This is a genomic window from Staphylococcus coagulans (genome assembly GCF_022557135.1).
Classification (GTDB): Bacteria; Bacillota; Bacilli; order Staphylococcales; family Staphylococcaceae; genus Staphylococcus; species Staphylococcus coagulans.
This window is the reverse complement of record NZ_CP092966.1, coordinates 537,775-653,117: the sequence shown is the minus strand read 5'-3', so window position 1 is coordinate 653,117 and position 115,343 is coordinate 537,775. Positions and strand designations below refer to the sequence as shown.

At 36.4% G+C, this 115,343-nt stretch carries 94 protein-coding genes and 4 pseudogenes (1 of these 98 running past the window's edge); 27 read left to right on the top strand and 71 right to left on the bottom strand.

Annotation, left to right across the window (positions count from 1 at the left end):
* Positions 1-63 precede the first annotated feature (63 nt).
* Both KM149_RS02790 and gltS read left to right on the top strand, forming a co-directional pair.
* Complete coding sequence (locus KM149_RS02790) at positions 64-897, top strand: helix-turn-helix transcriptional regulator (RefSeq protein WP_050330102.1); 834 nt, start codon at positions 64-66, stop codon at positions 895-897.
* 145 nt (positions 898-1,042) lie between these two features.
* Positions 1,043-2,254 carry a sodium/glutamate symporter gene (gene gltS, locus KM149_RS02785; protein WP_060829477.1) on the top strand — a complete coding sequence of 404 codons (1,212 nt, stop codon included), beginning with the start codon at positions 1,043-1,045 and terminating at the stop codon, positions 2,252-2,254.
* Positions 2,255-2,551: 297 nt separating this feature from the next.
* Here the strand turns inward: gltS and KM149_RS02780 are convergent, their stop codons facing one another.
* Both KM149_RS02780 and fni read right to left on the bottom strand, forming a co-directional pair.
* Positions 2,552-3,757 (bottom strand): GTP-binding protein, encoded by a 1,206-nt coding sequence (locus KM149_RS02780; RefSeq protein WP_016426241.1) that lies wholly within the window; start codon positions 3,755-3,757, stop codon positions 2,552-2,554.
* Between the two features lie 262 nt (positions 3,758-4,019).
* Positions 4,020-5,051, bottom strand: a complete 1,032-nt coding sequence (fni, locus tag KM149_RS02775; protein WP_050330096.1) for a type 2 isopentenyl-diphosphate Delta-isomerase — start codon at positions 5,049-5,051, stop codon at positions 4,020-4,022.
* A gap of 175 nt (positions 5,052-5,226) precedes the next feature.
* On the opposite strand from fni, the gene KM149_RS02770 reads away from it, so the two are divergent.
* Positions 5,227-5,712, top strand: coding sequence for a thioesterase family protein (locus KM149_RS02770; RefSeq protein WP_182280636.1), 486 nt, complete (start codon positions 5,227-5,229; stop codon positions 5,710-5,712).
* A 142-nt stretch (positions 5,713-5,854) separates the two neighbouring features.
* On the opposite strand, the gene KM149_RS02765 is transcribed toward KM149_RS02770, so the two are convergent.
* Positions 5,855-6,841 carry a PTS sugar transporter subunit IIC gene (locus KM149_RS02765; protein ID WP_228480302.1) on the bottom strand — a complete coding sequence of 329 codons (987 nt, stop codon included), beginning with the start codon at positions 6,839-6,841 and terminating at the stop codon, positions 5,855-5,857.
* Here KM149_RS02765 and KM149_RS02760 point away from each other — a divergent pair.
* A pseudogene (locus KM149_RS02760) lies at positions 6,804-6,887 on the top strand (hypothetical protein); the annotation flags it as partial. The gene KM149_RS02765 and the pseudogene KM149_RS02760 overlap by 38 nt on opposite strands.
* Before the next feature lie 475 nt (positions 6,888-7,362).
* On the opposite strand, the gene KM149_RS02755 reads toward KM149_RS02760, so the two are convergent.
* Both KM149_RS02755 and KM149_RS02750 read right to left on the bottom strand, forming a co-directional pair.
* Positions 7,363-8,265 carry an alpha/beta hydrolase fold domain-containing protein gene (locus KM149_RS02755; protein ID WP_241415510.1) on the bottom strand — a complete coding sequence of 301 codons (903 nt, stop codon included), beginning with the start codon at positions 8,263-8,265 and terminating at the stop codon, positions 7,363-7,365.
* A 110-nt stretch (positions 8,266-8,375) separates the two neighbouring features.
* A complete protein-coding gene (locus tag KM149_RS02750; protein WP_214970986.1) occupies positions 8,376-8,699 on the bottom strand; it encodes a thioredoxin family protein in 324 nt (107 codons plus the stop codon).
* Positions 8,700-9,008: 309 nt separating this feature from the next.
* Between KM149_RS02750 and KM149_RS02745 the strand changes: the two genes are divergently transcribed.
* Positions 9,009-9,632: a hypothetical protein gene (locus KM149_RS02745; RefSeq protein ID WP_214970988.1), complete on the top strand. Its 624-nt coding sequence runs from the start codon at positions 9,009-9,011 to the stop codon at positions 9,630-9,632.
* A gap of 104 nt (positions 9,633-9,736) precedes the next feature.
* Here KM149_RS02745 and tenA read toward each other — a convergent pair whose 3' ends face one another.
* From tenA to tcaR, 4 genes are all read right to left on the bottom strand, one after another.
* Positions 9,737-10,414, bottom strand: a complete 678-nt coding sequence (gene tenA, locus KM149_RS02740) for a thiaminase II (protein ID WP_165545197.1) — start codon at positions 10,412-10,414, stop codon at positions 9,737-9,739.
* A 150-nt stretch (positions 10,415-10,564) separates the two neighbouring features.
* Positions 10,565-11,107: a TetR/AcrR family transcriptional regulator gene (locus KM149_RS02735; protein WP_050332085.1), complete on the bottom strand. Its 543-nt coding sequence runs from the start codon at positions 11,105-11,107 to the stop codon at positions 10,565-10,567.
* Positions 11,108-11,583: 476 nt separating this feature from the next.
* Positions 11,584-12,975 carry a membrane-associated protein TcaA gene (gene tcaA / locus KM149_RS02730; RefSeq protein WP_241415509.1) on the bottom strand — a complete coding sequence of 464 codons (1,392 nt, stop codon included), beginning with the start codon at positions 12,973-12,975 and terminating at the stop codon, positions 11,584-11,586.
* Between the two features lie 110 nt (positions 12,976-13,085).
* Complete coding sequence (gene tcaR, locus KM149_RS02725; RefSeq protein ID WP_060829471.1) at positions 13,086-13,550, bottom strand: MarR family transcriptional regulator TcaR; 465 nt, start codon at positions 13,548-13,550, stop codon at positions 13,086-13,088.
* Positions 13,551-13,999: 449 nt separating this feature from the next.
* On the opposite strand from tcaR, the gene KM149_RS02720 reads away from it, so the two are divergent.
* On the top strand, positions 14,000-14,644 hold the full coding sequence (locus KM149_RS02720) for a YdcF family protein (RefSeq protein ID WP_241415508.1): 645 nt from the start codon (positions 14,000-14,002) through the stop codon (positions 14,642-14,644).
* Between the two features lie 136 nt (positions 14,645-14,780).
* Here the strand turns inward: KM149_RS02720 and KM149_RS02715 are convergent, their stop codons facing one another.
* Both KM149_RS02715 and KM149_RS02710 read right to left on the bottom strand, forming a co-directional pair.
* Positions 14,781-15,467 carry an ABC transporter ATP-binding protein gene (locus KM149_RS02715; RefSeq protein WP_165545201.1) on the bottom strand — a complete coding sequence of 229 codons (687 nt, stop codon included), beginning with the start codon at positions 15,465-15,467 and terminating at the stop codon, positions 14,781-14,783.
* On the bottom strand, positions 15,464-16,528 hold the full coding sequence (locus KM149_RS02710) for an ABC transporter permease (RefSeq protein ID WP_165545202.1): 1,065 nt from the start codon (positions 16,526-16,528) through the stop codon (positions 15,464-15,466). Before KM149_RS02710 ends, KM149_RS02715 begins: the two co-directional genes overlap by 4 nt.
* Positions 16,529-16,757: 229 nt before the next feature.
* On the opposite strand from KM149_RS02710, the gene KM149_RS02705 reads away from it, so the two are divergent.
* Together KM149_RS02705 and KM149_RS02700 are read left to right on the top strand one after the other, a co-directional pair.
* Entirely contained in the window at positions 16,758-17,435 is a 678-nt protein-coding gene (locus KM149_RS02705) for a response regulator transcription factor (protein ID WP_050330072.1), read from the top strand.
* Positions 17,428-18,798 carry a HAMP domain-containing sensor histidine kinase gene (locus KM149_RS02700; protein WP_182281142.1) on the top strand — a complete coding sequence of 457 codons (1,371 nt, stop codon included), beginning with the start codon at positions 17,428-17,430 and terminating at the stop codon, positions 18,796-18,798. The genes KM149_RS02705 and KM149_RS02700 overlap by 8 nt, the downstream gene beginning before the upstream one ends.
* 249 nt (positions 18,799-19,047) lie before the next feature.
* Here the strand turns inward: KM149_RS02700 and mqo are convergent, their stop codons facing one another.
* On the bottom strand, positions 19,048-20,553 hold the full coding sequence (gene mqo / locus KM149_RS02695) for a malate dehydrogenase (quinone) (RefSeq protein WP_165545204.1): 1,506 nt from the start codon (positions 20,551-20,553) through the stop codon (positions 19,048-19,050).
* 601 nt (positions 20,554-21,154) lie between these two features.
* Between mqo and KM149_RS02690 the strand changes: the two genes are divergently transcribed.
* Entirely contained in the window at positions 21,155-22,336 is a 1,182-nt protein-coding gene (locus tag KM149_RS02690; protein ID WP_241415507.1) for a glycosyltransferase family 4 protein, read from the top strand.
* A 131-nt stretch (positions 22,337-22,467) separates the two neighbouring features.
* Here KM149_RS02690 and KM149_RS02685 read toward each other — a convergent pair whose 3' ends face one another.
* From KM149_RS02685 to KM149_RS02675, 3 genes are all read right to left on the bottom strand, one after another.
* A complete protein-coding gene (locus KM149_RS02685; RefSeq protein WP_241415506.1) occupies positions 22,468-25,560 on the bottom strand; it encodes a Rib/alpha-like domain-containing protein in 3,093 nt (1,030 codons plus the stop codon).
* Between the two features lie 723 nt (positions 25,561-26,283).
* Positions 26,284-27,888, bottom strand: a complete 1,605-nt coding sequence (locus KM149_RS02680; RefSeq protein ID WP_214971182.1) for an L-lactate permease — start codon at positions 27,886-27,888, stop codon at positions 26,284-26,286.
* A gap of 463 nt (positions 27,889-28,351) precedes the next feature.
* Complete coding sequence (locus KM149_RS02675; protein WP_182281049.1) at positions 28,352-29,044, bottom strand: hypothetical protein; 693 nt, start codon at positions 29,042-29,044, stop codon at positions 28,352-28,354.
* A 286-nt stretch (positions 29,045-29,330) separates the two neighbouring features.
* On the opposite strand from KM149_RS02675, the gene KM149_RS02670 reads away from it, so the two are divergent.
* From KM149_RS02670 to KM149_RS02660, 3 genes are all read left to right on the top strand, one after another.
* Complete coding sequence (locus tag KM149_RS02670) at positions 29,331-30,332, top strand: acrylyl-CoA reductase family protein (RefSeq protein WP_050330060.1); 1,002 nt, start codon at positions 29,331-29,333, stop codon at positions 30,330-30,332.
* 320 nt (positions 30,333-30,652) lie between these two features.
* Positions 30,653-32,005 (top strand): glucose transporter GlcP, encoded by a 1,353-nt coding sequence (glcP, locus tag KM149_RS02665; RefSeq protein WP_016426217.1) that lies wholly within the window; start codon positions 30,653-30,655, stop codon positions 32,003-32,005.
* 227 nt (positions 32,006-32,232) lie between these two features.
* Positions 32,233-32,649 carry a GNAT family N-acetyltransferase gene (locus KM149_RS02660; RefSeq protein WP_060829459.1) on the top strand — a complete coding sequence of 139 codons (417 nt, stop codon included), beginning with the start codon at positions 32,233-32,235 and terminating at the stop codon, positions 32,647-32,649.
* 162 nt (positions 32,650-32,811) lie between these two features.
* On the opposite strand, the gene KM149_RS02655 is transcribed toward KM149_RS02660, so the two are convergent.
* From KM149_RS02655 to KM149_RS02640, 4 genes are all read right to left on the bottom strand, one after another.
* A complete protein-coding gene (locus tag KM149_RS02655) occupies positions 32,812-33,282 on the bottom strand; it encodes a DUF2871 domain-containing protein (protein WP_214971190.1) in 471 nt (156 codons plus the stop codon).
* Between the two features lie 161 nt (positions 33,283-33,443).
* Entirely contained in the window at positions 33,444-34,055 is a 612-nt protein-coding gene (locus KM149_RS02650; RefSeq protein WP_050330053.1) for a YcnI family protein, read from the bottom strand.
* A gap of 18 nt (positions 34,056-34,073) precedes the next feature.
* Positions 34,074-35,321 carry a copper resistance CopC/CopD family protein gene (locus KM149_RS02645; protein ID WP_214971193.1) on the bottom strand — a complete coding sequence of 416 codons (1,248 nt, stop codon included), beginning with the start codon at positions 35,319-35,321 and terminating at the stop codon, positions 34,074-34,076.
* Positions 35,322-35,699: 378 nt separating this feature from the next.
* Positions 35,700-37,355 carry a Na/Pi cotransporter family protein gene (locus tag KM149_RS02640; protein WP_214971326.1) on the bottom strand — a complete coding sequence of 552 codons (1,656 nt, stop codon included), beginning with the start codon at positions 37,353-37,355 and terminating at the stop codon, positions 35,700-35,702.
* Positions 37,356-37,837: 482 nt separating this feature from the next.
* On the opposite strand from KM149_RS02640, the gene KM149_RS02635 reads away from it, so the two are divergent.
* The 3 genes from KM149_RS02635 to KM149_RS02625 all read left to right on the top strand — a co-directional run bounded on the left by KM149_RS02635 (position 37,838) and on the right by KM149_RS02625 (position 41,791).
* Positions 37,838-38,275, top strand: a complete 438-nt coding sequence (locus KM149_RS02635; protein WP_214971196.1) for a MarR family winged helix-turn-helix transcriptional regulator — start codon at positions 37,838-37,840, stop codon at positions 38,273-38,275.
* 23 nt (positions 38,276-38,298) lie between these two features.
* Entirely contained in the window at positions 38,299-39,237 is a 939-nt protein-coding gene (locus KM149_RS02630) for a magnesium transporter CorA family protein (protein ID WP_050330046.1), read from the top strand.
* 460 nt (positions 39,238-39,697) lie between these two features.
* The gene (locus KM149_RS02625; protein WP_214971199.1) at positions 39,698-41,791 is read left to right on the top strand and encodes a helix-turn-helix transcriptional regulator; all 2,094 of its coding nucleotides are present in this window, start codon (positions 39,698-39,700) and stop codon (positions 41,789-41,791) included.
* An 82-nt stretch (positions 41,792-41,873) separates the two neighbouring features.
* Here the strand turns inward: KM149_RS02625 and KM149_RS02620 are convergent, their stop codons facing one another.
* Both KM149_RS02620 and KM149_RS02615 read right to left on the bottom strand, forming a co-directional pair.
* Entirely contained in the window at positions 41,874-43,067 is a 1,194-nt protein-coding gene (locus KM149_RS02620; protein ID WP_214971201.1) for a CynX/NimT family MFS transporter, read from the bottom strand.
* A gap of 158 nt (positions 43,068-43,225) precedes the next feature.
* Positions 43,226-43,432: a YozE family protein gene (locus KM149_RS02615; RefSeq protein WP_165545220.1), complete on the bottom strand. Its 207-nt coding sequence runs from the start codon at positions 43,430-43,432 to the stop codon at positions 43,226-43,228.
* Between the two features lie 270 nt (positions 43,433-43,702).
* On the opposite strand from KM149_RS02615, the gene KM149_RS02610 reads away from it, so the two are divergent.
* Positions 43,703-44,059 carry a DUF4889 domain-containing protein gene (locus tag KM149_RS02610; RefSeq protein WP_050330041.1) on the top strand — a complete coding sequence of 119 codons (357 nt, stop codon included), beginning with the start codon at positions 43,703-43,705 and terminating at the stop codon, positions 44,057-44,059.
* Between the two features lie 89 nt (positions 44,060-44,148).
* Here KM149_RS02610 and KM149_RS02605 read toward each other — a convergent pair whose 3' ends face one another.
* Positions 44,149-45,222 carry a M42 family metallopeptidase gene (locus KM149_RS02605; protein ID WP_214971203.1) on the bottom strand — a complete coding sequence of 358 codons (1,074 nt, stop codon included), beginning with the start codon at positions 45,220-45,222 and terminating at the stop codon, positions 44,149-44,151.
* Between the two features lie 416 nt (positions 45,223-45,638).
* On the opposite strand from KM149_RS02605, the gene KM149_RS02600 reads away from it, so the two are divergent.
* A complete protein-coding gene (locus tag KM149_RS02600) occupies positions 45,639-46,580 on the top strand; it encodes a lactate/malate family dehydrogenase (protein WP_165545222.1) in 942 nt (313 codons plus the stop codon).
* 284 nt (positions 46,581-46,864) lie between these two features.
* On the opposite strand, the gene KM149_RS02595 is transcribed toward KM149_RS02600, so the two are convergent.
* Positions 46,865-47,221: a DUF3139 domain-containing protein gene (locus tag KM149_RS02595; RefSeq protein ID WP_016426202.1), complete on the bottom strand. Its 357-nt coding sequence runs from the start codon at positions 47,219-47,221 to the stop codon at positions 46,865-46,867.
* 252 nt (positions 47,222-47,473) lie between these two features.
* The gene (locus KM149_RS02590; RefSeq protein ID WP_050330038.1) at positions 47,474-48,643 is read right to left on the bottom strand and encodes a nitrate/nitrite transporter; all 1,170 of its coding nucleotides are present in this window, start codon (positions 48,641-48,643) and stop codon (positions 47,474-47,476) included.
* 428 nt (positions 48,644-49,071) lie between these two features.
* Here KM149_RS02590 and lepB point away from each other — a divergent pair, with 428 nt between their 5' ends.
* Entirely contained in the window at positions 49,072-49,644 is a 573-nt protein-coding gene (gene lepB / locus KM149_RS02585; protein WP_214971205.1) for a signal peptidase I, read from the top strand.
* A 671-nt stretch (positions 49,645-50,315) separates the two neighbouring features.
* Here the strand turns inward: lepB and nreC are convergent.
* From nreC to KM149_RS02490, 19 genes and pseudogenes are all read right to left on the bottom strand, one after another.
* Entirely contained in the window at positions 50,316-50,966 is a 651-nt protein-coding gene (gene nreC / locus KM149_RS02580; RefSeq protein WP_016426198.1) for a nitrate respiration regulation response regulator NreC, read from the bottom strand.
* A 12-nt stretch (positions 50,967-50,978) separates the two neighbouring features.
* Positions 50,979-52,022, bottom strand: coding sequence for a sensor histidine kinase (locus KM149_RS02575; RefSeq protein ID WP_016426197.1), 1,044 nt, complete (start codon positions 52,020-52,022; stop codon positions 50,979-50,981).
* Positions 52,019-52,480 carry a nitrate respiration regulation accessory nitrate sensor NreA gene (gene nreA, locus KM149_RS02570; protein WP_050330034.1) on the bottom strand — a complete coding sequence of 154 codons (462 nt, stop codon included), beginning with the start codon at positions 52,478-52,480 and terminating at the stop codon, positions 52,019-52,021. Before nreA ends, KM149_RS02575 begins: the two co-directional genes overlap by 4 nt.
* Positions 52,481-52,495: 15 nt before the next feature.
* Positions 52,496-53,173, bottom strand: a complete 678-nt coding sequence (narI, locus tag KM149_RS02565) for a respiratory nitrate reductase subunit gamma (RefSeq protein ID WP_050330033.1) — start codon at positions 53,171-53,173, stop codon at positions 52,496-52,498.
* Positions 53,166-53,741 carry a nitrate reductase molybdenum cofactor assembly chaperone gene (locus tag KM149_RS02560; protein ID WP_165545224.1) on the bottom strand — a complete coding sequence of 192 codons (576 nt, stop codon included), beginning with the start codon at positions 53,739-53,741 and terminating at the stop codon, positions 53,166-53,168. The genes narI and KM149_RS02560 overlap by 8 nt, the downstream gene beginning before the upstream one ends.
* Positions 53,734-55,290, bottom strand: a complete 1,557-nt coding sequence (narH, locus tag KM149_RS02555; RefSeq protein ID WP_214971207.1) for a nitrate reductase subunit beta — start codon at positions 55,288-55,290, stop codon at positions 53,734-53,736. The genes KM149_RS02560 and narH overlap by 8 nt, the downstream gene beginning before the upstream one ends.
* On the bottom strand, positions 55,280-58,951 hold the full coding sequence (locus KM149_RS02550; protein ID WP_215021664.1) for a nitrate reductase subunit alpha: 3,672 nt from the start codon (positions 58,949-58,951) through the stop codon (positions 55,280-55,282). The genes narH and KM149_RS02550 overlap by 11 nt, the downstream gene beginning before the upstream one ends.
* Before the next feature lie 328 nt (positions 58,952-59,279).
* Entirely contained in the window at positions 59,280-60,224 is a 945-nt protein-coding gene (cobA, locus tag KM149_RS02545; RefSeq protein WP_182281034.1) for a uroporphyrinogen-III C-methyltransferase, read from the bottom strand.
* Positions 60,212-60,526, bottom strand: a complete 315-nt coding sequence (gene nirD, locus KM149_RS02540; RefSeq protein ID WP_016426190.1) for a nitrite reductase small subunit NirD — start codon at positions 60,524-60,526, stop codon at positions 60,212-60,214. The genes cobA and nirD overlap by 13 nt, the downstream gene beginning before the upstream one ends.
* A gap of 5 nt (positions 60,527-60,531) precedes the next feature.
* Positions 60,532-62,937 (bottom strand): nitrite reductase large subunit NirB, encoded by a 2,406-nt coding sequence (nirB, locus tag KM149_RS02535; protein ID WP_165545227.1) that lies wholly within the window; start codon positions 62,935-62,937, stop codon positions 60,532-60,534.
* Entirely contained in the window at positions 62,930-63,391 is a 462-nt protein-coding gene (locus tag KM149_RS02530; RefSeq protein WP_103356341.1) for a precorrin-2 dehydrogenase/sirohydrochlorin ferrochelatase family protein, read from the bottom strand. The genes nirB and KM149_RS02530 overlap by 8 nt, the downstream gene beginning before the upstream one ends.
* Positions 63,373-64,113, bottom strand: coding sequence for a sirohydrochlorin chelatase (locus KM149_RS02525; protein ID WP_165545229.1), 741 nt, complete (start codon positions 64,111-64,113; stop codon positions 63,373-63,375). The genes KM149_RS02530 and KM149_RS02525 overlap by 19 nt, the downstream gene beginning before the upstream one ends.
* Positions 64,114-64,473: 360 nt before the next feature.
* The gene (locus KM149_RS02520) at positions 64,474-65,169 is read right to left on the bottom strand and encodes a trypsin-like serine peptidase (RefSeq protein WP_214971211.1); all 696 of its coding nucleotides are present in this window, start codon (positions 65,167-65,169) and stop codon (positions 64,474-64,476) included.
* A 223-nt stretch (positions 65,170-65,392) separates the two neighbouring features.
* Positions 65,393-65,944, bottom strand: coding sequence for a GNAT family N-acetyltransferase (locus tag KM149_RS02515; RefSeq protein ID WP_060829446.1), 552 nt, complete (start codon positions 65,942-65,944; stop codon positions 65,393-65,395).
* 170 nt (positions 65,945-66,114) lie between these two features.
* On the bottom strand, positions 66,115-66,933 hold the full coding sequence (locus KM149_RS02510) for a formate/nitrite transporter family protein (RefSeq protein ID WP_241415505.1): 819 nt from the start codon (positions 66,931-66,933) through the stop codon (positions 66,115-66,117).
* 219 nt (positions 66,934-67,152) lie between these two features.
* Complete coding sequence (locus KM149_RS02505; RefSeq protein WP_164905406.1) at positions 67,153-67,329, bottom strand: hypothetical protein; 177 nt, start codon at positions 67,327-67,329, stop codon at positions 67,153-67,155.
* 12 nt (positions 67,330-67,341) lie between these two features.
* Complete coding sequence (locus KM149_RS02500; RefSeq protein ID WP_182281030.1) at positions 67,342-67,917, bottom strand: hypothetical protein; 576 nt, start codon at positions 67,915-67,917, stop codon at positions 67,342-67,344.
* Between the two features lie 595 nt (positions 67,918-68,512).
* Positions 68,513-70,044, bottom strand: a pseudogene (locus KM149_RS02495) (SLC13 family permease); the annotation flags it as partial.
* 95 nt (positions 70,045-70,139) lie between these two features.
* Complete coding sequence (locus tag KM149_RS02490; RefSeq protein ID WP_182281029.1) at positions 70,140-71,147, bottom strand: PTS sugar transporter subunit IIC; 1,008 nt, start codon at positions 71,145-71,147, stop codon at positions 70,140-70,142.
* Between the two features lie 900 nt (positions 71,148-72,047).
* Between KM149_RS02490 and KM149_RS02485 the strand changes: the two genes are divergently transcribed.
* The gene (locus KM149_RS02485; protein ID WP_165545233.1) at positions 72,048-73,535 is read left to right on the top strand and encodes an aldehyde dehydrogenase family protein; all 1,488 of its coding nucleotides are present in this window, start codon (positions 72,048-72,050) and stop codon (positions 73,533-73,535) included.
* A 195-nt stretch (positions 73,536-73,730) separates the two neighbouring features.
* Here KM149_RS02485 and KM149_RS02480 read toward each other — a convergent pair whose 3' ends face one another.
* Positions 73,731-74,576, bottom strand: coding sequence for a metallophosphoesterase (locus tag KM149_RS02480; RefSeq protein ID WP_214971215.1), 846 nt, complete (start codon positions 74,574-74,576; stop codon positions 73,731-73,733).
* A 225-nt stretch (positions 74,577-74,801) separates the two neighbouring features.
* Positions 74,802-74,981, bottom strand: coding sequence for a hypothetical protein (locus KM149_RS02475; protein WP_016426178.1), 180 nt, complete (start codon positions 74,979-74,981; stop codon positions 74,802-74,804).
* 464 nt (positions 74,982-75,445) lie between these two features.
* Between KM149_RS02475 and KM149_RS02470 the strand changes: the two genes are divergently transcribed.
* Genes KM149_RS02470 through sdaAA form a run of 3 tightly spaced genes read left to right on the top strand, consistent with a single transcriptional unit; the run spans position 75,446 to position 78,085 of the window.
* A complete protein-coding gene (locus KM149_RS02470; protein ID WP_060829441.1) occupies positions 75,446-76,477 on the top strand; it encodes a PTS sugar transporter subunit IIC in 1,032 nt (343 codons plus the stop codon).
* A gap of 15 nt (positions 76,478-76,492) precedes the next feature.
* Positions 76,493-77,170 (top strand): L-serine ammonia-lyase, iron-sulfur-dependent subunit beta, encoded by a 678-nt coding sequence (gene sdaAB, locus KM149_RS02465; protein ID WP_050345220.1) that lies wholly within the window; start codon positions 76,493-76,495, stop codon positions 77,168-77,170.
* A gap of 15 nt (positions 77,171-77,185) precedes the next feature.
* A complete protein-coding gene (gene sdaAA / locus KM149_RS02460) occupies positions 77,186-78,085 on the top strand; it encodes an L-serine ammonia-lyase, iron-sulfur-dependent, subunit alpha (RefSeq protein ID WP_182281318.1) in 900 nt (299 codons plus the stop codon).
* A gap of 165 nt (positions 78,086-78,250) precedes the next feature.
* Here sdaAA and KM149_RS02455 read toward each other — a convergent pair whose 3' ends face one another.
* From KM149_RS02455 to KM149_RS02385, 15 genes and pseudogenes are all read right to left on the bottom strand, one after another.
* Positions 78,251-78,970 carry a trypsin-like serine peptidase gene (locus tag KM149_RS02455; RefSeq protein WP_241415504.1) on the bottom strand — a complete coding sequence of 240 codons (720 nt, stop codon included), beginning with the start codon at positions 78,968-78,970 and terminating at the stop codon, positions 78,251-78,253.
* 286 nt (positions 78,971-79,256) lie between these two features.
* On the bottom strand, positions 79,257-79,517 hold the full coding sequence (locus tag KM149_RS02450) for a hypothetical protein (protein ID WP_207554608.1): 261 nt from the start codon (positions 79,515-79,517) through the stop codon (positions 79,257-79,259).
* A 235-nt stretch (positions 79,518-79,752) separates the two neighbouring features.
* Complete coding sequence (gene opp4C, locus KM149_RS02445; protein WP_214971221.1) at positions 79,753-80,646, bottom strand: oligopeptide ABC transporter permease; 894 nt, start codon at positions 80,644-80,646, stop codon at positions 79,753-79,755.
* Between the two features lie 11 nt (positions 80,647-80,657).
* Complete coding sequence (gene opp4B, locus KM149_RS02440) at positions 80,658-81,620, bottom strand: oligopeptide ABC transporter permease (RefSeq protein ID WP_241415503.1); 963 nt, start codon at positions 81,618-81,620, stop codon at positions 80,658-80,660.
* Positions 81,617-82,606 (bottom strand): annotated as a pseudogene (locus KM149_RS02435) (ABC transporter ATP-binding protein). The gene opp4B and the pseudogene KM149_RS02435 overlap by 4 nt, the downstream one beginning before the upstream one ends.
* A complete protein-coding gene (locus KM149_RS02430; protein ID WP_214971226.1) occupies positions 82,596-83,609 on the bottom strand; it encodes an ABC transporter ATP-binding protein in 1,014 nt (337 codons plus the stop codon). The pseudogene KM149_RS02435 and the gene KM149_RS02430 overlap by 11 nt, the downstream one beginning before the upstream one ends.
* Positions 83,610-83,767: 158 nt before the next feature.
* Complete coding sequence (gene opp4A, locus KM149_RS02425; protein ID WP_241415502.1) at positions 83,768-85,489, bottom strand: oligopeptide ABC transporter substrate-binding protein; 1,722 nt, start codon at positions 85,487-85,489, stop codon at positions 83,768-83,770.
* Between the two features lie 293 nt (positions 85,490-85,782).
* Positions 85,783-86,433, bottom strand: a pseudogene (locus tag KM149_RS02420) (SDR family oxidoreductase).
* 544 nt (positions 86,434-86,977) lie between these two features.
* Positions 86,978-87,739 carry a pyruvate formate-lyase-activating protein gene (gene pflA, locus KM149_RS02415; protein ID WP_050345209.1) on the bottom strand — a complete coding sequence of 254 codons (762 nt, stop codon included), beginning with the start codon at positions 87,737-87,739 and terminating at the stop codon, positions 86,978-86,980.
* A 66-nt stretch (positions 87,740-87,805) separates the two neighbouring features.
* Positions 87,806-90,055, bottom strand: coding sequence for a formate C-acetyltransferase (gene pflB, locus KM149_RS02410; protein ID WP_050330005.1), 2,250 nt, complete (start codon positions 90,053-90,055; stop codon positions 87,806-87,808).
* A gap of 479 nt (positions 90,056-90,534) precedes the next feature.
* The gene (locus KM149_RS02405) at positions 90,535-91,599 is read right to left on the bottom strand and encodes a PTS sugar transporter subunit IIC (RefSeq protein ID WP_214971230.1); all 1,065 of its coding nucleotides are present in this window, start codon (positions 91,597-91,599) and stop codon (positions 90,535-90,537) included.
* Positions 91,600-92,115: 516 nt separating this feature from the next.
* The gene (locus tag KM149_RS02400; RefSeq protein ID WP_060829433.1) at positions 92,116-93,219 is read right to left on the bottom strand and encodes a Leu/Phe/Val dehydrogenase; all 1,104 of its coding nucleotides are present in this window, start codon (positions 93,217-93,219) and stop codon (positions 92,116-92,118) included.
* 254 nt (positions 93,220-93,473) lie between these two features.
* Positions 93,474-94,127, bottom strand: coding sequence for an ABC transporter permease (locus tag KM149_RS02395; protein ID WP_016426162.1), 654 nt, complete (start codon positions 94,125-94,127; stop codon positions 93,474-93,476).
* Between the two features lie 33 nt (positions 94,128-94,160).
* Positions 94,161-94,796 carry an ABC transporter permease gene (locus KM149_RS02390; RefSeq protein WP_050329999.1) on the bottom strand — a complete coding sequence of 212 codons (636 nt, stop codon included), beginning with the start codon at positions 94,794-94,796 and terminating at the stop codon, positions 94,161-94,163.
* The gene (locus KM149_RS02385; protein ID WP_182280845.1) at positions 94,796-95,962 is read right to left on the bottom strand and encodes a betaine/proline/choline family ABC transporter ATP-binding protein; all 1,167 of its coding nucleotides are present in this window, start codon (positions 95,960-95,962) and stop codon (positions 94,796-94,798) included. Before KM149_RS02385 ends, KM149_RS02390 begins: the two co-directional genes overlap by 1 nt.
* Positions 95,963-96,272: 310 nt before the next feature.
* On the opposite strand from KM149_RS02385, the gene scdA reads away from it, so the two are divergent.
* Positions 96,273-96,953, top strand: coding sequence for an iron-sulfur cluster repair di-iron protein ScdA (gene scdA, locus KM149_RS02380; protein ID WP_214971232.1), 681 nt, complete (start codon positions 96,273-96,275; stop codon positions 96,951-96,953).
* 175 nt (positions 96,954-97,128) lie between these two features.
* Here scdA and KM149_RS02375 read toward each other — a convergent pair whose 3' ends face one another.
* The 4 genes from KM149_RS02375 to KM149_RS02360 form a co-directional block, all read right to left on the bottom strand.
* Positions 97,129-98,268 carry a glycerate kinase family protein gene (locus tag KM149_RS02375; RefSeq protein WP_060829430.1) on the bottom strand — a complete coding sequence of 380 codons (1,140 nt, stop codon included), beginning with the start codon at positions 98,266-98,268 and terminating at the stop codon, positions 97,129-97,131.
* A gap of 172 nt (positions 98,269-98,440) precedes the next feature.
* Positions 98,441-99,052 (bottom strand): class A sortase SrtA, encoded by a 612-nt coding sequence (srtA, locus tag KM149_RS02370; RefSeq protein ID WP_050345203.1) that lies wholly within the window; start codon positions 99,050-99,052, stop codon positions 98,441-98,443.
* A gap of 168 nt (positions 99,053-99,220) precedes the next feature.
* Positions 99,221-100,492 (bottom strand): pyruvate MFS transporter, encoded by a 1,272-nt coding sequence (locus KM149_RS02365; RefSeq protein WP_214971234.1) that lies wholly within the window; start codon positions 100,490-100,492, stop codon positions 99,221-99,223.
* A gap of 333 nt (positions 100,493-100,825) precedes the next feature.
* Positions 100,826-102,016, bottom strand: a complete 1,191-nt coding sequence (locus KM149_RS02360; RefSeq protein ID WP_165545243.1) for an MFS transporter — start codon at positions 102,014-102,016, stop codon at positions 100,826-100,828.
* A 459-nt stretch (positions 102,017-102,475) separates the two neighbouring features.
* Between KM149_RS02360 and KM149_RS02355 the strand changes: the two genes are divergently transcribed.
* The 3 genes from KM149_RS02355 (at position 102,476) to KM149_RS02345 (ending at position 107,144) form a co-directional block, all read left to right on the top strand.
* Positions 102,476-104,446 (top strand): fructose-bisphosphatase class III, encoded by a 1,971-nt coding sequence (locus KM149_RS02355; protein ID WP_050329988.1) that lies wholly within the window; start codon positions 102,476-102,478, stop codon positions 104,444-104,446.
* 594 nt (positions 104,447-105,040) lie between these two features.
* Positions 105,041-106,426, top strand: a complete 1,386-nt coding sequence (locus KM149_RS02350) for an alanine/glycine:cation symporter family protein (protein ID WP_214971236.1) — start codon at positions 105,041-105,043, stop codon at positions 106,424-106,426.
* 289 nt (positions 106,427-106,715) lie between these two features.
* Positions 106,716-107,144, top strand: a complete 429-nt coding sequence (locus KM149_RS02345; RefSeq protein ID WP_050345201.1) for a pyridoxamine 5'-phosphate oxidase family protein — start codon at positions 106,716-106,718, stop codon at positions 107,142-107,144.
* 224 nt (positions 107,145-107,368) lie between these two features.
* Here the strand turns inward: KM149_RS02345 and KM149_RS02340 are convergent, their stop codons facing one another.
* From KM149_RS02340 to KM149_RS02330, 3 genes are all read right to left on the bottom strand, one after another.
* Positions 107,369-109,147 carry an ABC transporter ATP-binding protein gene (locus KM149_RS02340; protein ID WP_173545578.1) on the bottom strand — a complete coding sequence of 593 codons (1,779 nt, stop codon included), beginning with the start codon at positions 109,145-109,147 and terminating at the stop codon, positions 107,369-107,371.
* Entirely contained in the window at positions 109,144-110,922 is a 1,779-nt protein-coding gene (locus KM149_RS02335) for an ABC transporter transmembrane domain-containing protein (RefSeq protein WP_060829424.1), read from the bottom strand. Before KM149_RS02335 ends, KM149_RS02340 begins: the two co-directional genes overlap by 4 nt.
* A gap of 482 nt (positions 110,923-111,404) precedes the next feature.
* Positions 111,405-111,542: a hypothetical protein gene (locus tag KM149_RS02330; protein WP_169925587.1), complete on the bottom strand. Its 138-nt coding sequence runs from the start codon at positions 111,540-111,542 to the stop codon at positions 111,405-111,407.
* Between the two features lie 358 nt (positions 111,543-111,900).
* Here KM149_RS02330 and KM149_RS02325 point away from each other — a divergent pair, with 358 nt between their 5' ends.
* Complete coding sequence (locus tag KM149_RS02325) at positions 111,901-112,329, top strand: 6-pyruvoyl trahydropterin synthase family protein (protein ID WP_165545247.1); 429 nt, start codon at positions 111,901-111,903, stop codon at positions 112,327-112,329.
* A 115-nt stretch (positions 112,330-112,444) separates the two neighbouring features.
* Here KM149_RS02325 and KM149_RS02320 read toward each other — a convergent pair whose 3' ends face one another.
* The 4 genes from KM149_RS02320 to trpF form a co-directional block, all read right to left on the bottom strand.
* Positions 112,445-113,158: an HAD family hydrolase gene (locus KM149_RS02320; protein WP_241415501.1), complete on the bottom strand. Its 714-nt coding sequence runs from the start codon at positions 113,156-113,158 to the stop codon at positions 112,445-112,447.
* Between the two features lie 147 nt (positions 113,159-113,305).
* On the bottom strand, positions 113,306-114,037 hold the full coding sequence (gene trpA, locus KM149_RS02315) for a tryptophan synthase subunit alpha (protein ID WP_050329980.1): 732 nt from the start codon (positions 114,035-114,037) through the stop codon (positions 113,306-113,308).
* 2 nt (positions 114,038-114,039) lie between these two features.
* On the bottom strand, positions 114,040-115,245 hold the full coding sequence (gene trpB, locus KM149_RS02310) for a tryptophan synthase subunit beta (protein ID WP_241415500.1): 1,206 nt from the start codon (positions 115,243-115,245) through the stop codon (positions 114,040-114,042).
* Positions 115,242-115,343: the end of a phosphoribosylanthranilate isomerase gene (gene trpF / locus KM149_RS02305; RefSeq protein WP_182280853.1), read on the bottom strand. 528 nt of this gene lie beyond the right edge of the window; the window shows 102 of its 630 coding nt (coding positions 529-630); its start codon lies off the right edge, out of view; the stop codon is at positions 115,242-115,244. The genes trpB and trpF overlap by 4 nt, the downstream gene beginning before the upstream one ends.

Genomic DNA, 115,343 nt, shown 5'->3' with positions numbered 1-115,343 from the left:
TATATACCAATCATCACAAATTATGGTAAAATGTTTCCATATCTTTAAGCAGAAGGTGTTGGCATGCAAATATTATGGAAAATGTTTAAAAAAGACCAATTCGAGGCACACGTTGATGAGTGTGGCATCGAAGTTGGGACGCCTCAAGGCGGTTACCAATATACCGTGTCAAAACCGGCTGTATTACATATCGTCATGGCAGGGACTGGCAGACTCATTTATCAAAATCAAACTTATATTTTAAAACCGGGGGATTTATTTCTGCTTCAACAAGGGATGGAAGTTCATTATGAATCAGAACTAAATGAACCGTGGACTTATTATTGGGTCGGCTTTAGTGGCAAAATTGCATTAGACTATTTGAATCGAACCACTTTGAAAGATCGTCTCGTAATTCAAAATGAAAACACGGGTGCGATTGAACATATCATTTATCGCATGTGTCATCGCTCTGTTCACTATTCGACTGAAGCATCAGACGATATCCAGCATATGCGTGACTTGTATGAATTGCTCTATCAGTTACATTTGCATTTCCCAAAACCGTTTGCTATTGTTCAGACTGAGATTTATTCAAATGTGCGTGAAGCGATACGCTATATCAACGACAACTATATGAAGGCCATCACGATTATCGATGTCGCAAAGCATGTCAATGTGAGCCGAAGTTACTTGTATAAAATGTTCAAAAAACATATCGATCAATCCCCACAAAATTACTTAATCCATGTTCGGATGTATCAAGCTTCAAAACTTTTTAAAGAAACCAACCTGCAAATCCAAGAAATTGCATATCGTGTTGGATATAAAGACCCTCTCCTTTTTTCTAAAACTTTCAAAAAGCAGTTTGGCATGAGCGCAACAGCATATAGAAAATCACAACAACCTTCTGATTAATTTGAAATATTTAATAGTAGTATATGGTGAGAGATTACATCCAATTTTATAATTATATAGATTTTTGTCCTTAAAAAAAGTATAATTATTTAGTATGGGGTTGAAAGCCCTTTCTATTTCATTAACTTAAAGGGGGAACGTAACAGTGATAGAGCTGAACAGTATTACAACGTTGTTTGTTGCGTGTCTATTGCTTATTATTGGTCAAGCAATCGTCAATAAAGTTGAACTTTTTAATCGATTAAGTATCCCTTCACCCGTGATTGGTGGACTGATTTTTGCGATTATATCTGCGATTCTTTCTTCAACAGGTGTGCTTCATATTAAATTAGATGGTGACTTTTTCAGAGACTTTTTTATGCTTGCCTTTTTTACAACAATTGGTTTAGGCGCTTCATTCAAGTTATTAAAACTGGGTGGAAAAGTATTAATCGTCTATTGGATTTTATGTGGTGTGCTTGCCACATTCCAAAATATCATTGGGGTTTCAATGGCAAAAGTTTTACATATTGATCCTTTACTCGGTTTAACTGCCGGTGCCATGTCAATGGAAGGTGGACATGGGAATGCCACTGCATATGGTCAAACAATTCAAAGTTATGGTATTGACTCAGCTGTAACGGCAGCATTGGCGGCAGCAACACTGGGTCTTGTTGCTGGGGGCTTAATGGGTGGCCCCGTTGTGCGTTACCTTATTAAAAAACACAATTTAGCACCTGCGCATAGAGAAGAAACACAAAAAGATTATTCAGAAATTGACATTAATCGTCGCTTACATAAAAACTTTTCTATTAACGAAGTCTTTTTCATTCAAATGACAGTTATCCTATTTTGTATGGGATTAGGAACATTTTTAGGCAAAGCATTTAGTGAATGGTCAGGCTTGAATATTCCATTATATGTTGCGTCTATGTTTATCGCTGTCATCATTCGTAACATTTCAGAGTATACGAACTTAAACTTAATTGATTTAAAACTGACAAATCAAATCGGCGATATTTCATTGAGTGTGTTTTTATCCATCGCGTTAATGAGCATTAAGCTCACGGATGTTTATCATCTTGCACTACCGCTTATCGTTATTGTCATTTGTCAGGTTATTTTCGTAGCGCTCTTTTCCATCTTTGTTGTCTTCCGTTGTCTCGGCAAAGACTATGATGCTGCCGTCATGATTGGTGGTTTTATCGGACACGGCTTAGGTGCAACACCTAATGCGATGGCCAATTTAGATGCGATTACGAAAAAATTTGGGAATTCTCCACGTGCCTATCTCGTTGTACCTATCGTAGGCGCATTCCTCGTAGATTTACTCGGTGTACCAATTATTACAACATTTATTAATATTTTTAAACCTTAATGGATATTATGTAAGGGATTGGATTTATGATATTGAAGTAAAAAATGAGCTATTTTTACTTCTTATGCTAACATTTTAAAACGGATGCTAAAAAAGGTTCATTACGATGTAGTGAACCTTTAATCTTTATATATAAGTTCCCTCGTTAATTGAGTTTTTACCCTTATTAATTCAAGGATACGAGCGTGTTTTATTTTTAAATAAAATTTTAATTATAAAAGAGAAGCGCTAGGACGATTTTGTTAAAAATCATCTTAGCGCTTTTTATTTTGGGATTTTGATGTCCCAGTTCATTTTTTATGCTTCTTGTCTTCGAATTTCCCAGTAATATGGATTTTCTAATTGTGACCAATCTGCATCGATTTCATCACTATTTAATAGACAAGCGTCTAATTCTGCTGTAATTTTTTCTTCATCTAAATCTACACCAATAATAACGAGTTGCGTATGACGGTCTCCATATTCCGGATCCCAATCTGCGCGCACATCTTCTCTTTCTTGTAATATAGCAGCTTTTTCAGCTTTTGGCATTGTTGCGACCCAAAATGTGACAGGATGAATATCTACAGCCGTACCAGCTTGAGAAACAAGACATGCAACTTGGTTGTATTGTGCTAACCATGCAATCCCTTTTGCACGTACAATTGACTCTGACATATTTTCCAACCACGTATTAAAACGTGCTGCATGGAATGGTAAACGACGTTTGTAAACAAATGATGAGATACCGTATTCTTCTGTTTCCGGCGTATGTGTTGCATGACCACCTGCTTCAAGTTCTTGTAACCAGCCTGCTGATTGACTCGCAGTATCAAAATCAAAACGTCCAGTTTCTAATACGTCGTCTAAATCAACTACTGAATTTACTGTACGGATAATTTTTGCGGATGGTTGTAACTTACGTAACATCGCTTCTAATCGATTTGCTTCTTCTTCGCTAACTAAGTCGACTTTGTTTAATACGAGTACATCACAAAATTCGATTTGATCAATCAACAAATCTGCGATAGTTCGTTCATCTTCTTCACCAACTGCTTGATCACGATCTAATAACATATCGCCTGATTGGTAATCTTTAATAAAGCGGTTAGCGTCCACAACTGTAACCATCGTATCAAGATTACAAATTTCTGTTAAGTCGATACCAAGTTCTTCATCAACATATGAAAATGTTTGTGCAACAGGTACAGGTTCAGAAATGCCTGTTGACTCGATCACGATTTGATCAATACCACCACGTTGAACAATACGTTCGACTTCTTTCAATAAATCTTCTCTTAACGTACAACAGATACACCCGTTTGATAACTCTACTAATTTTTCATCAGTACGAGACAATCCGCCCCCATCGGCAACAAGATCTTTATCTATATTGACTTCACTCATATCATTAACAATAACAGCTATTCTTTTACCCTCTCTGTTATTAAGAATATGGTTGAGTAACGTTGTTTTTCCTGAGCCTAAATAGCCACTTAAAACGGTAACAGGTATTTTACCCATTATAAACCCTCCTCTATTCTACTACAAATCGTAACAATTACGTTTTACAGTATATAACATATCCTTACAATAACGCAATGATAAATTCTTTTGCCCGTTTAAGATTCATCAATCCAACGTTTTAAAAGTCCTCTAAATTAAAAGCACACCCTCCAAGTTTCCATTTTTTAAATGTTCACTTTAGAGGGTGAGTATCCTATTTTTCGTTACATTGATCTCTATGCTGAAAACCTATCTCTTCATTTCATGAGGCAACCTTTATTTAAAGTTGTCGTTGTTGTATCCAGCTTTTCAAATAAGGATCAAATACAATCGCTGACTGTCTCAACTCTTGAATCGTTCGCGCATTAAGCAAGGTCATAATATGCGCCATTTGTGTTTTAAAATTCTCTATATATTGAACTGTCTCTTCGACACCTGCTTCATGGACGCGTTTTAGAATAGGACGAGACATTCCCACCGCTTCAGCGCCTAAACGCAAGGCCTTCACTGCATCGAGTGGATGACGGATCCCTCCACTCGCTAAAAGATGCACACGGTTACTTAAATTACGCGCCTCTAATAATGAAACGACTGTAGATTGTCCCCAATCACTTAAATATTCCATATCTTTAAGGACACGACGCTCATTTTCAATAGAGATAAAGTTTGTACCGCCACGTCCACTGACATCGACATATTTAACACCATGGTCAATCAAATCTTGTATCGTATCATAACTCATTCCAAAACCGACTTCTTTAACAATAACCGGTATTTGAATGGCCTCTACAATTTTTTTAATCTGTGTCATCCAATGTTTAAATTCACGTTGTCCCTCTGGCATGACGAGCTCTTGTGGTGCATTTACATGGATTTGTAGCGCATTCGCATCTACAATTGAGATAGCCTCTTTTGCTTGAGCAACCGAAGCCTCTGCACTAATATTTGCCCAAATCTGTCCTTCTGGATGGTTTTGACGTACAACTTCATATGAATGACGCACATCTGGATTTTTAAAAGCCGCATGCATACTTCCAACTGCAATCGGCAAATGTGTGGCTGCCGCAACTTGGGCCAGCTTGGTATTCATATCAGCTGTCCATTCAGAGCCTCCTGTCATCGCATTCACATAAAGTACGTGTGCCATTTCTAATGCTTGGCATCTTGATTTTAACGAAACATCTGCGACATCAATTGTAGGTATCGCATGATGGACAAATTGGAATCGATCAAAATCAGATTGCTGTGCTTCACTTTGTGCAAGCGCTAATAGAACATGTTCATTTTTTCGTTGTTCTCTTTTTTCAGTCATTGAGTAGCGTCCCCTTATCATCTTTTCTTGTTTTGACTATATCATAACCTATCGCATGATGAACACCTTTCAACCTTTAAATACAAATTTCTACTGTTATCTTTACCATCATTTAACATCACAAAACTTTAAAATCTACGTTATAATATGACAAAATGCAAAACGAGGTATGAATATGATTAACTTTCCATTTTATGATAAAAATAGTGTCCAAGAAGATTGGATTGATCGCAATCAACATATGAACGACTCAGAATATGCACGTGTCTTTAGTTTAGCGATTGATCACTTTCACGATCAAATCGGTTTGTCCAATCCTGAAAGAAATGCAAGAAATTATACTGTTTTTACCCTTGAAACGCACATCAGTTTTCTCAAAGAACTGTCATTGCATACGCCTATTGCCATTAAAGTCAATATTTACGATTTTGATGAAAAGCGAACACATTACTTCCTAGAATTAATCAATCGCAACACGAATGAAGTTGTCGCAACTGCAGAAACGATGATGATGGGCATTGATAAGTCGACACGCCGCGCAGCCCCTTATCCTGAAGATATATTTGCACAAATCCAACATTATGCCCATACACAAAACAGAACGGATTGGCCAAATCAATTGGGGCACCGTATTCAAATACCTAAAAAAAGGAAAAACTAATAACGAAAAGCCTTAAATTGTACTGCACTTTCTATAGAAACATAAAAAGACTGCGCGCCTCAATCTTAAATTAAGCGTCCGCAGTCTTTTAACATGTCATGTCTTCTTTACATATGAAATTCCTGATTATTTAACGAATTATTTAAGCGTCAGTCGCACCACGGCGAATCATATCTGCTTTAGTGACAATAGGATATTTTTTGAATACGATTGAGCCGATATAGCCCCATATTAAGCCAATAATTCCCATAATCACACCATAAATAACGACAGTCCCCCAATGATTAAAACCAAACATTACGATAAAACCTGCAATTGGCGTTGCAGTTCCGGTCGCATCATTCACAAGTCCAGAAAGGGCAATGACTAAGCCCGCGGTTGCGCCTCCGAAAAAGTTCGTAATATAAATAGGAATGGGATTTGCCGAGACAATGTCTGCTTGTGATAATGGTTCAATACTTACAGATATTGTGGATTTGCGATCACCTAATTTGAGACGATGGAATAAAGTTCCGTTCATGAATGCTGAACTGAACGCTGCCATCGCACCAATAGCCATTGGGACACCTGTAAGACCAAGCAAAGCCGTCAGTGCCATAGAGCTTAATGGTGCCGTACCCACTACCGTAATGATACCACCTAAGATAATTCCCATAATGATTGGACTTGTATCAGTTGAGCTTTGGATGATATCGCCAATTTTAATTAATGTATTTTTCACGACTGGTGTGAACAATAATGCCACAGCTCGTGATAATGGCGCTACAATTAACACGGCCACAATCAAATCGACACCATCCGGCACATATTTTTCGGTATATTTCATTAAGTAACCAATTAAATAACCTGCGAAGAAACCAGGTAATAAATCTAAGCCACCACAAGCAGCTGCAATGACTAAAGCGTAAACGGGTGAAACACCAATCGCTAATGCTGTTAAACCTGCTGCTGCTACACCGCCTAAATTTCCAGCTGCAGCGCCGACTTGTTCAAGAAAAGCATTATGAAACACACGTCCCCCAACGTATTTGTTAAATGCTTCGACCAAAAACGTCGCGATAGCTGCATTCGCTAGTGCACCCATGGCACGCATGCCGTTTGGCGCTTTATATGTAAATAACGTGAAAATGACAAGTACTAAAATTAAAAAAGCAGTACCGATTAATAAATCCATAATGTCCCCCTCTTGTTATTCGAAAAGGCCCCTTAAATTTACATATTTATCAATTTCTGAATAACTTTATAATATTGATATTTTTGCATATAGTTAATTCTACTAAAAATTTTACTTAATTGCACGGCGCTTTACTTCATTTAAGAATTTGTTTGTCTCAGACGTTCATTTGATTCTATATTTAATCCAAAAAAAGCTTTATAAAAACAAAATTATTGTGTGAATACGATAATCCACCTCAATTTTGTCTTTATAACACGAACACACACTCACCATTCATCTTGATATATCTATTATTTTTTCAAAACGTTTTGACTTATTGCATTTTCTTTCATACCTAGAAAATAAACTATATCGATATAGAAAAACAGAATGGTCGCTTGTAAAAAGCACATTTGCATATGCTTTTCATCAGAGACCATTCTGCTTATTTATCGCAGAAGCTGCACGCCATTGCATGTCTTACTTCATCTTTTTTATGGATGGATTGTTTTACGGATTTGTTTTAAAACTTTTCTAGATTCAACGATAGGATATAACGGAAAAGCCGTGACCATATCTTTATATTCATAAAAATGAATCGGCTGTTGCTCTACCTCAAAATAATCAGCGAGCTTACGCATATCTGGATAAAAGATTTCACTTGTACCTCCAAACATATAAACGGGTGGTAAGCCTCGCACTGAACCATACATCGGTGACACACGCGGATTTTTACGCTCTAAATCGTCGACCCAAACTTTAGCGACAGATTGTAAGCTAAACACATTTTGGATAGGGTCTTTCTTTTGAACTTGCTCTGTAATATCTGGATTAGAGAGCGAGAGATCGAGCCAAGGTGAAATTAAATACAACTGACGTGGCAATGGCAGCTCATCTTGCTCCATTAATTTTTGAATAAAGCTTAATGCCATATTTCCACCAGAGGCATCCCCCATAATCACAATATTATCTGCATCTGTTTCTTTCAGTAAACGACGATACGCTTGTTCAATGGCTTGATGGGTTTCACGATACGTGTATTCCGGTGCCTTTGGGTAAATAGGCAAAACCACTTCATGTAACGTTTCATAAGCTAATTTATCCATAAATCGCCAATGAAAAACAGAGGGTTGTAACACAAAAGTGCCACCATAAATATATAAAATCTTATTTTTAATATGATGACCAAAGTTAAAGCGAAAAACTTGCATGTCATCAAACATATCCTTCACTAAGTTCGATTTGACATTGATTTGCTCAGGTTGTTTATGTTTTTCTTTATTGAGTTGGCGGCGTTTTTCTAAATAGGCATCGACCTCATCTTGTGTTTTAAATTTAATATGACGTTGATGCGATAAATATCTCCCCATTAAATTACTCATGACATTACGTTTCAATTCAATCCCTCACTTTTGTCTACATTGTCCTCTTGTTCTGTTTATTTCTATTTTAGATTTAGACTTCCATATTAGAACATTCGCATTCTTTTTCATTATAATACGTTTTATCAATTGATGCTCTTATAAATTTTAAATAATTGTGATTCTAAACGATCCAAATCAATAAAACGACCTTCTCGATGCATTTCTTTACCTTCGTAAAATAGAATATCAACTGGAACTGTAAAAATGGATAAAGCCCCGGCAATTTCGGGCACATCATCCGCACTCAAATGTCCTAAAGCAACACCTTCATATCGTTCAACAAGTGATTCAACTCTTGGTAATATCGCATGACAAACTGAACAATTTTCTCTCGAAATATGAACAATTGCAATCTCATGCGTCTGTATAAACTGTTCGTAGGTCTCTAAACTTTTTAAATTTTCCATCATCTACCTCCTTGCTATCATACAAATGATAACATTGATATACAAACATTTTTCTATGGATGCTTTTAACTTTCACTTGATAGGAAATTTATCTTGCATGGTCGGAGAAAATATCGTTAATTGTAGCATCTATCAAGAAAATTCTTTTAAAGCATCACCTAAAGACAAGAAAAAAGGATTACAATGAGCAGAACCTTTCAGATTTGTTGCTTACGACTATTAATATAGGTGTAGGTATAATATAATGCTTATATTATTGTCATTATAATTCGTTCAAATTCTCAAATCTTATTCTTGGAGGCGTCCTTTATGAAAGAGAAATCTCAATCCCAGCCCCATTTCCAGCAACAGTTTGACTATCAAACAATTCATCGTGGAAAACGTTATGGCAAAAAACGTCGCTCATGGGTTAGTTTTATTCTTACTTTAATTGCAGCGGTATTTGTAACGATAGCTGCCTACAGCATGTATTCAGATACGCTGTTTAAAATGGGTTTCGTTAATGAAAATGTCACTTTTGATAAGCTTAAAGTCATCACAACGCAATTGAGTAGTATTACACTCATTGATATTTCTGCAGTTGAACAAAAGCTCAGCGTTTTAATTAAAGTATTGAATGTTTTCTTTATTCTATCTCTCATTAACATCGTTTTAGCTTTATTAACACTCATTTTTAATCGTACGATTTTAAAAATACTTAATTTCATCATTGCAGTTTTCATTACATTGATTCCAATTGGTTTTCTTTACTACATTGATGAGGTTGCTGATGAATTTGCGAAACAACTTGCGCCTTATGTTGGTCAAGTCGACGCTTCTAATTTATTAACAGGTGCCAACGCGTTACATAATGCTATTATTTTCATGGGGATTGCGACATTCCTCTATTTCATTAGCTTATTCTTTAGAAATCGCCGTCCGAAAATCAAATAATAAATCGAAGCCACCTTCTGTATTCATTGCTTTTTGATTGAAGGTGGCTTCGATTTTAATATACTATACGACAATTTCGTTTCAATGATACATCTTATATCTGCTTACTTATAAGGCAATGGCCATGTTTCAAGGTTTTCTGCCATATCCCAAAACATATATTCAAAGTAGCTCGTATAAACAACAATATCTTCTAATGCTTGTAGCTTCTCTTCAGACATACCGTCCGTGACTTGGTTCATTATCCGTACAACATCGTCTTTAAATGTTGTAAATGCTTCTGAACTATACATCTCAATCCATTCTCCATAGAATGGATGATCAATGGCACCCTCAATTTGACTCAGTGCTTCCCCAATATATTGATAACTCCAAGTACACGTTAAAACAGCCGCAATCACGTTTTCAATATCTCCGCGTTGCGCAAGATTTAACATATAGCTCGTATACGCTAAAGTCGTACTCGCTGGCTTTGTTTCCTCTAACTCTTGTTCTGTAATGCCAAATCGTGCTGCATATTGTCTATGTAATGCCATTTCTGTATTTAATGTGCCTGCGACTAACTCACCAAATGTTGTCATCATCTCTAAATCTGATGCTTTAGTAACACCTATTGCAAAGAGTCGCGTATAATCGATTAAATAAATATAGTCTTGTTTTAACCAATGTTTAAACTTTTCTTGATCAAGTGAGCCGTCACCAATCCCCTTAACAAATGGATGGTCAAGATAACTTTGCCAAATCGGTTTTACCCGTTCAAACAATCGATCTGTAAATGTCATAACCGCATACCCCTCTCATCGTTTCTTTATTTAACATCACATAAATTACCGAAAACTTCAAGAACAGAGATAAAATTTGATTTCAATTTTTATTTACCATCAAATCTGTAAACTGGGTGAATGACGTTCTGTTAGTCTATTTCATATTTGTTATTCGTGCTTAAAACTAATTAATTTTTGATAGAGTTTATCCATATAATAAGCATCGAATGCAATATTACAATCAATACGCCATTGATTCATAGATTGAATCGTAGACGTATACACATAACCGAAAACTTCTACTGGAAAATGTGGTTCAAAAGGCAGCTTCGTCTCATGTGATTTCAACTCACCTTCAAAGTACTTAGAAAATTGTTTTAAAATTAATCGATAAAATTTAGGATCTTCTTTTTGAGTTTGTAAAATTTTTATAATTTGTTGATCAAACGTTTTTTCCAGACTGCTAAAAGGATAATACAGTCTCTCTTCAAATTGTAAATTAAAGTAAGGTTTCATCACACCTCTACAAACATACCAAAGTAGCTCATATTTATCTTTAAAATGCTGATAAAAAGTCGTTCGATGCACATTTGCTTTGTGACAAATATGATTAATTGTAATTTTAGTGAGTAACTGCTCTTCTAATAACTCTAAAAATATTTGAGACAATCTTAAATTTGTCTTTTGTACACGAATATCTTTTTCATTCATAATCCCCACCTTCACCTTTCTTCATGCTTAAAGGTGTTACCCCTTAATATGGCGTCTCTTTATACACATTTTGTTTATTATAAACTAACTTTTAATTCATTTACAATGCAAAAATTCTTGGAACGACATAATTATCAAATGTATATTGTTTTACTACATCTTTTATATAAGTATCATATTTAATTAAATAAAAAGAGATGAACAAAGATTTAATTAGAAAAGAATTCGTTCAAGTGACGATTAAATGCACAAATACTGGGCTAATGAGATGGTTTAATATGAATGTAGTTCGCTTCAAGTTGTCACCTTTTCTGAATAACTGAAAACAAAAAAGACAGGATAGGAATCCAAAAAATTAATTTTGGTTTCACGATCCTGTCTTTTTGAGCAAAGCAGCGTGACCTATTATCATACAAATGCACAATACACGATTCATCAGACGCAATCTATCTATCGCTTTACTTATGGCTTATTTTTTAATAATCTTCATAATTGACGATTTTTAGATGATCTCCATCGGAATCACCATCAATTAAATAATGAGATTGAATGATTTGACCTTGCTCATTTTCTTTTTCAACTAACACTGAATAAAAATCATTATTTTTACTCACATTCGTCACTTTGGGATTTGTAAAATGATATCTTGCACGCCCATTAATTTTCTCTTTCATGACTTCATAATTAGATGTATCTTTTAATAGATAACTTGAAATCTCAGCAAAATCTGATTTTTCATAGGCTTTATTAAGCGCACCTGTGTATTTTTTTATAAACTCACTTACTTTATCAAAAGTATTCTTTTGTTTGGATGCATTAAACTTTTTAATTTCATCCTTATCAAAGGACAATTCCACTTCATTTTCAGACTGTATATCACTCTTTTTGATTACTTTTTCATTTGTTTTAAACTTCTGATCATAGGACTGCCCTTCCGCGTAGATCACTATATCTTTGTTAAGTGGGAAGGATTTATACGTTTCATCTGAACGTGGCTTAATTTTTTCACCATTAATGACAATCATTAAGTCTTTTTTATTCAAGCCTTCTGTATTTTTAAGTTTCACTTTTATTTTCGCTTCTTCAAAATCCTCTGTTACAGGTATCGTCTCGTTGTTACTTTGATCAAAATCAAACTTCAGTTGTCCTTCATATGTCCCTCGGTCTGTCGTCTTAACAGCATCAACCGCGTACCGCCCAGGGATGTAATTACCTAAAGCGACGGATTGGTCTTTTTCTGTAATGATTTTCTTCTTCAAACCGTCTGATTCAAATTCAAAAGTTGCTTTTTCATTTGATTTTATGACGGCTTGTTTCGTAGGTGCTTTAAATCCGATATTATCAAAAATGAGATAGCGTCGCCCATTTTTACTAATTCGTAAAACATCTTGGCCTTTTTTCGTTTTAATATAAGAAGCGACGGCTGTCTCATGATTTAAACTATCCACTGTGTGAAAAACACCTTTTTCAAATTTTTTCATTCCTATTTCATCTTTAATATATTTGATGTAAGTTGCCGCTTCTTTTCGTCCTACTTTGTTGTCCTTTGAACTAAGAATATTCGATACTTTTGCGACGTCATTGTTATTCACAGCATTAATTAATATTTTTGCTTGCGCTTCAGGAGAATTGAAATTTCTTAATAATAAAAACAAAATCATTAACAAAATTAGAATAAACGTAACGATAGCAATAGGTATGACCGTCTTTAATGGGAGACGATTTTTATGAGGAGGTGTTGAGTTTCCTTTAGTTTGTCGACTCAATGATGGCGTAGGTTCTTTCGAATAAGAAACTTGACTGCCACAATGTCGACATATATTTTTCTGATCTATCGTTTCTTCTTCACAAACTGGACACCAGCTCATATTTTCACCTCTATTTCTTCTAATTAAAATTTTAACGATGCTTTTATCAAAACTATTAGACTGCCCCATTAAGTTGGGATCATTGGATAAAAACAATCTATTCGACTCAATTATAAACGACTAAGCTGAGATTTGATACGTTCATCTATTTTTTCGAGCATTTCCCTCGTAGCTTCAATTTGATTAAGCGGAATATCTGATAACATTTTATTGGCAAGATTTGCTATCAAATCACGCGATGCACGTACATAATTTGCCCCTTCTTCTGTAAGTGCCACATATTTTAATCGTTTATCGTATTCATGATTCAATGTCATCCACTGAACCAGCCCCAGATCCACGAGTTTCTTTATCCGCCTGCTGACAGCTGCTTTATTGACACCTTGCTTTAAAGTAATTTCCGTTAAAGTTAATGATTTATGACTTGATAGCATTAAAAGGACACTTGATTGTTCGTTAGAAACCCCATATTTCGAACGCAAATCTTTTAATAACGCTGTCGTTAACGCATTCATATTCGTCATAAACTCACCCATAAACGTTACATGTTGACTCATTGTTTTAGAATCAGCCATCGTTCATCACCACCTTCACAACATTCGACGATCTTTACTATCGTAACAACAATTATTTTATAATGAAACGGTCTTTTTTATCATTTTCTTGGAGAATTTAGTATGATGATTGTAAATGACAATTAAAGGACACACTTATTTAAATGAATATACTCACTTATTTTTTATTAACAAGCTACATTATAATCTTAATATTTATAAAGATAAAGCCACATCGTATATTAAATATTTCATTGTTTTATATTTTAATGCTAATCAATATGCTCATCGTTAGCAATACCTTTATTTTAGGCGAGAATCGGCTTCTTATGATGTGCATACTTTTAGGGTTAGGTTTATGTGCAATTGGGACATTGCCTTTTCGTTTTTTGATTAAACGCAACTACACAATAAAGTACGTTTTATTATATCATTGCATGTTGATCAGTTTAATTTTGGGCTGTTTTTTCGTGAAAGCCGTAATTCCAAGTATTTTAACAATACCTTTTGATTTACTGATTAACTTGACGATTGTGTTTGTCGCATCATGGCAATGTTACCTTTTGATGACTTATCAATTTAAGCAAACACGATCAGTGTATCAAAACCCAACGATTCTCATTTTAGGTGCAGGTATTTTTACAGAGCGTGTGACACCTTTATTAAAATCACGCTTAGATGCTGCCATGACTTTGATACCGCGCGGTTCATCTCAATTCAAATTCATTGTGAGTGGTGGACAAGGTCCCGATGAACCGATACCAGAAGCATTAGCTATGCAACGCTATTTAATACAACATGGTATTTCACCAAAACATATCGTTTTAGAAGACGCTTCGACAAATACACAAGAGAATATTTTATTTTCTAAAGCCTACTTAGATGCATCAAACATCAAAAAATTAGTCATCGTCACAAGCGACTTTCATATTATGCGTGCACTTCGTATTGCGCAACGCGAAGGGATTCAAGCGACTGGTTTGGGTGCACCTACACCACGCCTCGGCATTTCTTTACTTCACGATTATAGTGGTTTGCTTTTCAAATATCCTTTTACTTGGTGGATTTTTGGTATCGTACAAGTTCTTATCGGTATCTATTGGCTATTAATGTAAACGTGCATGTTCCATTTGTTTGCCAGCTTCATCACAATAAAAAGACTCGACTTTTACGTGTGCTTCTACACATTTTCAAAAATCGAGTCTTTCTTTTTATATGATTGAAAACAATGTCAAGTTCATGATTGTACTGCTATTTTGTCGCGTAAGTTTTATCAGATAATTGACCATCTTTTAGGTAAATCATGCAATCAGCATAATCGAATAATCGCTCATCATGTGTCACCATAATACCGATTGCACCTTCTTCTTTCACTTGATTTTTAATCATTTCTACCACTTCCGTTGCGCGCTTCGCATCTAAGCTTGCGGTAGGCTCATCCGCTAACAACAATTGTGGTTGATTCATCCAAGCACGCATAATCGCAACACGTTGCTTTTCCCCACCAGAAAGCATATGTGGATACGCATCAAGTCGATGTGCCAAGCCGATACGTTTTAATAGCGCAACCGCACGTTCACGAGCCGCCTTTTTACTCATTCCTGCTTCTTTTCCTACCAATTCTAATTGCGCACTGACTTTTAAATAAGGAACAAGATGTGCAGCTTGAAAAATAAAGCCAATATCTTTTAATCTTTTTTCAGTTAATTCACTTTGATTTAAATGATTGAACGCTTCTCCATTTAATAAAACTTGACCTTCTGTAGGAGAAAGCAGCCCGCCAATAATAGATAATAATGTTGATTTACCTGATCCAGATGCACCATTTAAAATGACAAATTCACCGGGATTGACTTCAAAATTAATATTGTTCAAGACCTTGGTCTCTGCTTCTCCCTTACCAAACGTTTTGACTAAATCTTTGACAATTAAACTCATTGATTTCCACCTCCGATTGCTTCAATAGGGTCTATTTTAAAGACACGAATCAACGATAACAGTGCCCCAATCACAGCGACCACGATAAAGACAATCACAACTAGCACCATGTTCATCATGCTAATATGAAATGGCATTGTAACAGGCAATGCTGCGGAAAGACCTACAATGACACCCAATGCAATCAAGACACCAATGATTGTAATAAACAGAATTTGGAATAGTAATGACCATAATAAGTGACTTGTCTTCATTCCGATTGCCTTCAAAATGCCGATTTCTGCCGTTTTTTGAATCGTCATCACATAGAAAAATGCAGTCAATACAATGGCAGTAATCACAAATAAGCTGACAATCATCATATTCAGTGGTGCTTGTTCTGCTTGATAACTTGGAATTGCACCCGTTAAATCGTCTTTATTTACGATTTCTACACCTTTTATCTGTTTAAGATGGTCAATATCTTTTTTACTCACATGGTTCAAAAAGTATAAAGCAGTAGCGCTTTGATGATCGGCAACTTTCTTAAGACCGCCTTCATTGACTAATGCCACGTTCGTATGTGCATACATCGCATCATCGAAGAAGCCGACAACTTTCAATTTTGTATCATTCCCTTTAATATGAATGACATCACCGATGTGTAAACCTTCTCCTTCGAGTTTACTATTTACAGTGACTTCCCCATCATGTTGTGGGAGTTGGCCTGCTTTTAATGAAGGTAATTCTTGTTTCGGCATTGTTGCAAATAACATATCCATCGTATCCCCTTTAAATTTTCCAGTTGCCATGGTTAATTTTAAAGGAGACTGCGTAACGAATTTTTCAACGGCTTGCTGCTCTGAATCTGACAAATTCGATTTTTCAAGTTGTTGATCCACACCTTTTTGAATCACAAATTGTTCTGATTTAAAGGAATCAATAAGCGAAATGTTTTCTCTTGCTAAGCCCTGTGCTAATCCTGTAATAAAGAGCACCATACTTGCGAGTAAGATCACAATAAACGTAATTAACAAATATTTAAATTTATGAAACTTCAGTTCATTTAATGCAATAGACATGAACACGACTCCCTTTCTTTCTCATTTCTCTCACAGTTTACTTCGGAAATATGAACTGAATATGAACAATAGACGGTTTCATCATTTTTATTAAATATTTTCGTGAAAGACGCTTAGGGAGCGTTGTGCAACAATCTCCTTTGGTTACCCAGTTTCAAAATAGACATGATACAATAGATAACAAATTATGAAACGTCGCTCTCATTTATAAAAGAAAGGTTGTGGAAGCATGCCAGTCACGTGTTTAATCATAGACGATGACCCTGAAATACTAAACTATGTCGAAACACGACTCCAACATGAAGGCTATCATGCCGTTTCATTAAAAAGTGGAGAAGCAGCACTGAGTTACCTTGAAAAGCACACAATTGATATTGCAATTGTAGATATTATGATGGACGGTATGGACGGTTTTGAGCTATGCCAAACTTTAAAATATGACTATGAATATCCCGTTATTATGTTAACAGCCCGAGATGCCCTAAACGATAAGGAACGTGCCTTTTTAGCTGGGACAGATGATTATGTCACAAAACCGTTCGAAGTAGCTGAACTTGTTTTTAGAATTAAAGCTGTATTAAGACGATATCAAGTCGAAACAGCCACACAACTGACATTGGGAAATTTAACGATAGATCAAAGTCAATTAGAAGTAAAAGTGGGGTCTAAAGGCATGATATTACCTAATAAAGAGTTTGCCTTACTTAGTTTATTAGTCGCTTACCCTAGACAAGTTTTTGAACGTGAATCACTTATTGAAAAAATATGGGGCTTGGATTATGAAGGGGATGAAAGAACTGTGGATGTCCACATTAAACGCTTGCGCACGCGATTGGCCAAGCTCGGAGCAAATATCCATATCGAAACCGTTCGTGGTATCGGCTATAAGGTGATGGAAAATGCTTAAATCACTTTATTCTCGCTTTGCTATTTATACCCTGACTGTTATGATTATTAGCGCCCTTTTAAGTTTTGAAATTTCTAATATTTATTATCATTTTGAACTAAAAGACAAAAACGATGCGAAAATAATGGCTACTTTAAAACGTGCAGACGCATATAAAGAAGCGCAGCAAGAACAAGATTTAAAACGCTATTTAACATTATTAGGAGATCTTAATTATCAAGTGGTTGCATACAATGCGCAGGGTGAAGTTCGATCTTTCGGAGAACCCTTTAGGAAAGATAATTTGAATCGCGCAACGATTTCACGTGTCTTATCCGGTCATGACTATCACGGTATCGCACAAAGACCTTTTCACCCCTTTATTACAGGTTTTTTTGATAATGAAACACGTAATACAGTCGGCACTCAATTTAAAACTGATCACGGTCGTTATGCCGTATTTATCCGGCCTGATATCGGTCATACCTTTGCAGAATTTAGAATTTTTCTGCTCGTTTTACTCGTATTACTCGTTGTCATATCTATTTTACTTGTTATTTGGTCCACTTATGCTTTAGTGAAGCCTGTCAAGCAACTTAGAAACGCAACAGAACGTATGATGTCTGGTGATTTTACAACACCAATTGCGATTACACGTCGTGATGAATTAGGAACATTACAACAACATTTTGATACGATGCGCCTTGAATTAAAACAACTCGATGATATGCGCCAACACTTCGTACAAAACGTTTCCCATGAGATTAAAACGCCTTTAACACATATTCATCATTTATTAACACAATTACAACAAGAAAAAACAACGCCTAAACAATCGGACTATATCGCTAAAATTTATGATGAAACCCATCGCTTAAGTCAATTGACCCGTCAGCTTCTATTGTTATCTGAACTGGACAATGATGTACATCTTCAATTTGATGATGACATCAGAGTACATCAATGTGTATTGGCTATCTTAAAAAACGAAAACTATGCGATTGATCAAAAGAATCAAGTCTTAATATATGATTTAACGGAAGTTACAATTAAAGGGAACCAACGTTTGCTGACCCAGGCATTTGAAAATATCATACGTAATGCGATTAAATATACAGATACTTATGGAACAATCGAAATCCAACTCACAGCAAATGATAATAATATTTACTTTATGGTCACAGACGATGGCTCTGGTATGTCTGAAACAGTCCAAAATCACATCTTTGAGCGTTTTTATAAAAAATCATCATATGCTGATAGCAATGGATTAGGCCTAGCAATTACAAAAACTATTATAGAACGCCATCATGGAGAAATTAACGTTAACAGTCAACTAGGTAACGGCACGACATTCACAATCATATTGCCACGCCATTCTTAAAAAGTTTCTAAAGCCTTTTGCAGAACGCAAAAAGGGTGTAACAATCTGAATTTAGAAAAGACTTTCATTTCTATAAGAAAGTAATCACCTCAGCTACCCTGTATTTCCCTAGCCTGTTATTTTACAAATGAGGTTCAACTTCATTATGTCTTTAAAAAATGGGACAAAACTTGAAAATCAAAAGTTTTGTCCCATTTATTAGGCTTTGGTTACGCCTTTATAACTTCTATATTTAAAGATAAGTCACTGTCAACTTAATAATGTACCAGACTCATCTAATTTTAATTGTTTTGAAATTTCATGATTCAAAGATTTGAAAAGTTCGATTTCATCTGTAAGACGCTTACCGAATGAAGGTACCATTTCTTTTACACGTGGATCCCATTCTTTGAATTGACTTGGAAATGCACGTTGTAAAATGTCGAGCATAACAGCAACTGCTGTAGAAGCACCAGGTGATGCGCCTAAAAGTGCAGCAAGTGTACCATCTTTAGAAGTGATCACTTCCGTACCAAATTGAAGCGTACCTTTACCTTTTTCTTTAGTATCCTTAATCACTTGAACACGTTGACCAGCTACAACTACTTCCCAGTCTTCATTTTGTGCGGTTGGTACAAAGGCTTTTAAATCCGCCATTCTTTGATCATTTGAAAGTAACAGCTGTTGGATCAGATACTTCGTTAATCCCATTTCTTTCGCACCCGCTGCTAACATGGTTGTGACATTATTAGGCTTCACTGATTTAATGAGATCAAAATATGAGCCTGTTTTCAAAAATTTAGGTGAAAAACCTGCAAAAGGACCAAATAATAATGCGCGTTCACCATCAATAAAACGTGTATCCAAGTGTGGAACCGACATAGGCGGTGCACCTACTTCAGCCTTACCGTAAACTTTGGCTTTATGTTTTTGCACAACTTCTGGATTTTTGCATACTAAAAACAGCCCACTTACCGGGAAGCCTCCGATATGTTTGGATTCAGGGATACCAGTTTTTTGTAATAACGGTAAACTTGCGCCCCCTGCACCAATGAAAACAAATTTAGATGACACTGTAAAAACACGATTTTCTTTTAAATCTTTAATCTTCACAGTCCAAGTCCCATCTTTATGTTGCTTTAAGTCTAACACCTCATGTTCGTAATACAGTGCGCCCCCTTTGGCTTTAATTTGTGACAATAACTTACGTGTTAATGCCCCAAAATTGACATCTGTACCCGATTCATCTCGCGTTGCCGCAATCGGTATCGTTTTATCTTCACGGCCTTCCATCATTAAAGGCACCCATTCTTTTAACGTTTCAAAATCGTCTGCTAGAGACATGCCTTGGAACAGTACATTTTCACGGAGCGCTTTTACACGCGCTTCTAAAAATCTTACATTTTCTTCCCCAGTTACAAAACTCATATGAGGTACTGTACGAATAAATGCTTCAGGATTTTGTAATTGCCCTTTTTTTACGAGATATGACCAAAACTGTTTAGACACTTGAAATTGCTCGTTAATTTTAATCGCTTTAGAAATATCCATCGTGCCGTCTTCTTTTTCGCTTGTATAGTTTAATTCGCATAATGCAGAATGACCTGTCCCCGCATTATTCCATACATTTGAACTTTCTTGCGCACATTCATCTAAGCGTTCAAAAACATTAATATCCCAATCTGGTTCTAACTCTTTTAGTAATGTGCCTAAAGTTGCACTCATAATTCCGCCGCCGATAAGTACGACATCTGTCTTGTTATGTAAATTGTTCATAACAATCCAGTCCCCCTTTTCGTTTTAAATCATTTGTTTGCATGTGGGATAGACAATTTTAACCCAGGCTCCATTGCCACATCCTATCCCGTGAGGTGCGCTCAACTTCTAACTGCTTTAGTTTAAGCAGCAATTGAAGTGCGTCACTGACTACGTATCAACTAACGACCACACTTAAGTGTGCGATTGTTCATATTCCCAGCTGTGCCCTTTGTTAAGCGTGAGTGCGTAATCAAATGGATTGCGACATCTCACCGCGAAATATGTAAAAATTGATGTAACTTGGTGACAGCGTCATCCTCAAACTCACATTGACTCAAATGAATCATCATCAATCTTTCAAAATTGTTTGATAAATGTGCCTAAAAGTACACCCATCATGATGATTATTACTTCAATTATATACCTTAATCATAGAAGAAAAAAGCGTTAGCGATTAAAATTGTGAATTTTTAATACTACTATTTTTAGTTTCAAACAAATTAACATTTTTATGTATATATAAATTTTCAAATATTCCGAATAAAATTATCACTTCTCTAACACTAATGATTTTAAGAATGATATAATATATAAAAAGCTAGCAATTGAGGGATGCGACATGAAGTCTATCACTTTTTTAATGCATAACATTTATGCAGTTGGCGGTACAGTAAAAACAATTACAAACCTCGCGAATCAACTCGTTCGTCAAGGACACCAAGTGACAATTATTTCTATTTTCAAATCTAAAGATAAACCCTATTTCGATCTTGACTCACGTGTCATCGTCAAGCCTCTCATCCATTATCAACTCAGAATACGTCACTTGATGCCACTCGCTGCCAACCGAATTCGTAAATTTACACCGTTATTAAAACCAAAATATTTATCCAAATACGAGCCCGGTTATCGTCAATATTCAAGTTATATTGAGAAAAAAATCATCCATGCCATTCAAAATGATCATTCAGATATTTTTGTCGGCACGCGTGCAAGCCATAACATATTAATTGCTCGATTTGGTAATCCTCACCAAGTAACAATAGGAATGGAACATATGAACTTAGATGCCCATTCTCCTGAATTTAAAGATGAAATTCTGACCTATTATCCACAACTCAGCGCAGTGACAACTTTAACGGTTCAAGATAAAAAACGCTATGCTGAATACTTGGATATTCCAATTTTTGTCGTTACTAATATGATTGATGAAAAGCGCCATCATATTATGAAAAAGCGACAAATTATTGCCGCAGGTCGATTTGAATATGAAAAAGGATTCGATCTATTAATACAAGCCATTTTTGAAATTCAAGATGACTTAAGAGACTTTGGTTACACTGTTTCAATTTTTGGTGATGGTAGTGAAAAAGAAGCCTTACAACAACAAATCAATTTTTTACGTATACAAGATTTAATCTTTTTACGTCCAACAACGCAACACTTAAGTACCTATATTGCTGAAAGTAAGATCACTTGCATACCATCACGCAACGAAGGGTTTGGCATGACCATTTTGGAAGCGATGAATCAGGGGAGTATCGTGATTAGTTTTGATGGCAACACCGGACCCGAATCAATCATAAATCACGGTCGAAATGGGTTTTTGGTTCCACACCACCAACCTTCACAATTGGCAATGCAAATATTAGAAATCATGGAATATGATAGCTCTAAATACCTTAAACCGATTATACAAAATGGTTATAAAACTGTAGACAACTACCAACCAGAAGCCATATATCAACAATTTATAGATACTATAGATACCGTCGTTCAGTCGCACAATATAAACTCATAATAAAAGCCATTCAAAGATATTTGTTTAATCTTTGAATGGCTTTGTTTTATAATTACAAAGTTACAATTATTTCAGAAGTTATAAGTTAATTGAAGGGGGCAAGCCCCTTCAATTTTTAACAATCACTTTACTTATTGATCTTTATTGCGTTTTCTACGTCCAACGAATAGTAGAGATCCTAATCCTGCAAATAATGTTCCAAATAATGTAGCATTACTATTATTTCCACCTGTATCAGGTAAAGATTTTTGATTGTCTTTATTCGTATTTTGTTCTTTATTTTCACTTGCTTTATTCTGGCTGTGAACCTTTTCTAGTATTGTGACTGGTACTGTAATGTGATCCGTTGTTCCATCTGGATATGTCACTGTTACGCCTACATCTGTTCTGCCTGTTTGACTTCCATCTGGTAATTGATCTGGGTTATCTACTGTAACTGTGTAATCTCCTTTATCCTCTGGATAATTCGGCACTGTTACTGAGCCAATTACATCTTCTGCTGTCACACCTGTACCGTGATCTTTCGTTACACCATTACTTTCTGGTTCATACGCATCATTATCTGCTTGCTCTCCAATTGTGACTGGCACTGTAATGTGATCCGTTGTTCCATCTGGGTACGTCACTGTTACGCCGACGTCAGTTGTTCCTGACTGACTTCCATCTGGTAATTGTGTTGGGTCGTCTACCGCTACAGTGTAGTCCCCTTTATCTTCTGGATAATTCGGTACTGTTACTGAGCCGATCACATCCTCAGTAGTAACAGCTGTACCGTAGTCTTTTGTTACACCATTACTTTCTGGTTCATAAGTACGTTCATCAGTAATTTTAACAATGAATGAATCTGCCGCAACATTGTTTCCACCTGCTACTAAGTATGCAGTATAGACATCGCCATCTACTGCAGTTTCAGGAACCACAAATACACCCTTTTGTTCTCCATCAGTTAATGAAGTAATATCTTCAGATTTTTGTACAATATTACCGTTTTTATCTTTCCATTCAATATGTGTTGGAAGAGGTGATAATTGTCCGCCTGTTAAATCAATATTCACTGTGTCACCAGGAATAGCTGGTTTATCAGTATTATTGAAGTCAATAATATTCAAATTAATATCTGTATTTGGCACTACTGCAAAGTTCACATTGTACCACATTGGATTTTGAACCGGGTTTTGTGCTGGTGCTGACTGAGGCGCCCATGACAAATTACTATTTGGTTTTCTAAATTCTGGACTTGTATATGAAGAATACGTCTTAACAATATTCCCTTCTTTATCTGTTACATAACCATATAGATAATCTGAATTTAAAGTAGTTTCAGGGAATCTTAATGTATATCTACCGTCTTTATCCGTTTCCCCATAAACTGTTGCAGAAATGTACTCTGGATGATCTGTTAATAAAGTTTTAGCTGCCTCAGCTCTTTCACTTTCAGCCAAATTTTCAACTTGTGCTTTATAAGCTTGTGCACCTTCACTTGTTAAAGATGACATTACTACTGTATAGCCTTCTGCTTGTGGATCATTAGCGTTATCATTAGGTCCAGTAGCAGAGTTTGCATAATCACCAGATCCGGTCTCAAGCCATACTTTACCTGAGACAGTATTTTTAGCATTTGTAGAGACTGAAGGATTATTTAATGGTCCCTTATCATCATGTTGCCATTCTGCTCGATCTTTTGTTATATAACCTCCAGTTGGTTGTATTCCCATGAAAACACCAGTACGTTGCATATTTGTTCCAATTAGTGGAAACTGCCCTATATTTGAATTTGATACAGAATTAACATAAGCGCCAGGGAAAAATCCACCAGCTTGACGAATCATCGAAGCTGTATTACCATTTGCTGTTTGGAAATCTTCAATCCATAATCGATAATATTGACCCGAAACTGCGCTATACTTATGTTCTTTACCAGCTGCGTCTACCCATGCATCTCTCAAATCAAAAGCATAAGCACCAGGACCAACTTGTGATCCTTCAGAAGAATCAAGTTTATTTGTTGTACTTGCGACATATGCTGGCGATACAGAACCATCTTTATCAATCCATTGCATATACACTTTTGTACCCTCAGGGACAGCTGTTAGCCCATTAGATGTTGTTGAAGGTGTACCTTTATCAACAATCCATGCTTTACCTGACAGTGTATTTTTAGCATTCGTTGCATCTGTAGAAGAATTAATATAACCATTTTTAATTGCATCTGCTTCAATAATTTCTGTAGAACCTATTGATAATGCAGTTGGTGTTGCTGCAGCTAAATTAGTTGCTTGTCTATTAGCTGCAGTTGGCGCAGCACGAAATGCCGTTGCCACTGGTGAATTTGCATTTTGTTGATTTGCTAATGCATTTATTAATGCGAATTGTAATTCTTGTGCTGTTAATTCATTTGCATTTATGTTTAAATCACTAATTACTTTTTCTGCTTCTGTTGCCGAAATGTTTGCTGTCTTTGCATAGTAATCGATTGCAGTTTCTTTATTAGTTACACGGTTAATATCAGGAGATAAAGTTGAAGTATTATTGTTAACATCTTTAGCTTCAATTACTTTTCCGTCTCCATCCACTTTAGCTGTCACATCATTAGGTAATACAACTTCTTCTGAATTCTCAGTATTTTTATGCTCTAAAGATTCTTCTTTAGGTGCTAATTGCTCTTTATTTGATGAAGTTGTTGCTTCTGTCTTCTCATTGTTGTCTGACTCTGTTTTTGCAGTAGACTCTACATTTTCTTCATTTGCTTTGTTTGTTGTATTCTCTTCTGTTAATGTTGATGGGTTGTCACTAGTAGAATTTTCTTCCAATGCTTCATTCGAAGTTGTTTCAGTTTCTGTTTTTTTATTGTCTGTTGGTTTCGTAGTAGGTTCTGATGTTAATTCTGGAGTGTTTTCATTTGTATCATTTTTCTCTTGAGTTGAATTTGATTGATCTTCATTTGTGTTTTTAGTTGTAACTTCAATATCAGCGTTATCTTCCTTAACAGTCTCAGGTGTTTCCTCACGATTTAAATTTTGGTCATTTATGCCTTCATTAGATGTGGGATTGCTTTCTACGTTTTCAATTGAGCCTTCTTTTTCAGCTGCTTTCGCTTCATCGTTAGAAGCACCAAATATCAATGTGACACCTAATAAGATAGAAGCTGTACCTACTGTAAACTTACGTATAGAATACTTATTGTTTATATTAGGTAAAAAATCAAGTTTCTTAGATTTTTTCATCGAACTAAAACCTCCTAATTATTTATCTCAATTTAATAAGGGTTATCTTATTAAATTAAAGATAATGAAAATTAAATTTCTATTCTTAACCTACTATTAAAACAAATATTGAACAACCTTTTTATTTTTGTAAATACTTACAATGTCATTACATATTGTATTGACAATTTTGTCTAGTTATATTTAAATTGCTCTACTCTTATTTGACACTTTGTACTTATTAGACATAAAAAATCCTATGTTATCTTTATATTAATCATGATGAAATATCTAAATTAATTTTAAATGTATACTAAAATATAATGTATTATTGTTTTCTACAATATACTTGTATTAGTGACATTGAACACCAAAATTAAAAACATCCCATGTTGTGATTTTCCTCACTTCATGAGATGCTTGCTCTATTATTTTATTTATCTGTTTTTTACCTATATACAAATACTATTGTTAAATTAATATTTTGTTATAGTAAATGAACGTTTTCCATTGCCACACCGATATGTGCATGTGCATAAAAAGCCCTATTATCTCCATTAATATTTGTTTAAAAAATTTTTAATAAACCCACCCAAGTAATCAATATTTGTATATTAGGTCTAATAATAACGACTTGTAGGCATGGCTCACATTATTCATTTACATTTTAACTTTTCATTCTCCCCTTTTCTAAGTATAAAAAAAACGCTGAGATTTTCATCTCAGCGCTGAATTGATTAAAACTTAACTTAATAAAAGAGATAGGATAAATGTCCAGATACACCAGAATATTAATAATCCTACACTATATTTTAAAGTCATTTTTAATAGTTCAGATTCTTTACCTACTTGTTTAACTGCTGCTGTTGCAATGGCGATTGATTGTGGTGAAATCAATTTACCAATCGCACCCCCTGCCGTATTCGCACCAACGAGTAATGCCCCGCTTGTGCCAACTTGTGGTGCTACAGAAGCTTGGATAGGTGCAAACAATGCGTTGTTGTTTGTTACTGATCCTGTCATAAATACGCCAATCCAACCTAAAATTGGTGACAAGAATGGGAAGACTTTACCTGTTTTTGAAATACCTTCACCCATTGCATTTGTTAAACCACCGTATGTTGTAATTTTAGCAATGGCAAGAATGAAACAAATCGTTAAAATAGGTAACCATAATTCTTTAAACGCTTCGCCAAGTAATGCACCTGCACGTTTGAAATTGACTTTTTTCGAAAGCAAGATTGTAATGATACCCGCTAACAATAATGCTGTTCCAGTTTGGTTGATAATGTTGAAAGTCAACATTATTGGATGACCTGAAACGTCATTGTTAGTACCTGGAATGCCAAATTGTAAGTTGAAGAATGACAATGCGCCACCTTCAGCAAATAAACCTTTGAATGATTTAGAACTCCAAACAAGTACTAATGCTGTTAAGATAATAAATGGACTCCAAGCAAAAATGATTTCTTTTGCTGAGTGATGTGGCACTTCTAATTTTTGTTCATCTTTATTCAAACGGAAAATATTTTTCGGTTGGAATTTCTTAGAAAATAAAGCTAAAGCTGCCATTGATGCAAGTGGTGGAATAATATCCACTAACTCTGGTCCAAAAAATTGGTTAAATATGATTTGTAACACAACGAACGGAACAACAGTAACAATAATCGCTGGTAATGTTTCTTTGATACCTTTCATACCATCTAAAATAAAGATCAACATAAAAGGAACAATGATACTTAAAATAGGTAAGCTTAGATTTAATGCTTGTGATACTTGTAAAGCAGAAATGTGACCATGTAATGCTAGTGTATCAATAACAGAAACCGGTAAACCGATGGCACCATAAGCACCAGCTGCACCGTTTGCAACTAAACAAAGCATCGCCGCTTGTAATGGCTTAAATCCTAATTGAATTAACAATACCGCACAGATAGCGATAGGTACACCGAATCCTGCAACACCTTCTAAAAATGCGTTAAATGCAAAACCGATGAGTAATAATTGGATACGTTGGTCTTCAGAAACCGTAGTAATACTGTCTTGAACAACTGAAAATTGTCCACTTTCAACAATAACTTTATAAAGCCAAACTGCCATAATAACAATGAAGCCAATCGGTAAGATACCTTGGTAAAAACCTTCTACGATACCACCAGAAGCAACACCCACTGGCAATTTGAATATGAATAATGCGATCACAAGTGTCACAACAAGTGTTGTCACAGCTGCGTAGATTCCTTTCATTTTAAAGACTGTTAAACATAACAGGAATAAAATGATCGGGATACTTGCAATTAATGCAGAAATTGCAAGATTGTGAAATGGATCATAACTCTCTACTAACATCTCTTTTCATCTACCTTCAATATTTATTTTTATATGCAATCGTCATGCCAAAACATGTGATTGTTTTCACATAAAATATAACATTCTAAAGGCCGCAATTCAATATGTATATGAAAATTCTTAAAAATCAAAAACAGATGTTTTGAACTGCATGCTAAAAATTTAAAATGAAATTTGTAATATAAATGACGATTTATTTAAGATTATATAAGTTGTGTTATACAATTGCAATGGTATATTTTCGATACCAGCTTTGCACTTCAAGTGTATTTGACATCGTGAACGAGTTTAAATCGCACGATTAACTTATAAATTCGAACTGTATTTTCCAATCGACAAAAAATCCTTACATTTAATTTTTATGCGATGCACCAAGAGGTATAATCGCTAAATGTAAGGATTTCATTAAATTTGCTATTAAACTTTTAAATATTAGTATCACATTGTTTGCAAAATAGCCCTATTATTGACGGTATGCTGGGTCAATAATTTTTGCAGCACCTGTATGATCCACTGTTACAATGACATATGTGCCAGGCTGTGATTGGTTAATAAAACTAAATAAGTAACTGTATTGCCCAGCAGCACCTTGTAATGCATAGTCATTATATGGATTCTGTTGACCATTCAATTGACTGACTTCTTGACGTGCTGAATCTAATGCGACTTGGAAGTTCGGTAAGTTTTGAAGTGCTTGTTGACGATTGACTTTTTCTCTCGCAATATTTTGAGCGACTGGTACAACATTTTCACCTTGGTAAGGAGCTACATATTGCGATTTTGTTTGAGATGTTTGTTCATTTTGGCTGTTATCTTGTTGTTGTTGATTTGAAGCTTGTCCATTGGCTTGTGTACCTGAGCTTTGATCATTTTGCTGTCCTTGTTGCTGCTTGCCTTCTGTGTTTTGGTTGTTCATTTCTGATTGCTGATCATTATTTTGATTATTGGCATCTGATTTTGACGTTTTAGCTTGATCAGATGAAGTGGATTCATCTTTTGATTTGGATGATGCTTGTTCTTTGTGATCATTTTTGTCCTGTTTAGTAGACTGCTCTTGCTTAGCATGGTCATCTTTCTTCGGTTCTTTATCCTCATCATTTGAACATGCGGCTAAAACAATTGATAATGCAAACAAACTAGCAAGTACCTTTTTCATGATGTTTCCCTCCAAATTCTATTCTATAGTATAAAATCGTCTATCACTTTTTTATACACTATTATTTTAAACGACAAACACTTTTTTTGTTAAATTTTTTCTAAATTATTTCTACAATTGTTTCTTGATATCTATTTTTATAGTACTGAATATTCCTTTATTTTTTGTTCGTATTTTTAATAAAACATAATAAAGTTATCATTATTTTAAAAAGAGCAACTTTATTGTTATTTGATTGACTTTTTGGTAAAGTGTGTACGGATAAAAACTGAGGAGGATTAGAACCATGGCTCAAGCTTTCAGAGCATTTCTTGTTGATCAACACGAGGATCAATTCGTAGGAGATTTTAAAGAAATAACACTAGACCATTTACCTGACGGTGATGTGACAATTCGTGTGCATTATTCAAGTATCAATTTTAAAGATATGTTAGCCACACGTGCTCACAACAAAATCATACGAAAATACCCAATGATACCGGGTATTGATTTAGCTGGTGTAGTGATGGAATCTGAACACCCATCATTTAAAGAAGGAGATAAAGTTATTGCAACTGGCTATGACTTAGGTGTTTCTCATTACGGTGGATTTAGTGAAGTTGCACGTGTGAGTGGCGATTGGCTTGTTCATCTCCCTGATGATTTAACGCTTGAAGAAGCGATGATTATCGGGACTGCCGGTTTTACAGCTGCACTGTCAATACAGTTGTTAGAAGATAACAAAATCACTTCAACTAACGGTCCAGTACTTGTTCGTGGTGCAACTGGTGGTGTAGGCTCAATGGCTGTAATGATGTTGAACGAAATTGGTTACAAGGTCGTTGCAAGTTCTGGCCACAAAGATTACCACGAAAAACTTTTAGAATTAGGTGCGAGAGAAGTTATTTCTAGAGTGGAAGACGTGACTGAAAAAGCACTGACACACACGCAATGGCAAGCAGCGATTGACCCTGTAGGTGGCGAAACTGTATCTGAAGTTTTAAAACGTATCCATCCACATGGTGCTGTTGCTTTAAGCGGAAACGTTAGCGGTAATACTTTCTCAAGTACTGTATTTCCATTTATTTTACGTGGTATCCGTCTCATCGGTGTTGATTCTGTTTCATTCCCTATGAAACGTAGACAACACTTATGGCGTCGTCTATCAAAAGATTTAAAACCACGTTATTTGCATGATGTAAAAAATGTGATTCCTTTTGAACAACTCCAAGACGGTTTAGATTGTGTACAAAATCATGATTTTATCGGGCGCATTGTTGTAGATCTACGTCCTGATGCAAACAACTAAAATGTTGTAATGAAAATAAAAAGCAAACTACATTAGCAATTGCTTGATGCTACATTAATGGGTTGGATCCAAGAAATCGATTTGATTTCTGTTCCAACCCATTAATGTTTTAATCCATACCCCAACGAACTCAAAACTTCCCTTTTTATCATCATTCCCTACTTAAAATGACCCATAAAAATTTTGTTGCCTTCTCCTAAATTTTCAATTGTTGATAATTAATATAAATTATTTTATTCTCATAAATTCAATATTTACAATTTACTAATATCTTATGAAAGCGTATACTTGTATTGCATAAAAGTACGGGAGGTTACAAAATGAAAATTAATAAAAAGCTTATTTTCTTCATCGGCGCACTCGGTGGACTCTTATATGGTTATGATATGGGTGTTATTTCTGGAGCACTCCTTTATTTAAAGAATGATATTCATTTAAATCCTTTCACTGAAGGATTAGTAGTTTCATCTATGCTTGTTGGCGCAATATTTGGTTCGGGTTTTAGTGGCCCACTCTCAGAAAAGCTTGGACGTCGTCGTCTGGTTTTTATTATTTCTATCGTCTTTATTATTGGTGCACTCATCCTAGCTTCAGCACCATCGATGGAAGTGCTCGTAATTGGACGTTTAGTAATTGGATTTGCCGTTGGGGGTTCTACAGCGATTGTGCCTGTTTATCTTTCTGAACTCGCGCCAACAGAAGCTCGGGGTTCTTTAAGTTCTTTAAACCAACTTATGATTACTATTGGTATTTTATCTTCTTATCTTGTCAATTATGCTTTTGCACCTATTGAAGGTTGGCGTTGGATGCTTGGTCTTGCTGTCGTTCCTTCATTAATATTAATGATTGGTGTCATCTTCATGCCAGAAAGTCCGCGTTGGTTATTAGAAAAACGTGGCGAAAAAGCAGCAAGAGATGTAATGAAATTAACATATCCCGCTTCTGAAATTGACGGTGAAATTGAAAACATGAAAAAAATCAATGCTATCTCAGACAGTACATGGACTGTTTTAAAATCTCCATGGCTGTTATCTACTATTATTATTGGTAGTGTATTTGCATTGTTACAACAATTGATTGGTATTAATGCGATTATTTACTATGCACCTAAAATTTTTGCGAAAGCAGGATTGGGTGACTCTACCGCAATTTTAAGTACAGTTGGTATTGGTGTTGTCAACGTATTAGTTACGATTGTTGCGATATTCATTATTGATAAAGTCGATCGTAAAAAACTGCTCGTTATCGGTAACATTGGTATGGTGGCTTCATTATTAATTATGAGTATCCTTATTTGGATTATGGGTGTGAACAGTGCAGCATGGATTATGATGATTTGTTTGACTACATTCATTATTTTCTTCGGTATTTCTTGGGGACCTATTTTATGGGTTATGCTTCCAGAATTATTCCCAATGCGTGCACGTGGTGCAGCAACAGGTATTGCGGCGCTTGTTCTTTCAATTGGTAGCTTACTCGTAGCACAGCTATTCCCACTTCTAACGGAAGTACTTGAAATTCAAGAAGTATTTTTAATTTTTGCGGTTATCGGTGTGATTGCACTCTTCTTTGTTGTTAAATTTTTACCAGAAACACGCGGACGTAGCTTAGAACAAATAGAGGCAGATTTACGTCAACGCACAAACGCAACTGTTGCGGATGTAAAAAAATAATGGATAAAGAGACAGTGTAGATTCCCTATTTGTTCATTAGAAAAATCACAACATTCGATGACTGGTCTCTTCTTCGCTTTTCTAGCTCGAATAGCCCTACTCATCTTTGCCGGGGCAGGACAACGAAATCAAATAGATTTCTGTCCTGCTCCCTTTTGTTACAAAAAGGGAATGTGCTGTATGATTAGAAATATATGTATTTTAATGTGCACGAAAGGAGGGGCATTATGACAATTGATGTTCAATTTACAATTCCTAAAGTGGATGATTATTGTAATTTGAGAAAAGTTTGCGGTTTAAGTGAAAAGTCTAGAAGTGCCGCACAACGGGGCTTAAAAGGGGCTTGTTTTACCGTAACGCTTTATGATGCTGACCGACTTATCGGTTTAGGTCGTGTTATCGGTGATGGTGGCACAACTTTCCAAATTATTGATATTGCTGTCCATCCAGACTATCAGGGACAAGGATATGGTAAAACTGTCATGACACATATTATGAATTATATTGATTCCGTTCGTTTACCTGGGACTTATGTCAGTCTTATCGCTGATTATCCGGCTGATGAACTTTACAAACAGTTTGGATTCAAATCAACCGAACCTCATTCTGGCGGTATGTTTTTACACTTTCCCATTACATCATAAAACAGGACACCCTATCAAAAAAGCGGTGGCACTACATCTAATGAAAGATGTCGCCACCGCTCTATCACGATACTTGAATATAAGAAAACTTGAATTAAATTGTAGCGCTATAAAATTCGCGCTAACTCATGACCTCGCAGTCGTTCATCCTCAGTTGATGACTTATTTCTCATTTTGCTCTTGATTTGCGCGTTTTCGATGTTTTCGTGTTAACGGTTCTCCCTCTCTAGGCTCTGTAATAATGGCCTGTCTCAATAAAAAGAATAGCAAAATGAAGCCGACTGTAATCGTCACGTGACCAATACCTGCAAAACCAGCAAACGAATCTGGTATCGGTTGGCGTGCAATTTGTTTAAAACCTTTTAAAAATTGCATTGTTACTGTCACAATGACGCCGATATTATAAATAATGAAATACCAATTAAATAAATAATAGCTGCTAAGTTTAAAAAGCTTTTCAATAGGTATCAACATTAAAAACATAAACATCCCTAACGTTAACAAATGCGTATGCATGACACTCATTTGTGTTGAACCTGTGAATCCATAATGCACAGTGAGTTCTCTATATGTAAAACCACTGAACAATCCTAACATTGTATAGGTCATAAATGCGTATAATATACGTTTCATCCTTTTCACACTCCATCTTATTTCACACCGTAACGCCATTAAACACGGCTGAATTTTTCATTTCTAGCTTATTCAAATTTTCATATGAGGGCCATAACCAACCGCACTTCACTCAGCTTCACACTTTCGATTATCGTAACCTCGAAAGACGATGTCAATACTTATTCGTTGTCAGATTTCGTAAAGTTTTTGCGTTTAAAGAGCGCTACAATTGAAATAATGAGTGCTAAGATAGAAATAATCCATACAAATGGTGATGTATGTGATGATTTCGTGTCATCATGGTGATCAGCTTTAACAGGTTCACTTTTTTTCACTTCTGTTGTAGGTGCAGGCGTTTCACTTTTTTCATCATCACTTGTCCATTTCACTGTTTTACCATCTTTATATGTTTGAATGGCTTTCCATTTGAATTGACCTTCTTTTTCTGGATTAGCGACTACAATTGGAAAGTCCATATGTTCGTGTTTGCCAATTCCTTTATCTGTTGCTTTCCATGTGATTTTAGTAATTTTTCCAGACTTGTCTTCTTTAAATTCATGTTTAAATCCAGGGACAGGCTCTACTGTAGATAAAGTTACACCTTCAGGAACTTCTATTTCAAGTTTTACTGTATTTTTATCACGTTCAACTGGAACTCTGACTTGATATTCTTCGTATGAACCGGGTTCACTCACTTTTGGATTAAGCGTTACGTGAGCATCTGCTACAGATGTCATACTTAATAACACAAGAAATGACACAGCACTCAATAAAAACTTTGTAATTTTCATATATATTGATCCTTTCAATTATAATGGAATTTCGATTTGACTCATGATGACGCCCGCTAAAATCAAACAAATACCTAAGGCGAATTCAAGATATAACAGTGATCGATTCACACGACGTCGCTTTTGCATCGCTTTATATGTTTGTAAACCACCTAAAATCATCATAATGATGGTGAATACCACTTTCATAAACCATAAACTACTATATAACGTAGGTTGGGTAACAATCGCTTTTAATGATGTGGCATCAATAGACATTAAAATGCCTGTCAGTATAACGATAATTACTGCAGTCACATTTGCTTTTAACAACACATCTTTTATTATTAAAATGTAAGAATGCTTGTGTTTAGCCGACGTGTAGGCGATTAAATATGCAAAACTGCCTAGCCAGATGGCAATTCCCATTAAGTGTAACGTCCGTAAAATGATAGAATAAAATGGCACCGCTTGCGCCCATGCATGACCTGAAATTGCAAGACTTAACATCAAAAAGAGCGGCATAACTTTATACCATATAGACTCCATTCGCCGTAATGAAAATAGGATTAACACAATAATTAAACTGACCATTGATAAAACAAATGGAAATTGCATCCAAACGCGGAAATCAAGCGTCAATATTGAATGAATGGCATCTTTCGGTAAAGTCATTAAATAAACGATACTCGTTGTAAAAGCAACCATAATCAATAATAAAATCGCACTGCGATGACGTGGAATAATATCATACGTAGGTACATCTTGACGTTTCATGAGAACATTAATCATATATAAGCCCGTAAAAATAAGTAACACAGCTTGTAAAACAAATCGCACTAAGCCTAACCAGAAAAAAGCATCCGTGTAAAAAGGTTTCGCTGTTTCTATAGTATTAGCTGTTTTTTCCCCGACAGAAAAATTATACTGTCCTCTTATCTCATGACCATCTAATGAGACTGTCTCCCAGTGAACGGCATATGTGCCATGTTCAACTTTTGACGTATCAAAAGTCACTTTTTTTGAATCCTCTTGCTCTTTAGGTTTCAATACACCTACTTCTTTGCCCTTGTCATTATAAATTTTGACTTTAGTATATTGCGTATGAACAGGCTCGTTGAACTCAAGTTGAATCGCTTCTGGTTTCGATTGTACGACTTCATTCTCTACGGGTTGTTGTTTTTCTAAAGTCGCATGTGCAGAGACTTGATTGAATGGTATACTCACACAAATCATCATGATAAAAGCAATGAGTGTGGCTGCCCATAATTTATTAAACGTACGCAATTTAACACCCCCTCAAGTGATTATAAAATGTAGAATTTAAGACATGGTTTCACATCACTTCCCTCATTTGTGAAGTGCATTAACAAGTTGTATCGCTTGGATGACGACAACTTTTAGCCAATACCCAATACTTTCTTGCCTCCATAGCTCATCCTATAAGATTTTATCAAACTTATATATGAATACAATGTATTTAGACTTGAACCGTATTTTTGTCACTGATTTGTCAAAATAATGACGTCATCTGTATTTGATAATCGTTTTAATGCAATTTATATTTAATCAATCCACTAGAAATGTAAAAAGCCGAAAAGCAACGAGATAACATCGTTCCTTTCCGACTTTTATAATCAATCTTTTCAGTGTGAGATGATTGACTTAAACTGTCGCGATTTCTTCTTCGGTCGGTACATCATTGTTCAAGCCCACCATCGCTTCAGTGATATTTCTAGAGTTATAGCCAATTCGTTCAAGAATCGCAATAATATCAACATATAGCAAGCCACCATCAGTCGAACATTCACCTCTGTTCAATCTTTTAATATGACCTTTTCTTAATTTATGTTCAATGTTAAATGCTTCTCTACTACGCTCGACCACTTCATCTTTTTTAGTCGTATCATAGACGTTTAAAGTATCAATTGCTTTGTGGAAGGACTCATCAACAAAATTAAATAATTTTTCAATCCCTCGTTCAGCATCTTCAGTTAAAATAATATTTTTACTTTTTTGTCTTTCGATTTGCGCAATGTATGATTCTGTCAGTTCAGAAACTTTCACAATCGAGCGATTGACATCAAACATCACTGCAAGACGTTCAACATCACTTTTATTAATATTTTTTGTAGAAATGCGCACCAAGTAATTTCGAATACTGTCGCTAATGGTAATCACTGCTTGATGTTTCTGTTGTACTGTTTTAATCATTTTCTTATCCATCGTCGCAGGATGACGAACATCGTCTAACATAGATTGAACAATATGCCCAATGTTTTGTAGTTCTTTTTGAGTCTCTTGTAACGCGACACCAGGCGCATGGTAAACTAAATCTTTATTAAGATGTTGAGGTTTATAATCTTCTGTAATGTCTTTACCTGGTACAATCTTAGTCACAAGCCAAGCGAGCGCACCCACAAATGGAAGTTGAATAACTGTATTCGTTACATTAAATGCACCGTGTGCAAACGCAATGGCCATTGCTGGTTTAAGGTGCCATGCTTCTTGTAACATCCCTATCAAATGCGTTACAACCGGTAAAAATAGCGCGAAGATAATCACACCAATGACATTAAAAATAACATGCACAAATGCCGCCCGCTTAGCTGCTAATGAACCCGCTAAACTTGCTAACACTGCAGTAATCGTTGTTCCAATATTGTCTCCTAGTAAAACTGGAATTGCACCTTTCAAGTCAACTAAACCTTGACTGTAAAATTCTTGCAGTATCCCAATTGTTGCACTCGAACTTTGGACTAACGCAGTTAAACCTACGCCGGCTAAAATACCGTACACCGGATGCGATGACATATCTAAAATGATTTGTCTAAACCCTTCTAATTGGGCAAGTGGCTTAACCGCATCTCCCATGAACTCTAAGCCAAAAAAGAGTGAGCCAAATCCAAATAATATTCGTCCAACATTATTAATATTGGAACGCTTAAAGAAGAAAATAAGAAATGCCCCCAACGCCAAGATTGGCATTGCATATTCTCCTAAATCAATCCCAATAATAAAAGCAGTCACAGTGGTTCCAATATTGGCGCCCATAATGACACCAATCGCTTGTTTTAAAGTCATGAACCCCGCAGTCACAAGCCCTATTGTTATGACAGTTGTCCCAGAACTACTTTGTATTAAGATCGTAACAATCATACCGGCTAATACACCCAGTACTGGATTGGCGGTAAATTTATTTAATATATTTCGCAATCGATCTCCTGCTGCTGCTTGTAAACCGTCCCCCATTACTTTTAAACCATAAAGGAAAATACCTAGGCCACCTAAAAAAGAAAAGATGACTTCAGTTACCGACATTTCCATTCTTTCACCTCAGTATTAAATTTCTGTTCATATACACATCATTGTCGTATGATTCATCTTGATTATCTCTTATAATTGTAAATTTAATGTTAAGGTTTTATTAATTCTGCCTTAACATTTCTATTTCTGCGACTTTTTTCAAGACATAACCCACTTTTTTCTTTATTTATGTTACATTATCTTCTTAACATTGACTACATATTCTTTACTATTTTAGTTGTCTCTCTATCGTTGCTTTCCACCTCCGCACGCAAACAACAGTCTTCAAATCTTACTATATCCTTTATGAGATTTCAATCCGAACATGAATACGACTATTACAGTTTTTTCATCTCATTCATTTCCCTTCAAAATTTATAGTTAAGCCAATCATTTTATTATTTAAAAATTATCTCCTAACTCATTCGCTATGACGATGACAGATGGCGAAATCTTTACTATAATATAGAAGAGTTTTTAGAAAAGGAAGTCCGAAAATGACACAAAATAATGATTACGCTTTACTTCTGTTTTATTATGCTTATCAAACATTTACAAAAACGGCTGATGATATCATTGCTGAATATGGTATGAGCCGACAGCATCATCGATTTCTATTTTTTATTAATAAACTTCCAGGTATTACAACGAAAAAATTATTAGAAAATCTTGAAATTTCTAAACAAGGCTCACATGCCACTTTAAAATTATTGAAAGAAAAGGGTCTCATCTTTGAGCGCCCTAATTTGACTGATCGCCGTTTAAAATGTTTGTTTCCAACTGAAGAAGGGAAAGCGCTCATAGAAGAACTCAACCAAGCACAAAATGACCTATTTAATCGAATCAAAGCCGAGCAAGGTGATGATTGGTATGCGATTATGGAAGGTTTTGCGTCTTATAGACAAGGCTACAAAGATATACAGCATTTGAAATAAGAGAACGAAGAAGGTGATTCGCTATGATTAAAGCGTACTACAATGATGCAAATTTGCATGTCCTAGAAACAGAAGAATGGCAACAAGCGCAATGGCTAAATGTTGTCAAACCGACACAAGATGAATTACAACAACTCATTAAAACATATGGTTTTCCACAAGATTTTTTGGAAGATGCATTAGATAGTGAAGAAAGTTCACGTATTGAATATGATGATGATAGTGGCTACTCTTTAATAATCAGCGACTTACCTATTACTGAAACTGGAAAGCATAAATTAAAAAGTTTCATGACATTACCGTTAGGGATTATCATCGGTAAAAACATTATTGTTACGGTTTGTGCGAAACCTTTTCATTATTTTGACCACATCGTCAAAAAACCTATTAACTTAAAATACAAAAGCCAATTTGCTTTAAAATTAATGTACGATATGACTGCGCAATACAATAGAGGCTTGCGCTTATTAAATAAAGAGCTCCGCCAAGTTGAATATAACTTGCAACAACGGGTAACAAATCAGCGTCTTTATTTATTAAGTGACATTGAAAAAAGTTTAGTTTACTTTTTAGGATCACTTAAAACCAATTCTTCTACGATTCGAACTCTATTTCGTTTACCTGCCATTAAACGCTTTGACGATGATGAAGAATTGTTAGAAGACTTACAAAATGAGCACCAACAAGCGGTTGAAACGACTGAATTATATTTACGTATTGTTGAAAGTATGTCTAATTCATATGCGTCCTTGTTGTCAAACCAACTAAATACTACTATGAAAACATTGACTATTTTTACCGTTTTGCTCACTTTACCTACGCTAGTATTTAGTTTTTTCGGTATGAATGTACCTTTACCTATTAATACCGAAAGTGCACTTTCATGGATTATTATTATTGTGATTTCAATTATTCTCGTCGTAGTCATGTTTACATTTTTATGGCGCAACGACAAGCTCTGACATAATTCCATAACCATTTATCCTTATAGGACTTACCTATCCTCTGTATCAAAGATGGGCTTGAGAAAATGCTTTTGCTACATCTTCTCAAGCCCATCTTTGATTATCACTTTATTCTTTAACTCATTTTTCTCTGCACCATCATACTTCAACTAATTTTTTAGCCCCATATAAACAAAGTAAGACTTTTTTACCACACCTTGTTTAAGATTCATATACCACTACTTACATGACTTTCTGCAAATATATGCAAAATTTTTAACTTACTTAAGCATTTAATTTAACTTTATTCCATTTCTTTAACACTTATGACACATTGATTATGCCGTTATTTTCTAATATGCGTCATTCCTTATACAATGTGCACAATATTATTGTAGAAAAGGAATCGATATTTTTATAATGATGTATATTTATCAACTAGTTTCTCAGAACTTGAGAAACTTGAAAGAGGTCAACTATGCAAGGCATTAATATTGAACTAATGAAACAATATACGTCTTCTGCTTATCGTGTTTTTAATCATGTAGAATTATTTGTTTCGTTTGAAGGCGTTCTGACACTCGAGCTCAACGGTAAAGTGACTCACTTTCATCATCAAATTGCCATCGTAAATCACAACGACTTAGTCAAAGTGACCCAAGCACAAGCCATCGTCAAATTGACAGTGCCTCTACAATATTTTTCTGAATTTAATGCTGATTATTTCCTAGGTTATTTTAATCTTAATAAACTCTCTTCTCATAATAAAATTAAAGAAATCATAAAGCATCTCATCGTTGAAGAAAATAGTGACATGTACTATGAAAATATTCATACTTTAATTAAGTTACTCTACAATGAAACATTCATTGAATTGGGTCGAATTTATATCCCGCATATACACGTGAATAGTATTTTATTTAATAATATGATTGATTATGTTCATCAACACGCCAAATATCGTCTATCGTTACAAGAGTTAAGTGAACATTTCTTTGTTTCTCAATCCTATGTGTCTATACTTTTTGGCAAATACTTAGATTATAATTTTAAAAAATACTATGCTTCAATGAAAATCGCACTGTCTATGTACAACTTAGCCACATCGCATGATTCGATTAATCAAATTGCAACACAATACAGTTTTACAAACTACAACCATTATTCTAAACAGTTTAAGCGTTTTGTAGGTATCAGTCCGATAGAATTTCGAAAACAAAGTCAGAAAAGAAGTTATCAAGTTACGGTTGTCCCTTTCGATATACAATATTTTGATACACATTTGAGAAAATCCAGCACGATTCCCTCACCACACAAGGTGGACATATTTTTAGATCAACTCACACCACCTCAATGGATTGAAAAGAAAGAAGTATTACTTGAAATCGTCAACTTAGACGACATCAGTCAAATATTTGGTAGTCAAAATCAATTAGAGGCTCATCATCATGCACATGCCATTCAACTGTCCTTTAATCCATCAGATTTTGAAACATTTCATTTTGAACATACACATCATATTGAATTACTCAGCCAATTGCTATGTGAATACGGTTATAAAATGGCATATCGAATCCATTCGCTACAAGCCTATGAAATATTTAAAAATCAATTCTATTATCCGTTAACGCGTATCATAGAACAGCAACCTAATGATTTTAATCAGTACAAATTCAAGCTCAATATCATATTGGACCATGAATCTCTATCTGTTCATGAAATTCAAACTATCATTGAAAAAGTGAAAGCTTTACATCCTGATAGTCAGTTCACACTTGATATTGCGCTACCTTTAACACCAAGTAAAAAAGCGCAATTAAAGTTATTACTTCAACAACGTATCGTTTTTGATTATTATATGTTGGATGCTTTACAACTCAACCAAACTTATATGTATCACCTTGATTTACATACGCAATTCGAGTCAAAATTTGCACAAGTGATACAAACATTGCGACAAGAATATCAACTTGCGCAGACACCAATGATCATCAAATCAGTTCCACAACTCTTCACCGCGAAACAACATGCCATGCCACGTGAAGAGCAACTTCTTAAACTTTGGCTGAATGTAGATGCGTTATGCTTACCACTGATTTCCAATGACAGCCTAAATAATGGCTTTTATAATCGTTTCGGTCATCGTAATGCCATTCAACATGTTTTTAATTTATTGCAACCTTTTAGCCATACGTTTAGTGTTCGAACATCTACCTATCTCGTCCATGAAACAGCGTATGCATATGAAATTTTGTTATTTCATGCAGATCAAGCGCTCAAAAATGTTTCTTTTGTTTTATATGGTACAAACCAATTGCATCGTCATTTTGTGGTTGAATATACTTACCACCCCACTTATAGCAACTTAGACCACATCATGCATGTGCAAACGCAAGATTATTACGTCCCAAGACATTTTGTCTCTTCTATTCATATGACGAATCATCTTTTATTTCATATTCAATTACATCACTTTGAACATACGTCATACCAAACGACATTACCACAAGGGGTCATGAAACTCATTAAAATTATTAAAAATAAAGCAACACGCCAGTCAGATATGTTGTGAAATTCTCATCGTATATAAAAAGGAACGTGCACATAAAATCTTCTTTCAATGGATAGATTTCTTAGTGGCGTTCCTTTTTTCTTCATAGATCTTCAATATATGCATTTTGTGTGGCATACATCCCGGCAGCGAAGACACCGACGACCATCACAAAAAATAATATAATCGCGATGGTCCAACCGTGAAAGTGATCATGCGCTACGCCTAAAATAAAAGGGCCTAAAGCTGCGACCCAATAGCCTATAGATTGCCCAAATCCTGACAACATCGTACTTCCAGCTGTTGTGCGCGAACGAATTGAAAAGAGTGTCATACATAAACTAAAACATGCGCCAATGCCCATCCCTGTCAATATCATCGCAATGAGCAATACCACCACTTGCTGACTCAATAATAAACTAAATCCTAAGCCCATCAGGCATGTAATAATGATAACGAGACTTCTCTGTGTCGACATTTTAGCAGCGATAATTGGAAACACAAAGGTCATCGGTAGTTGTGCAAATTGATTCAACATCAGAAAGTAGCCCGCCGTCTCCGGTGCAATCCCTTTACTCACTAAAATAGAAGGATACCATGCGACAATACTGTAAAACATCATCGATTGAAACGCCATCGTCAAAGCGACTGCCCAAGCCATTTTGGAGCGATAAATTGGCTTTTTTAATCCATGATTTGTTTGCGTAGAGACATGCGGATTTCGTTTGAGTTGCGGAAGCCAAACGATGACTGCCAGTATTGCAAAAATAATCCAAAAAGAGAGTGAGAGGCGATAAGACAAGGGCGAAAGAGAAGCAAGTGGAAAACTCAGCCCACCTCCCAATCCAGCGGTAAAATTCATTGTTGCACTATAAATTCCCGTAATGAGGCCGATTTGTAATGGAAAAGATGCTTTTGCGTATGCGGGTAAAGTCACATTCGCTAAAGCAATAGCAATTCCTAAAAAGAGCGTCCCAATGAAAAAAGCGTTCACGCCACCAGAAACTCTCACAACTAATGAGATGACTGTCAAAATTAGTGTCAGTAATAGGAGCCTTGACATTGAAATACGGGAAAGAATACGTGCCACAAATGGTGACACAATACCGAAGATGATAAGCGGGATGGTCGTTATCAGTCCTGCTATACCGTTATTAATATGTAAATCTTGCTTTATTAGGTCAATGACGGGTCCAACAGACGTGAGCGGCGCACGTAGCGTTGAGGCAATCAACACGATGCCGATAACACGTAGCCATTGATTTTGAATTTTATGATTCAGTAGTTGTTCTGACATATTATTCCTCCTTACATGAAATGCAATGTCATCTTCAAATTAAGACTGCCTTTTAATTGTAAAACAAAACACGGATAAAACCTAAACAGGCTTTTCCGTGTCATATTCGACTGTAGACACAGCTTTGACATGCTTTCATTATTAAATCATATATAAAGTTATTTTGCCCCATATAATTGAATTGCACGTTTCACTGTTTCAATCAATTCATTATCTACAGTATGAAGTTGATTAAAGTAAACTAAAATATCTTCTGGCTGAATTAGCTCTCTAGGGTAAGAGGGATCTTCTTCAAGATGTGCAGCCAACGTCCCAAGAGGTGTATCATCGCCTAAAAAATCTAACATAAAATCATAAAAACTCATAACAACACCTCTACTTTTTTGAGGTTAAAATGAATAGTACGCTTTTAGAACGTATAATCAAATATATATCTTTTACAGCCTAATTATATAATTTTTCAAAATAAATGCAAGACACAAAAATGACATATTTCACTCTAACTTTTACTTTCTGTCTTAAAACGAATTCGCTACAATGGAATATAAGAGTGTGACAAAGATTTGACAATGATAATTTCGAGTCACCTCATACAACATTTAGACTATACATTTTATATAAAGGAGCGAGAAATAATGAAGCAAAAACAATCTCTTGGTATTATCATCATTATTGCGATGCTAATTGTGACGTTAGGTGTCGTTGTTGCGATGATGCTTTCCGGTCAAAAAGAAATATATTACGGTTATATGAAAGACAGCACAACAGCTGAAAAAGTAATCAGTGAATCTGACAAGACGGTTAAAGAAAATGTTAAAATCCCTACGGATAATAATTTCCAACCTAAAAAAGGTGACTTTGTTAAATTAATAGCTAAAAAAGATGATCCTGATCATTTCGTTAAAAAACAAATCGTATCACATGATGATGTTCCACATGGCTTAATGATGAAAATTCACGATATGCATAACATGGATATGCATCACCATTAATTTAATATTTTTCGCATCAATAATAAGCAATGAAGAAAATGTTCTCAGCCATTTCCTTCATTGCTTTTTACTTTAATATCTATATTTAATTACCAAATGAGTTCATCAACAACATCATCATTGAGTGCACGAATGATTTCTGTCACTAATTGAACCGCTTTTTGATAATCTTTTTGGTCAATTACAGATACATTTGAGTGCATATAACGTAACGGAATTGATAGTGCAATAGAAGGAATACCGTCTAATGCGGTATGCATATTCCCAGCATCTGTTCCGCCACCCGGCATTGAATCCCATTGTAATTCAATATTGTGTGCTTTTGCGACCTTTTTAACATGGCGAATAAGCCCCACATGACCAATATTTGTCGCATCTAATGTTAAGACAATTGGACCTTGACCTATTTTCACATCGCCATCACTTTCAAGCCCTGGCGTATCATATGCGACACCGACATCAACCGCAATGGCTAAATCAGGTTTCACTTTATGCGCGGCTACTTTAGCACCGCGCAGTCCCACTTCTTCTTGGACATTAGCACCAGCAACTAAGTTAATATCGAGTGCTTCATTTTTCAATTCGTCTAATATATCGACTGCCAGAGCACATCCAAAGCGATTATCAAATGCTTTTGCAGTTACATAATCTTCATTTAAGAGCGTTTCAAATTCTGAATAAGGCGTAATCATGTTACCCACCTCAATACCTGCTGCTTCAACTTCTTCTTTATCTTTTGCGCCGACATCGATGAACATATGCTTCATGTCGACAGGTTTATTACGTTCTTCTGCACCTAAAACGTGTGGCGGTTTAGAACCTATGATGCCGCGTATTTCGCGTCCTTCATCCGTTGTGATTGTCACTTTTTGGGATAACATCACTTGGTTCCACCATCCTCCTATTGGTGTAAATCGAATAAAGCCCTGCGCTTCAATTTTAGTCACCATAAAACCAATTTCATCAAGATGTCCTGCTATCATAATTGTACGTTGACCAGACTGGCTCTTTTTCTTACCAAAGACACCACCGAGATTATCATAGATCATTTCATCACTATTGGGTTCTAATAATTCAATCATCGCTTTTTTAACCTGATGTTCATGTCCAGCGATTCCATTAAGATCTGTTAATTTTTTTAATAAGTCTTTTGTATTTTTCATCTATATTAAACCCCTTTCAGATTAAATTCTATTTAATTTTAACAAACTTTTCTGACAAAAGTATGATTTAAGCATTGCGCAACTTTTGTTTTTCATTGCATAGAAGAATTTTGAAAGTATATACTAGAGGTATCTAGAAATTTCTGAAATAAAAGACAAATTGTTGACATGCCTTTTGCGAATCGGATTCAGTTGATATCATCATTATTTTCAATTAAAGAATCATCAATGGAAATCCAACGTTTTTTCAACAATAAGTGGCATGTCTAACTAGCTTTTAGCATGCGTGCAATCGCATATACACGATGTCAAATTTTAAACGGTACACACTAAAAATTTTGCTTATTCATGACATCTTCGCTTTCATATGCGTCATGCGCATCATCAATATGATACATCGATAAGGAGGTCAAATCATGACACATAAAGTCGCTTTAATTGGACTTGGTCGTGTAGGGAGCCAAGTATTAACGGACATTCAATATACAGGCCTATTTCAAGAAATCATCTTAATTGATACCAATCTGAATCGTGCGGAAGGAGAGGCAATGGATCATCGCCATTTCCAATCTTACAGTGGGACACATCATACGAAAATAAAAGCAGGGAATTACACAGATTTAGATGATGTTGATATGATCATCATCTCTGCGAGCGTCCCTTCTACAGCAGATATGGCGGATCGCACAAAGTTAACATCCGGCAATGCAGCAATCATTCAAGAGATTATGTCAGACATTACTGCGGTAACAACCTCACCACATATTATTATGATTTCAAATCCTGTAGATACGATGACTTATTTAGCAGAAATACAACATGATTATCCACATGAAAAAATTATGGGAACAGGCACATTATTAGAATCGTCTCGTTTCCGTACATTGATTGCAGACCACTACGACGTTGATCCGAAAAGTGTAGAAGCTTTCGTTATTGGAGAACACGGTAAAACAACCGTGCCGGTATGGAGCCGTGTCCGTATTGCAGGGATGCCCCTTGATGAATATGAACAACTGAGCCATGCGCAAGCCATCTCGAAACAAAAGATTCGCGATGAAATTGACAAAGTGTCATTTGACGTGATGCGCAATAAAGGTTGGACGAATTCTGCCATATCTCGCGCAACAATCGATCTTGTAGAAGCCATTCTTTATGATGAAAATCGTATTTTACCTATTTCGACAGTGCATCAGCACGTTTATGATTACCAAAATGTCGCATTTAGCCTTCCGACACTTGTTAATAAAGAGGGTCATCAAACCGTCTTCCCAATCGCACTAGACGTTGAAGAAAAACAAGCACTTGATCATGCTGTTCAATATATTCAATCAACAATTGCGTCTGTCACAGATTAAGTCTCGCAATCTTTTCAGACAGCACTGATTGCCCTTTGAAATTCATTTATTTAGGCAGAGATGACACACGATGCTAAACTTTTGTTAAAGGTTACGTGCATAACGTCATCAACTGCCTTTTCTTTTTAAAAATATTGATTCAACTGCACCATTTTGTCACTTAAAGTACAAATTACATGCAAAGTAGATTTAAAATATCCGCTCTAACTCACGTCTTCATTAAAAAGCACTGAAATCCAGAACTGATTTCAGTGCTTTGCTTGATCAACGACCTTGAATTGCCATTATTTCATTTTATAATTTTCATTGAAATAATTGTATTTCGCTTTTTTATCATGCTTTTTCGTTTTTGAATCGAAGCCTTGTAAGAAAAAGCCACGCTTGAGATGAATAGGCTGCGCAATATATGTATTTTTTTCGTCACCTTTTAAGGTTAATTCTTTATAAAACACACCTTTTCTTGGATCATACTCAGACTTCTCTTTAATAACTTTATCGCTCAAATGATGTTCAGTTAAATACTGATCGATTAGCTTTAAGTTTTGACTTTTTTGATAACCCTTATATGCAAAAAAGCCAGCTGCGACAATTACAAATAACAACACTAAAGCCAAAACGAGTTTTAAAATTTTCTTTGCCATTTCATGTGCCTCCACCTTATTACAATCTTATTATACATCTTATCACAAATCTTTTTCTTACATTACTTTCAGTATTTGTCGTCACATAAAAGTCATAATACAATCGGCATCCAAATTGGGATTTCACCATGAGCCATCATAAAATAAAACTTAAGCTTCACTATGCTTCACATATAAAAACGTCTTTAAAGACGAGCTGTCACCCGTTTCAAAGACGTTTTAAATCATTCGATTATCATTTAAAAAGTTAGATTATTCAACTGTTGACACTGCTTGTTCGCGTTTAGATAAATTAAACATTGTTAATAATGCCACAACCCCAAAAATACTTAAGAATATAAAGGCGAGATGACTTGAACCTGTGAGCGACGTTACCGCTGTAATCACTAATGGTGGGAAGAAGCCTCCAAGACCGCCCATCATTGAGACAATACCATTCGCAACGCCAGCTTCTGTTGTGAAATATAGTGGAACGAGCTTAAACACTAAACCATTACCGATACCGACACAGATACTCACTGTTAAGCATCCAATTGTAAATAATAAAATTTGACTGGAAATACCTAAAATGAGTGCACCTACAATCATAATTGAAAAGAATACTTTCAGCATAGAGACAGCGTTAAACTTATCACCTAAAATACCACCAAGTGGTCGTAAACATGTTGCTAATGCAATGAAAACTCCGGTACGAATCCCTGCATCTACTTTATCAATACCAAAGTTTTGAACAAGGAAGTTCGGTAAGAAAAGACCGAAAGCCACGAATGCACCAAATGTAATAAAATACCAAAAACTTAAATAATAAAGTTTGTAATTACGCATTAACTTTCTTGATTGTTCGACTAAAGGCACTTTGACTTTTGGTTCATTGCCATCACCTAAGAAAAACATGATGACTGCAAATACAGCCATAATAATTAAATAGCTACGCACTGTATTTTGCCAACCAATCAAACCTGCAATAGGAGGTGCTAAAAATGAAGATACTGCAGTACCGAGGTTACCCATACCATATATCCCATTCGCAAGCCCCACTTTATCTTTGGAAAAATATTTAGGTAATGAGGTTACCCCTACTGAGAAGATTGCCCCACCAACACCAAGGAAAAAGCCTGCAAACATGAGTGCCCCTGGAGATGTCGCTTGGCTTAATAAGAATATAGGCACGAGTAATACTAAAAAGCTTGTAAAGAATACCCATTTGGCACCGACGATATTCGTTAAATAACCAAACGGTACACGCAAGACGGAGCCTAATATAACTGGAATGGCTAAAATAATTGAAAGTTGACCACTCGAGATTTGAACATCCTGCGAAATAAAAGGAATCAATGGTGCGATAATACTCCATGCCATAAACCCTGCCACTAAACTCAATGTTTGAAGCCCTAATTGTAAACCCGCTTTTGACTTATTCATTGATCATTCACCTTTCTCGTTTGACTCCATTTCGAATCAAATTCACTAAATTTTCTCTACGCGTTGATAAAATGATAATTTAAACATTTCCAACTCAAATATAGTTTAACTTTATTGTGAAATTTATAACATAAGGACTTCCCCTATACGCAGTGTGGGGTATCCCCTAACCTGAAATTGATGTATAAGCATTGTTGAAAATTAGACAAAATCAGGATTAAGACGAGATTGACATCACTTTACGTTTAACAATCAGGCATCTCATAAATAGCTTTTTTACCTAGCTAAATCAATTCGCAAAGACAAAAAATTTATAAAATAAAGGATATCAAATAGGGACGTGTGTAGGAGTATGTTATACTCATTTGTAATAGAGAATGACTTCAATAATCAACATGCAATTATATTTTAAAAAGAAGGTGCATTGATTGAAAAAAACAGTTGAGTGGCTCATCGCAATTGTCAGTGCCATTGCGATTGTGTTATTGATTAGAACTTTTATTGGAACACCCTATACCGTTAAAGGGCAATCTATGTTTCCCACTTTTCACGATAAAGATCGTGTCATTGTCAGCAAGATTTCAAAGTCATTGAACCATCTCAATCGAGGTGATGTCATTGTCTTTCATGAGAATCAACATAAAGACTTTATTAAGCGATTGATTGGTCGTTCAGGAGACACTGTGATATATAAAGACGATCAACTTTACGTTAACGGTAAAAAAATAAAAGAACCCTATTTGGATTCTAATAAAAAGTACAAAATTGGGGACTTTTTGACCGAAGATTTTAATGTGGAGGATTTAAAAAATGCGCAAGGTGAGGCTAAAATCCCTGCACATCGCTACTTAGTATTAGGGGATAATCGCCAAAATAGTATTGATAGTCGACGTCCTGAAGTGGGTCTGATTTCAGAACAACAGATTGTAGGTAAAGTAACCGTAAGAGTTTGGCCTTTCAACCGAATAAAATTTGGCTTTAAACCTGACACATTTAAATAACAAAAGAGCCGACATTTCAAATTTTTGATAACCTTGCCTACATGAACTCGCTTGCTTAGGGGCTGAAGTCTCAACTAAATTTGGCTTAATTGAAGCTGAAAATTGATGAAGCCAAATTGGATTTTCGACTTTAGCTCTTCCCTCAAGCGTCTCGTTCATTGTGGCAATCATTACTTAATCATGAAGGTATAGAGGACAATTTTAGGAGACAATGAAAGTTTTTTAGAAAGTCAAAACTGTAAAAATTAGAGGGATGTATCAAAGTAAATGTATTATCAATTAAATATCGTTTATTTTGATATGTATATCTTTTAAATTCTAAACGTTTATGATATGGATAAATATCGTGGATTTTTTGTCGTTATTAATTAAATGATACGAAAGTGACTTATTTTTTAAAATTATAATAGTGAATGGTAACTTGCAGAAACGAAGTATTTACGACGAGCCGAAGACTACAGGCTGAGGCTGTCCCCTCGGAAAGCGAAGTCATATAATACGAAGTTTCATCATATAAAAAGCGCTAAGACAATTTTCTATTAAAAATCATCTTAGCGCTATTTATTTTGTAATTGATGTGCCGAACTTTTTTACACACACCTTTTGATTATTCAAAATCGCTCCGTATATTGGAATTGTTTATGCTTCAAAAAACACTTCATTTTCGTCGACTAGAAATCTAATAGCTTTTTCTTTAATGCATACTCCACGAGCTCTGGTTTTGATTTTAAATTAAGTTTATCCATAATACGTGTTTTATGTGCTTCTACTGTTTTAACAGAGACAAATAGTTTTTCAGCAATATCTTTATTCCCATATCCTTTGGCAATTAACGGTAAAATTTCAAGTTCACGTTTCGATAAAATCTTGAATGGATCATTTGAGTACGATTCATCCTGTGAAGATTGAACAAATTCTTTAACTAAAGACGTAGTCATTTTAGGATCAATATAAGTTTGCCCTTGATAGACTGTGCGAATCGCTAACAATAATTGTTCATCTGGCGCATTCTTTAAAATATAGCCACTTGCCCCGCTTCGCAAGACGTGGAATAAATATTCTTCATCATCGTACATCGTTAATATCAGAATTTTAGTATTCGGAAAACTGTCTAAGATTTTACTCGTCGCAATTAATCCTGATTCACCCGGTGGCATACTGAGATCCATAATGAGTACGTCCGGCTCATATTTCATCACTTTTTGATACGCCTCAACGCCATCGGCAGCCGTCCCTACGACTTCCATATCCTCTTGAAAGTTAAGTATCATAGAAAAGCCTGTACGTACGACGGCGTGGTCATCAGCAATTACGATTCTCATGCTTTATTCCCCTCACTTTTGACTAATTGGTACTTCGAGCGATACGATGGTGCCTTTACCTTTCTGCGTTTCAATATTCAAATGCCCGTTGACCAACTCAGCACGTTCATACATCCCATATAAGCCTAATCCAGACCCTTTAGGCGAATCGCTCGGTTCAAAACCTAAACCTTGATCTGAAACCTCAGCATAGAGATAATTTTGGTCTTTTCGTAAGATGACATCGACATCATCAACATCTGCATATTTCATCGCATTGAAAACTGCTTCTTGAACGATGCGATAGACAACGGTTTCGATTTCAGTATCAAAACGTTCTGGTTCAATATCAAAGTGATAATTCACAACTAATCCATAATTATTTTCAAGTTGCTTAAAATAAGACTTAAAAGCGGCATCTAACCCTAAATCATCTAAGGAGGAAGGACGCAACTCTGATGATAAATTTCGAATGTCATCAATTAATTTTGTCATCAAGCCCTCAATATTTCTAGAGTTTGCTAATAAAGAATCCATATCTTGCTGATATTTGAGCAAGCGCATTTCAACATTCACATTAATCAACTCTTGAACTACACCATCATGTAGTTCTCTAGAGATACGTTTCCGCTCATTTTCTTGTGCTGCAATCGTCTTTTGAATCATATTACGTTGATAAAGTTCTTCTTGTCTTTGTAGTTGTGCTGTGACATTTTGTAAAGTAAACGCCTTAATCTGTTGGGCTTCATCAATCGTTTGGTATGTGGCTGTAAAAGGCTCAATTTTATTGTCAGTCGTCTTCATAAAAACTTGAAAAGTCGTATTACCTAACGTTTCTGAATGTAAAAAACAGTTTTGACATGTACGCAAATCATGTTCATTGGTATATCCTTCACAACGTCCACAAATTGTATTAGAAATACCACTCATATCATTATCTGGCGAGATGATACGTTTCGCTGCCTCATTCATATAAATCACTTTACCATTGCGGTCAATAAAGATAATCATTTCTGACGTCTTATGGTAATACGACAATAAAAACGACAATAAATCATGTGTCTTTTCTGTCATCATAACATCACCTTATCTTCACTCGTTAAGCCACTAATACCTTTAATTAACGACAAATCACTCGCAATCTGAGGTAACGGTTTTTGATTACGTTGGCCTAATAAGAGCACACCTTTCACACGATGATTATGCCATAGAGGTATAGCAATTAATGCGGTAATCTGTTCACTCATTAAGATTGGAAAGTTAAAAAGTGAACTTTGAATTTCATGATGTGTCGTATCCGGAATCACCATAGGCTTCCCTGTCTTCATCACATTACCCGCCACACCATGACCATGACGTAAGACGATACGTTGATAACGCTCATTTAAGTTGCCTGACACGTAACGCCATTTGATCTTTGTACCAACATGATCTTCTGAGGGTAATGCGATACCAGCAAAGTCAAACTCATATTCATGACGTATTCTATCTATTTCATCTTGATAATCATGTTGAGAAAAATCAATCTGGTTCACGGTCATCACTCCAATTTAAATTTTGTGTTTACGATAAATAATATAACTGCGACTCGCGTAAGATAAAGGGACACTCCACACATGCACAAGACGTGTGAAAGGCCAACATGCCATAATCGTAAAACCCAGTAAAATATGCAATTTAAATGTTAATGGAACACTCACCATGAGACTTGCATCAGGGCGCAACGTAAATAAACCTCTAAACCATATTGAAATCGTTTGTCGATAATCAAAGTCAGGCGTCGTTGCATTTGTCACTAATGTAGCATAACATCCAATAAAAACAATTAATAACAATAAGAAATTGACAAAAATATCTGATGCAGAGCTTAAACGGCGCACATTTTGTTTAGTCACGCGTCTAGCAGTTAACAACAACATACCGATTAACGTTATTATACCAAAAATACTTCCGATATACACCGCTCCGATATGGTAGATATGATCGTTCACACCGATTGCCGTTAACCAATGTGCCGGAATCAATAATCCAACGACATGACCGAAAAACACGGGAATAATGCCTAAATGAAACATGAGACTCCCCCATTTAAGTTGCTTCTTTTCAATAAATTCACTCGATTTTGCAGTCCATGAAAACTGGTCATATTGGTAGCGAACGATATGACCAATCACAAAGATTGCAAGACAGAGGTACGGGAAAATCACCCATAAAAATTGATTAAACATGATGTCTCACCTCTTCGACTTGTACAATGCATTGCTTTAACGTTTCTCTAAGACCTTTAATTAAGTGACGATAAGGATTGCCTTTTTCTTCAAGATATTTCATCATCGGATACGTTCCATCTTCAATGATCATCACTAATAATTGCGTGTTTTCTTGTGCCCTTTCATCCCCGTCAAATTGAGCAGCGTATAAGAACTCCAACATCAATGGTAAATAATCTGAAAGCTCAGATGAAGGCATCTCTAGGCCAAACATTTCATAAAGCACTTTTAATTTTGCTAACATTTGCCCGCGTTCTTTTTGGGTATCAAACTGATTAAATGTCATGTAGAGTGTCGCTTTTTTATTAAAATCAAACGTATCAGTGTAAAGCATTTGAATTTCAGATAAACTCTTTTCATACATTTCTTTACGATATTGTTTGACATATGGATATGCGGGGTGCGCTTCATGAAAAATTTCTTCAAAGACTTTAGGGTGGAAGGTTAACTTCTCTGGAAAAATTAACTGTTGGCTCATGTAACCGAGCGTCTCTTTATAGCTGTTCAGCCGATCAAGATTAATCACGGAAAATCCCTCCATAGAAATTGTCGTTATAAATTTCACGGCCTGTTTTACCACCTGCACCTACAGGCACACCACAACCATCACAGTTCGCGCCGAAATGTTCACCACCATAGCCTTGACTTCCTTGCGCTGCATAAGTGTCCATGTATTGCTCTTTATGTGACGTTGGAATCACAAAACGATCTTCATGTTTCGCAATCGCCAACAAACGGTACATGTCTTTTGCTTGTCTTTCTGTGAGACCCACACGATCTAAGCGTGACATGTCAAACTCACGGCCTGTATTTTGTGCACGCATATAACTTCTCATCATAGCCATTCGTTGAAGTGACCCTTTCACAGCTTTTGTATCCCCAGCTGTGAAAAGCTCTGCCAAATATTGTACAGGTAAACGCATTTCTTCAATTGCTGGAAAGATAGCATCTGGATTGTTTCCAGCATTTTGTCCTTCAAAATAATTCATTATTGGACTTAAAGGTGGACAGTACCAAACCATCGGCATTGTACGATATTCTGGATGAAGTGGAAACGCTAACTTGTATTCAATTGCCAATTTATAAATCGGTGAATTTTGAGCTGCTTCAATCCATTCTTGAGAAATACCATCTTTCTCTGCTTGTTCAATAACTGCCTCGTCATAAGGATTCAAAAATAAGTCCAACTGTTTTTCATATAAGTCTTGCTCGTTTTCAGCAGACGCCGCTTCTTGAACGCGATCCGCATCATATAATAGCACGCCTAAATAACGCATACGGCCTGTACATGTTTCAGAACAAACTGTCGGAATCCCTGCTTCTACACGAGGGAAACAAAATGTACATTTTTCTGCTTTGTTTGTTTTCCAGTTGAAGTATACTTTTTTATAAGGACAACCTGTCATACAGTAACGCCATCCACGACACGCTTCTTGATCGACTAACACGATACCATCTTCATCACGTTTATACATCGCCCCTGATGGACAAGATGCGACACAGCTTGGGTTTAAGCAATGTTCACAAAGTCGAGGCAAATACATCATAAACGTTTGATCAAAGTTAAATTTAATTTCTTCTTCAATCTTTTGAATGTTAGGATCTTGAGGGCCCGTAATATGTCCGCCTGCTAAGTCGTCTTCCCAGTTAGGACCCCAGTCTAAGTCCATACGCTGTCCTGTCATTAATGAATGGGCTTTTGCGACAGGAGAATGTTGGGCAGGTTTAGCTGTTGTTAAGTGCTCATAGTTATATGTCCAAGGTTCATAGTAATCTTTAATCACTGGCATATCTGGGTTGTAGAAAATTTTACCAAGTGCTATTTTGTTCAAGCGCGTTCCTGATTTTAACTCCAGCTTACCTTGTTTGTTTAATGTCCATCCCCCTTTGTAATGCTCTTGATCTTCCCATCGTTTTGGATAGCCGATACCCGGTTTTGTTTCTACATTGTTAAACCACATATATTCTGCACCAGGTCGATTTGTCCAAGTACTTTTACATGTCACACTACATGTATGACATCCGATACATTTGTCTAAGTTCAGAACCATTGCTACTTGCGCCTTAATCTTCAAGCCAATCCACCTCTTTCATCTTTCTCACTGCCACGTATACATCCCGTTGGTTCCCAATTGGACCATAATAATTGAATGAATAACTGATTTGGGCATAGCCCCCCATTAATTGTGTCGGTTTTAAGTGAATACGCGTTGGTGCATTATGCGATCCACCACGTGTTCCCGAAATTTCAGACCCCGGTGTTTCAATATGTTTATCCTGTGCATGATACATATACATTGTGCCTCGAGGCATCCGATGTGACACGACTGCACGCGCTGTGACTACACCATTACGGTTATACACTTCTAACCAATCATTATCATTAATGTCATGTTGTGCTGCGTCTTCATTTGAAATCCATACCGTTGGCCCCCCACGGAACAACGTCAACATATGTTGGTTATCTTGGTATGTTGAATGGATATTCCATTTACCATGTGGTGTTAAATATCGAAGTACGAGTGTATCGACGCCACCTTTGACAGGCTTATCTTTCGTTCCAAATACCATTGGTGGTAATGTTGGTTTATAAACAGGTAACGCTTCTCCAAATTGTTGGAAAACTTCATGATCAATATAAAAGCTTTGGCGTCCTGTTAACGTTCTAAATGGCACTAGTCGCTCAATATTTGTTGTAAATGGAGAATAACGTCTACCTTGTTTGTTCGAACCCGGAAAGACCGCTGTTGGAATCACTTCACGTGGTTGTGATGTAATATTTAAGAATGAAATTTTCTCAGATGCGCGTTCTGCTGAGATATCTTTTAATGGCATACCCGTTTGTCGTTCTAAGTCTTCGTATGATTTCTGTGAAACTTGGCCATTTGAAGCAGATGAAACATTTAAAATCACATCAGCTACTTTACGCGCTGTATCAATCCGCGGTTTATTATTTTTAATCGAATCATCTTCCCATGTCCCTACCATGCTTCGAAGTTCATCGTATTGTTCTTTGACCGAAAAGCTCACACCATGGGCACCAACTTTACCGTTTTCTAGTAAAGGTCCCACAGAAATAAATTTGTCATAAACGTCAGTATAAGTACGATCAACCACTGCAAAGCCTGGCATCGTTTGACCCGGAATTGGTTCGATTTCACCTTTTGTCCAGTCGTGCACTTTACCGTATGCCAGTGAGATTTCTTGCTTAGAGTCGTGTGCAAGCGGTGATGTTACAACATCTTTATAAGTACCAGTGAGGTGAACGCGAGCCATTTCAGAAAATGTTCGGCTAATCGTTTTGAAAATATCCCAGTCTGAACGTGATTCCCATAATGGATCGATTGCCGGATTGAATGGGTGAATGAAAGGATGCATATCTGTTGAAGAGATATCATGTTTTTCATACCAAGTGGCCGCTGGTAAAACGATGTCAGAATATAAAGGTGTTGCTGTCATACGGAAGTCTAAAGAAACAAGGAGATCAAGTTTACCTACTGTATCTTCTCCCCACTCAATCTCTTCAGGTCGATCCGTTTCATTTGGCTCAGCCATTAGTGCTGATTTTGCACCTAGTAAATGTTTCATAAAGTATTCTTGACCTTTAGCAGAACTTGAAATCAAATTCGAGCGCCAAACAAATAAAGTCTTCGGATGATTTTTACGTAAATCTGGATTTTCAACTGCAAATTTTGTTTTACGTGATTTCACATCTTCAATGGCACGTTTTAAAATCGCTTCATTATTAAATTCACCAGCATCGCGTGCTTCTTCTCCCCATAAAAGACTATTGCGGTCAAATTGTGGATAAGAAGGCAACCAGCCATTACGTGCAGCTAAAACATTATAATCAGCAGGATGTTGTAATTTGATATTCTCTGCAAGTGGTGAAGCTAAGCGATCAACACCTGACTCTTCATATTTCCATTGGTCTGTCGCAAAGTAAAACCAACTTGTTCCATTTTGTAAACGTGGTGGCCCTTGCCAGTCTTTAGCGAAAGCAATCGTATTCCAACCTTCAATCGGACGACACTTTTCTTGTCCAACATAATGGGCCCATCCGCCGCCATTCACACCTTGACAGCCACATAAAACGACTAAGTTTAACACAGAACGATAAATGGTGTCTGAATTAAACCAATGGTTAATCCCTGCGCCCATAATAATCATAGAACGTCCACCAGTATCGATGGCATTTTGTGCAAATTCCTTTGCCACTTGTGTCACAACATTCGCTTTGACACCTGTAATCTTCTCTTGCCAAGAAGGTGTATAGAAAGAAGCCGCATCATCAAAACCTTTTGATTCTAGTTCATGATTAAAACGTTTCACACCGTATTGACTTGCCATTAAATCATAAACTGTTGCAATGTATGTTTCTTCACCGTTCGCTAACGTCACTTTGCGCACTGGAATCACACGCTCAAATACGCCATTGCCTGCGTTATCAAAATATGGGAATTGAATTGTGACATGCTCAAAATCACCCGTTGCAACTGTCATTGCAGGATCAATTTTAGCGCCCGCTTCATTTTCTAATTTTAAGTTCCATTGTTTGCCATCTTCCCAACGTTGGCCCATAGTCCCATTTGGAACTTGAATCGTGTCTGTCAAACAATCTAAAACAACCGGTTTCCATTCACTATTCTCAGACTGACTGCCAAAGTCACTTGAACGGAGGAAACGTCCCGCTTTGTAACCTTTATCATCTTGATCTAATCGAATCATAAACGGCATATCTGTATATTGTTTGGCGTAGTTGATAAACATTTCTGAAGGTTCATCTTCATAGTAAGTTTGTAAAATAACATGCGTCATTGCTTGTGCTAGCGCTGCATCTGTCCCCGGATTAGGAGCCAGCCAGTTATCAGCAAACTTTACATTTTCAGCATAGTCAGGCGCAACAGAAACTACTTTAGCCCCTTTATATCGAACTTCAGTCATAAAGTGTGCATCTGGTGTCCGAGTGAGTGGCACGTTTGAACCCCACATCAAAATATAGCTCGCGTTGTACCAGTCGCTCGACTCTGGTACATCTGTCTGTTCACCCCAAATTTGCGGTGATGCTGGAGGTAAATCCGCATACCAGTCATAGAAACTTAACATTTCTCCACCTAATAACGAAATAAAACGTGCACCTGCCGCGTAACTAATCATAGACATCGCTGGAATTGGCGTAAATCCTGCGATTCTGTCAGGCCCATCTTTTTTGATTGTATAAATCAATTGAGCTGAAATAAGTTGCGCCACGTCTTTCCAGTTCGCACGGACATGTCCACCTTTACCACGTGCTGACTTATATAGACGTGCTTTTTCTTCGTCTTCTACAATTGAAGCCCATGCTTTAATTGGATCTTGGTATGTTTCCAACGCTTCTGTCCATAATTCCCATAATTTTCCTCGAACATAAGGATACTTTACACGGAGTGGACTATATTCATACCAGGAGAATGAAGCACCGCGTGGACAACCTCGTGGTTCAAATTCTGGCATATCTGGTCCGCAACTTGGATAGTCAATTTGTTGGTTTTCCCAAGTAATCACACCATTTTTCACAAAGACTTTCCATGAGCATGAACCTGTACAATTCACACCATGCGTTGTACGGACTACTTTGTCATGACTCCATCTTTCTCGATACATTTTTTCCCATTCACGACTTTTGTGTTCTAATACCGACCAATTCCCGTTAAATTTTTCAGTAGGCTTAAAAAAATTCAGTCCAAATCTAGCCATTGTCATCCTCCTCTTACACATAGACTTCAGTCATTACCCATATTGTACATTTATTCACAAGCGTATCCTATTAGGGATTTACCTATTTCATCAAGTGGAATCCCTATGCTTTTACATACCTAATACGTGGTTCTAAATCGCTTGCTTAGCGGTTAAATTCTCAACTAAATTTGACTGAATTCAAGAAAAACTTGGTGAAGGTAATTTGGATTTTGAGCGCATGCAAAGTCATATTAATGCGAAGTTTTATCATAAAAAAGAAGCGCTGAGACAATTTTTTATTAAAAATCATCTTAGCGCAACTTAATTAACGAAATGCTAAAATCTCTTATAAATCAACGACCTGTGTAAAAGTCGTATCTTGAATAAGTTGGGTAATTTTTCCAATTTGAGAAGCATGTAAATCTGAATAGTGACGATCATCAACCACGACTTGATGTCCCGCTTCAAAGTAATCAAAAGCGCGCTCTATCGCTTCCATTCGTTCACCTCTAATTAACACTGTTTCGTAGTTTCTTGAGGTGTTCGCGATGACTGTTTGCACATCCCTTACGACCTGCCCCACAATGGTAACACCTGGTCCTAGGCGTTCAGGCAACATTTCAACTTGTTCTACAATTGTATTCACCGTTCCACTTATCACGCGTTGGTTAGGATGGGTGGCATTAAAGACAATCGCTACTGGAAAATCGATTCCCATTTTATTTTTAATATCATGCATTAATCGAGGTAAACGTTTAATCCCCATATAAATGGCTAACGTACCACCATGTTCTAAAGTCGTCATATCAATTTCATTTTCTTCGTTGTTTTTAAAGTGGCCCGTCGTAAAAGTAATATTTGTCGATACATTTCGTTCTGTTAATCCTCTTCCTAGTTGACTCACTGCAGCACTCGCAGCCGTAATCCCCGGAACAATCTCATAATCAATATGGTACGCACGTAACGTTTCGACTTCTTCAGCGACCCGCCCAAATATAGCAGGATCGCCTCCTTTGAGTCGTACAATGGTTTGCGCAGTTTGTGCCTTTTCGACGAGTAACTGATTAATACGCTCTTGCTTAATATATTTCGTATAAGGCGTCTTACCTACGTGAATCCATTCTGTCTCTGGTGAAGACAAATGAAGTAAAAATGGGTGAACTAACTGATCATATAAAATGACATCTGCTTTTTGGAGGCAACGCTCTGCTTTTTTAGTTAGTAAACAGGGATGTCCTGGCCCTGCGCCAATAAGATAGACTTTAGGTTGAGACGCGTTTAAGGCAGACATACGTAAATATCTCCATCTACAATTTCAACAGGATAGGTCGCGACACATCCTTCATCAGGCGCTTGAACTTCACCGGTATTCAAATCAATTTTCTGATCATGTAATGGACAAAAGACATAGTCTCCGCTCACTGTTCCTTCTGATAAAGGACCTTGTTTATGAGGACAAACGTTATGAATAGCTTTAATTTCACCCGCTTCAGTTAGAAACAAGCCTATCTCTAAATCTCCGACAATGACTTTTTTACCAATTAAAGGCTCTAATTCTGAAACTTTAGCAACTTTAACTTTTTCCTTTAACATATGCCTCACACCTTCTCAACTTCAAATATTTTCTGTTTCATTTCATCTTGAACAATCTCATTCCATGGTTCTTTGGAAACGGCCGCTTTTGCTTCCATAATACGTTCATAGAGTGCTTCTTGTTTTTCAGGATCCAAGACAACCGATTTGACTTGATCAAAGCCTATACGTCTTAACCATGGCGCTGTACGCTCAGCATAAATTGCTGTTTCACGATAATACTGCATATAAGCGCCACAAAGTTTAATCACTTCATCTTCTGTTTCAACCGTAGTTAAATGTTCAGCGATTTCCACAGTTGTACCACCATTACCCCCTACGTAAATTTGGAAGCCATTTTCAACACCGATTACACCGAAATCTTTGACGCCTGATTCTACACAACTTCTTGGGCATCCAGAGACACCCATTTTAAATTTATGTGGTGTATCAATATATTCGAATGTTTTTTCTAAACGTATACCTAATTTTGTTGTATATTGTGTGCCAAATCGACAGAATTCTTTACCTACACAACTTTTAACAGAACGTGTTTTCTTACCGTATGCAGAAGCTGAGCGCATGTCTAAATCTTCCCATACTTTTGGTAATTCTTCTTTTTTCACACCATATAAACCAATCCGTTGTGAACCTGTCACTTTAACGAGAGGTACATCATATTTTTTTGCTACTTCACCGAGACGAATCAATTGATCTGCATCTGTCACACCGCCACGCATTTGAGGAATCACAGAGAATGTACCATCATTTTGAATATTGGCATGATAGCGTTCATTGGCAAAGCGTGATGCAATTTCATCTTCATGATTTTCCGGATAGACCATGTTTAAATAATAGTTCAGTGCAGGTCGACATTTTGGACAACCGCCTTTATCTTTAAAGTCTAATACATGACGCACTTCTTTTGACGTTTTTAATCCTTTTGCGCGAATTTGTGTCACAATTTGATCTCTTGATAAATCTGTACAGCCACAAATACCAGTTGGTGCACTTGCTTCAAAGTCATCACCAAGTGTATATTCAAGTAATTCTGCAATTTGTCCTTTACACTTACCGCAAGAATTACCGGCCTTTGTCACGCGTGTGACATCGGCAACTGACGTTAAACCTTGTTCTGTAATTGCGTTGACAATTGTACCTTTAGAGACCCCGTTACAACCACAAATTGTCTCATCGTCATCCATTTCTGCCACACTAATAGCGTCAACTTCACCCGCTTTATGCAAGATGGACACTAATGTATAATCATCAATGGTTTCGCCTTTTTTCATCATATTGTAGAAGCGATTACCTTCTTCTGTGTCTCCATAAAGCACTGCGCCGACAATCGCTTTATCTTTAACGAAGACTTTTTTATAAATATTATCGACACCATTAAACGTCTCAATACCATGGACTTCATCGTTTTCAGTAATTTGACCTGCACTAAAAAGATCACAACCCGAAACTTTTAAAGAAGTGAAAGTCGTTGAACCTTGATAGCCTTCAGTTGGACGACCTGTTATATGATCCGCTAAAATTTTGCCTTGTTCATACAATGGGGCAACTAAACCATACACTTTTGAGCGGTGCTCAGCACATTCACCTACCGCATAAATGTTAGGATCACTCGTTTTCATAAAGTCATCGACAATGATACCACGTCCAATTTCTAAGCCTGCTGCACGTGCTTCTTTTGTGACAGGTCGAATGCCGACAGCCATTACAACCATATCGGCATCTAATACACGACCATCAGATAATCGGATGCCTTCTACATTTTTCTCGCCTAAGATTTCTTGCGTATTGGCTTGAAGTTCAAATTTAATACCTTGTTTTTCTAAATCTTTTTTAAGAAGTTCACCAGCTTTGCGATCTAACTGAACCTCCATGAGCCACTCAGCTAAATGAACAACTGTAACATCCATCCCTTGATCAACGAGACCTCTTGCACATTCTAGTCCTAAAAGTCCCCCACCAATGACGATTGCTTTTTGTTTCGTTTTCGCGATCTCTAACATTTTCTCTGTGTCATCAATGGTTCTAAAACCGACAACACCTTCTAAACGTGAACCATCAATCGGTAAAATAAAAGAATCTGAGCCCGTTGCGATAATCATTTGATCATAGCCCACAATTTGACCTTGTTCTGTTTCAACTTGTTGTTTTTCGCGATCAATTTGAACAACCTTATCACCTGTAATAAGCTGAATATGATTTTCTTCATACCATTCATAAGGATTCATTATGGTTTCTTTGACAGTCATTTTATTTTGTAAAATGTTAGATAACATGATTCGGTTATAGTTAGGATACGGTTCTTTACCAATAATTGTGATATCAAAGCGCTCAGGATCTCGCTCTAATATTTCTTCTATTGTACGGACACCTGCCATTCCGTTACCCACCATTAATAATCTTGTTTTACTCATGGAAATCCTCCTCAAGCGTTTCTAAATACGCTTTTATTTTTGCGCCGTATGCTTGTGTGCGTTGAATAGATTGCCCTTCAGAACTCACACTAATTGTCATTTCGTTGTGTACAAAATCGAATGAATTATAAAAATCAGATTGTCGTCGATCTCCAGTGTGGTTCACCCACTGTTCAGGACGCGCATCATCATGCACTTGCTGGTTCACCTTTACATCATTCGTTGCGATGATGATGAGATTGGCATCCGCAATATCTTTTGAATCATAAGCTTTTTTATCCAAAGTGATATGGGGTGCCCACGTCCTTGTGTAAAATGCCGGATTAAATTCAGGACTGACCACTTTAACCGTCTTTGCTTCATGCATGACCTTTTTAAATTTCCGCCAAGCGATTTTCCCACCACCAATGATGACGACCGTTTTATTAGATAAATTTAACTGTATTGGATACACAGGACACCTCCTCGACATTCAGATAAACGACTTAAGATGATTTCTTTTAATATCGGGTGAAAGTTGATGGCATTTGTAAATTTAACTTCACACGGTAACTGCATCATTCTAATTTGCGCCTTTGTCCGTTGTACTAAAAAACCATCAAATAAGAAAAACGGAACAATACATAAGGTGTCATGTTGTTGTGCAATTTGTAGTAACCGCGTTTTAAAATCTAATGCTCCATAGACCATGCTGGGATAGCAAGTTTCCTGAGCAGTCGAAAGTTGATTGGCAATACGCGTTAAGGCCAAAGCTGGTTCATTGAATCTTTCACTACCGTGAGCAAGAAGCACCACCCCTACATTTTGACCCGATGTTCGTTCCATTGCTTCAATACGATAACGCGCCCACGTCTCCATCTTAGGATGTGTACCGAGTGGCTTCGTTAAATGAAAGACAATATTCGGATATTGAGCTTGCCACTTCTCTAAAGCCACGACTATATCTTCATAATAATGAGACGCTGAGAAAAGTAACAATGGCACAAGATATAAAGTGTCGGCACCTTGACGAATATGCTTTGTAAGCGTCGTATTCAAGTCTTTCGTTTCACTCTCTAAAAACGCAATATCATAATTTAACTTGTCACCTTCAAACAGTTGGTCAACAAATTGAATTAATTTTTGGTTGAGCTCACCTTTTCTCATACCGTGTACAATTAATATGACTTTTTCCATCACTTCACCCCCACACATTTATTGTAGACGAAATCTATTTATTTATGTGATAAAATTCACAGAAAACATAAAAACTAGGGAATCCCCTCCAACTGAATTTGAGGGAATTCCCTAGTTCAATCATGACTTTATTTCATATACTTTAACAATGTTTGAGTTGCCACTGCAACAACCTATTTGACCATATGATCATTCGTATCTTTAATACGACTTATTCATCTCAACATATCTCATTTATACCTCGTCTTTAAACAAGACGAAACCCGAGATATTATCGCACTTTTTACGAAAATCTCGGGTTAATATTGAGAGTCAATATTTTACTTGTTTTTGAGAAAAATAACTTTCAAATTCTTTTAACTAATTACGAATTCTATTAATCCAATCTGCCATATGAGATGTAATTGGTACTACAATCGTAGTATCTAAGTTATAACCTTGGATAATAATTCCTATTAATTGATCGTTCTCTTTGAGGAATACTCCTGATCCTGATTGTCCTTCTGATGATTGAAGAGTTGTATATAACGATGTTTCTCCATTTACACTAGTAATTACACCCTCAGTTCTATATTGCTTGTAACCGCCTTTCTCAATTGGATATCCTATAGAATATACTTCCTTGCCTTCTAAATTCGAAAAATTAACTCCTCTAACAGTTGTATTAACATTCTTTAAATAGTGTGAAAATGCGGTTGAAGGGTCGCTCACTTTAATTAAAGCAAAATCTTTATCAGAGTATGGATTAAAAGTCCCTACTGTACCACTACCAGCATCTGTTGCAAGTCCTGACTCACCAGGATATATCGTTCCAATAGTCCCCTCTTCAAATCCTCCATCCTTACAGTGCGCTGCAGTTAACCCCAGAGTTGGAGTTAACATTACTGCTGTACAGTGGTGTGTATCCTTGCCTTCATATTTCGCGGTTATTAAACTTCCTTTTTCCTTGAAGACTTCAGTTATTAAATCTCTATTATCCTGAGCTGCTTCAACGTTATTAAATGGTAGAAACGATAAAAATACAATACCTAAAATAGAAAGCAGTTTTATTTTCATAAATCTACACCTCTTTCAAACATATTTTTATTTCTTTATTATTATATAAATAATCATTACAAAACATCTATTATTTGTTTAAAAATTAAGAAATTTTTAATAGTTTGAAAGAGATTTGTTTAAAAAGTCCTCAAAATTCACTTTCCAGAATTTTGAGGACTTTTTAAATTAAAGAATTCATTGATATATTTTATATACAATATTTGTTATCCTAGCACGATATTTAAGACTCACCTTCAAACCATGGTGGCGGTGCTAATAATGAACGATTAAAACGTTCGGGTATTAATACTTTAACCATCATGGCACCTTGATCACCACTAGGTTCTTCAAGCGTAAAAAATGTTTCATAGCCACGTCTTTCATATACATCTTTTAACCAACTCATTTTACGTGCAGATGTCCCTAGCACAACGGCGGGCGCTTTAAGCGTATCGCGCAATATCGTATTTTCAACATAAGACATCATTTGATGCCCATAGCCTTGCCCACTATAATCAGGATCCGTTGCAAACCACCAAACAAACGGGTATTTCGATACTGGATTTTTAGGCTCCCATGGGAAGCGAATACTTAACGTTGAAATCACTTCTCCATCTTTCTCCAATACATACGCAGCATTGTACTTAATATTCTTTTCGATCATTTCTAAATCGGCATTCACAGACGGCCAGTCGATGCCCACTTCTCTTAATGGCGTAAATGCACGATACATCAGTTGTTGCAATCTCTCAGCATCTTCCAATGTCGCCAACCGAATATTGATTTGAGACATTTTCTCTCCCCTTTTCCCATAAGATTCATAAGTAGATTATCAAATATAAAACAGGATAGAAAAGAATACGCTCCAACCGAAGCGTATTCACCGTGAGTCATTATATGACCATCCAATTAAAAAATGAACGATCTCTGTAACTATAACGCTTTTCAGAATAATCAGAGACCTTATTCTACTCGACGTGAGCCGTTAAGATAAGCGTAAAGCAAGCCGACCATCAAGCCTCCACCAATATAGTTACCAACAAAAGCAAAGACGATATTTTTTAATACACCTAACCATGAAAGACCATCAAAATTATAGAAAATCATACCTACAAATAAACCTGCGTTATATACGACGTGTTCATAAGCCATAAATACGAAAATAATGACGCCAACTGCAATAAAGAAAGCTTTTGATAGACCTTCTTTAAATTGCATAGATACATAAATCCCAATATTAATAAAGAAGTTTGCAAAAACGGCTTTAACGAGTATCGCATGCCACGTTGGTTTAACCGTTTTGGCTGTCACAGTTGCAGTTAATGCGTGCACCATCTCTGGCGTCATTACTTTTGTAAAATACATTAAAATAAATAACACAAAAGCACCTAAAATATTGCCAATAAAGCAGACGATAAACAACCACATGGCCTTTGTGATTGAAATCGTTCGATAGTACATCCCTACTGTCATATACATAAAGTTACTCGTTAATAATTCAGAATGCGTCAAGACGATTAAGACTAAGGCAATGCTGAATGCGATAGCCCCCATTAAGTTGACCACACCGGGTATTGCACCGGCCATTTGTGTTTTAATGGCTAACATAAAGACCGTTACAATCGCTAACAAAATTCCAGACATCATAGATTTAACAATATAACGTGGCATTGCTCGATCAAGCATGACCTCTTTCATCGCTACCGCATGGATAATGTCATTGATTGTATGACGCGACGCATAGGTATCCTCAATTGTTTTTGACGGTTTTTGAATCCCCATTTCAAAGCCTCCATTTTAATTTTTAAGTTGATGTTTTGTTTTAATCTTGCTATTTCCATTTTACATGACGTTCTACAAAGTTGTACATCACCAGCAGTGAATTAAAAAAAGGAAAGGGGATAGAAAATAAAATGAGTGATACAAGTTTTACTCTCTATCGCTTCCCTTTCCTTAAAAAACGTGACTGCCACATTCTAGTGACTTTTCAAATCAATTTGATTAGGAATGTTTATGCTTTTTCATTATTTTTAAGCCACTCGCAAATATACCGTAGCCAATCACTGTTTTTGTAAACCACTTAAAGAAGCAGTTTGATGAATTGACTTTATCAAGTAAAGCAGGAATTGCTGCACTGATAAAATAAAGACCTAAAACTTTCAAATAACGTTCATTCATGACATCGTCCTCCTATGTAATAGATAATAAGTTCGCTTTAACTTGACGAATCCCCGCCTCTTTTTTATGACTGTCAAACTCCACAAATAGCACCAAAACATATTTTTGATGATACACATCTTCAATATCTACGCGTGCCGCGCCCTTATGTCCATGCGACAGCAAATGTGAAATTTGCACATGCTTTAACATTTCACGATGGTTCCATAAAAATAGTTTAAATTGGGTTAAGTCTTCAAAAATACGTGTTTCATTCAAGACGATTTGTAGCTGCGTGTACGTCATCACACGATCGAGCATGTCAGTATCATAAGTGATGCAGCCAATAATGAAATCGCGCAATTTTTTCATTTTCGGTGCGTTTCCACAGTCTAAATCACATTCAATCTGAACGGGTAATTCTAAGTTGTTGGCATCTAAAGCAACGGGCGGTTGAAAGGTGTAGCCAGCGATTTGCATGTCGACTTGTAGTTGCTCTGCTTCCTCTTTATTGAGTTCCATTAAATTCGTGACGGTTTGGAAGGTCACATTCTCTAATATTTTTAAATCTTCAACACCAAACTGTCTTAACTTTCTATATAAATTCATGGTATCAACCCCACTTTGTTTGCCCCATTCTTATTTTATCACTTATTCATAAGTTTTATTTTTAATATTTTGACAATATCAGTAAAAGAAACTGCACCCACAACTCATTTATATTTTATGTTAAGTCGTAAAAAAGGTCAGTGAAATCAAATTTTTGATAATCTTACCTTCATGAATATAGTTGCTTATGGGCTGAAGACTCAACTCAATTTGGCTTAATTGAAATAGAAACGCGCTGAGGCCAAATCAATTCATCGTTATTTTAGTTTATGTCGTGATTAATAAAATGAGGCAAAAGTGACTTGTTTTTAACTATAATAGTAAATGATGACGTATGAAAGCGAAGTATCGATGACGAGACTTATGAGGGAAATCATACAATAAGAAGTTTAATCATAAAAAGGAAGCGCCCAGATGATTTTCTGTAAAATATCATCTGAACGCTATTTATTTTGGAGTTGATGCCCCAACCACCTCATCATAAAGCTAAGGCAACTGCATATCCATTCACCTTTTGTTCAATGTATTGAAAATATGATTAATTAAAAATTCGACATGCCTCGTTCATTCATATTTCCGTGACAATAAGGTGACTTTATAATAGGCCAAGCCATTGCCAATAAGTCATACTGAATAACACAACGAGCAAGTAGCCAATCACAGTAATCGGAATGCCTGCTTTCAAGAAATCTTTAACCGTAAATGTTTCAGTGCCGTATGCGAGCATACTTTGTGGTGAACTTACAGGCAATAAGAAGCCAAAACTAATCACAAATTGTTGGATAAGTACAAATCCAATCGCATGATCTCCTAAACTTAAAGTTGAAGTTAATGAGATGAATACTGGAATCAATGCTGAAGCTAAACTTGTCGCACTTGCAAATCCAAGATGGATTAGAATATTGAATAAAGAAATTAACGCGATCGTCGCAACGATTGGCATTCCTTTTAAGCCTAACAATCCAAATGTCGCATCACTCAACCACTGCGCGGCATGTGTTTGTAGCAATACATTTCCTAATGAAATTCCTACTCCAAAAACAATAATTGTTCCCCAAGGGATGCGCTGTTCAGCTTCTTTCCAACTCATAACACCAATTTTTGGCGTCAACATCACAGCTAAAGCTAACAGTGTGATTGATGATGAATCGATTGGATGTAATACTTTTTCTGTTGACCATAAAACTAATAATAATACAGAGATTATGATTAAACGCCACTCTTTAGGTTTTACAGGACCGAGTTCAGCGAGTTGTTGTTTGACGAGCTCTGTGCCACCTTCAATTTCATTTTTTTCTGGTGGTACGACTTTGAGCATGACAAAGTAGAGCACAATCGACATGACGATAGACCATGGCGCTGCATATAAAAACCACTCGCCCCATGAGACATCATGACCTAACTGATCATTGATAAAGTTAACTGCCACAATATTTTGTGCTGCTGCAGTTTTAATCCCTACATTCCATATCGAAACAGCTTGAACCGCTGTAATAATTAATAATGCTGCGAGTTTACTTTCTTTTGCAGCACCAAACGCAGCTACCATACCGAGTAAAATTGGCACAACTGCGCCTGCACGTGCAGTTGCAGAAGGTACGAAAAAGGCTAAAATAATCGAAACTAAGATAGCCCCAATGACGATACGCTTCGTTTTATTACCTACAAGAGATAACACTAATAAAGCAAGTCGTTTATGTAAATTTGTAACTTGCATTGCAGTTGCAAGAAACAGTGCGGCAGCAACTAACGCAACTGCACTAGATGAAAAACCGCTGAAGGCTAATTTTAATGCATTTCCTGTACCAAATACATCTGCCCCTTTTAAAACTTGACCACCGACTTTAGGGTTCCCAAGCGACTCAGTTAGATGTTGAACTGGACTAAAGCCAAGAAGTAAAATAATCAAGCCGACAATCATAGTCGCTGATACCGGGTAAGTGACCGCTTCAGTGACCCATAAAATGACTGCAAACGCTAAAATAGCTAACGCACATTTTCCCATCACTGGGAGTTGGTCTGACGTTGGTAATAAGAGCACTATGAAAAGTGCTACAAAACTTAAGATAAACCATAAAGGCTTAAATGTTGTTCCCTCTTTCTTCTTTGAAGATGTTGCCATACATGGCGCCCCCTTTGTTGAGATCTTTAACCTTATTGTAACAAGAAAGCGCTTTAAAAAGATATACGTGTTTTAACATTCACAAAATTTTAAAGATTTTTTACTCACTCACATTTAACTTTTGATCCCCATCGTGAATCCATTGACGCTTACGCATAAAATGATAAATCACATAAGTCACTGCGATAGGTAAAGCAAAGTGGAAAACAGCAATACGTATCCATGTATCTAATTGACTTCCCATCGTATGTATCGTCATAATTTGACCAACAAATCCGCTCGTGCCCATACCTGCACCTGCTGCATTATTAGTCATTGGGAACAATGTTGTCATAACCGGTGCAATAATTGCACTTGCGAGTGTAGGTGGGATAAGAATCAATGGTTTTAATAAAATATTTGGGACTTGCAACATACTCGTTCCAATTCCAATTGAAATCAAGCCACTAATGCCATTATCTTTATAGCCTGTTACAGCAAAGCCAACCATCTGACACACACATCCGATTGTTGCTGCACCTGCCGCCAAACCTGATAAATCAAGCATTAAGGCTAACGCAGCGCTAGAAATCGGCGCAGTCAGACACAAGCCAAAGATGACCGCAACTAAGATTCCCATTAAAAATGGTTGCTGTTCTGTAGAGATAACAATCACTCTCCCAAGGGCACGCATCATTTGATTTAAAACAGGGCCTAAAAACTTTGCCACAACGCCGCCTATCACTAATGTTAAAAATGGAGAGACAATGATATCGATTTTTGTTTTAGATGCATATAATCGACTCACTTCAACAGCGACCAAAGTTGCAAAATAGGCCCCTACTGCACCACCGGAAAACGTATCATAACCGAGCATCCCCACAATAACACTAGCAAAAATGACGAGGGGCTTTGCTTTCAACCCATAGGCAATGGCCGCGCCGATTGCAGCACCAGTTAAACTTTGTGCAACTGTTCCTATCTCGACTAAAAAGCCTAAATGGAGATTAGGAAATAATGTTTGTTTACCTAACGTTTGCATAATTAATCCAATAATTAAGGAGCTGAACAGCCCTAGCGTCATATAACTCAAACCTTCAATAAACCAACGCCTTAATAATTGTTTCACTTTTCTCACACTCTCTTCTTCAGTTTGTTAACATACAATTTTTTTATATTAACATCATACAAAAAAATCGTATTAAATAATAGAAACATCAGCAATGTGTTATCATAAGAGATGATTGGAAAAATAAACGCCATTAAAAAAGAACCGATGCGCGGGGACACATCGGTTCTACACCAACTAAGGCTTAACTTATCTTATCTTTAAAGGAGGTTTAGGATACTTGTTTTTTTATCGGGGTGATCAAGTATACATACACTGAGATGAGTGTGAACAGTTTATCTAATGGGAATATTGATTTACTGTTCTATGTACAGTATACCCCTTGATTTTTAGTGACACATCCGCCAAGAGTACGGACTTTTTCTCAGACTCGAGAATGATAATTTTTTACAAATCGAAATGTTTCCTATTTACAAAAGTTTGGAACTTAGATATAATTGCATCCAGATACTTCTCACACATCTCTGATAAGATGAAGTGTCAAAGGTAAATTTGATTGTTCATTTTTCCTCAAGAGTAATCATATAAAACAATTGAATTCATTACCTAACTAAGGTGTCAGTCATTTTCTAACATGAGTCTTCCATAAAAAAACTCATGACTACAATGTTTAGAAGCATGAGCCGTTGATACGGTTTAACTTCTCTTTCCCCAGTATGCAAGCCTCCTATTATGGAGGCTTGTTTTTTATTGGTTTGGACTTCTCATCACTCCCTGTACCACTTATCGAAAGGAACATTTTTCTTAATGAGTCAGATTAATTTACCTTTTAAACATATCGATTTAGAATAAGACTATGAAAGATTTGTTTTAGAACATTTTAAAAAGTCGTTCATCAATGAATTAACAATATCAAAATATATTACTTTTTATAATGTTGAACTAAAAGGAGGCAATATTATGGGTATCAATGTTAAGGATTATGTTTCTGATCAATATGAACTGTTTATTGGCGGTGAATTTGTAAAGCCGGAATCTGGTGAGTACTTAGATGTCAACAATCCAGCAACAGGAGAAGTTTTAGCAAAAGTCGCTAAAGCCAATGAACAAGACGTCGATAAAGCGGTTAAAGCCGCTCAAGACGCATTTCCAGAATGGAGCCGCAAATCAAAACAAGAACGTTCTAATTTATTACGTCAAATTCATGATAAATTAATGGAGAAAAAAGATCACTTTGCGACAATTGAAACATTGAACACAGGTAAAGCAATTCGTGAGTCTGCAAATATCGACATTCCTTCTGCAGCACGCCATTACCAATATTTCGCAAGTGTAGTGGATACGGATGAAGGATCTCTCAACAATATTGAAGACAATGTTATGAGCATTATTCAACACGAACCAATTGGTGTTGTCGGTGCTGTCGTTGCATGGAACTTCCCAATGCTACTTGCTTCATGGAAATTAGGTCCAGCTTTAGCTGCAGGTAACACAGTCGTTATCCAACCTTCTTCTTCAACACCGTTAAGTTTAATTGAATTAGCTAAAATCTTCCAAGAAGTTTTACCAGCAGGTGTTGTCAATGTCGTAACAGGTAAAGGTTCAGAATCTGGTAATGCCATTTTCAATCATGAAGGTGTCGACAAATTATCATTCACTGGTTCTACTGATGTGGGTTATCAAGTTGCAGAAGCAGGTGCAAAACGTATCGTACCAGCAACACTTGAACTTGGTGGTAAAAGTGCCAATATTATTTTAGATGATGCAAACCTAGATTTAGCTTTAGAAGGCATCCAACTCGGTATCTTATTCAACCAAGGTGAAGTATGTAGTGCAGGTTCTCGTTTACTTGTTCATGAAAAAATTTATGACACACTTGTACCACGACTTGTTGAAGCATTTAAACAAATTAGAGTTGGCGATCCACTTGATAGCGCTACACAAATGGGTTCTCAAACTGGCCAAGCACAAATCGATAAAATTCAAGGTTATATCGACTATGCGAAAGAAAACGATGCCAATATTCTCGTCGGCGGTCACCGTTTAACTGATAATGGATTAGATAAAGGTCATTTCTTTGAACCTACGCTTATCGAAGTAAAGGATAATAAAAATAAATTAGCGCAAGAAGAAATCTTTGGGCCCGTATTAACAATTATTAAAGTGAAAGACGATGAAGAAGCTATTCAAATCGCAAATGACTCTGAATACGGCTTAGCTGGTGGTGTTTTCTCAACAAATATTAACCGTGCATTAAATGTAGCTAAAAATGTCCGTACAGGTCGTGTATGGGTCAATACGTATAACCAAGTTCCTGAAGGTGCGCCATTCGGAGGCTACAAAAAATCAGGTATTGGTCGTGAAACTTATAAAGATGCCATTGCAAACTACCAACAAGTTAAAAATATTTATATAGACATTAGCAACGAAACAAAAGGTCTATACTAAATAACTTGAAACAACTTGTGTGAAAAATAATTTAATGACGCTCTCCTAAAATAAATAGAACGACGGAATCTTGTAGTGCACTTGATTCCGTCGTTTTTAATCGTTATTCACTTTATGTTACATACGCTTTTGCACTCTATTCATTACTATGATTTAAATAGTGTAACAAGTCCACTGACACACCTTAATTTTTTATTACACATGCTTGAAATTGTGTTGATTATCACTATCTGGAAGCTCAATCATTTGCAATGCATCTTTGAGTTCTGTGAAGAGATCGTCACCTCTCCATTCTCGCGGATAGCCAAGACAAGAACAAAGATACGTCGTGCCATTTTCGGTGTATCTTTTTCTAAAATGAACATGCCCCATCACACTATACGCCACGTCATAATGTTCATAAACATAATCAAAATCTTGTGTCCCAATAAAAGCGTTGAAAAAATCGAAAATTCGATGCGGTAAAGGGACAACGAATTTTGGATGCGTTACAACATGTGTGACTAAAATAACTTTATGATGTAGATAAGGCTCTAATTGATGGAACACTGATTCTGCAAAACGCTTGGATAGCATCTGATCAGACTGTTCAAAATTCGTATGGACTTTATCTTGCCATGTCGCCCCGTAATACTTACCTCTTTCCAATTTCTCCAAAGTATATTTGTTACTTGCAAAGTGATAATCATACCAGCCCATATGGCCAACGATAACAAATTGTCCTAATTCAATCGGTTGATTGATGAGGCACTGGGGATGGGCTGTATATAAAGCTAAAATTTCTTCCGAGGTGATGATTTCATCAGCTTGACGCCAAATATCATGATTGCCCGGAATAAAATATACACCACACGCAACATTTTCGGTCAATTGCTTGATAAATCGCAATGTAGTGCTATAGTGATTAGAAATATCACCCGCAATGATCAACAAGTCTAACTCCTTTTGACGCGTCAATTGCGCTAGCGCTTCAATATAATCTTCCATCCGTAATTGTTGATGGCGATCAAAATGAATATCTGATAAAGTACCGATTTTCATCATGCTTCCCCCTTATAACTATTATCCCAGAATGCCAGTACAAACGTATAATATCTTGCTTTTTCACCGCCTTATCTTCTTATATTCGATATAGACAAAATTAAAAGACCTTTCTAAACGGAACATTTGAAACGTACCAGTTTGAAAGGTCTATGGTTTTATGAGTATATGCTTTTCCATCTATTCTCTTATTCTCTCTCGGTTAGTATTCTCATATTTTAAATATTATGCAGCAACGAGTTGTGCATAATCGTAAAGGCGTTCAGCGTCACGTAAACTAATATCATCTAATGTACGATAGCCAGAGCGGATGTCTGAAATAATACCTTGGCTTACACCAGTATGAATGTAAATTTCGTAACAACTTTGGTTAGAACGAATTAGTTCTAAAATTGCTTTTCTCATTTTTAACACATCCTTTAATTATTGCTTTCCTTTCCCTATTTGTATTATACACCTACTTCAACTTAATTTCATTGTTTTTGTGATTGTATTCACATAATTATCATAATTAATCACTCACTACTTATTGCAGTATTTTGATTCAAATTGAGTAATTTTATACGTTTGAAAGTTAATAATATTTAAACTTTTATTAATTCACAAATATGTCATATTAAATCAATTTGATTTATCGCATTAAAACTTTAATGTGAAATACTTAGATAAATTTTAGTATTATGAACAATTAAACACTACATTCATTTTCACAATCTATATAAATATATAATTAATTATGTTAACAACATGAAATATTGCATTTTTAGTATAATGTAAGGGCTTGCACAGCATCTGAAATGCCTTTATGATGAGGGTGTTTTGATAGCTATCCAAAACTTAAAAAGCAAATTAAGAGAGAAGGAAAAGTTATGGATTTTATTTTAGGAATTGGAACACTATTAGTCGTCTTATTGGCGATGACATTATTCTTAAAATTTGCACCAAACGGTAAAGTCAGCTTACAAGCCTTATCGGGTGCAGCATGTGCATCTTTTTTACCTGAGGCGTTTTTGAAATATGCCATTGGTGGCGTATTGCACTCGGAATACTTTATCAAATTAGGGGAAATTGCGGGTAGCTTAAGCGGGGTTGCAGTAGGTATTCTGACTTGCTTAAAGTTTGGTATCAACCCAGTTTTTGCCGTATTAACCGGATTGGTGTTATTTGATTTTAAACTTTTACCTGCATTTATCGCAGCTTATATTGTCGGTTTTGGAATTAAAGTTATAGAAAAATATGTTCCTGAAGGTTTAGATTTGATTGTCGTTATTTTAGTCTCCCCTGCTTTAGCCTATGGGGTTGCATCTCTTGTTTCACCAAGTGTGATTGCTGTTCTTAAACAAATTGGTTCTGCGGTAACTGCTGTTGGTGATAATAACCCTTATGCGCTTGCACTTGTTATAGGTGCGATTGTACCTGTTGTAGGTATGACACCGCTCAGTTCGATGGTTTTCACAAGTTTACTTGGTTTAACAGGTATTCCAATGGCAATCGGTGCCCTAGGATGTATGGGTAGCTCGTTTGCAAACTTTGTACTGTTTAAAAAATTAAAAATTGGTAACTCCGGTAAAGCTTTTGCAGTAGCCATTGAACCGCTCACACAAATTGATATCATTGCAAAATATCCCATTCAGCTATATGGTACGAACGCAATCGTAGGCATGGTCAACGGCTTATTTATCACTTACATGGGTATCGTCGTTAACCAACCAGGTATGGCAACACCGATTGCAGGTCCGATTGTTGCTCTAGGCTTTAATGATGCATTGCGTACAGCCATTACGATCGTTGTTGTCGCAATCATTAGCATCCTTTTAAGTTATATTATCAGTACATTTATTAGCAAAAAACGACTTACATTCAATGTGCATACACCTCAATTAAAACAACAAACTAGTTAAGGAGTGGAACGCATTATGGCTCGTACAAAAGATTACCAAAGTGCATTCGATATTATTGGTCCAGTAATGATGGGCCCTTCAAGTTCACATACAGCAGGCGCCGTTAAAATCGGAAAAGCTGCACGCGCGATTCTAGGTGATACACCTGAAAAAATTAAAGTGCATTATTATGAATCTTTCGCAGAAACACACCGTGGGCATGGAACTGATTTAGCTATCATCGGAGGCTTACTTGATTTCAATACATCTGACCCACGTATTAAGTCCTCTACAAAAATCGCTAAAGAACAAGGCATCGATTTTGAATTTATTGAAGAACCAGGAACCAGTCTAGGCGAACATCCGAATTGCGCATTGATTCAATTAGATCATGGCTCGCGTCACGTCGAATTAAATGGAATTTCTATTGGTGGTGGCGCATTTAAAGTGAAAAGTATCCACGTCAATCAAATGTGTATTCTCATGTCACACACACCGAATATTCTCGTTATTGATGGCGAATGTACGATTTCTGAAGTGAATCATTTAATTAATCAACTTGTTGAAAAAGAAGTAGATATTAATGAAGAGATTAAAACGATGAACGAAGGTCGTTGTCTTCTAGCACTACATTTAAATAAGCCCATTGATGAAGCATTGTTAACTTCATTAAAAACGGCTTATCCTTGCTTAAACTTCTCATATATACAATAAAACGGAGGGATTTCTATGTTTGATACTATGGAAGAATTAATCACGTATGCTGAGCAACACGACACAACTTTTGCAGAAATTATGATTGCGCAGGAGATGTCTACACGCGGCATGTCTAGAGAAGAAGTCCTTGATATGATGCAACAAAACTTAGATACAATGCGGGACGCTGTTGAAAAAGGAACAACAGGTAAAGGCGTTAAAAGTGTTACAGGCTATACTGGACAAGATGCCATTAAAGTTCATGAATATAATCAAAATCATCAAGCATTATCAGGTTACGATATGATGACAGCTGTAAAAGGTGCGATTGCTACAAATGAAGTCAATGCAGCAATGGGTATTATTTGTGCGACCCCTACAGCAGGTTCTTCAGGAACAATACCGGGTGTGCTCTTCAAATTAGAAGCTTCTCATGAGTTAAGCAATGAACAAATGCTCCAATTTCTATTTGCTGCCTCGATGTGCGGTATGATTATTGCAAACAATGCCTCGGTAGCTGGGGCTACAGGGGGATGCCAAGCTGAAGTTGGTACAGCTTCAGCCATTGCTGCAGCTGCTGCAGTCGAAGTTTTTGGCGGCACACCTCAACAAGCTGGTCATGCGATTGCCATCAGCCTAAGTAACTTATTAGGACTTGTTTGTGATCCGGTTGCTGGCTTAGTTGAAATCCCTTGTGTTATGCGTAATGCGATTGGTTCGGGCAACGGACTTATTTCTGCAGATTTAGCTTTAGCAGGCGTTGAAAGCCGTATCCCTGTTGATGAAGTTATAATGGCAATGGATAAAGTAGGACGAAATTTACCTGCTTCATTGCGTGAAACTGGTATCGGTGGTCTTGCTGGAACTCCGACTGGGCAAGCAATCAAAGAAAAAATCTTTGGACATGCACAGAAAAAAGAAATATTCTCGTAAATTATTGACGTGTTGCGCTATCATTCAAAAATGAATCGCAATTCAGACTTAAAATTAAAAAAAAAGAGCTCTAAGGTGCTTTTTAATAAAAAACGTCTTAGAGCTTTTTTCATATCCTCTTCTTCGGAGGCAATGGTCTTTCATTTCTCGCTGTTTTTAAGGATACTATCTGTTATCGATTATAAATTTCAATAAATCATCTTTAAATAAAAATCCACCACTGACTTTTGGATCGTCTCCGTAAGTACTACTATTAATTCCTATTACCTGTTGCTGATTGTTGAATAAAGGGGAACCAGAACCACCAGGAGATGTTAATATATTCGCTTTATAAATGTGATTACTACCAAAAGCAAAGTCCAAAATCTTTCCGTCTGAACCCCACATCATATTACGATCTCCTAAACTTGGATAACCTGCAATATGTAAATTATTTTCGGATGTTTCAAGCCACTTTTTATCTATAAAACCGGCATCTATAATAGCAGCCTGTTGGACAACTTCTCCAACATTTTTAGCCCCATTTTTAGGTACAACTGTTAAAATGGCAACATCATCGTCTTTATGAGGTGCAAATTTAACATCCGTCACACTATATTCTCCAAGGATTTTTGGGCCTTTGTTGTATTTATTATAAGCTAACTTAAAGACACCACTATCTTTACCTTTAAAGTTAATACCAACATGGCTGTTCGTAGCTACTGTGTTATTACCAATTACAAATCCTGTACCAGAACGTCCATTATTAAAATCAATTCTACCCACAATATGATATGGGGCATTTTGTGAATCTTTAATAAGATAGATTTCACTATTTGCTACTGCTGTAAAACCACTATGCGAGAAAATAACGGGAACCATGGCTAAAAGAAGGGCGACAAGCATACAAACTTTTCCATTCGAGCACTTCCTTTTGTATTTTTTAGTATAGTATAATATTTTTTATAATTATTAATAAACAACTTTTAAGTAATTTATTAATTATGTGAGCGCTTTGGGTTTGTATGTAATATCAAATAAAAGAAAGCAACTATCACTAACCAAGTCAGATAGCTCAAACTGCGCGATAAGAAAAAGGCAGGACCGCGAAATCAATAAGATTTCGTCGTCCTGCCTAAGTATAGAAATAATAATTAAAGCAATGGGACTTCATCCCCTACTAAGTCTTCACTTACTTACGTATCGCACGATGAGTCACTTGTTCTCGTTCTTCACACTCTTGCGCCGCGTTACGTCGCTCATGATGTGCGGTATCACGTTTCGACCTCAATTGAAATGCAATGAAGTGATAAATAAAGAATAGAATTAAACTTAATGAAAGTGATTGTAATAATAAATACTGCCAAGTTCCTGCCACAAAATATGTTTCTTTAATTGTTGTCGTAATAACCATCGCGAAAAATAGAATGACTAGCTTTTTAAGCACTTTCATCACTCCCTTTGTTTATACATTAAATCCTAATAAAACAAGCCATAGTTATATGCATAGAAGTATTGATTAAAATGACTTGCTCAGTCTATAAACTGAAAACTATTTTTAAATCATTTTCTTTATTGTATCGTGTTTTAATCCATATGTGAAATGACTTTAAGAAAAGTTTTGTATGTGTTTAATCGTTAACTACTTGATTGATTTAAACAATATTCGATATTTCCATTGCATTCTATTAGCGATTAGATTTTGGATTCAGTGCATCTTTGAGCCCTTCACCGATAAAGTTGATACATAAAATGGTTGTTGTAATGATAATTGCGGGTGGCATCCATATCCATGGTTTGCTCCTTAAAATGTCTCCTTCTTGTGCATCTGTCAACATATTCCCCCATGTTGGGACACTTTTACTAATACCGAATCCAAGGAAACTCAGTCCCGCTTCAGCTACAATTTGTACCGCAAATACGAGTGTCGCTTGAACTATAATCACACTTAGAATATTCGGTAGTAGATGTTTAAGCAATATTTTATAAACCGGAGTCCCGATGGATTTAGCCGCTAAAAAGTATTCATTTTCTTTTTCTTGTAGTACTTTACCACGAACGATTCGGGCAACCCCTACCCACGACAAAGCGATTAATACGGCACCTAAAACAATAGCAGAGCCATATTGATTTTCGATTTTTCCGCTAAATGTCGCATTTAACACAACAGCGAATGGAATAAATGGGAAAAGCATCACAAATTCTGTAAAACGCATTAATAATGTATCTACCCATCCACCATAGTAACCTGATATCATCCCTATAATGATCCCTAAAGTCATTAAACCAAGGGACGTCAGCAATCCAAACATCAATGAAACACGTCCAGAATAGAGCAAGCGACTTAAGATATCTCTTCCCCCTGAATCTGTGCCTAACCAATGTTCTGGTGACATATCACCTTTGATTAAAACTAAATTTTGCTCGTTAGGATCATAAGGTGCAAGTAATGGCGCTAAAAATGAAATCACAACAATAAGACCTAATATAATAGATGCAATGATTGCAGGTTTATTTTTTAGAAATTTTTTACGCGCGATGGCTAATGGTGATTTACTTTTTGCTTTTTGTTTCTTATCCATACTTTCTCCCCCTAATTACTCTTAATTCTCGGATCTACAATGCTATATGTGATATCCGATATTAAATTTGCAAGCAATCCTAAAAACGAAAAGAATAATAGTAGCGCCATCATTAACGGATAATCTTTACCACTGATTGCATCAATGAGTAGCTTACCAATACCAGGATAAGAGAAAATGGTTTCTGTAATGACAGCACCGCCGAAGACAGATAAAACATCTGCACCAAAAAACGTTACGATGGGTATAATAGAATTTCTCAAAATATGCTTATTATATATTTTAGATTCTGATAAACCTTTCGCACGTGCTGTTCGAATATAATCTTTACGGGAATTTTCGATAATATCGTTTCTTAAAAATTGTACATAGCTGGCTGTAGATAGCAATCCTAAAACGGTACCCGGTAGAATAGCGTGATAAATTTTACTGATATAATAAGGCATCGTCCCTGGTTCTAGACCAATCTCTACCGAACCAGAAAATGGAAAAAGGCCTAATTGAAAAGCAAAAATGTAAATAGCAAATACACCTGCAACAAATAAAGGGATAGCCAGCATTAAATAATTTAAAAATTGAATACTATAATCATATAAACTATAGGGTTTGCGTCCTGACAAAATCCCTAAAGGAAAAGCAATCAAATATGTAATCACGAGACTGATTACGCCAAGTAAAATCGTATTTGGCATTCTTTCTTTAACTAAGTCGATTACTGGACGTTTGTAGCGAATGGAATCTCCTAAATCTCCGTGTAATACACGTTCTCCCCACTTGAGATATTGAACCGGAATCGGTTCATTTAAACCTAGCTTTTCACGTTCCTCTTCATAATATTTTGCACCCGCTTTTGGATCTATGTTACCTGAAAACGCATCCCCGGGCTGTAACTTAGCAATTGTAAAAATGACAATGGACATAAGCAGTAGCATCGGTATCATAAGTAAAATTCTTCTTGTAATTAAAGTTGTCATTTTGTCATCCCTCCATCATTTAATAAGATACATGCCGCATAATGATCTTTACTCACTTCTACAGACGGTGGCTTTATCTCAGCACATCTCGGTTCTGCAACTGGGCATCTAGTATGGAATGGGCACCCTTTTGGTGGATGACTGGGTGAAGGTAAATCTCCTTCTAATATGATACGTTTCTTACGTGCTTTTGGATTAATTTCTGGAATCGCTGAGATGAGAGACTGTGTATAAGGATGTGACGGATTTTGATATATTTGTTCAGCCGGACCTTGCTCTAAAATATGACCTAAATACATCACACAAATATAATCACTGACATGTTTTACGACACTTAAATCATGGGCAATAAAAAGATAACTGAGACCAAATTCTTCTTGTAATTCGTCCATGATGTTCAATACTTGTGATTGGACGGACACATCCAAGGCACTGACCGGTTCATCTGCAATAATCAGCTTAGGTTTGAGCGCAAGTGCACGTGCAATGCCCACACGCTGACGTTGTCCTCCTGAAAACTCATGCGCATATTTATAATAATCAGCTTCATTCAAGCCCACACGTCTAAGAAGGCTTTTCACTTCACCCTCTATATCCTTTTGCTTTTTCTTATAGTAATTCCTGATTGGTTCTCAAACAATATCGCCTACCATTTGCATTGGGTTTAGCGAGGCATATGGATCTTGAAACACCATTTGAAAACCTTTGCGCGCTTCTCTTAGCGCTTTCCCCTTAAGCTTTGTTAAATCTTGACCACAAAATAGAATCTCACCAGCATCCGCCTTTTGTAAACATAAAATCGTTCGACCTGCAGATGATTTACCGCAACCTGATTCTCCAACCAAGCCTACCGTCTGTCCTTTTTTTATAGAAAATGAAATGTCATCGACAGCTTTTACTTCCCCCACTTTTCGTTGAAACACACCCCCCTTAATTGGATAATACTGTTTGAGATTTTTTACTTCTAAAATATTTTCATTCATCATGATTATTCCCCCTCTTGAATTGCGCCTCATCTTCATATAAGTGACAAAAAACTTGATGTTCTTCTGCAATCGAAATGGCTTTGACATTTTTTTCTAAGCAAATAGGCATCGCATTCGGACACCTATTCGCAAAACGGCAACCCACTTGAGGGAGTTCTGTTAAACTCGGTACACTACCTTGAATCGTTTCTAATTTATCTTGTTGGACATCCAATCGAGGTATGGCTTTTAAAAGTAACTTGGTATAAGGATGTTTCGGATGGGTAAATATTTCTTCAACAGTTGCCGTCTCAACAATTTTACCTGCATACATTACAGCAACACGGTCGCAAATTTCTGATATCACTCCTAAATCATGTGAAATAAAAATGATCCCCATTTGTGTATCTTGCTGAATGCGTTTAAGAAGTTCTAATATTTGCGCTTGAACCGTCACATCTAGCGCTGTTGTAGGCTCGTCAGCAATTAATAATTGAGGCGCGCATGAAACGGCCATTGCAATCATGACCCGTTGTCGCATCCCCCCTGATAATTGATGTGGATACTCGTCGACGACCTTGTCTGGACGCGGAATCCCTACATCTTTCAATAATTGAATGGCTTTTGACTTCGCTTCTTTTTTTGAAAGTTTTAAATGTAGCATCAGCATTTCCATAAGTTGGCTTCCAATGGTAAAAACTGGATTTAAAGACGTCATCGGCTCTTGGAAAATCATCGCAACTTCTTTACCCCGAACACGATTGAATTGTTCGGCTTGAAGATTATCGATACGTTGGTCTTTGTACATCACTTCTCCAGATGCAATCGTTGCGATTTTTTCAGGCAACAATTTTAAAATGGATAAACTTAATACCGATTTTCCAGAACCGGATTCTCCTACAATGCCTAATATTTCACCTTTTTTTACTTCCAAATCGATATTTGATATTGCGTTATGTCGTTGCCCTTCTATGTAAAATGCTGTTGATAAACCTTTAACTTCTAACAAATTGCCATTATTCATTTTTCCACCCCTCTATGCGCGTATAAAACGTCTTAAAATTAAAAATAATATATGCCCAATTTTTTGATGATAACAATCGTATTTTTATATTAAGAAAAGGACAGGGTTGTTATACATCAACCCCATCCCTTTTAAATCATCATCTTAACAGTTGACTCTTATTTTTTATCTTCAACTGCCCATTGGTAAATAGGGTTCGATCCCTTCAATGATACTTCAAAGTTTTTCACTCTGTTATTCACAACTGTCACATCTTTTAATTCAACGATTGGAATAACAGGTACATCTTCAGCCATAATTTTTTGCCATTCTAGATATTTTTCTTTACGCTTTTTATTACTATCTCCAACGACTTTTGAATCTACCGCTTCACTTAACAGCTTATCCGCTTTTGGATTGTTATAGCGTGATTCATTCCATAACGCTGTTGATTTATATAAGTCTGATGGATCTGGATCCGCACCTTGTTGCCATGTTCGGAAGTAAACTTCCATATCTTTTGAAGTATTTTCTAAATCTGTTGCATACTTACCAAACTCTTCCATTTCAACTTTCGTTTTAAGTCCTACCTTTTCCCAATAACCTTTAATCGCTGCTGAACGCGGTTCAAATGTAGGGTTAGAGCCGGCATAATGTTTTAAGTTAACTACAAATGGCTTGCCATCTGGATCTTCACGCCAGCCGTCACCGTCTTTATCCTTATAACCTGCGTCATCTAATAATTTTTTCGCTTTCTTAACGTTGTGATCGTATTCGTGTACATCATCTTTTTTAGCACCACTCCAATGTGCTGATGGAATGAGACCATTTAATGGTTTACCATATCCATAATAAAATGCGTCAATCCATTCTTTACGATTAATCGCGTACGCCATCGCTTGACGCAATTGTTTATTTTGATATTTCGGTCTTTCTTTTCCAATTTTCCGACTTTTCTTGTCATAATCATTTAAAACAAAACCAATAATTGTATATGATGTTGACGGTGCTTCTAACAACTTCAAGTTATCTGAACCACTGTCTTTAATTTCTTTGGCAATAGGAGGCGTAATTGAAGCCATATCAATATCCCCTTTTTCAAGTGCTTGTGTCATAGATGTCTGTTCTACAACACGTAAATTGATCTTGTCGATTTTCGGTTCACCTTGCCAGTAATCTTTATTTTTAACTAACTCTACTGACTCCCCATCAACAATATTTTTAACTTTAAATGGTCCAATACCAATTGGATGTTTACGCACAGCATCAGATTTCGCCATATCCTTCACTGGAATATCTTTAAAGATTTTTTCACTGATTGGTGCAGATGTCCATAACTCTAACAAGTTGTTCGCTTTATGTGCTTTGAACGTAACTTCTGCAGTATAATCGTCAATCTTTTTAATACCACTGATGTTTTGCGCTTGGCCTTTATGCTTTTCCTCTGCCCCTTTAATAACGTCTACACCGCTATATCTTGGTCCATCATAATCAGGATCTGCAATCGTTTCTAAAGTGAAAATCCAGTCATTAATTGTGAGCGGATTACCGTCTTGCCACTTAATCCCTTTTTTCAATTTGAATGTATACGTTAGATCATCATCTTTATGCTTTTCCCATGACAAAATTTTAGGTTTAATTTGTAAATTGTCATCCAATTCAATCAATGAATCATTAAAATAGTCAATAACACCTGAATCACCTGTAGAACTTGAAAAAATAGATTGGAAGTTTCCTTCTGGCGGTTCAGCAATCCCCACATTCAAAGTTCCTCCCTTAGCATCACTTTTTTCAGTTTTGCTACTATCATTTTTAGCAGTATCTCCACTTTTTCCACAAGCTGACAAAACTAAAACTACACTCAATGCTAAAAACAATACATAACGATAAGCCTTTTTCATTGGCGTTCCCCCTTAAATATAATCATTGAATTATCTTTTCTTTACTATTATTGTATTTTTCTGAATTTTTTGTCAATATGTATTTTTATAATTTGTATTCTTTTATTATTTATAATAATGTACACAAATTTTAACATTTGAAACAAATATAAATTTATAAAGAGTAGATCATTTATATAAAAATAGAATAATAACATCTCAACATCAACAGAGACATTACTGTTCTAAAAGCTGAATGCTTTGTATATTTATAAAGTAGACGGGTAATGCTATTTTAACTGTAAAATAGTCATTTATATTGTAGATAACGCATCAACAATCGACACATCCCCTGTTAAAATTTGAAATTCTTTACCGTGATATTTGGTTTGAGCAGCCACTTCATATAAAACCGCAGCAACATCCTCTCGTGGAATTTTTCGATCATTCGGTTGATCAAAATATTGCGCAGCACGGATTTCCCCTGTACCCGAATCATTTGTTAACGCATCTGGATATAGTCGCTGTTAGTGCACTTCGTCTTAAATAGTCATCGTCATAATGTTTTGCGATAGTATAAGGTTTTAAATCTCCACTCGCATCAAACGCTTCACGTCGAGAGTCGTAGGTTGAAACCATTATAAAGTTTTCCACTTTCGCCGCTTCGCTTGTTTTAATCGCTTTGACAGCACCATCTAAATCAACAATGATTGTTTTTCTGCCCCTGTACGCCCTCCAGAACCGACTGAAAAAATGACTTGACTATAATCTTGAAACAACTATGTTAACGATTCGATAGATTCTTTTTCAATATTAATATAAACGGTGCCAATACCTTTTGTTTCTAACGCTTATTTTTGTGCATGGTCACGTACACTCGTTGTAAAACCCGTGTCGTTGGATTGGAATATTCTCACTAAATGTTGACCTACACCGCCATTGGCACCTAAAAGTAACGTCTTTATCATAAAGTTTCCTCCTCTATCTAATCATCTCACGTTTCATGATAGTACAATTAATACACACGCCTTTGATTCTGCTCATTAAATAGTGCTTACAATCTATCACATCTTCTCTCAAACAATTAAGTTAGCATGTGCAACATGAAAGCAAATAATAAAATCAAAGCTAGTGGAAAAACAATAAAATAGCATCCACTTGTTTTTATTCCTAATATCATGCGCCCTATTTAAAAAGTATTACATAATCAATGTAAAAAAGATAACTACAATATACATAAGAAAGAATAACTTAATATTTAGAGAAAATAGTTAAAAAAGAAAAAGAGGATAAAGTAAAATAATATTGGTTTACAAAACGTGTCAATTAAATTCCTTCCTTCATCTCACTGAAACGAATAGGAGCTTTTATACATCCTATCGTTAATGCCCTTCCCTTTTTAATCATTAAAAAAAGCCGCACACGTGAGGGGCGTGTACGGTTCAAAACATTATTTAAGGGTTATTATGATTCTAAAAGAGTGAATAGATCCATGTCTTATTGTTTTACCTAGCCGATAGGTGTTAAGGGGGTTACACCTTTAAAGTCAACGTATTGGTATGCTTTTTCAACTTCTTCATCTGTCGGGGGCTCGACATCATTAAGTTCATAAGGAACACCAAGTGCTTCCCATTTATGCACACCAAGCTGATGATAAGGTAAAATCTCAAACTTCTCGACATTACCAAGTTTATTTATAAATGCGCCGAGTGCTACAAGGTCTTCGGGGGTATCAGTAAGACCTGGCACAAGCACATGTCTAATCCATATCGGTTGACCTTTATCAGCTAAATATTGAATATAATTTAATATATGAGTATTGGGTTTTCCAGTTAATCTTTTGTGCGTTTCATTGTTAATATGTTTTATGTCAACCATCAACAAGTCTGTATACTCGAGTAGTTGATCAAAATGTTTTTTAAACGCTTCAGTATCGTTTGCACAGCCTAAAGATGTGTCAATACAAGTGTGAATGCCGTGCGCATGAAGCTTTTTAAAGAGCTCCGTTATAAATGGCATCTGTAGAAGCGGTTCTCCACCACTAACTGTAACGCCGCCTCCAGATGCTTCAAAATATGGGAGGTACGGTGTGATTTCAGCCACAAGTTCATCTGGTGATGCTGATCGCGACGGCTCATTAATCTTCCATGTGTCTGGATTATGGCAGTATAAGCATCTCAATAAGCAACCTTGTGTAAAGATGATATAGCGTAGACCTGGTCCATCTACTGTTCCTAAACTTTCAATTGAATGAATGTGTCCTCTAATCATTGTACTCCCCCATTTTACCTTCTCTTAAAATCTGTCACTCCGACTGTGACACCTATTGCTTTGCCGTTACATTGTTTCGTGGAATGTACGAGATATAACGTCTAATTGTTGTTCGCGTGTTAATTTAATAAAGTTTACAGCATATCCAGATACACGAACCGTTAATTGTGGATATTCTTCTGGGTGTTCCATCGCATCAATCAATGTTTCACGGTTAAATACGTTGATGTTTAAGTGGTGACCATGTTGTAAAGCATAACCATCAAGGATACTTACAAGGTTTTGTTCTTGTGTGTATTCTTCTTTACCTAATGATTTTGGAACGATACTAAATGTATTAGAAATACCGTCTTTACAGCAGTCATAAGGTAATTTAGCTACTGATGATAATGATGCTAATGCACCGTTTGAATCACGGCCGTGCATTGGGTTTGCACCTGGTGCGAATGGTTCGCCAGCTTTACGTCCATCTGGTGTATTACCTGTTTTCTTACCATAAACAACGTTTGAAGTAATTGTTAATACACTCATTGTATGTTCTGAATCACGGTAAGTGTGATGTTTGCGTAATTTTCTCATGAAGCTTTCTACAAGTTGTACCGCAATATCATCTACACGTGGATCGTTGTTACCGTATTTAGGGAATTCGCCTTTAGTTTCAAAGTCAACTACTAAGCCATTTTCATCGCGTACTGGACGAACTTCTGCATATTTAATTGCTGATAATGAGTCAGCTGCAACTGATAAACCTGCAATACCTGTTGCCATTGTACGGTGTACATCTGTATCGTGAAGTGCCATTTCAATACGTTCATAACTATATTTATCATGCATGTAGTGGATGACATTCAATGAGTTAATGTACACGCCTGCAAGCCATTCCATCATTTCATCAAATTGACGATAAACTTCATCATAGTCTAAAACTTCTGATTCGATTGGCGCAAAGTTTGGTGCAACTTGAGCACCTGATTTTTCATCTTTACCACCATTAATCGCATATAATAATGTTTTAGCTAAGTTTGCACGTGCACCGAAGAATTGCATTTGTTTACCAATACGCATTGCAGATACACAACATGCAATACCATAGTCATCGCCGTAACTTTCACGCATCAAGTCATCATTTTCATATTGAATTGAACTTGTTTTGATACTCATTTTTGTACAGTAACGTTTGAAGTTTTCAGGTAAACGAGTTGACCAAAGTACAGTTAAGTTTGGTTCTGGTGCTGGTCCTAAGTTATCTAATGAATGTAGGAAACGGAATGAGTTTTTAGTTACCATATGGCGACCGTCAATGCCCACACCACCAATAGATTCTGTTACCCAAGTTGGGTCACCAGAGAATAATGCGTTGTAATCAGGTGTACGCGCAAATTTTACAAGACGTAATTTCATGATAAAGTGGTCGATAATTTCTTGTACTTCTTTTTCAGTAATTGTACCTGCTTCTAAGTCACGTTCAGCATAAATATCAAGGAAAGTTGAAGTACGACCTAAACTCATTGCTGCACCGTTTTGTTCTTTAATTGCTGCAAGATAAGCCATGTATAACCATTGAACAGCTTCTTTAAAGTTTTCAGCTGGACGACTTAAGTCGAAACCGTAACGTTCACCGAGTTGTTTTAATTCTTGTAAAGAACGATATTGTTCTGATACTTCTTCTCTTAAACGGATGACATCTTCAGTCATTGTTGATGATAATTCATTGAAGTCTCTTTGTTTTTCTTCCATTAAGAAATCAATACCATATAATGCGACACGACGATAGTCACCAATAATACGACCGCGTCCATATGCATCTGGTAAACCTGTGATAATACCTGCTTTACGACACGCTAACATTTCTTTTGAGTAAGCATCGAATACACCTTGGTTATGTGTTTTACGATATTCTGTGAAAATATGTTCTGTTTCTTTATCTAATTCATAACCATAAGCTTCACAAGCAGCTTTTGCCATTCTGATACCACCAAATGGTTGCATTGAACGTTTGAATGGCTTGTCAGTTTGAACACCAACAATTTGTTCTAACGATTTGTCTAAATAACCTGCATCGTGCGATAAAATTGTTGATGGTAATTTTGTATCCATATCCCAAATGCCGCCACGGTCACGTTCTTCTTTAGATAAAGCCATCACTTGATCCCATAATTTTTCAGTTGCTTCAGTAGGTCCTTCTAAGAAACTATCGTCACCTTGATAACCTGTGAAGTTCAATTGGATAAATTCACGCACATCTACATTGCGAGTCCAACGTCCAGTTTTAAATCCTTCCCAAGCATTGCTTCGAGTATTCGTATCTTTAATCATGGTTACATACCTCCAATTAGGTTTTGTTCATCATTTCACAATCAGTATAACAGGACTTGTGGATGAAATCACTTTAAATTGTAAGCGTTTTAAAATATGTCATATTTTGGATTTATTTTGTATAAATTTTCGTCACAATTCTAGTCTTATATTTTTAATTTTTTAATCATACAACTATGCTGTGAAAAACATGCTTATGGGCCTCAAGTCTCAACTCAATTTGCCTTCATTGAATCAGAAGCGAAGTCACACAATACGAAGTTTTATCATAAAAAAGAGAGCACTCAGACGATTTTCTATTTAAAATCATCTGAGTGCTATTTATTTTGGGATTGATGTCCCTCTTTTATATTTACAGATCATGCGTAAGACATGTCACCTTATATGATTGTAAATTCAATTTTTAAAAGTGTATGTACAAACACGTGTGGACAAAGTCATGCTGCTTATAAAGTATTTTAATTCTAAAGCTCAACTTGTTATTTTTCAGTCGCTGTAAATTTGTATATCTCAGAAGTGTAGAGTTTAAACACTTTAGAAAGCAAAAAATTGACTATAAAGCCTACAACAAGTGGGATAATAAAAAATACAAAAATCACAATCATCAGCGATGTTATATGATTACCTTCCATTAATTCTAATGCTTTAATCGGGCCCACAAGTCCAACAATTCCAAACCCAGCCGTTTCTTTTGTTCCAGTTATACCGAGCAGTGCGCCTACAGCTCCTGTAATCGCAGCAGTAACACCCACTGGTAAAAAGATGATAGGGTAGCGAATCGTATTAGGAATCATCATCTTCATGCCCCCTAATAAGATCGCAATGGGCACACCAATTTTATTGACACGTAAAGTACCAATAAACAGCACGATTGCTGTTGTGGCTACCCCAATAGCAGCTGAACCCGCAGCTAATCCAGAAATTCCTATCGCTAGACCGACTGCAATCGTAGAAATAGGTGAAATGATAATAAATGAAAATAAAACCGCAATCAATACGCCCATTAAAACTGGCTGTAAAGTCGTAAAAGTATTCACCAAACTTCCGATTGCTAATGTAATTTTACTGACATAAGGTAAGGTTAAAACGCCGATAAGACCCGGTACACCTCCGACTAAAATAGGTAATAAAATTACATTTAGGCTTCCTAAGCGATCACCAATCCATAATACAAGTAGAACCGCAATTGAAGCGGTAATCATCGTATTAATTAAATCTCCAATTCCTACGATTTGCCACCCGGCTTCAGTCACTTTAGCTGCACCAGAACCTACAAAAGATGCCGCTCCTACTAAAGCTGTACTCATAGGGTCAAGTTTGAATTGTAAGGCAATAAGTACACCGACCATAACAGGTAAAGCAAACTGTATGCCTAGTACGACAAATTGTAATGTGCTAAATATATCTGCATATTGGCTTAAATACTTAAATAATCCACCTAATACAGCATTAGGAATCAGTCCTGCAATTATTGAAATCGCTAAACCATTCAACACCTTATACATAAATTGTTTAAAGTTCATTCTTTTCTCTGTTGCTTCCATTTTATCTACCACCTGAAATGAGTTAATGAGATGTATTACATGGCTAAGTTGTGAAATGGACAGTAATATTAAGGATTATGCCATCTGATTGGAGACATAAGTGTACGTCGTCATGTACTATATGATACACCACTGGTTTCAGACACATTTCCTTTTTTTAACATTCACCTTTTTTTAGCTGCATTTGAATACTCTTGTAGCGTACCGTAACCTTTTTTATTTTTCAATATAATTTTTAGAATTTTCTTATTATTAAAGCACTAAACACGGTTAATATGCTTTTGAACAAAAAATATTAAAACGCCTTTCGAAGTCTTCATTATACAATGTCCACTTTGAAAGGCGCCTATTATGCTGTTATATATTTAAAACTGTATGAACTTAGCTAGATAAGCATCAAATTTTCGATTTCTACACACGTCTTAAACATCTCGTCGACTGTGGTTGTTATCCCTCAATCAGCTCAAAGGTTAGGGTATGCGACCAAAAATTAATGTTTCAGGCTGTTTAAACATTTCAATGGGTACGTGTATCACGCAATTGATTGTTAGGCTTGGATGAGTATTTACTGTGCACACGCATCATTGTATTGATTCTTGATTCAGCTAAATGCTCCGCCGCTTGTAATGGTAAAACATGCGTTTCTTTCGCAATTGTAAATATTTTATCCATTTGATCATAGACAGCTTTCACTTTTTTCTCAGCCCGCTCACGATGATAGCCATTCAGTTCATCAGCCACATTAATGACGCCGCCACTATTCACAACAAAATCCGGTGCATAAATAATGCCGCGTTTTTCTAACATTTGACCATGACGATTTTCTTCTAAGAGCTGATTATTGGCGCTACCACAAACCATTTTAGCTTTTAATGAAGGAATCGTTTCATCGTTCAACACGCCACCTAAGGCACATGGTGCAAAAATATCTGCATCGACACTATAAATTTCATCAATGCCGACTGCTTGCGCATCAAATGCTTCAACTGCATTCTGAACCGCTTCTTCGTTAATATCAGTGACGATCAAATGTGCTCCTTCATCATGCAAATATTGGCACATATGAAAAGCAACATTGCCCACACCTTGGACGGCAACTGTTTTTCCTTTTAATGAGTCTGACCCGAAGGCTTCTTTCGCAGTTCGCTTCATTGCGTAATAAACCCCCAATGCGGTCATCGGGCTTGGATTGCCGCCTGAACCATAAGATTCACTAATTCCACAGACATGTGGTGTTTCTAGGTGAATCATATCCATATCTTCAACCGTTGTACCTACATCTTCGGCAGTGATATAACGTCCATCTAAGCTATGAATATAGCGACCTAACGCACGAAAGAACGCTTCGGACTTATCTTTTTTAGGGTCACCAATGACAACTGTTTTTGCGCCACCTAGATTTAAACCAGCTGCTGCATTTTTGTAGGTCATCCCTTTTGCAAGTCTCATCACATCAATGATTGCTTCTTCTTCCGTTTCATAGTTCCAAAAACGACATCCCCCTAACGCAGGACCTAAAGTCGTATCATGAATACAAATAATCGCCTTCAATCCTGTCGTTTCATCATGACAAAAAACTAATTGCTCGTAATCAGCTTGTGCCATTTTTTCAAAAATCATTGCCATTCCTCCTCTGTTATTTCATTTCCCGTGGATGAAAACGTGAGTCATGGACACAGTCGAAATGTGTCTTCCCCTTTTAGAATGCAATATCACTCGCACTTTCTAACCCGTTCTTTCACTCAAGCAACAGACTTCAATTGAAGACATATAAGTTGTCGAATGTAAGCGTTTCCAACCTTTGAATATCATAACATAAGTCGGTCGTTTTTTCATAGCTGACTACTTATTTAACTAGGAAAATAATTTTAAATTTAAGCATGCTTTGCAGAATCTAACCTTTTTTCTACAAGACGTAAAAGCACATCAATACCTACAGCGATTAAAGCAATAGGAATTGCGCCTGCTAAAATAAAAGTTGTACCATCTGTCGCGTTTGTCCCTCTGATAACGACATCTCCTAATGTCGGTGCACCGATAAATGAACCCACAGCGACCACACCTACTGCGACAACCAGCGCAATTCGTACCCCACCAATGATGACTGATAATGCCAGTGGGAGTTCGATCATTCTGAGCACTTGATTTTGTGTCATGCCCATACCTTTCCCTGCGTCTTTAATATTGCTATCGACACCCGTAATGCCTGTGTACGTATTTTTAATAATCGGTAACAGTGCATAGAGGAATACAGCGACAACAACGGTCGTTGTTCCGAGTCCCATTTGTAACATCAAAATAGCGAGCATCGCAATAACTGGAACTGTCTGTATGACATTCGCTACCGTAATAACAAACCAAGCCATTTTGTTGTAACGTGATAATAAAATACCTAAAGGAATACCGATAAGAGAAGCGAATAATACGCCATACACAGACATTAATAAATGATTCAAAAATAATGCCCATAAGTAGCCAATATTATTTTGATAGTATTGGAATAACTGTTCGATTAAGTTTCCTGACATTGTTTGACCTCCTATTTATTCATTATCTTCCGCTTATTTCTCAACTTTTAACCCTTTAGGTATCGTCCATCTTTCAACTAACGCTAACAACATATCAGCAATCAAAGCGAGCGCTGTTACTAAAATTGCCGCTACAATAATCATATTGGCATTATATAAATTCAATCCATTAAAAATAAAATCACCCAAACCGCCAGCGCCTACGTAACTAGCTAGCGTCGCCCAACTAATGACATAAACGCTTGATAAACGAATCCCCCCCATAATCAATGGGAGCGCTAGAGGAAGTTCAACACTCTTCATGAGTTGAAAACGTGTCATCCCCATACTTAAACCGGCTTGCTTAATATTCTCGTCAATATTTTGAACACCTAACACGGTATTACTTAAAATAGGTAAAAGAACATATAAAAATAATGCAATAATTGCTGGTGTTTTCCCTACACCAAAAATAGGAATCATCAATGCTAAAATTGCTAATGTCGGGATAGTTTGTAAAACACCGGCTACTGTAAGGACTACATTGGCAACTTTCCGTGTTTTCGCCAATACAATACCAAGAGGTACTGCAATAATAATAGCGATAAATAACGCCATTAACGATATATAAAAATGCTCAATGGTTTTATTAAGGAGTTCACCGCTATATTCATGTAAGAATTGAATCATTAGATCCCATCTCCTATATTGTTTTCAATATTGACTTGCTCCGCTTCAGCATCTTCACCCCATATAGAGTCATAAACAATATCGACTAAATTGGCACGTGTAATCAAGCCGACGAGTCGGCCATCATTATCAACGACCGGAATGTTACGCACGTTTCGTTTTAAAATCGTTCGCACAGAATCTTGTAGCTTACTGTCTACATGTACATGGTAGACGTCACGTTGCATCACATCAATTAACTCTGCATGCTTCCGTAATCCTTCGTTTATATCCTCTATGTCTAAATAACCTAATAATTTATTTTGCTTGTTCACAATGAATATCGTATCAATTCGTTTTTCTCTCATAAGGGAGACCGTATGATTGAGCGAATCATCTGCATTAACGGTAATAGGTTTAATCATCGCATCTTGTACTGTACGTATATTCGGTCTTTCTTGTATCAAACGGTGATCACCAATAAACGTTTTTACAAAATCATTTGCTGGATGACGTAAAATATTATCTGGCGTATCATACTGTACGACTTCCCCTTCCGACATAATACAAATGCGATCTGCCAATTTTATCGCTTCGTCCATATCGTGTGTTACAAAAATAAAAGTTTTGCCAAGCTTTTTCTGTAATGATTTGACCAAATCTTGCAGTGTATCTCGTGTGATAGGATCAAGCGCACCAAAAGGCTCATCCATTAAAATAATGTCTTGTTCCGCTGCTAAAGCCCTAATAACGCCAATACGTTGCTGTTGTCCTCCAGATAATTGTGCAGGATACTGATCTAAATAAGACTCAGGTAAATCCACTAATTTGATGAGCTCTTTAGCTTTTTGCGTTTTCTTTTCTTCTGACCATTTTAATAACTTGGGTACTAAAACAATATTCTCTTTGATTGTCATATGTGGCATAAGTCCAATTTGTTGTATAACATAGCCAATACTTCGGCGTAATTCTACCGGGTTCATCTTACGGACATCTTGATCCCCAATTAAAATTTTGCCACTTGTGGCCTCAATCATACGATTAATCATTCGCAATGCTGTCGTTTTTCCGCTTCCACTTGTCCCTATAAACGCTACAAATGAGCCTTCTTCAATATCAAGACTTAAATTATCCACGGCTTTCTTTCCACCTGGATAGATTTTAGTTAAATTCTGAATACGCAACATATACTTCTCTCCTCTAGATTCGATGCTTCGATGGCATACTGTAATAGGTGTCTCATTAACAGCCACATGCTGAATGATAACGATATTCCCTGTTTAACTGTTTTTACGATTTTTTCAAATTCAACTCTATTACTATTTTAACATAATTAATGAACTATTAATTGAAAAAGCATGAATAATTACACTTAGTCAATTTACGATATAAACTTATCCACTTTCTGAACTAAATAAAGTAAAATCCCTAATGTTCATTTTTTCACAAAGACTTTAAACTAGACTTATAAGATTTAAACAGAAAGGATGAATGATGATGATACAAACACAAGAAAAGGTCGCAGATATTGTAACGCAATACCCTAAAACAGCAGATGTTTTCCGTAAATATGGCATCGATTTTTGCTGTGGTGGACAAGTTTCAATCTTGGAAGCAGTTGAACAACATCCACGTATCGATGTAAACGTATTACTCAGTGAGTTAGAGCAAGCAAGTCAAATTCAAGGTGAAGGTATAGATACACGTTATTTAGATGTGCCCTCGCTGATTCAATACATCCAATCACGTTATCACGACACTTTAAGAGCAGAATTCAAACAACTCTCTCCTTATGTAACAAAGCTGGCAAAGGTACATGGTCCTCAAAACCCTCATTTAATTCAATTAAAGTCGGTCTATGATACTTTTAAAGGCGAGATGTTAGCGCATATTGAGGAAGAAGAACAAATTGCTTTTCCAAAATTAGTTGCCGCGTATCAAGGAGAACAAATTGAAGACCTCGAGGCAACAATAGATTCGCTGACAAGTGAACATCTGAATGCAGGAGAATTATTACAAGAGATGCGTCAACTAACAGATGACTTTGAAATTCCAAGTTCAGCCTGTGGGACTTGGCGCTTAGTTTATCAACGTATTGAAGACTTAGAAAAAGAAACACATGCACATGTCCACTTAGAAAATCATGTGCTATTTCCTAAAGTAGAACAATTACTTTAATTTTAGGTCACCACTTCTATTTAACAATAAGATAATGAGAGGGCAGTTTGCATCAATTGATTGTCAACTGCCCTCTCATTGGTTTAATTCCATTTTATAATTGAGATATTTACACAGACCTATCCGTTTGATGCCAATCTGTTCAATCCAATGAAATATCATCTAATCATAGGGATTATTGACGATGGATCATAGAGAACTTAGCCATATTGCGGGCCCATTCGGTCAAATCATCAGGCCCTCTTTTTAAAGCAGATTCTACTGACCTCGGACCTGTAGACAAACTAAATACAGCATCGATACCATGCATTTCAACCGCTTCATATCCTTCCCCTAATACACCGGCTACCGCAATAACAGGTTTATGATATTTTTTCGCAGCTTTTGCGACACCAATCGGTGTTTTACCATATATCGTTTGCCCATCAATAGCACCTTCTCCAGTAATGACTAAATCAGTATTTAAAGCATAATGATAAAAATGTGTCGCATCTAAAACGATATCAATCCCTCGGCGTAATTCCACATTTAAGAAAGCACATAACCCAGCACCTAAACCACCGGCTGCACCGGCACCAGGTATGTTTTTGACCCTTTTATTGAGCATCTTTTCAATGACAGTGTTCCATTGTGTCAAAGCAGATTCTAGAATAACCTGATCTTCTGCGGTTGCCCCTTTTTGTTGGCTATATATCGCCGTTGCACCACGATAACCTAATAGTGGATTATCTACATCACATGCCACTTCAAAAAGAATATTATCAAAACGTGGATCTTGTCCTTCTCTGTCAATACGAGCAAGATGTTGCAACGCTTCACCACCAAACGGCAAATCGTTTCCTTGTGCATCATATAAACGAACACCTAGTGCTTGTAGCAAACCCGCACCGCCATCGTTTGTTGCACTTCCACCTATACCTAATATAATATGAGAGACACCTTGATCTAATGCATGACGTAAAAGCTCACCTGTCCCATAGGTTGTCGAGATTAAAGGATTACGCTGTGCTTTTGGAACCAGATCTAAACCAGACGCAGCTGCCATTTCTATCACTGCAGTTCGTCCTTCATCGGCAATACTATAAGTCGCTTCCACTGGACTGCCTAATGGCCCAGTGACTGTAGTTGTCACAAACTTTCCACCTAACGCATCGTGTAAGGATTGTGTTGTACCCTCGCCACCATCTGCCATTGGAATTTTTTTAAACGTGTCACGTTCTCCAGTCACTGACCGCCACCCTTTTTCTATGGCATGCGCTGCTTCCATTGCAGTCATGCTTTCTTTAAATGAATCCGGTGCAATTAAAATACGCATTTTTATCCTCTCCCGTTCACCCTCATTTGTTAGATTCATTTTACACCGTCCAAGCTTTAAAACAAAATGATGTATAACTAAAAAAGTGACCTAAATCTCTGAACATCTCTGTTAGAAATCTAAGCCACTTTTTCATCTCGTACATTTATTCATTTAAAACAGCTCGCGATGATTAAGCTACTTGTTCTGCAACATATATTTTACGCGTTAACCATTGACCTGTATTTTCATCATAATCATCACAAGTAATTAACGTCAATTGATCTTTTTTCTTTTTCATTTCGTCTAAAACTTCGACTTGCTCTGGTTTGACATCTTTAATTGAAGTGATTTTATAGCGACGCGTTTCATCTCCAATCTTAAAAGTCACTTTTGCGCCTTTTTTAGCCTTATGCAAGTTTGTGAATTGATAATTCAACGTATAATCCGTATGACCTGCAATGGAAATATTTTGCTGATCTAATGACTCATCGCCTTCTGCAAAACTTACACCTCGGTTGAGTTGCTCAGGTGTTGCTGGTCCCGGGTAAACAGGTTCTTTAATGTCTACTGATGGAATTTCAAGAACACCAACAATTTTTGATGGGTCTTTCGGAACTTGAGGTGTTTTCTTCTTTTCAGAAGCTGGTGCTTTTTTTTGCTCTGCCTGATACTGCTCAATCTTCTTTTCATTATCTTGCTTCGTAAAATAGGCATCGATTTTCGGCTTAAATACAAGATAAATACCACCGATAATCAGCGCAATACCTATCAGCGGAAATAACCATCGTGTCAATTTTTGCATCATTTAACCTCTTTTACAAATAATTTATGTCATTTTATTATATACTTTTACGCTCAAATTGAAAACAAAACAGAACAGATAAAAGAAGCGCCATAATGCTGAACATACCCTGTCACACCTATTCTTATTTAGGTTTGAGTCCATTGAATCTTAATGACAGTCTTTGCATTATCCATCCACTTGATCTTTAATTAATGGTTCATCAGGTTTCACAAAAAACCAAAGGGCAATAGCAATGATTACAAGTAAGGTCATCGAACGTAATATCGTTACCCAGCCTAAATAGTCCGCTAAAAATCCTGCTAATAACGGCCCTAACATCGCGCCGATGTTGCCCCATAAGTTCATCCAACCAGAAACTGTACCAGAAAAGTTACGCCCTAAATCCGTAGCTGAAACCCAGCTCATTACCATCGATAAGCCGACCCCACTTAGACAAAGTGACATCCAAAAGATATTGCCCACAAGCGTCACAGATGAAATTGCAAAATTTAAAGAAACACCGAACACAATAAAGCCAAATATAGCAATTAAAGCACGTGCTGTAAAACGCGACTTGCCTGCGCTCAAAATTTTGTCAGAAATCGTACCACCTAGCATAATTAAAATAAACATACAGAACCAAGGAATACCTGCAATCTTACTCATCGTCATTGCGTCAATTTTAAACTGCTCAATTAAATATGTCGGTAACCAAATTAAAAATAAAGTAATGACAAATTGAACAATAAAATATTGTGCAGCAATAGCATAAAAACTAAAACGAGAAAAGAACATTCCCCATGGTGCAGATGATTTTTTCGTTTTCATAATATCGCGATTTTGTAGAATGTATTGCTTTTCTGCTTCATTTACCATTTGATGATGTTCTGGTAAATCTTTTGCGATAATGCCCCATAAAATAGCAATCACGAAGCCAATTGCGCCAAAGATGTAAAAAACAGCTTGCCAACCAAATGCATTATAGATGGTTACAGTTATAAATGGCGCTAATACCGGTCCAAAATAAGATCCTGCTAACAACGCACTAGACGCACGCCCTTTTTCATTTTTACCAAACCAAAACGTATTGAAGACAGCGTTAGATGGAAACATTGGTGCTTCACCTACACCAAATAAAAATCGAATAAAAAATAAAAAGCCATGTTGTTTGACAATGCCCGTGAAAATTGTGAAAGCACTCCACCATACAAGTGCAATCGTTAACATTTTTTTCGGCCCGTATTTTTCAGCCAAAAATCCCGCTGGCACTTGCATTAACGCATAGCCAAGTGAGAAAAATGATGCAAGTAATGCAAACTGCCCTTTCGTTAAATCTAAATCTTTCATCATAGGACCTGCAATATAAGAAATGTTCGACCGGTCCATATAGGCAATGATACCGACTAGAAAGAAAATCCCTGCAAACATCCAACGTATATTTGTTTTCTTTTGACTCATAATTTTTGCCCCGCTTTCATAAAGATGCACGTCTGTCGTTTAAAATAGGTTGATATGCATCCTTCGACAAAGATGAACAGTCTTCAAAAGTAAGCACGCATCCCACTCATTCTTCCCGACATCTTTTGTCATAATAGAATTGATCTATGAATAGAATAATGCTCATGATAGATATTAATCCCTTCATATTACTATCTGAATATAGCATGTTAAGAAATCGGTTACAACATATTTTTCAGATTTTTCGATTTATTCAGAATATGGTTTGTAATAAAAAAGCGCAAGTGCCCGTTGTCATAGATGTAAGACTTCAAACACTTGCTTTTTCGAAATTTAGTTTTCTTCTATTTTACGATGACGATGTCTTTGTCCATGTAAAATACTATATAATAAAATACATATCAACATTAATATACCGGTGCCTAAATACATCGTACGGTAACCGATAGATGGCACAATGATACCGATTAATGCCGGGCCAAAGCCAATACCGATATCCAATCCGATATAGAAAGTTGATGTCGCTAAGCCAACTTTATCTGGATCTGACATTTTCACTGCGACTACGTTACCTACAGCTGTCATACTTCCATATCCGATACCGACTAAAGCGCCAGAAACTAACAAACCCCATCCCGCATGCGCTGAAGCTAAAAGCAAGAGTCCTAAGCCAAAAAGTAACAAAGCAGGATACGCAATCCAGTTTTCATGATATTCATCTAAAATGTGGCCGACGATAGGTCGCGTCAAAATAGAAGTGATGGCATAACAAATAAAGTAATAACTTGCGACTTCAGTCAAATGGATTTGCTCTGCATATAATTGTAAAAATGATAAAACAGAGGCATAGCCTAAACCACAAATCAGTACAACAAATGCAATAGGAAGCGCGGGTAACGAGATGAACTGAGAAATATGGATTTTATGATGGACTTCATGTTTAGGCTCAATTTCAACTTTGACTTTCAAGAATAACGCGATGACAAATGCAGCTATCGCAATCACAAGACAAAATGTAAAAAGAACAAATGTTGGATAGAAATGCGCTAAATAGAGTCCTAAAAAGGGCCCTACTGCTGCACCTATCACTAGACTGAGACTAAACAAACTAATAGCTACACCGCGACGTTCCGGTGGTGAAATGAGCGGAACAATTGTCCCCGTTGCTGTCGTGGCAACCGCAAGCGCAAGACCATTTAAAAATCGAGTGATTAATAAAAGGGTCAAGCTCCCTTCAATAAAATAAAGACCTTGTGTCAAAATGAAAGAAATGAGACCCACGATTAATATTTTTTGTGGACCAATCTCATGAATATAGCGTCCTACGACAAACCGTCCAATGAGTGCACCTACAATGAATATCCCTGACACAAGTCCTGCCATACCTGCAGTCACATGGTATTGTTTGATCGAATACTGTGCGATTACCACAATGAGTAAATACATTGTTAAATAAACAAGAAAATTGACTACAAAATTTAATATATAATTTTTAAGAAATTGACTCCCCTTATCCGCAGTCATTCAAAATCCCCCTTCTAAAATGGTAAGCTAGGCTAACTAATAACCTGACTATTATATCGTTTTCGATGAGTTAAATCAACCTCTTGAAATGACTAAAAGCCATATCAAAGTGCAAACTCAGTCAATTTGTGTGCTTTCTACGACTTGTTTAATGCCTTCTCAAAAATAATAAGGCATTTAGTTTAAACACTTTATCTTACATTCAGTTCATACATGAAGTATAGTCCTCACCTTCAAACAAGTCCGTTTAACTTCACAAAAGAATATGGTTTAATAGAATTGAAAACGCTTAAAATAAAATAATTGTGTCATTCATTAAGGATTGGGGCGATTGGACTAGGAAGCATTGATCCGGTCATGTTTTAAAAGCGATGATAAAGGACGCTTCACCTCGTCATTTTTAATCCAATGGCTTCATCCCCATGTATACATACGATGAATATTAAAGGAGTCAATACTATGTTATCTGATACAGAAAAAGAGCTAAAAAAGCAATATCTCGATTTGCTTGCTGAGAAATATGATTCTGAAGAAAAAGTAGCCACCGAGATTATCAGTCTCGAATCTATTTTAGAGCTTCCAAAAGGCACTGAGCATTTTGTCAGTGATTTACACGGTGAATTTCACGCCTTTCAACACGTATTACGAAACGGGTCTGGTAACGTACAAGCGAAGGTTCACGATATTTTTGACAATCGACTTGATCAAAAAACGATGAACGAATTGATTGCACTTGTTTATTATCCAGAAGAAAAGATAAAGCGAATTAGAGGCCAGTTTAACAGTAAAGCAGAACGTTATGAATGGTATGAAAAAACAATTCAACGCTTATTAGAAGTCATAACTTATACATCTTCAAAGTATACACGCTCTAAATTACGAAAAGCTTTGTCACCAGAGTATGTTTTTATTATTGAAGAGCTTTTATATAAAAGTAATAAATACAATAACAAAAAAGATTATTACGAAACGATTATTCGCCAAATCATTAAGTTAAACCAAGCCGAAAAGCTTATTATGAGTTTGGCCAATACCATTCAACGACTCGTGGTGGACCATTTACATGTAGTTGGTGATATTTATGACCGGGGACCTCATCCAGATAAAATCATTGATACGTTAATCGATTATCATTCCGTTGATATTCAATGGGGAAATCATGATGTTTTGTGGATGGGCGCCTATTCGGGGTCAAAAGTATGTTTAGCAAACCTTTTACGAATTTGTGCCCGTTATGATAATTTGGACATCATTGAAGATGCATATGGCATTAACTTGAGACCTTTATTGACTTTAGCTGAAAAATATTATGATGATAATCCAGCATTTCGTCCTAAAAAGCATCCTGAAAAGACACCGTCAGAATCTGAAAGACTACAAATCACTAAAATTCATCAAGCTATTACTATGATTCAATTTAAATTAGAGGCTCCAATTATTAAACGCCGTCCAGAATTCGAAATGGAGTCAAGATTACTATTGGATCGTGTTAATTATCAAGATAGAACAGTTGAAATAGAAGGTGTCGTATACCCTGTTGAAAATACATGTTTTAGAACCGTCGATCCAAGACAACCAAGTGCACTTCTTGAGGAAGAAAAAGAAGTGATTGATAAACTGTTAATCTCTTTCCAAGAATCTGAAAAATTGCGTCGTCATATTGACTTTCTAATGAAAAAAGGTAACCTTTATTTGCGTTATAATGGCAATCTTTTAATTCACGGTTGTATTCCTATTGACGAACAAGGTGAAATGGAAGGTATGGTCATTAATGGGCAATATGAATCAGGTCGCGCATTAGTGGATGAATTTGAAAAGCATGTTCATTATGCATATGAACAAAAAGACGAACACGATGACCTTTCTACCGATTTAGTTTGGTATTTATGGACAGGTAAATATTCTTCACTTTTTGGAAAGCGTGCAATGACAACATTTGAACGTTATTTCATTCAAGATAAAAAAACGCATAAAGAAAAGAAAAACCCATATTATCATTTGCGTGAAGATGAAGCTGTCGTCAAAAAAATGTTAAAAGAGTTTGATTTAGATCCAGAGCAAGGCCGAATTATTAATGGCCATACACCTGTAAAAGAACGTGATGGTGAGACACCTATCAAGGCCAATGGTAAAATGCTCGTCATCGATGGCGGCTTTTCAAAAGCCTATCAATCGACAACAGGAATTGCTGGTTATACTTTACTCTACAATTCATTTGGCATGCAGTTGGTGGCGCATCAGCAATTCAACTCAAAAGAAAATATGTTGGAAACTGGTGAAGATGAGTTATCAATACGACGTGTCGTGGATGAAGAGTTAGAACGTAAGCTTATTCGCGATACTAACAAAGGTGTAGAATTGCAGAAAGAAATCGACATGTTGAAAGCGCTCATGAACTATCGTTACATGAAAAAATCAACACATCGTTAATTAAATATATCGACTACGCATGCATAGACATTGATAATACAATCTTGATTTGAAATGTCTTTGGTTGGTTTTCATTGTTGGCAATTTTATCAGTTATCATACAAGTATGTGGGGCGAGACATCATTATGTCTTGCCCCTATTTTATTGCAAATAAAAGTGGTAATGTTCAAAAGAAAGGTGTAAAATTTGAGAGTGCGCATTGAAGTGGTTCAAAATGAAGTATGAAAACATGATGGATATCATATCAATTACAACCTTATTACGTAGGCAAGTTCGAAGTGGGTGTCGGTCGATTGTCAGCCCAAAGTGCCTGCTATAGCATTTTTGTATAAAGACAGGATCCAGTTCTTTCCTCATTATCAAATAACTTTGACTAAACAACCAAATTATTTCATTACTTCAAAGTGCTGTCTATATAAAACCAAAAATAATAACTATTTGATCTCAGAAATTTTTCATATGATAGATTGGAAATTCAAATCATATGACTAGAGCAAAATCGAACTTTTACACTATTTTACTTTTTAAATCGTGATGTATTATAATGTTGAAAGCGTTTACTTATGAAATGCGAATTATTGGAGGGAGAAATTTTGATTGATATTCTACAAAAACTCAATGCAATATTGTGGGGGGCACCGAGTTTAATTTTATTAACAGGGACAGGGTTATTTTTAACCCTCTTACTTAAAGGGATGCAATTTACAAAATTATTGCATGCATTTAAACTGGCATTCATTCCAAATGAAAGTGATAAAGACAATGAAGGCGATATCAGTAACTTTAAAGCTTTAATGACATCACTCGCTGGAATGATAGGGAATGGGAATATCGCCGGTGTAGCAACTGCCGTCACTTTAGGTGGTCCCGGTGCCGTATTTTGGATGTGGGTTGTGGGCTTGCTGGGCATGACAACAAAATATGCGGAAGCTTTACTCGCAATGAAATACCGCGTTCAAAATGATAAAGGGGAATTTTCAAGTGGTCCGATGTATTACATAGAAAAGGGTCTTGGTCATCGCTTTAAATTTTTAGCGGTCGCTTTCGCTATATTCGGTGCGTTTGCAGCACTGGGTATTGGTAATAGCGTGCAATCAAATACGATTGCCGACGTCATGAAAAATAGTTTTAACGTGAGTGGCTTTGTGACCGGCATTGTTTTAGTGATACTCATCTCATTAATTATTTTTGGTGGTTTAAAGCGCATTAGCAATGTGGCAGGCTTTTTTGTTCCAATGATGGCCATTTTTTATATTGGCGCAGCCATCATCATTTTAATTCTCAATTACAATCAAATATTGCCATCATTTGGTTTAATTTTTCAATATGCATTTACACCCGTCTCCGCTGCAGGTGGCTTTTCAGGTATTTTAGTCATGCAAGCCGTTCAAAATGGGGTTTCTAAAGGGATTTTCTCCAACGAAGCAGGTTTGGGTACAGTCGCTTTAATCTCAGGAAATGCTAAAGCTGAAAAACCAGCCATTCAAGCGCTAGTCGCAATGACAGGAACTTTTATTGTAACGATTGTCGTTTGTACAATGACAGCACTCGTCCTTCTCGTTACAGGATTTTGGGATCCAACAGGTGGTTTACTTTCTGGTGTGCATCATGATGCAAGTTTAGAAGCCGGTGCACTTACAAGTAAAGCTTTTGGCGCAAGTTTAGGTTCGATGGGGGAATACGTTGTATCGCTATCGGTCATCTTTTTCGGCTTTTCAACGATTATTGCTTGGTTCGTCTATGGGGCAAAATGTTTTGAATATCTGTTCGGCGTAAAATATGTCATGTTTTATGGCATCATTTATGTCATCGCAACATTCATCGGTACAGTAGCTAACTTAAGAACTGTTTGGATGTTTGCAGATACAGCGAATGCTTTAATGATGATTCCAAACTTAATTGGTATTTTATTCTTATACAAAGTGATTAAAGAAGAAACAGATCTTTACTTTAAGCCGTCTGTACGTCAATATTCATAAAATAAAACAAGAGGCTAGTATAGAAGTTCCACAATAAATAGCGCTAAGATGATTTTTAATAGAAAATTGTCTCAGCGCTATCTTTTTATGATAAAAACTTCGTATTGTATGACTTTGCTTTCCAAGAGGGCATCCTCTATACAAGCACATTCATAAAGTTAAAGTTATCAAAAATTTATGTCTCGAACTCTTCTTTTTATAGATATATTTGCAATTGGAAATGTGTCCCTTCCATACTTTCGTTTGAACCTACTTGAGAAGGGTATGGGTACATTGAGGTGAAAAATCAATGAAACAAAAAGTTATTAATCAAATGAAACAAGTATTTGAAAAATCTCGTATCGGAGTTCTTTCTACTGCAGTTAACAATCAACCTAATAGTCGTTATATGATTTTTTATAATGACGACTTAGATTTGTATACAAAAACAAGCCGTTCTTCTCAAAAAATTGAAGAATTAAAACAAAATCCAAAAGCACACGTATTACTCGGTTATGAAGAAGGATCTGGTCATCCTTATGTCGAAATCGATGGTACAATTGATATTATTACGAATTCAAAAGAAATAGATTGGTTATGGCAAGAACAAGATAAAACATTTTTTGATTCAAAAAATGATCCGGATTTAGTCGTTATCCGTGTCATCCCATCACATATCAAGTTACTAAACAGTGAGGATTTAGATACACCTTTCGAAATTGATGTCAGTGCCCTTTAATTCATTCGTGCAAATTAATGAGAGTGTGCTGATGAATCTGTCAGTTTTTGAATCATTAACCTATTCGGGATTGGTTGAGGAAATGCTTTTATTTTCCGATTGTTCCCATTGTTATGCTTTTGTTTATATAAAATGTCTTACCCTTATATAAAGTTGTATTCCACACAAAAGGCAGTATACAGAACTGCATGGCATCACATGCTTCTGTATACTGCCTTTGTACATTACGCGCCGTTAAGCTGTAATTGATACATCTTGTAATAAATGCCTTCTTGCGCAATTAAGGATTCATGTGTTCCTCTTTCTACAATTTCCCCTTTATTTAACACTAAAATTTGATCGGCATCTTGAATCGTCGATAAACGGTGCGCGATGGCAATCGTTGTTCGTCCAGTCCGCATACGATTGAGTGACTGTTGAATCGCTTCTTCCGTTTCTGAGTCAATATTCGCCGTCGCTTCATCAAGAATAAGCACTTTAGGTTGGATAGCCATCGTTCTTGCGAAAGCAATTAATTGACGTTGACCGCTTGAGAAAGCACTCCCCTTCTCAATCACTTCGTGGGCGTACCCATTTTTCAATTGACGAATAAATTCATCTGCGTGTACAAATTGAGCTGCTGCTTCTATTTCTTCTTGTGTCATCGTCGGATGATATAACTTAATATTAGAAGCGACCGTTCCATAAAACATAAATGGATCTTGCAACACAAGTCCGATATTACGTTTTAATTGTGCCGGCGGAAAATCCTTAATAGATTGCCCGTCAATTAAAATTTCACCACGGTTAAATTCATAAAAGCGCATAAATAAATTAATGATAGAACTTTTACCGGAACCTGTATGCCCTACTAGAGCTACTGTTTGGCCAGGCTCCACTGTGAATGAAATATTTTTAAGTACATCATGTTGACCATCATAACTAAATGAAACATCTTTAAATTCAATTTTTCCTTCTTTAATTTCACCTTGACTTTGCACATTTTGTAACGGCGCTAAAGTGGGATCGTCCATCATTTTGAAAACACGACTAGCTGAAACAATGGCTTGTTGGAAAATATTTAAATTTTGACTCACTTGGTTGACAGGTTCAAAGAAACGTTGCATATATTGAATAAATGCATACACTACCCCTGCTGTGACAGTTGTTGAAAAACTTAAAATACCGAAATACGCTAATATCACAACGATTGCAAATGTTGATAACATCGTAATCGCAGGTCGTAATAATAGACCGTCTAAACGTATTGTCTTAATTGAATATTGATAATGTGATGCATTAATAGCTTCGAATTCATTTCGTAATCGTCGCTCTTGATTAAACACTTGGATGATTTTCATACCTTCTATAGATTCACCGAGTTTGGCATTTAAATCAGATAAGCGCTGACGTGTTTCATAGAAATAAATGGATGCATATTTCCGATATATTGCGAGCACAACGATTACAATCGGAATAAACAACATTGCGAAAAATGCCATTCGAATATCTAAGACAAACATCATGACAAAACTTGCGATAATCATGAAAAATGCAATTAAAAAGGAAGAGAGCACACCTGTGAACATTTCGACAATTGCCTCAGTATCATTTGTTAAACGCGAAACAATGCTCCCACTCGGCGTTTCATCAAAAAATTTCATTCCTAATTGACTGATATTATGAAAAGCATCAATACGCAGTTGTTGGATAACTTTAAATGCTAAGTATTGTAAGTAATAAATACTTAAATACGTAGTGACTGCCCCTATTAATTCGACTGCAACAAAAACGACTAACAAAATCGTAATTTCATTTCTTGGGAAATGTTGCGGTGTTAAATACTGATCAATGAACATTTTGACAAGATAAGGAACAGACATACTTGCCATCGTTGAAAAAGTGAGCATTGCTAAAGTTAGGAAGATTAACTTTTTAAATGGAAATGTATAACGAATGAGTCGCATTAAAGTCTGAGTTTGTTCTTTCGTTGTCAATTGAGATTTGACGTCTTGCTGCATCATTTTCGCTCACCTCCATCAACTTCACTTTCTAAATCACGGGTAAGACGACTTTGCATCGCTTGTGAACGGTACGTCTCCGCATACCAACCCTCTTTTGCCATAAGCTGTTCATGTGTCCCGCGTTCAATGATAGTGCCATGTCTCATTACAATGATCATATCTGCATGCATAACCGCACTCATACGGTGCGCCGTAATAATATTCGTTTTATCTTGACGTTCTTGTTTCAAATTGTTCAGGATGGCTGTTTCAGTTTCTGCATCTACAGCGGATAAGGCATCATCTAAAATTAAAATTTGCGGATTCATCATTAATGCCCTTGCAATGGATATCCGTTGCTTTTGGCCGCCTGATAATGAAACGCCTCGCTCTCCGACAACGGTGTCATAACCTTCAGGCAAACTTAAGATGTCTTGATGAATATGACTCATCGCACTTGCATGAAAGACCCTTTCATCCGCAACATCCGGTTGACTAAATGCGATGTTACCACGAATGGTTGATGAAAATAGAAAATGTTCTTGTGGCACGTAGCCGAACTGACCTCTAAGTTTGTTAATTTCATAATCACGGATAGGTCGTCCGCCATACTGAATATCTTCGGGCTGTTTGGTATCAAACTCACGCAGTAAAAGACGTAATAATAAACTTTTACCTGAACCTGTATGTCCAACAATCCCTAACGTCATTCCTTGTTTAATTTGGAAATGAACATCTTTTAAGTCTGGTTCTGTTTCACCTTTAAATTCGAACGTATCAATATTGAAATCAATATCACCTTCAGGAACTGACGATGTTTGAGATGTCGTCACAATATCACTTTGTACACTTTCTATTTTGCGTATCCGGTCATAAGATGCTGATCCTCTTTGAACGATATTAAAGAAAAATCCAAGCGCTAATAACGGCCAAACAAGCATGCCTAAATAAGTCGTGAATGTAATGAGTTGACCAATCGTGATGGACTCATGAATCACCATCAATGCTCCAAAGACCACACTTAAAAGGTAGCTTGCACCAATTACCAATTCAATTGTAGGATCGAAAAGCGCATCAATTTTGGATACAACTAAGTTTTTAGCCACGACACGGTCACTCAATTGTCGAAAATCCGTTTCGTCCGCTTGTTCATAACCAAAAGATTTTGTCACTTTGACCCCTGCGATACTTTCTTGCGTTTTATCATTTAATTGACTAAAAGCCCCTTGTGCTTCTTTAAAACCCTTGTGCAACAAATGGCCGTAATAACTCGTCAATATCACCAATAATGGTAAAGGAATCATCATAATGAGTGTCAGTTTAGGACTAATGGTCACACACATCATTATTAAAGTGATGCCACCCGTTATGACTGCTTCAGATATCGTAAACACACCGATACCCGCAGTGTTTTGCACCGCTCGAATATCATTTGTCGCATGCGCCATTAAATCACCTGTACGGTAATTTTGGTAAAATGATGGACTCATATTCGTATATTTTTCATAAAGTTGATTTCTCAAAATTCTCCCTAATTTTGCACTTGCGCCAAAAAATCGCGTACGCAAAAAATAACGTAACGCATAAACTGCTAAACCGACGATAAAGATAATCACAAGATACATTGTTAAATTTTGAGGTGTCAACGTGTGCTGTGCGATATGATCTATCACAAAACCTATAATTTGCGGTGGAATCAAGCTACATAAAGCTGTAATAACTAAAGCAATCAAGGCACTTATATAGCGCCATTTTTCTTGCTTGAAAAACCACCCGAGTTGCTTAAAAACTTTCATGTTGCCACCTACTCTTTCTAAGCACAGACTGTACTTTCATATTTATTTGTATAAGAACAATAGCATCGACACGTTTTTACTGTATTCTATTCAAACGATGCACGCCTCATCGTTAAAACAACATTAAATTCATTTTTCGAAACACGCACGTCTCTTCTGTTCCCTATTCTGGGGCGCGTGAGTAAGAGCTACATCAACCTGTATACAAGTGTCGCATATATAATCTGGATAGCTACTATTCTATTGTTTGTCTAAAGTTAATAGATTAAGGAATCTCTATCCCAATCTATAACGTGAATGATCAAAGCGATGGTTACGCGCTTTTAAACTATTATTGACACAAGCGCTCGACGCAATCCGCTTTAATTCTTATCTACATCCTACATGTTTTCGCCCCTTTCTAAAGCTATGCTTCGTGTTGTGATAAGTCCTTCACTCGCCGCTCAAATAAATTAGACACACTTTATTTATGCTTTTATACTTTATTGAAAAGCTCTACATTTAAAAGTGACGTCGTATCCCTTAATTTTTCTTACTTTTCTAACTTTCATATTTTTACTAAGTCCTCTTATTATAGCACGCTGCCTTTTTACACTTTCCATTTTCTGCTCATCATTCATCCTGCCTCCCCCTCCCACTACGTTTAAATGTCAAAATATTTCGATAACATTTTAAACTATTTTATCATACTTTATCTCACCCAACATAACGGCCTCGTATTTATTGCTTTATTTTTAGAAAACACAATCTGTACTGATTATTATGAATCATCCATAGGCTAGAATTTTAGTCGGGAAATAATGAGATATTTACCATTGAGATGCATAAAAGTTATCACTTTCTTTAAAAACGAATGATAAACAAAGCAAAGATAAGTTGGTTGAAAAATTGGTAACATAGCACCAAAACGGATAGGGCTACACAACTTTATTGTTCATATGTTAAGCTAATAAAAAAGAGAGGAAATGAGGTAACAACATGACAAAATTCGATCATGTGCGTCCACCGCAACATTTTGCACGTCATCACAAAACACTCATTGTCATTAAGCATTATGCTTTCACGTGTGATAATCGTGTTTATTTTTCTGATACACGCTATGTAGATTTAGAACAACATACGTATCAACTAGAGGTTGAACTATGGTCAAAAACAGATGATCAAGGGATGGCTGTGGACTTTAAAGAAATCGATGCTGTCTATAATCACTATTTAGCGCCTAAACTTGAAGGACAGTTGATTAACGATACATTACCTGAAATGAACACCACTGTAGAAAATATTGCCCATTGGATTTGGCAACAATTCCATGCGCACCTACCAGAAGGCGTCTCATTGAATACAATTACATTATTTGAAACACCTGATCAAGGCACAAAATTAACACGAAATATTATGGCACAATAAATAGACTGAATCACGCGCGAATCTCGCCACTATCTATAAAGTATTTAAATGCAACAGCACCCCCATCTTCTCATCATTTTGAAAAGGTGGGGGTGTTGACGTTCTGTATCGTTAGTTAATGTTCTATTTCGAACATTGTTTTAATGGTTTCGAATAATTCTTCTTCGGTCATCACAATATGGTCAGGGTTGTATTGTTGATGCGTCATAGGACGATTTCGACGATTAAACCAAATACTATGCCAACCTGCATCAATGGCACCGATGACATCATTGTCAAAATGATCTCCGATATAATAAATTTCATCCGGGGCAACCTCTAACTTCTGCTCGACAACTTTAAAAATACCTCGTTCTGGTTTCGATAGACCGAATTCTGCAGAAATAAATTGATGTGACTCAGGAATAAAAGCATCTAGCTTTAATGCTTCTATTTTACGACGTTGACGATCAGATTCACCATTTGTCAAAATACCTAATTCAACTTGTTGAGACGTTAAAAAGTTGAGGATTTGTGCCATCGTCTCTGATAAGTTGATATGTTGTTGTGCGGCTTCATAATCCTGTTGAAACGCAATAGCCATGTGCTCTGGTAAATCAATATCAAAATCATGTACTGCTTGTGTGATGCGCGCAATATGCATCGCTTTCAGTGATAATTCACCGGTTTGTGTCGCTTCAAATAATGCATCACTATAAATTCTAAAGTGGCGATACAATGTCTCTGCACCAATATCGCTATCTGCAAAATGACGATGATATGCAAATTCAAAAGCTTCCAATTGATTGTACAGCGTGTCATCTAAATCAAATAATATGACCTTCATCATCCAATACACCCCCTATAATCGTAGCAATTCAATCAGTATATCTTTGTGAGATTATTATATAATTTCCACATCGTCATGAACAGTTTTTCAAACCGTTTAACCCTTTTATTTGTTCAATAAAATGATTAAACAACAGGATTATGTTTCTTACGAATCAAGAGCCGCTTTAATTGTTTTTAAATACACTTTTGTCTTGTCGATTCCCTCTTCTTTAAAGCGTCTCACAATTTCACTACCGATAATAACACCATCTGCCACTTCTATAATTTCACGCACGTGTTCAGGTGTTCGTATTCCAAAACCGGCAAACACAGGAACTTTACTCTGTGCTTTAACATCTAAAATATTGTTTTTGAGTTCAGGATGAAAATGACCATTTTGCCCTGTCACTTGATTCATTGTAATTGTATAGATAAATCCTTCCGCAGACGCTGCGATCCGTTTACGTCGTGAAGCTGCGGCTGTCATCGCAATTAAGGAAATGAATTGTAACTGACGCTCTGGATGACGCGCTTTGAGTTGTTCTACATATTCAAAAGGCAAATCTGGAATAATAAGGCCTTTCACACCTGCTGCTTCGGCATCTTTTATAAAAGCCGCTTCACCATACGTTTCGATGGTGTGATAATATGTCATTAAAATGGTGCGTGTCTGTAATTCATGCTGTACCGCTTTTAATTGGCTTAAAATTTTCTGTGCTGTCATACCCGCTTTAATAGCAGCTTGGCCTGCTTCCATAATGACAGGACCATCAGCGACAGGATCAGAAAATGGAATACCTATTTCAACATAATCAGCGCCTATTTCATCTAAAGCTTTAAGTTCGTCAATAAACTGAGGGCCACCCATAATATAAGCGACAAATTGCTTCGTAGTCATTATTAACGCTCCCTTTCTTCAAGATAATTTTTGATTGTTTCCATATCTTTGTCACCTCGACCTGAAATTGTAACTACAAGGACTTCTTCTTTATCCATTTTAGGGGCAAGTTTTTCTACATAGCTTAATGCATGTGCACTTTCAATTGCTGGAATAATCCCTTCAGCTTGCGTGAAACGAACTAATGCGTCCATAGCTTCTCTGTCATCTGCCGTCACATAGTCAACACGACCGATATCGTGATAATAACTGTGCTCAGGTCCGACACCAGGATAATCTAACCCCGCTGAGATCGAGTGCGCTAATTTAATTTGATGCTGTTCATCTTGAATAAGATACATTTTTGTGCCATGCAACACACCTTTACTTCCTTTATTGATGGCTAGCGCATGACGATCTGTATCCGCGCCTTCTCCAGCTGCTTCCACACCGTACAGTTTAACCGCTTCATCATTGACGAAAGGGTAGAAAGTCCCTATCGCATTAGAACCGCCACCGACACAAGCTACAATCGCATCAGGTAATCGTTGTTCTTTTTCATGAAGTTGCGCTTTAATTTCATCACCAATCACACGTTGAAAATCTCGTACCATTGTTGGAAATGGGTCTGGACCAAGCGCCGAACCTAATAGATAATGTGTATCCTCAACATGCGCCACCCAATATTGTAATGCTTTATTGACAGCATCCGATAACGTCCCTTGCCCATCTGTCACAGGCACAACTTTAGCCCCTAATAATTCCATACGAAATACATTTAACTGTTGTCGACGGATATCCTCTTCTCCCATAAAAACAACCAGTTCCATATCAAATAATGCTGCAACGGTTGCACTGGCTACACCATGTTGTCCTGCACCTGTCTCAGCTACTAATTTCTTTTTGCCCATTCTTTTCGCTAGAAGCGCTTGTCCAAGTGCGTTATTAATTTTATGTGCGCCCGTATGATTTAAATCTTCACGCTTAAGATAAATTTTAGCGCCACCGAGTTGTTCAGTATAAGATGCCGCAAAAGTTAATGGCGATTCACGCCCTACATAATGTCTTAAATAGTCATGATACATGGCTTGAAATGCGTCATCTTGCTTCGCCTCTATGTAGGCTTTCTTGAGTTCATCTATTGCTGGCATCAGTGTTTCTGGTACGTACTTGCCACCATATTCTCCAAAGAATCCATTTTCATCTACTTCTAATTGAATATGTTTCATCTTATTGCTCCTTTCATAATTGCACACATCTGTTTCATTTTGATTGGATCTTTAATGCCTTTGTCTCTTTCGATACCACTCGCAATATCGATTCCGTG

Excerpts from the sequence above, each read along its gene's own strand:
- KM149_RS02595 (WP_016426202.1), bottom strand. The coding sequence starts at position 47,221 with ATGGCAAAGAAAATTTTAAAACTCGTTTTGGCTTTAGTGTTGTTATTT.
- KM149_RS02615 (WP_165545220.1), bottom strand. The coding sequence starts at position 43,432 with ATGAGTTTTTATGATTTTATGTTAGATTTTTTAGGCGATGATACACCT.
- KM149_RS02525 (WP_165545229.1), bottom strand. The coding sequence starts at position 64,113 with ATGGAAAAAGTCATATTAATTGTACACGGTATGAGAAAAGGTGAGCTC.
- KM149_RS02405 (WP_214971230.1), bottom strand. The coding sequence starts at position 91,599 with ATGGAAGCAACAGAGAAAAGAATGAACTTTAAACAATTTATGTATAAG.
- KM149_RS02655 (WP_214971190.1), bottom strand. The coding sequence starts at position 33,282 with ATGAAACGTATATTATACGCATTTATGACCTATACAATGTTAGGATTG.
- KM149_RS02335 (WP_060829424.1), bottom strand. The coding sequence starts at position 110,922 with ATGAAAGTTTTTAAGCAACTCGGGTGGTTTTTCAAGCAAGAAAAATGG.
- KM149_RS02700 (WP_182281142.1), top strand. The coding sequence starts at position 17,428 with ATGCTTAAATCACTTTATTCTCGCTTTGCTATTTATACCCTGACTGTT.
- opp4C (WP_214971221.1), bottom strand. The coding sequence starts at position 80,646 with ATGGATAAGAAACAAAAAGCAAAAAGTAAATCACCATTAGCCATCGCG.
- KM149_RS02735 (WP_050332085.1), bottom strand. The coding sequence starts at position 11,107 with ATGAATGAAAAAGATATTCGTGTACAAAAGACAAATTTAAGATTGTCT.
- KM149_RS02780 (WP_016426241.1), bottom strand. The coding sequence starts at position 3,757 with ATGGGTAAAATACCTGTTACCGTTTTAAGTGGCTATTTAGGCTCAGGA.
- KM149_RS02520 (WP_214971211.1), bottom strand. The coding sequence starts at position 65,169 with ATGAAAATAAAACTGCTTTCTATTTTAGGTATTGTATTTTTATCGTTT.
- KM149_RS02670 (WP_050330060.1), top strand. The coding sequence starts at position 29,331 with ATGGCTCAAGCTTTCAGAGCATTTCTTGTTGATCAACACGAGGATCAA.
- KM149_RS02710 (WP_165545202.1), bottom strand. The coding sequence starts at position 16,528 with ATGTCTATTGCATTAAATGAACTGAAGTTTCATAAATTTAAATATTTG.
- mqo (WP_165545204.1), bottom strand. The coding sequence starts at position 20,553 with ATGAACAATTTACATAACAAGACAGATGTCGTACTTATCGGCGGCGGA.
- KM149_RS02510 (WP_241415505.1), bottom strand. The coding sequence starts at position 66,933 with ATGGGGATTCAAAAACCGTCAAAAACAATTGAGGATACCTATGCGTCG.
- KM149_RS02340 (WP_173545578.1), bottom strand. The coding sequence starts at position 109,147 with ATGATGCAGCAAGACGTCAAATCTCAATTGACAACGAAAGAACAAACT.
- pflB (WP_050330005.1), bottom strand. The coding sequence starts at position 90,055 with ATGATTAAAGATACGAATACTCGAAGCAATGCTTGGGAAGGATTTAAA.
- KM149_RS02360 (WP_165545243.1), bottom strand. The coding sequence starts at position 102,016 with ATGACTGCGGATAAGGGGAGTCAATTTCTTAAAAATTATATATTAAAT.
- trpA (WP_050329980.1), bottom strand. The coding sequence starts at position 114,037 with ATGACTACGAAGCAATTTGTCGCTTATATTATGGGTGGCCCTCAGTTT.
- KM149_RS02395 (WP_016426162.1), bottom strand. The coding sequence starts at position 94,127 with ATGTCAGGAAACTTAATCGAACAGTTATTCCAATACTATCAAAATAAT.
- KM149_RS02470 (WP_060829441.1), top strand. The coding sequence starts at position 75,446 with ATGGATTTTATTTTAGGAATTGGAACACTATTAGTCGTCTTATTGGCG.
- nirD (WP_016426190.1), bottom strand. The coding sequence starts at position 60,526 with ATGTTAAAGGAAAAAGTTAAAGTTGCTAAAGTTTCAGAATTAGAGCCT.
- KM149_RS02690 (WP_241415507.1), top strand. The coding sequence starts at position 21,155 with ATGAAGTCTATCACTTTTTTAATGCATAACATTTATGCAGTTGGCGGT.
- KM149_RS02590 (WP_050330038.1), bottom strand. The coding sequence starts at position 48,643 with ATGAATAAGTCAAAAGCGGGTTTACAATTAGGGCTTCAAACATTGAGT.
- KM149_RS02675 (WP_182281049.1), bottom strand. The coding sequence starts at position 29,044 with ATGAAAAAGGTACTTGCTAGTTTGTTTGCATTATCAATTGTTTTAGCC.
- opp4B (WP_241415503.1), bottom strand. The coding sequence starts at position 81,620 with ATGACAACTTTAATTACAAGAAGAATTTTACTTATGATACCGATGCTA.
- KM149_RS02455 (WP_241415504.1), bottom strand. The coding sequence starts at position 78,970 with ATGCTTGTCGCCCTTCTTTTAGCCATGGTTCCCGTTATTTTCTCGCAT.
- KM149_RS02575 (WP_016426197.1), bottom strand. The coding sequence starts at position 52,022 with ATGATGACAGAAAAGACACATGATTTATTGTCGTTTTTATTGTCGTAT.
- KM149_RS02325 (WP_165545247.1), top strand. The coding sequence starts at position 111,901 with ATGACAAAATTCGATCATGTGCGTCCACCGCAACATTTTGCACGTCAT.
- KM149_RS02630 (WP_050330046.1), top strand. The coding sequence starts at position 38,299 with ATGATTAAAGCGTACTACAATGATGCAAATTTGCATGTCCTAGAAACA.
- KM149_RS02365 (WP_214971234.1), bottom strand. The coding sequence starts at position 100,492 with ATGAGTCAAAAGAAAACAAATATACGTTGGATGTTTGCAGGGATTTTC.
- tcaR (WP_060829471.1), bottom strand. The coding sequence starts at position 13,550 with ATGGCTGATTCTAAAACAATGAGTCAACATGTAACGTTTATGGGTGAG.
- glcP (WP_016426217.1), top strand. The coding sequence starts at position 30,653 with ATGAAAATTAATAAAAAGCTTATTTTCTTCATCGGCGCACTCGGTGGA.
- cobA (WP_182281034.1), bottom strand. The coding sequence starts at position 60,224 with ATGTCTGCCTTAAACGCGTCTCAACCTAAAGTCTATCTTATTGGCGCA.
- narI (WP_050330033.1), bottom strand. The coding sequence starts at position 53,173 with ATGTTTAATCAATTTTTATGGGTGATTTTCCCGTACCTCTGTCTTGCA.
- nirB (WP_165545227.1), bottom strand. The coding sequence starts at position 62,937 with ATGAGTAAAACAAGATTATTAATGGTGGGTAACGGAATGGCAGGTGTC.
- KM149_RS02750 (WP_214970986.1), bottom strand. The coding sequence starts at position 8,699 with ATGGAAAATTTAAAAAGTTTAGAGACCTACGAACAGTTTATACAGACG.
- KM149_RS02625 (WP_214971199.1), top strand. The coding sequence starts at position 39,698 with ATGCAAGGCATTAATATTGAACTAATGAAACAATATACGTCTTCTGCT.
- trpB (WP_241415500.1), bottom strand. The coding sequence starts at position 115,245 with ATGAAACATATTCAATTAGAAGTAGATGAAAATGGATTCTTTGGAGAA.
- KM149_RS02500 (WP_182281030.1), bottom strand. The coding sequence starts at position 67,917 with ATGAATTTATATAGAAAGTTAAGACAGTTTGGTGTTGAAGATTTAAAA.
- KM149_RS02640 (WP_214971326.1), bottom strand. The coding sequence starts at position 37,355 with ATGTCGGTAACTGAAGTCATCTTTTCTTTTTTAGGTGGCCTAGGTATT.
- KM149_RS02450 (WP_207554608.1), bottom strand. The coding sequence starts at position 79,517 with ATGAAAGTGCTTAAAAAGCTAGTCATTCTATTTTTCGCGATGGTTATT.
- KM149_RS02610 (WP_050330041.1), top strand. The coding sequence starts at position 43,703 with ATGAAGCAAAAACAATCTCTTGGTATTATCATCATTATTGCGATGCTA.
- KM149_RS02320 (WP_241415501.1), bottom strand. The coding sequence starts at position 113,158 with ATGATGAAGGTCATATTATTTGATTTAGATGACACGCTGTACAATCAA.
- KM149_RS02375 (WP_060829430.1), bottom strand. The coding sequence starts at position 98,268 with ATGCGTATTTTAATTGCACCGGATTCATTTAAAGAAAGCATGACTGCA.
- pflA (WP_050345209.1), bottom strand. The coding sequence starts at position 87,739 with ATGATTAGAGGACACATTCATTCAATTGAAAGTTTAGGAACAGTAGAT.
- tenA (WP_165545197.1), bottom strand. The coding sequence starts at position 10,414 with ATGACATTTACAGATCGATTGTTTGAACGGGTAAAACCGATTTGGCAA.
- KM149_RS02635 (WP_214971196.1), top strand. The coding sequence starts at position 37,838 with ATGACACAAAATAATGATTACGCTTTACTTCTGTTTTATTATGCTTAT.
- sdaAB (WP_050345220.1), top strand. The coding sequence starts at position 76,493 with ATGGCTCGTACAAAAGATTACCAAAGTGCATTCGATATTATTGGTCCA.
- KM149_RS02600 (WP_165545222.1), top strand. The coding sequence starts at position 45,639 with ATGACACATAAAGTCGCTTTAATTGGACTTGGTCGTGTAGGGAGCCAA.
- KM149_RS02790 (WP_050330102.1), top strand. The coding sequence starts at position 64 with ATGCAAATATTATGGAAAATGTTTAAAAAAGACCAATTCGAGGCACAC.
- KM149_RS02345 (WP_050345201.1), top strand. The coding sequence starts at position 106,716 with ATGAAACAAAAAGTTATTAATCAAATGAAACAAGTATTTGAAAAATCT.
- KM149_RS02515 (WP_060829446.1), bottom strand. The coding sequence starts at position 65,944 with ATGTCTCAAATCAATATTCGGTTGGCGACATTGGAAGATGCTGAGAGA.
- KM149_RS02660 (WP_060829459.1), top strand. The coding sequence starts at position 32,233 with ATGACAATTGATGTTCAATTTACAATTCCTAAAGTGGATGATTATTGT.
- KM149_RS02650 (WP_050330053.1), bottom strand. The coding sequence starts at position 34,055 with ATGAAAATTACAAAGTTTTTATTGAGTGCTGTGTCATTTCTTGTGTTA.
- KM149_RS02620 (WP_214971201.1), bottom strand. The coding sequence starts at position 43,067 with ATGTCAGAACAACTACTGAATCATAAAATTCAAAATCAATGGCTACGT.
- KM149_RS02685 (WP_241415506.1), bottom strand. The coding sequence starts at position 25,560 with ATGAAAAAATCTAAGAAACTTGATTTTTTACCTAATATAAACAATAAG.
- sdaAA (WP_182281318.1), top strand. The coding sequence starts at position 77,186 with ATGTTTGATACTATGGAAGAATTAATCACGTATGCTGAGCAACACGAC.
- KM149_RS02550 (WP_215021664.1), bottom strand. The coding sequence starts at position 58,951 with ATGGCTAGATTTGGACTGAATTTTTTTAAGCCTACTGAAAAATTTAAC.
- KM149_RS02485 (WP_165545233.1), top strand. The coding sequence starts at position 72,048 with ATGGGTATCAATGTTAAGGATTATGTTTCTGATCAATATGAACTGTTT.
- KM149_RS02745 (WP_214970988.1), top strand. The coding sequence starts at position 9,009 with ATGAAAGAGAAATCTCAATCCCAGCCCCATTTCCAGCAACAGTTTGAC.
- nreC (WP_016426198.1), bottom strand. The coding sequence starts at position 50,966 with ATGAGAATCGTAATTGCTGATGACCACGCCGTCGTACGTACAGGCTTT.
- KM149_RS02505 (WP_164905406.1), bottom strand. The coding sequence starts at position 67,329 with ATGAATGAACGTTATTTGAAAGTTTTAGGTCTTTATTTTATCAGTGCA.
- opp4A (WP_241415502.1), bottom strand. The coding sequence starts at position 85,489 with ATGAAAAAGGCTTATCGTTATGTATTGTTTTTAGCATTGAGTGTAGTT.
- KM149_RS02385 (WP_182280845.1), bottom strand. The coding sequence starts at position 95,962 with ATGTTGCGTATTCAGAATTTAACTAAAATCTATCCAGGTGGAAAGAAA.
- srtA (WP_050345203.1), bottom strand. The coding sequence starts at position 99,052 with ATGCAAAAATTGACACGATGGTTATTTCCGCTGATAGGTATTGCGCTG.
- KM149_RS02475 (WP_016426178.1), bottom strand. The coding sequence starts at position 74,981 with ATGAGAAAAGCAATTTTAGAACTAATTCGTTCTAACCAAAGTTGTTAC.
- tcaA (WP_241415509.1), bottom strand. The coding sequence starts at position 12,975 with ATGAGCTGGTGTCCAGTTTGTGAAGAAGAAACGATAGATCAGAAAAAT.
- KM149_RS02330 (WP_169925587.1), bottom strand. The coding sequence starts at position 111,542 with ATGAATGATGAGCAGAAAATGGAAAGTGTAAAAAGGCAGCGTGCTATA.
- scdA (WP_214971232.1), top strand. The coding sequence starts at position 96,273 with ATGATACAAACACAAGAAAAGGTCGCAGATATTGTAACGCAATACCCT.
- KM149_RS02400 (WP_060829433.1), bottom strand. The coding sequence starts at position 93,219 with ATGATTTTTGAAAAAATGGCACAAGCTGATTACGAGCAATTAGTTTTT.
- KM149_RS02605 (WP_214971203.1), bottom strand. The coding sequence starts at position 45,222 with ATGAAAAATACAAAAGACTTATTAAAAAAATTAACAGATCTTAATGGA.
- KM149_RS02770 (WP_182280636.1), top strand. The coding sequence starts at position 5,227 with ATGATTAACTTTCCATTTTATGATAAAAATAGTGTCCAAGAAGATTGG.
- KM149_RS02680 (WP_214971182.1), bottom strand. The coding sequence starts at position 27,888 with ATGTTAGTAGAGAGTTATGATCCATTTCACAATCTTGCAATTTCTGCA.
- KM149_RS02430 (WP_214971226.1), bottom strand. The coding sequence starts at position 83,609 with ATGAATAATGGCAATTTGTTAGAAGTTAAAGGTTTATCAACAGCATTT.
- KM149_RS02355 (WP_050329988.1), top strand. The coding sequence starts at position 102,476 with ATGTTATCTGATACAGAAAAAGAGCTAAAAAAGCAATATCTCGATTTG.
- fni (WP_050330096.1), bottom strand. The coding sequence starts at position 5,051 with ATGACTGAAAAAAGAGAACAACGAAAAAATGAACATGTTCTATTAGCG.
- KM149_RS02480 (WP_214971215.1), bottom strand. The coding sequence starts at position 74,576 with ATGAAAATCGGTACTTTATCAGATATTCATTTTGATCGCCATCAACAA.
- KM149_RS02715 (WP_165545201.1), bottom strand. The coding sequence starts at position 15,467 with ATGAGTTTAATTGTCAAAGATTTAGTCAAAACGTTTGGTAAGGGAGAA.
- KM149_RS02705 (WP_050330072.1), top strand. The coding sequence starts at position 16,758 with ATGCCAGTCACGTGTTTAATCATAGACGATGACCCTGAAATACTAAAC.
- KM149_RS02390 (WP_050329999.1), bottom strand. The coding sequence starts at position 94,796 with ATGATTCAATTCTTACATGAATATAGCGGTGAACTCCTTAATAAAACC.